Origin of the sequence: Aeromicrobium sp. 9AM (genome assembly GCF_902506105.1) — a bacterium.
GTDB lineage: Bacteria > Actinomycetota > Actinomycetes > Propionibacteriales > Nocardioidaceae > Aeromicrobium.
In genome coordinates, this window is sequence record NZ_LR733304.1 from 618036 (window position 1) to 729780 (window position 111745).

A 111745-nucleotide genomic window follows, 5' to 3' on the forward strand; every position below is an offset into this window, starting at 1 on the left:
CCCGGTGGAGAGGCGCTCGTGGCGCGGCTCGCCAAGGCAGGGCTCGCGGTGGTCGCGGTCGAGGCCGAGCTGGTCGGCGGCGAGTGTCCCTACTGGGGCTGCATACCGTCCAAGATGTTCATCCGTGCCGGCAACCTGCTGGCCGAGGCGAGGCGCATCGCCACGCTGTCCGGCACCGCAACGGTGACGCCGGACTTCTCGCTCGTCGCCAAGCGCATCCGCGACGAGGCCACCGACAACTGGGACGACACCGTCGCGGCCGACCGGATCACCGCCGCGGGTGCGACGCTCGTTCGCGGCCACGGCCGGCTGGCCGGCGATCGTACGGTCGAGGTGGCCGGGGAGACGTACGTCGCCGCCAAGGGTGTCGTGCTCAACACCGGCACCACTGCGGCCGTCCCGCCGATCCCCGGCCTCTCCGACACCCCGTTCTGGACGAACCGCGAGGCGCTCAAGGCTGAGCAGGCGCCCGGATCGTTGATCGTCATCGGCGGCGGGGCGATCGGGCTCGAGCTGGCCCAGGCGTACGCGCGCTTCGACACCGACGTCACGGTGCTCGAGGTCGCGCCGCGCATCCTGGCACCTGAGGAGCCGGAGTCGTCGGAGCTGCTCACCAAGGTCTTCGAGTCCGAGGGCATCGGCGTGCATGCCGGCATCACGATCGACCGCGTCGACCATGACGGCACGACGTTCGCGGTGACGTGCGGCGATGCGACGTACGAGGCCGAGCAGCTGCTCGTTGCGGCCGGCCGCAGGTCGCGTCTTGACGACATCGGCCTCGACACGGTCGGCGTCGAGGCCGGCAAGTTCCTCGCGGTCTCCGACGACATGCAGGTCACCGGCGGAAACGGGTCTGGCGGCCTCTGGGCGATCGGGGACATCGTCGGCCGAGGTGCCTTCACCCACCTGTCGATGTATCACGCCGAGCGCGCCGCCAAGGCGATCCTCGGCGAGCCATTGGCCGACTACGACGACAGCTTCCCGCGGGTCACGTTCACCGACCCGGAGGTCGGCGGCGTCGGCATCACCGAGCAGCAGGCCCGCGACAAGGGGCTCAATGTACGTGTCGGGCTCACCGACGTGTCGGCGAGCAGCCGTGGGTTCGTCCACGGTCTCGGCAACGAGGGACTGATCAAGGTCGTCATCGATGCCGACCGGGACGTCATCGTCGGGGCCACGAGCGCCGGACCGACGGGCGGCGAGACGCTGTCGGCCCTCGCCTTCGCGGTACGCGCCGAGATCCCCCTCGCGACGCTGAGCAACACTGTCTACGCCTATCCGACGTTCTGGCGGGCGATCGAGTCCGCGCTCTGACCGTCACGCGGGGTCGGGCAGACTGAGCCCATGCGAATCACGGTGCTGTCGGGCGGCGTCGGTGGCGCCAACTTCCTCAAGGGTCTCCTCGACGTCGTCGGTCCGGAGGACGAGGTCACCGTCATCGGCAACACCGCTGACGACATCTGGCTGTTCGGCCTGCGCGTGTGCCCCGACCTCGACACCGTGATGTACACCCTCGGCGGCGGCATCGACGTCGAACGCAAGTGGGGACGCACCGACGAGACGTGGAACGCCAAGGACGAGCTGACGGCATACGGCGTCGACAACACCTGGTTCGGGCTCGGCGACCGCGACCTGGCGACGCACATCATCCGCACCCAGCTGCTGCACGAGGGTGTTGCCCTGGCCGCCATCACCAAGCGGCTCTGCGAGCGGTGGAAGCCCGGCGTACGCCTGCTGCCGATGACCGAGGACGAGGTCGAGACGCACATCGGCATCGACGGCGAGGACGGTCTGGAGGTCATCCACTTCCAGGAGTACTGGATTCGCCTGGGCGCCAAGGTGCCGGTGCGGCAGGTCGACTTCCGCGGCGCAGGGGAGGCCGCCGCAGGTCCCGGCGTGGTCGAGGCGATCCTGGGCGCCGACCGGGTCATCCTGCCGCCGTCCAACCCCATCGTGTCGATCGGGGCGATCCTGTCGGTCCCGCAGGTCGCGACCGCCGTACGCCAGACGGATGCGCCCGTCGTCGGTGTCTCGCCCATCATCGGCGGGGCGGCGGTGCGGGGGATGGCCGATCAGCTGCTGACGGGTCTCGGTGTCGAGATCAGCGCCGGCGGGGTGGCCCGCCATCACGGCGCCCGCAAGGCCGGGGGAGTCCTCGACGGCTGGCTCGTCGACACCGCCGACGCCGGTGAGCTGGGCGCGATCGACGACGCCGGCATCGCGGCGCGCGCGGTGCCGCTCTACATGGCCGACGCGGCCACCACGGCCCAGCTGGCCCGCGACACCCTCGACCTCGCCGACTCTCTAGCCACCCGGGGCTGAGATGAGCCTGCAGGCGTGGCCGCTGGAGGGCATCGGCGAGATCAGGGCGGGCGACGACCTCGCGCAGGTCATCGTCGAGCACCTGGCCGAGCCGCTCGATGACGGTGACGTCCTGGTCGTGACGAGCAAGGTCGTCAGCAAGGCGGCCGGGCTGGCGACGACCGGCGATCGCGAGTCACTGCTCGAGGCCGAGACCGCGCGCGTCGTGGCCCGGCGCGCGCAGACCCGCATCGTCCGCACACACTCCGGGCTGACCCTCGCCGCCGCAGGCATCGACGCGTCGAACCTCGAGGCCGGGTCCGTCATCCCGCTCCCGCGCGATCCTGATGGTGCCGCGCGCGAGCTGCGCACCCGTCTCGAAGCGCTCACGGGCGTACGCCTGGGGGTCGTCGTCAGCGACACGGCCGGCCGGGCCTGGCGGATCGGGCAGACCGACATCGCGATCGGCGCCGCCGGCATCGCGCCGTTGCTGTCGTTCGCCGGCGTCGAGGACGCGTACGGCAACCTGCTGGCCGTGACGTCGCCCGCCGTGGCCGACGAGATCGCCGGGACGGCCGACCTGGTCGCCGGCAAGCTCAGCGGGCATCCGGTCGTCGTCGTTCGCGGGCTGCCGGGCGAGTGGTTCGGCGCTCACGACGAAGGTGCTGCCGCCCTGATCCGCGACGACGGTGGTGACCTGTTCGGTCTCGGCGCGCGAGATGCGGCGCTGGCAGCGGTGTCGCGCGGCGACCTGCCCGCGGGCTTTCCCGCTCCTGACGAGGACGATGACCTCGTCGCCCTCGCCCGGGCCGGGGCCGACCTCTCCCTCGCCGACGTGACCGTCGCGGCCGACGGCTCACTGGAGGTGCGCGCCCTGAGCGAGGACGGCGCCCCCGAGGCGTACGTCGAGGCAGGCGCGCTGGCCGAGCGGCTGCGCGTCCTCGCCCGCGCCCTGCAGCGCGATGTCGTGATCGCCGTCGTCAGCGACTGACCCCGTCAGCGTAGGTCGGTGTCAGGTCGGCGTACGCCTGAAGCGTGTGCGGGCCGAGGCCGAGGCGTTCGGCGGCGACGAGGTCGTCGAGGGTGTCGACATCCTGGCGCAGCGCATCCGCGGCAACCAGCTCGTACGCGCCGAAGCCGCGGTGCCGCTGGGCCGAGCCGGGACCGTAGCCGGCTCGCATCAGCGAGGGCGTGCGGCTCGTCAGGATCGTGGTGCCGTCGCCGTTGGCATCCGCGACGAACGCCGACGTGTGCGTGTCCGCCTCGGTCAGCAGCTCGGCCAGGGCGTCCGGGGTCAGCGCCGGCAGGTCCGAGGGCACCACGGCGAGCGGCGTGTCGGGGCGATGGCCGGCTGCCCAGGCGATGCCGTGGCGGATCGCGGACCCCAGGGTGTCGAGCGGTCGGTCGGCAGGCTCCTGGATGACCTGCGCACCGGCGCTGCGGACGTCGTCGACGACCAGGTCGCCACGGGTCACGACGACGACGGCGGCGACCGAGGGAGACGCCAGCACGGCCGCGAGCGTGTCGCGGGCGAACGCCTCGGCCAGGCCGCGGCGCGCGGCCGGCTCGACGTGGAGGCGCGACTTGGCCCGGTCCCATGCCTTCATGGGCATGATCACCGTGAACCCGGCCGTCATCCCGCCGCCTGCACAGGAGCGAGCCGGCCGTACGTCGTGGTGCGCTGCACCGCCGGGCGACCGGCCAGGGTCGCCATGGCCTCGAGCTCCTCGATCGACTTGCGGGAGCCGTTGGTGGAGCCGGCCATGCGGCTGATCGTCTCCTCCATCAGGGTGCCGCCGAGGTCGTTGACGCCACCCTGCAGGACCTGGGTGCAGGTCTCGGGGCCGAGCTTGACCCACGAGCACTGGATGTTGTCGATCAGCCCGTGCAGCATGATCCGCGCGAGGGCGTGCACGGCGCGGTTGTCGCGCACGGAAGGACCCGGACGGGCGACGCCGGCGAGGTAGATCGGCGACGACTGGTGCACGAACGGCAGCGGCACGAACTCGGTGAACCCGCCGGTCTCGCGCTGGAGGTTGGCGATCGTGCGCAGGTGGCCGACCCAGTGCCCCGGGTGGTCGACATGGCCGTACATCATCGTCGACGTCGTGGGCAGGTCGACCTCGTGCGCCGTGCGGATGACGTCGAGCCACTCCGACGTCGGCAGCTTGCCCTTGGTCAGCACCCACCGCACGTCATCGTCGAGGATCTCCGCCGCCGTGCCGGGCAGCGAGTCGACCCCGGACTCCTTGGCCTGCACCAGGAAGTCGCGCACCGACATGCCCGTGCGCGTCACGCCGTTCATGACCTCCATGGGGCTGAAGGCGTGGACGTGCAGGCCGGGCTCGCGCTTCTTGACCGCCGCGGCGATGTCGAAGTAGGCCGTGCCGGGCAGCTCGGGGTCGATGCCGCCCTGCATGCATACCTCGGTCGCGCCGAACGCCACCGCCTCGCTCGCCCGGTCGCCGATCTCGTCGAGCGACAGCGTGTAGGCGTCGGCGTCGGTACGCCGCTGGGCGAACGCGCAGAACCGGCAGCCGGTGTAGCAGACGTTGGTGAAGTTGATGTTGCGGTTGACGATGTAGGTGACCTCGTCACCGACCGCCTGCCGGCGCAGGTCGTCGGCCAGTGCGGCCACGGCGTCGAGGTGCGCGCCCTCGGCCGTCATGAGGATCAGCGCGTCGGCGTCTGACAGGCCCGCAGGGTCGCGCTCGGCGGCCCGCATCGCCGCGGCGAACCCACCATCGCCGATGCCCACCAGCGCAGCGTCGCGGCCGGTCTGCTCGTCGCGCAGCACCGACCAGTCGCCGTAGACGTCCTCGAAGTCGCTGCGCCGGTCCTCCGTACGCCCGATCGTGTCGACCTCGGTGTGCAGCTCGGTGCGCCCCTTCGAGAGCCAGCCGGTCGTGGACCAGCCGCCGTCAGGCTCCTGCCACGGCAGACCCTCCGGGATGGCGTCGGCGCGGGCGAGGCCGTCCTCGGCGACCAGGGCGTCGACGTGCGGGCGCAGGCGCGGGTCGAGCCACGGCTCGGACAGGAACTGCGGGTGCGCCGTGAGCCGCTCGGTCAGCGTGAAGCCGCGCTCGGCGACCAGCTCGCTCAGCGCGGCGATCTGGGGCCACGGCTTCTCGGGGTTGACGTGGTCGGGTGTCAGCGGGCTGATGCCGCCGAAGTCGTCGACACCGGCGTCGAGCAGCGCCTGGCAGTCGTCGAGCCCGACGAGGTTGGGCGGCGCCTGCACACGCATCGCAGGGCCCATCAGGATGCGGGTCGTCGCGATCGTGGCGAGGTACTCCTCGACCTCGAGGTCCGGCGTCAGCCGCATCGCGGTGTCGTCCTTGGACACGAAGTTCTGGATGATGACTTCCTGGATCGACCCGTACGTCCGCGCGATCCGGCGGAGCTCGAAGATGCTCTCGACCCGGTCCTCGATCGTCTCGCCGATGCCGATCAGCAGCCCCGTCGTGAACGGGATGTTGAGGCGTCCGGCGTCCTCGAGCACCCTCAGGCGTACGGCCGGATCCTTGTCGGGGCTGGCGTAGTGTGCCTGCCCCTTGTCCTCGTAGAGCCGGCGGCTCGTGGTCTCGAGCATCATGCCCATCGACGGCGCGGCGGGCTTGAGCCGCGACATCTCCTTCCAGCTCATGACGCCCGGGTTGAGGTGGGGAAGGAGCCCGGTCTCCTCGAGCACGCGGATCGCCATCGCGCGTACGTACTCCAGCGTGCTGTCGTAGCCGGCGGCCTCGAGCCACTCCTTGGCATCGTCCCAGCGGTCCTCGGGGCGGTCACCGAGCGTGAACAGTGCCTCCTTGCACCCCATGGCGGCGCCCTTGCGGGCGATGTCGAGGACCTCGTCGGGTGACAGGAACGGCGCGGGCAGGCGGTTCGGAGTCGTCGCGAACGTGCAGTAGTGACACCGGTCGCGGCACAGCCGGGTCAACGGGATGAAGACCTTCTTGCTGTACGTGACGATGCCCGGCCGGCCAGCCGACTCGAGGCCCGCGTCGCGGACCCGGGCCGCAGCCGCCATGAGCCGGCGCAGCTCCTCACCCGTGGCACTCAGCAATGCTGCGGCCTCGGTGGCGTCGATCGTCTTGCCGGCAGCTGCGCGCGTGACCGCGCGGGTGATCTCGCGCTCGCTCGGTGCACTCATTGGACAATTGTGGTCCCCACCTCCACGCGGGGAGTCGCCGACCCGGTCGAGGCGTCAGCCGCGTCGCAGGATCCGCAGGACTTGACGCTCGAGCGTACGACTCATGGGAGCGCCGGGGGCGACCCTCCGGTGATCGGCCCGCACCGTGATGCCGTCCTCGAACAGGTCGATGATTCGGGGGTCGACGTACGACGTCCGGGCGATCGCGGGGGTGTTGCCGAGGTGCTCGGAGACCTCTCGCATCGCCGCCGCGACCGACTTCTTGCGCCGGGCCGGTGTGCTGCGATCGCTGCGCGCGAGCGCGAGGGCGGCGATCGACGTGCCGCGCCAGGTCCTGAAGTCCTTGGCCGTGTAGACCTCGCCGATGATCTCCTTGACGTACGCGTTGACGTCGTCGGCGTCGAGATCGCGCCATCGGCGGCCGTCCTTGTAGGCGAGCAGTCGATCGCCGCCGCCCCGTCGCCGGCGCAGCACCTCGATGACCTCGCGCACGCGTTGGTCGCGCACCGTGACCTCGACGAGCTGGCCGGACTTCGCGGGATACGCGAACGTCATGCCGGTCCCGGCGCCGTGGACGTGCCGCTTCTCGAGCGTCGTGAGGCCGTAGCTGCCGTTCTCCTCGACGTAGCGCTCCGAGCCGATCCGGAACATCCCGAGGTCGAGCAGGCTAAACGCCGTCGCAGCGACCCGTTCGAGGGTCAGCTCGTCGCCGGCGAGGTGGCGGCGGGCCTCGAGGCGGTGCTTGAGCAGCGACGCGGCGAAGCCCTCCATCCGCTCGAACTTCTCGGTGTCGCGGCGGGTCCGCCAGTCCGGGTGGTAGATGTACTGCCGCCGTCCCGCTGCGTCGGTGCCGACAGCCTGCAGGTGGCCGTTGTCGACGGCGCAGATCCAGACCTCGTCCCACGCCGGCGGGATGACGAGCTTCTTGCACCGCAGGACCTGCTCGGTCTCCAACGGCCGGCCGTCCTCGTCGAGGAACCGGAACCCGCGGCCGTGCCGGACCCGCGACCAGCCGGGTGAGCTCGGGGACGTACGACGGAGGCGGACCATGGTGAGATCACGCTAGGTGACCGATGCGGAGCACGCATGTCGTAGCGGCTCACACGTCCCGCCGCGCGACCTCCTGCCCGGCCGACGCGGTGGCCGTGCCATGGTTCTACATCCGACACCTGAGGAGAGCGACGTGGAGCTGAGAATCGGTTACAAGGCATCGGCCGAGCAGTTCGCGCCCAGGGAGCTCGTCGAGCTGGGCGTCCTCGCCGAGGCGGCCGGCATGGACACCGCGGTGGTGAGCGACCATTTCCAGCCGTGGCGGCATGACGGCGGTCATGCGCCGTTCTCGCTGGCGTGGTTGACCGCGGTCGGTGAGCGTACGTCGACGATCCGTCTGGGCACGTCGGTCATGACCCCGACATTCCGCTACAACCCGGCGGTCGTCGCGCAGGCGTTCGCGACGATGGGCTGCCTCTACCCGGATCGCATCCTGCTGGGCGTCGGCACCGGCGAGGCACTCAACGAGGCGGCGTCGGGCTTCGTGGGCGAGTGGCCGGAGTTCAAGGAGCGCTTCGCCCGGCTGCGGGAGGCCGTCGACCTGATGCGGCAGCTGTGGACCGGGGAGCGGGTCGACTTCGAGGGTGACTACTACCGCACGGTCGGCGCGTCGATCTACGACGTACCGGACGGCGGGGTCCCGGTCTACGTCGCCGCCGGGGGACCGGTCGTGGCGCGCTATGCCGGGCGCAAGGGCGACGGCATGATCTGCACGTCCGGCAAGGGCATGGAGCTCTACGAGGACAAGCTCATGCCTGCGCTCGCCGAGGGAGCGGACAAGGTCGGCCGGTCGACCGACGACATCGACCGCATGATCGAGATCAAGGTCTCGTACGACCCCGACCCGCAGGTCGCGCTCGAGAACACCCGGTTCTGGGCTCCGCTGTCGCTGACCGCCGAGCAGAAGCACAGCATCGAGGACCCGATGGAGATGGAGGCGGCCGCCGACGCGCTGCCGATCGAGCAGGTCGCGAAGCGGTGGATCGTCAGCTCGGACCCCGACGAGGTCGCGGAGCTGGTCAAGCCCTACACCGATGCGGGGCTCAACCACCTGGTCCTGCACGCCCCCGGTCACGACCAGCGGCGCTTCCTCGAGCTCTTCAGGACCGATCTGGCGCCCCGGTTGCGTGCTCTGGGCTGACCGGGCTCACCCAGTCCTGCGGAACGCTCCGGGCGTGACGCCTGCGCGAGCGCGGAAGTAGGCCGAGAAGTTCGACGGGTCGTCGAAGCCCAGCTGCTCGGCGATCTCGACCACCGGTGCGTCGCCGTGGCTCAGCAGGCGCTTGGCCTCGAGCACGACTCGCTCGTCGATGAGCTGCTTGGCCGACCGTCCGGTGTGCGCCCGCGCCAGCCGGTTGAGGGTGCGCGGGGAGTAGCCCAGCCGGTCCGCGTAGTGCGTGACCTGGTGCCACTCACTGAACCGGCGGTCGATCTCGTCGCGGAACCAGATGTACGCCTCGTGGGTCGCGGTGGGTCCGGTCGTCTGGTCGGCAGGTTGGGCGAGGGCCAGCTGGGTCAGCAATGCACCTGTGGCGTGTGCGAGCGCGGCGTTGCGCAGGTCGGCGCGGCCGCCGGGCGTGGCCTGCCGGCCGACGGAGAGGAGGAGCTCCCACGCCTCGGCGACCGGGGTTCCCTCGATGTCGCTGGCCGGCCAGACGTTCGGGATCGCCGTCCCCGCGGCGCGCACCAGCTCGCGGGTGCGATCGTCGATCGCGTGGGCGGCGAACAGCACGCTGGGTCCGTCGATGTCGCCGATGCGTCCCCACTGGTGCATCTGACCGGCCCGGACCCACAGCACGTCGCCGGCACCCAGGGCGTGCTCGGTGAAGTCGACCGTGTGGGTCGTGGCGCCGTCGTCGATGCGGAGCAGCATGTCGAAGTCGAGGCGCTGCGGGGTGAGGAACTCCGTCGGGCCGCCCCGTACGCGCATCCGCTCCAGGCTGAGCACCTCCATGTCGCCAACCTCAGGAGTCGGCGGGTCGAACCGCACTGGACGGATGTCCGCAGGAGGGGGCTGTCCGGTTTTCACCATGGAGTGTCCCGTCGAGACCGTGTGCATCGAGCGTGCGGCGCCTATTTTTACAAGTGACAGCTTAGTTCACCACAGATCGGAAGAACCATGACCCTCACCTACACCGTGTTCGACGCGGCCCCGGGCTCGCTCAACAAGACCAGCGTCGTCGTCAGCGGCGACACCGAGGCTCTCGTCGTCGACGCCGGCTTCACCCGCGCCGACGGCCACCGCATCGTCGCCGAGGTCCTCGACTCCGGCAAGACCTTGACGCGCGTCCTGATCACGGCCGGCGACCCCGACTTCTACTTCGGCGCCGAGGTCATCGCCGACGCCTTCCCGCAGGCCACGTTCTCCGCGCCCTCTGACGTCATCGAGCACATCCAGCACTCGTACGAGGGCAAGCTCAAGGCGTGGGCCCACCTCGGTGCGAACCTGCCGACCCGGCTCGTGGACATCGCGGAGCTGACCGAGACCGTCCTGACGGTCGACGGCACCCAGATCGAGGTGCGCCGCGGCAGCGACCAGCTCGGCGATCGTGCCTGGTACCTGTTCGAGCCGGCCTCCCGCTCGCTCATCGGTGGCGTGCTGCTGTTCGAGGGCCTCCACGTGTGGACCGCCGACAGCGCGACGCCGGAGCTCCGCGCCGAGTGGGTCCGTGTCCTCGACTCCCTCGAGGCGCTCGCCCCGACGTACGTCGTCGCCGGTCACCGCGTCGCCGGTGCGCCGACGGACCTCACGGCGATCACGCACACGCGCGACTACCTGCGGTTCTTCGAGCAGACGGTCACCGAGTCCGCCACCGCAGAGGACGCCAAGGCCAAGCTGCTCGCCGCGTACCCCGACGCCGGGCTCGTCATCGCCGCGGATCTCGGCACCAAGGTCGCCAAGGGTGAGATGACGTGGGGCTGATCGACGAGGCATCGCCCGCCCACGTCGTACGCCGCCAGTACTTCGCCTCAGCTGCTGGTGACCTCGAGGCGCTCCGGGCGACCTTGGCACCCGACGTCGAGTGGACCGAGATGGCCGGGTTCCCGCTCGCCGGGACCTACCGGACGCCCGCAGGCGTCACGAGCAACGTCATGGAGAAGCTCGGCGCCGACTGGGACGGCTGGGCGGCACACGACGACACGTACGTCGTCGACGGCGAGAACGTCGTCGTCCTGGCGCGCTACACGGCGCAGCACAAGGCGACCGGCAAGTCGCTGGCTGCTCGCGTCGCGCACCACTTCGTCGTGCGTGGCGGGCTCATCGTCCGGTTCGAGCAGTTCGTCGACACCGCGCTCGTACGCGACGCCGCGACCGCTTGAGTGCTTGGGTCAGGTCGCCGGGAACGGCGACCTGACCAGGAACCGGCTCGTCGGCACGGTGTCGATGTTGTCGGTCGCCCCGAACGCCGAGGTGCTCGCCACCATCCGCGTCATCCGGTCATGGAGATCGGCGTCGTCGGCCGCCCCGAAGAACGCGTGGAGGTCGGTGGTGGCGGCGTCGGGAAACAGCTCCTCGACGATGCCGTCGATGGCCGGCGCGTCGGGCGTGAGTGGACGGACCACCACGTTCTGCGTGTAGCCGGACGTCGCCTGGGTCTCGATGGCCACCGGCGTGTGGTCGACCTGCCACCGCGTGAGCCAGGTGGCGTGGTCGAGGTCAACCGGTCGGCGCAGCAGCGCGATGTTCGCGAAGCCGGGAGTGCGGTCGTCGAGGCGATCAGGCGGCGCGATGGGGACCGACTCGGTCACCAGGTACGCCGCGAGTGACTCGCAGTGACCGGCCAGCAGCTCGACGGCTGCTGCCACCTGGGGCCCGTACGACTGCTGGGTCCAGATGCTGACGACCGCGGCCACCGGCGGTGCCAGTGTCGTCAAGGTCATCAGAGAGTCCCGGACCGCGCCGTCACGGACGTTGACGGCGAGTCCCTCCACGCCCAGGTCCAGCAGCCCGGTCGCGACCTGGCCGCGGATCTGCTCGCACCACCGGTCGTCGGGCTCCGTGACGCGGAGCAGCACGACGACCTTCTCCACGGTGCCGCCTCAGGCCGTGGTGGCGAGGGTGTCAGTGTCGGTCGCGATGCGCCCGAGAAGGCGCATCAGCACTTCCCGGTCGGCCTTGCTGACGCCGTCGAGCGCACGCGCCTCGGCCGCGTCACGGGCGGTCGCGAAGGTGGCGAACACACGCCGGCCGGCATCGGTGATCTGGGGAATGCGGACCCGACGGTCGGACGGGTCGACCGTTCGGACGATCAGCTCCTGCCGCTCGAGCCGGTCGAGCACCGTGATCAGCGTCGTCTTGTCGACGCAGACGACGCGGCTCAGCTCGAGCTGCGTGCGCTGCTGCCCGTCCTCGAGAGCGGACAGGACGAGCCAGTCGCGGGCGTCGTTGAGGCCCATCTCCGCAGCTGCGTGATCGAGGTAGATCGTCACTCGGTTGGTCGCGGCGTGCAGCAGGATCGTGAGATCAGCGGGGTACGCCGCAGCACAGGAGGCGAGCGCCTGCGTCTCGGACTCGTGGAGCGAAGTTCCCATGCTCGGAGGGTATCGGTAGATCAACATATGTTCAACGTCGGATAAGTCACACTCGGATCGTCTGGACTCGGATGATTGTGTCTCGTACGTTGTGTGAGGTCGATGAACGCCATCGCACCCCAGACCTGAGGGACATCCCATGACAACTTCGATCCAGACCGAGACGCCCACCGGCGTCGACCCGCGTCGATGGCTGGCGCTGGTCGTCATTGCCATCGCGCAGCTGATAGTCGTGCTCGACGCGAGCATCGTGAACATCGCCCTGCCGTCCGCCCAGGACGCGCTCGGCATCTCAGACGCCAACCGCCAGTGGGTCGTCACGGCGTACGCGCTGGCATTCGGCGGGCTGCTGCTCCTGGGCGGCCGCATCGCTGACTTCGTCGGCCGCAAGCGCGCCTTCATCATCGGCCTCGTCGGGTTCGGCGTGGCCTCCGCAGTCGGTGGCCTCGCGCAGAACCAGGGCGAGCTGTTCTCCGCTCGCGCCCTGCAGGGTGCGTTCGCCGCCCTCATGGCGCCGGCTGCGCTCTCGCTGATCAGCGTCACGTTCACCGAGCCCAAGGAGCGGGCCAAGGCGTTCGGCGTCTACGGCGGCATCTCGGGCGGTGGCGCGGCACTGGGCCTGATCCTCGGCGGCGTCCTCACCGAGTACGCCTCGTGGCGCTGGACCCTGCTGGTCAACACCCCGATCGCCATCGCGACGGCCGTGGCCGCAGCCATCCTCGTCCGTGAGAGCCGCGCCGAGGGCAAGCCTCGCTACGACATCCCCGGCGTCGTCACCAGCACTCTGGGCCTCGTCGCCCTCGTCTACGGCTTCACGAAGGCCAACGAGAGCGGCTGGTCGGCGACCAGCACGATCCTCCTGCTCGGTGCAGCCGTCGTCCTGCTCGTCTCGTTCGTCGTGATCGAGCGCAACACCGGTGAGCCGCTGCTGCCCACCCGGGTGTTCCTGGAGCGCAACCGCGCTGCCGCGTTCCTCGTGTCGCTGCTGCTCGGACTCGCACTGTTCGGCATGTTCCTGTTCCTCGTCTACTACATGCAGGGCACGCTGCAGTACTCCGCCGTGAAGTCCGGCCTGGCCTTCCTGCCCTTCAGCATCGGCGTCGTGGGTGGAGCAGGTGTGGCAAGCGCCCTGCTGCCTCGCATCGGGCCGCGTCCGCTGATGGTCGGCGGCACCCTGGCGGCTGCGGTGGGCATGTTCCTCTTCGCCCAGATCACGGTCGACGGCAGCTACGTCACCACGGTTCTGCCGGCGCAGATCGTCATGAGCCTCGGTGTCGGACTCGCGTTCGTCGCACTGTCGAGCACAGCGCTCATCGGGGTCGAGGACCACGACGCGGGTGTTGCCAGCGCGCTGGTCAACACGACGCAGCAGGTCGGCGGCTCGCTGGGCACGGCGTTGCTCAACACGATCGCAGCGACGGCGACGACCAGCTACATCGCCGCCAACGGGGTCGCGAAGACCGCCGATGGCGTGGTGCACGGCTACACGGTCGCCTTCAACTGGGGGCTGGGCGCACTTCTCCTGGCCGCCCTGCTGTCACTCGTGCTGGTGACCAAGCAGAGCCCGCCGGCCGCGGTCGAGGGTGACGAGACGCCGTTCGAGCACGCTGAGGAGCTCGTGGTCGTCTGACCCTGCACGCTCCGCAGCACTCTCCGAGGTCCCCGGCGAACACGCTTCGCCGGGGACCTCGGCGTGTCGGTGCCGGTCCGCGAGGGTCGATCGGTGCCCCCGACAGGAATCGAACCTGTGGCCTACCGCTTAGGAGGCGGTCGCTCTATCCGACTGAGCTACGAGGGCGTGAGGACTCAGGTTATCCAGTCTTGGTCCCAACCCATACGATCGCCTCTATGTGCCACCACCTCCGACGCCTGTGCGCTGCAGGTTCCGGGCAGTGAGGCGGCTGCTGGCCCTCGCAGCGATCTTCGCTCTCCTGGCGCTGGGGATGACCTCGTGCGGCAAGGCCGACACGATCCGCGAACCCGGCGACGAGTGCAGCCCGGGCCGGTCGCTGCCTGCCGGCACCACCGAGCGGACGATGGAGTCGGGCGGCCAGCTGCGGCGCTACCTGATCCACGTGCCGCCGGGCTACGACGGCTCCACCAAGACCCCGGTCGTGGTCCTGTTCCACGGCTACGGTGGCACGCCGCAAGGCGTCATCAACACGACGAGCATGGCCACGCTCGCCGACAAGCATCACGCGATCCTCGTGGCTCCGCTGGCCCGCGGGCGCGTCACCGAGTGGGACTTCCGTACGCCGATCAGTCACCCGACCTCAGACCTGGCATTCGTCCGCAACCTGGTCAAGGAGGTCAAGTCCGAAGCCTGCGTCGACTCGTCGCGGGTCTACGCGACCGGCTTCTCCAACGGCTCGGTCCTGGCGCTCGCCCTGGCCTGTGACGGCTCGACGAGATTCGCCGCGTACGGCGCGGTGTCCGGGCCCTACTGGAACGACACCTGCCGGAGCGCTCCGCCGGCGTCGATCATCTACTTCCACGGCCTGCGGGACACGGTGGTCCCGTACGCCGGCGCGAAGACCGTCATCGGCCCATTGCCGCCCGTCAACGACGTCATGGCGAGCTGGGCCGCGCACGACAGCTGTCCGGCCGCCAGCGCGACGACCACGGTGTCCCGGCACGTCCGCCACTTCACGTGGAAGACCTGCCGGGCCGGCTCGGACGTCAATGTGTACGTCGTGGACAACGGCGGTCACCGCTGGCCGGGAGGCAAGCCGTACCCGTCCGGACGCGTCTCCGGTGTCATGACGCAGGAGATCGACGCCAGCACGTTGATCTGGCGATTCTTCGAACAGCACGCGGCTGGTGGACAATAGGGGTATGACGACGAAGCCGATCGAGACGTGGCTGACCGACATGGACGGCGTTCTCGTGCACGAGGAGAAGGCGATCCCCGGCGCGGCGGAGTTCATCGCGCGCCTCACCGAGACCGGACGCAAGTTCCTCGTCCTCACCAACAACTCGATCTTCACGCCACGGGACCTGTGCGCCCGGTTGCGCGTGGCCGGCATCGACCTGCCCGAGTCGGCGATCTGGACGTCGGCCCTGGCCACCGCGAAATTCCTCAGCGAGCAGCGGCCGGAGGGCACCGCGTACGTGATCGGTGAGGCCGGCATGACGACGGCTCTCCACAACGTCGGCTACATCATGACGAGCCGTGAGCCCGACTATGTCGTCCTGGGCGAGACCCGGACCTACTCGTTCGAGGCCATCACCCGCGCGATCCAGCTGATCGAGAACGGGGCCCGGTTCATCGCGACCAACCCCGACCCGACCGGCCCGTCGCCCGGTGGCTCGCTGCCGGCCACGGGCTCCGTCGCCGCGCTGATCACCAAGGCGACCAATGTCGAGCCCTACTTCGTCGGCAAGCCCAACCCGCTGATGATGCGCAGTGCGCTCAACCAGATCGAGGGTCACTCCGAGACCACCGTCATGATCGGCGACCGGATGGACACCGACGTGCTGTCGGGCCTCGAGGCCGGCCTGCGGACGTTCCTGGTGCTCACCGGCTCGACGGCACCGGCTCAGATCGAGCGTTTCCCGTTCCGGCCGACGCAGATCTTCGACTCGATCGCGGACATCGTCCCGCTCGTTCAGAAACCGTAAAGTTACCAGGAGGTAACACGCGCTTCCGGAGAATTGTTATCCTTTCGTAATCTCCGGGCAGGCCCACCGGCCAGCATCCGGAGATTCCCCGGCAGATGGTGCCCGGGATCCTCCACCAGGGAGAGTTCGTGAAGGTTTTTCTCACGGGTGCGAGCGGAGTCATGGGCCGATCGTCCATTGCCGCACTGCACCTCGCGGGTCATGAGGTGGTCGGGCTCGCCCGTACGCCCAGGAGTGCCGAGCTGATCGCCGCGACCGGCGCCGAGACGTGTCTCGGTGACCTCTACGACCTCGACGCCTTGACCGCGGGCATGGCCGGCTGCGACGCCGTCGCCAACCTGGCCACGAGGGTGCCGGTCGGCACGCGCGCGCTCCGCCCGGGATCGCTCAAGGCGATCGACCGGATCCGTCTCCACGGCTCGAAGGTCGTGACCGACGCGGCTCGGCGGGCAGGTGTCGAGCGGATCGTCCAGCAGAGCCTGAGCTTCATGTACGCCGACCAGGACGACGACTGGATCGACGAGCACAGCCCGGTCGACGTGACCCATGCGACCGAGCCCGTCGTGGTCGCCGAGGACAACGTCAAGGCGATCGAGGCGGCCGGCGGCACCGCCGTGAGCCTGCGATTCGGGCTCATCACCGGCAACGACCGCAACACCGCCTGGCTGTTCCGGCGTGCGGCGGCGGGCCGGTCGATCGGCCTCGGTGCGGAGAGCTCCTGGATGCACGTCATCCACCCGGACGACGTCGGCTCCGCGGTCGTGCACGCCCTGACCGCCCCGGGCGGTTTCTACAACGTCGGCGCGGAGCCGGTGCAGCGCCGCGACTACGTCGACACGATCGCGATGGCGGCCGGGCGGCGCGGTGGGCACTTCCTGCCCGGCTGGATCCTGCGGCTGGGTGGCGAGAAGCTCGAGATCCTGACCCGCTCCCAGCGCGTCAGCTCGCAGCTGTTCAGCGACCGCACGGGCTGGCACCCGTACCATCCCAAGCTCACGCCGGACTGGTTCGATGACCTCGTCTGAGCGACCCGCCAGACTCGGCAAGGACGAGGTCGAGCGTCGGCGGAGGGCCGCCGAGCTGCTCGGCGACCTGTTCCCCGACACGACGAGCGACGAGACCGCGGAGGGTTGGGGCGAGAAGGAGTCATCGTCACGCGACGACGACTACCTCCGCGACGTCCCCCCGCACCACGGTTAGAGCGGCGGGCGCTGCTGGCGGGCGAGCGAGTCGCGGATCTCGCGCAGCAGGGCGATGTCCTCGGGCACTGCTTCCGGCTCGTCGACGCCCGGTCCGGGCTTGCGCATCGCCTGGAGCTTCTGCACGGGAACGACGACTGCGAAGTAGATGACCGCCATCGTCACGGCGAAGACGATCAGCGCGTTGATCAGGCCGCCGATGTCGACGAGCGTCTTGGCACTGTCGGTGATCTGGAAGCCGAATCCCTTGTCGCTGCCGCCGCCGACCGATGCGACGATCGGGTTGATGAGGTTGTCGCCGAAGGCGGCGACGAGACTCGTGAAGGCGACGCCGATCGCGATGCCGACGGCGAGGTCGATGACGTTGCCGCGCATCAGGAAGTCCTTGAAGCCCTTGATCATGTTTCCCCCTACAAGTTGGGTGTGAACCCCTCGACCATAGCGAGGCCTCAAGTCCGCGACTAGGACGACGTGATGACGCTGAACCGTGCCTCGAGCGCCGCGGTCGCCAGCGCGAGGGCGATCTTCTCGGTCGTGACGATGCCGACCGGCACCACCTCGCTGTCCCCGCTCGACGGCAGGGTCACGACCTCGACGGCGCGGGCGACGACCTTGGCCCTGCTCTCGCCGTCGGGATCCACCGCGACGACGTGGACGCGGTCACCCACGTGCAGCCCGGTCAGGCCGTCGGCCCGGTCCACCCGGATCGTCGTGAGCACGGCGTCGTCGGCATACCCGGACAACGCGTCGTCCTGCAGGACCCGGTAGTCGGTGATCGCCTCGCCGGCGCGCATCGGACCGGCAACCCGGCGACCGATCGCGGCGCCGCGGCCGAGAGTGTGTGACGGTCGCGAGCTCGGCGGGACCGTGGCCTTGCGCAGGTCGGAGGCGGCCAGGACGTGGCCGCTGCGCAGATCATGGCGCGCGACGAGCACGGTGGTCCCGTCGGACTCCTGGCGCAGGGCGGAGAGGGCGGTCAGGACGGCGAGGCCGGCGAAGACGGCAGCAAGCGTGCGGCGGTGCTCGAAGACGAAGCGATGGATCCGGTCCATGCCGGGACTCTAGGAAGTTCCGGGAGACAGCGCTCAGCGCTGTCCACAGCCAGGATCAGGCTGCGGACTCCTTGCCCGACTTCTTGGCCGGGGTGGAGCTCGATGACGAGGAGTCGGAGGAGGTCGAGCTCGATGACGAGGAGCTCTCCTTGGCCGCCGGCTTCGCGGCGTCACTCGACGTCGAGGTGGAGCGGCTGTCGTTGCGGTAGAAGCCGGAGCCCTTGAAGACGACGCCGACCGCGTTGAAGACCTTGCGGAGATCGCCGCCGCAGTTGGGGCAGACGGTCAGGGCATCGTCGGTGAAGCTTTGCTGGACCTCCAGCGCTTCTCCGCAGTCCTTGCACTGGTACTGGTACTTCGGCACGTCTTGCTCCCGCTCGATCGATGATGCACCCCAAGGGTACAGTTGCCCGCACCGTGACCGATCCCGTGCCTTGTCGGGCCAGTCCTTGTTGGGCTGGTCCTCGTCGACACCGTCCTTCCGGAGCGCAGCGATGACCGAATGGCTGCTCCTGGCCACCTCGCTCCTCCTCATGCTGGCGTGTGGCGTCTTCGTCGCCGCCGAGTTCTCGTTCGTCACGGTCGACCGGGCCACGATCGAGCGCGACGCCGAGGCGGGTGACGCCGGCGCACAGGGCACTCTTCTGGCCCTGCGCACGTTGTCGACCCAGCTCAGCGGAGCGCAGCTCGGCATCACGATCACCAACCTCGTGATCGGATTCCTCGCCGAGCCGGCCATCGGCAAGCTGCTGCACGATCCGCTGGAGTCCGCCGGCCTCGAGGGCAGCACGCTCAAGGGCGTCGCGTACGCCATCGCGCTCGTGCTCAGCACGGTCGTGACGATGCTCGTCGGCGAGCTCGTGCCCAAGAACTTCGCGCTCGCTCTGCCCCAGCGCACGGCTGCGCTGACGCAGTGGCCGCAGCGCATGTTCACGAAGGCGATGGCCTGGCCCATCCGGGCCCTCAACGGGCTCGCCAACGCGATCCTGCGCCTGCTCGGTGTGGAGCCCCAGGAAGAGCTGCGGTCGGCCCGGTCCCCGGTCGAGCTGCGGTCACTCGTCCTGCGTTCGGCTCAGCAGGGCGCGATCGACGACGAGACCGCCGACCTGGTGGCCCGCAGCATCGCGTTCGGCGACCGCACCGCCGCCGACGTGCGTACGCCGAGGGTGCGCGTGCACTTCCTCGAGGGCCGGGACACGGCGTTCGACGTCATCGAGGCGGCCCGGCAGACCGGCCACTCGCGATTTCCGGTGATCGGCAAGAGCCCTGATGACGTGCTCGGCATCGTGCACATCAAGCGAGCCGTCGGCATCGAACCGGACCGCCGGCGCAATGTCCGCATCTTCGACATCATCGATCCGGCGACGACCGTGCCCGACAGCATCGAGCTCGACCCGTTGCTCTCCCTGCTGCGTGAGCAGGGCATGCAGATGGCCGTGGTGGTCGACGAGTACGGCGGGACGGACGGTGTCGTCACGCTGGAGGACCTGGTCGAGGAGATCGTCGGCGACATCGCGGACGAGCACGACCGGCTCTCCTCGCGCAGCCGGCACCGCCGCGACGGCACCTGGTCGCTGTCGGGCCTCCTGAGACCCGACGAGATCGAGGAGCAGACCGGCGTGGCGCTGCCCGAAGGCGAGGACTACGAGACGATCGCGGGGCTCATCCACGAGAAGCTCGGCCGTATCGCGGTGCGCGACGACACCGTCACGCTCCACCTCGATCGCACGCCTGATGACGATGAGGACGATCCGGAGCCGCTGGTGGTGATCCTCCGGGTCGAGCGGATGGAAGGTCGGCGCATCGACCGGGTCTCACTCACGGTCGACGACGACGGGGCGAGGGCGCATGAGTGATCTCTACGGCGTGCTGCTGACGGTCGTGCTGCTGGCCCTCAACGCACTGTTCGTCGCGTCCGAGTTCGCGCTGATCTCGGCCCGGCGTACGCAGCTCGAGCCCCGTATCCAGGCCGGGTCGCGCCCCGCGCGCATGGCGATGCGGGCGATCGAGAACATCACCCAGATCATGGCCGCGGCGCAGCTCGGCATCACGATCTGCTCGCTGGGACTCGGCGCGGTGGGGGAGCCGGCGATCGCGCATCTCTTCGAGCCGTTGTTCGACGCCCTCCACGTGCCTCACGGCGCGGTGCATCCGCTGTCGTTCGTCATCGCGATGACGATCGTGGTGTTCGCGCACGTCGTGCTGGGCGAGATGGTGCCCAAGAACCTCGCACTGGTCGGCCCCGACCGGGCGGCACTGTTCCTCGGCCCCTTCATGCTGGCCGTCGTCGTGGTCCTCAAGCCGTTCGTCGTCGCGCTCAACGGCACGGCCAACCTGATCGTCCGGCTGTTCGGCACCGAGCCCAGGGGTGAGGTCGCGTCGACGTACTCCCATGACGAGGTCGCGGGTCTCGTCGAGGAGTCCCGCCGCGAGGGGCTGCTCGACGAGGACGAGTACGGCCTCGTGTCGGGTGCCCTCGACTTCCACGAGGGCACGGTCGACCAGGTGCTGCTGCCGAGGGCGGGATTGGTGACGATCCCGCCGACGGCGACCCCGGTCGACGTCGAGCGGGCCTGCGCCGAGACCGGCTTCTCACGCTTCCCGGTGCTCGACGCGAACGACGAGATCGCCGGCTACCTCCACATCAAGGACGTGCTGGAGACCGATGACCAGTCCCGCCTCGAGACGATCGCGGACAAATGGCTGCGACCGCTGGCGACGGTCGTCGCCGGCTCAGGCCTCTACGAGGCGCTCCGCACGATGCAGGCCAGGGGCTCGCACATGGCGAGGGTCGCCGACGAGACCGGTGCCGTGCTGGGCGTCATCATGCTCGAGGACGTGCTCGAAGAGCTGGTAGGAGAGATCCGCAGCGCCGAGCGCGCGTAAGCCCTACCTGCGCGGGTCCACGTCGTGGGCGTCGACGACGCGCTGCAGGCCCCTGGCGATGGCATCCTGCTGCGCTGTTGTGAGGTGGCGGCTGAAGTGCTGTTCGATGCCGGCGAGGTAGACCGGCGCGGCCTGCCGGCGAGCGGCGCGGCCTTCAGACGTGATGCGCGCCAGAGTCGCACGACCGTCGTCGGGGTCGGGCACGCGCTCGATGTAGCCGACGCGTTCAAGCTCTGACACCAGTCGGCTGACGCGAGTGCGGGACAGCACGACCCGCGCGGCGAGGTCCTGCATCCGCAGCTGGCGGTCTGGAGCGGCGTTGAGCTCGAGCAGGACGTCGTACCAGGACAGGGGGATGAGCCCTCGGTCGTGCAGGTCCTGCTCGATCGCCCGGAGCGCTCGGTTCTGGGCACGCAGGACGGCCTGCCATGCAGCAACGGGATCGCGGTCTTCAGCCATGCGCCAAAACTACTACTTGCGTGCATCCGCACGCAAATGTATAGTGTGTGCACACGCACATAACTATCACGAAGGAATGATCATCATGAGCACAGCACCCGTCATCGAACAGACCCAGCTCCCGGCCGTCGGCACCTGGACGATCGATCCCGGTCACGCCGAGGTCGGCTTCGTCGGCCGCCACTTCGGACTCACCAAGGTCCGCGGCCGCTTCACCGGAGTCGAGGGCACCGTCACGATTCGCGAGCCCCTCGACATGTCCGAGGTCGAGGTCGTCATCGACATGGCATCGGTCAGCTCGGGCAACCAGACCCGCGACGACCACCTGAGGTCGGACGACTTCTTCGACGCGGCCAACCACCCGCAGGCCACCTTCCGCTCCACGGGAGTCGTGACGAACGGCGCCGAGGCGCAGATGACCGGCGAGCTGACGATCAAGGGCGTCACGCGTCCGGTCACGCTCGCCGCGGAGTACGTCGGTCAGGCCACGGATCCGTGGGGCGCCGAGCGTGCGATCTTCAGCGCTTCGGGCGCGATCAACCGCGAGGACTGGGGCCTCACGTGGAACATGGCGCTCGAGGCCGGAGGACTCCTCGTCTCCAAGGAGATCCGCCTCGAGATCGAGGTCGAGCTCGTCCGCGCGGACCAGTCCTGATTCCGCGGCTCAGGGCACGCGGAACACGCCGCCCGGGGTGACCGCCAGCTGCACGGGTACGTCGTGCGGTTCGTGCGGCACCTCGGGCAGCAGCTCGTGGCTGAACACCAGCGCGCACAACGGCGCGCGCACGCCGGCCAGTGCGCGGTCGTAGTAGCCCGCCCCGCGGCCCAGCCGGTAGCCCGCATGGTCGACCGCGAGGGCAGGGACGATGACGACGTCGCACGAGTCCAACGCCCCGGACCCCAGCCGCTCGCCAGCCGGCTCAGGGATGCCGAGCGGAGTCGTCACGAGTGCCGACTCCGGCTCGTACGTGACCCAGTCGAGCGTCCGGTTGTCGAGGCTGAGCGGCACGATGACCTCGACGCCGCGAGCCAGCAGGCCCATGATCAGCGGGGTCGTGCCGGGCTCGGACGGCATCGAGAGGTAACAGGCGACCCGCTTGGCCCGCGCCACCACCGGCGCTGCGAGGACGTGGAGGGCGATGGCCTCGGCCGCTTCGAACCGCGCCTCGGTGCTCATGGCGCGTCGCCTGGCGAGGAGGTCCAAACGTGCCTGTGCCTTCGTCACGCGCTGACGCTAGCGTATGTGCAATGTCGGGTCTCGAGATGGCGCAGCAGCGCATGCAGGACGCGGGCGTGCCCCAGCGTGCGATCGATGTGTTTTCCTCCTTCTACGCCAAGCTTGAGCAGGGCGAGAGCGGGATGATCCGCGAGGCTGACGTCGATCCGCTCGATGGCATCGACCACGCCGGCTCGCTCCAGCTCAGCGACGAGGAGTGCCGGGCCGCGGCGGCGGTGACCGCCGTCATCAAGCTCAACGGTGGCCTGGGCACGTCGATGGGCCTCGATCGCGCCAAGACGCTGCTTTCCGTGCGCCCCGATCTCACGTTCCTCGACGTCATCGTCGGCCAGGTGCGCCACCTGCGCCGGACCCTCGACGTACGCCTGCCGCTGCTGTTCATGAACAGCTTCCGCACCCGCGACGACACCCTCGCCGCGCTGGCGAAGTACGACGACCTCGAGGTCGAGGGCCTGCCGATCGACTTCCTGCAGAACCGCGAGCCCAAGCTGCGCGCCGACGACCTGACCCCGGTCGACTGGCCGGCCGACCCGTCGCTCGAGTGGTGCCCGCCGGGCCACGGCGACCTCTACACGGCGCTCGAGGTGTCGGGCATCCTCGACGCCCTGCTCGACGCCGGCTACCACTACGCGACGGTGTCCAACGCCGACAACCTCGGCTCGGCACCGGACCCGGCGATGATGGGCTGGTTCGCCGCGTCGGGTGCCCCGTATGCCGCGGAGGTCTGCCGGCGCACGCCCGCCGACGTCAAGGGCGGGCACATCGTCGTACGCAAGAGCGACGGTCGGCTCGTGCTGCGCGAGACCGCGCAGGTCGACCCGGACGACGCAGGGCAGGCTGACGACCCGCAGCGGCACCAGTACTTCCACTGCAACAACCTCTGGTTCGACCTGCGGGTCATGAAGGCGACGCTGGAGGCCCGCGACGGCATCCTCGGCCTGCCCCTGATCCGCAACGCCAAGACCGTAGATCCCACGGACCCGTCCTCGACCAAGGTCGTGCAGATCGAGTCGGCGATGGGCGCGGCCGTCGAGGTGTTCGAGGGCGCCACCGCGATCGAGGTCGATCGTTCGCGCTTCCTGCCGGTCAAGACCACCAACGACCTGATGCTGCTGCGGTCCGACGTCTACGGCGTCGGCGAGGACTTCCGCCTCCGTGCGCAGGTCAGCTCGGCGCCGCTGGTCGACCTCGATCGCCGGTTCTACACGACGATCGCCGACTTCGACGCCCGCATCCCGGAGGCCCCGTCGCTGGTCGATGCCACCTCGCTGAAGGTCAAGGGTGACTGGCGGTTCGGCCGCGGTGTCACGGTGCGCGGTGATGCGGTGCTCGACGACTCCGGCGCGGCCCAGAGCGTCCCGGCGGGCGCCCGGTTAGGCTGACTCGCATGTCACCAGGAGAAACCGACGACGGGCCGGAGCAGAACATGCTGCCGCTCGGCTCGGACACTCCGCCGGATCCGATCCCCGGATTCCCCTCGAGCCCGGCTTCTGAGAGCGAGGAGACCGCGCCCGTACGCCTGCCACAGACTCCGCCGGTTGAGCCTGTCGAAACCCCTCCGGCCCCGACTGCACCTGCGCCCGCCGCCTGCTGCGCCAGCCGCGCGACCGCGGCCGGCCAGCGTCCGCGAGGGCATGCTGACCGTCGAGGACCACCTCGAGAAGATCCTCCGCGGCATCGGGCCGCTGGGTGCGTACGACCAACCGCTCGTGGAGTCGCTCGGCCTGCCGCTGCACGAGGCATTCGTCAGCCCGTCCGACCTGCCGCTCTTCGACAACTCCGCGATGGACGGCTACGCGATCCGCGCCGAGGACCTGGCTGGGGCGAGTCGCGCACAGCCGGTCGTGCTGCCCGTCGTCGGCGAGATCGCGGCAGGGTCCGGCCGGCCGTTCGCGATCAGCGCCGGCACTGCGGTCAAGATCATGACGGGCGCGCCGATCCCGCGCGGCGCCGACGCCGTCATCCCGTTCGAGAAGACGGACCGCGGCAACGCGCGCGTCGAGATCTACGAGTCCACGACACCCGGCGCATGCATCCGGCCCAAGGGCGACGACATCAAGTCCGGCGACACGGTGCTGGCCGAGGGCACGGTTCTCGGGCCCCGCGAGATCGGCCTGCTGGCGTCGCTCGGAGCGCCCCGCGCCAAGGCGCGCCCCCGGCCGCGCGTCGTCGTGATCTCCACCGGCGACGAGCTGCGCGAGCCCGGCACCCACCTCGACTTCGACTCGATCCACGACGGCAACAGCTACATGCTCGCCGCGGCCGTACGCGATGCCGGTGCGATCTGCTATCGCGTCGGCGCCGTCGAGGACAGCCCGCGAACGTTCCGCAAGGTGCTCTCGGAGCAGCTCGTCCGGGCGGACCTCGTCGTGACGAGCGGCGGCATCAGCAAGGGCGACCACGACGTCGTCAAGGAGACGCTCTCGGCGCTCGGCACGGTCGACTTCGTCGAGGTCGCGATGCAGCCGGGCAAGCCGCAGGGCTTCGGTCGCGTCTATGACGAGCAGACCCCGATCATCACGCTGCCCGGCAACGCCGTCTCGGCCTACGTCTCGTTCGAGGTGTTCGTCCTGCCGGCGATCCGCCGCATGATGGGCCGTACGCCCTACCGCCGGCCCATGGTGCACGCCGTCCTGGCCTCGGACCTGCGGTCCACGCCGGGCATCCGCCAGTACGTCCGCGGCGTCTTCGAGGTCACCCACCGTGGCGCCAAGGTCACCCCGATCCTCGGCAACGGCTCACACCTCATCGGCTCGCTGGCCAAGGCCAACGCGCTGATCATCGTCGGCGAGGACCAGACCGCGCTCAACATGGGCGACACGGTCCGCACGCTCGTGCTCGATCGGCCGTTCTGACCATGCCCGACCGCCTGACCCATGTCGACGACTCCGGCGCTGCCCGCATGGTCGACGTCACTGCCAAGGACGTGACGGCCCGCACCGCGACGGCGCGCGGCCGGGTCGAGGTCAGCTCCGAGGTCATCAGCCTGTTGCGCGGCGAAGGAGTGCCCAAGGGCGACGCCATCGCGACCGCGCGCATCGCCGGCATCATGGCGACCAAGCGGACTCCCGACCTGATCCCGTTGTGCCACCCGCTCGCGATCGGTGGCGTGGAGGTCGACCTGGTCGTCGAGGACGATGCCGTGGCGATCACCGCGACGGTGCGGACCGCCGACCGTACGGGCGTCGAGATGGAGGCCCTGACTGCCGTGAGCGTCGCCGCACTCACCGTCGTCGACATGGTCAAGGCCGTCGACAAGCTCGCCCGCATCACCGGCGTCGAGGTCGTCGCCAAGTCCGGCGGCAAGAGCGGCGACTGGACGCGAGCATGAAGGCAGCCGTCGTGGTCGCGTCCAACCGGGCGTCGACCGGGGTCTACGAGGACACCACCGGGCCCCTGATCGTCGACGCGCTGCGCGCCTGGGGCTTCGAGGTCGGCGACCCGGCTGTGGTCGGCGACGGGGACCCGGTTGCCGGAGCGATCAGGGCGGCGCTCGCCGATGGGGTCTCGGTCGTGCTGTCGACAGGCGGCACCGGCATCAACCCGACCGACCGCACTCCTGAGGCAACTCGCCCGTTGCTCGACCGGGAGCTGCCCGGTGTCGCCGAGGCGATCCGCGCCCACGGCGTCGCCAAGGGTGTGCCGACCGCGACGCTGTCTCGCGGGCTGGCCGGCGTCTCGGGCCAGGCGGTCATCGTCAACCTGCCCGGCTCGCGCGGCGGGGTCAAGGACGGCCTCGAGGTGCTCGCCGACGTGCTGCCGCACGCGGTCGACCAACTGTTGGGCGGCGACCACCCCGGCGTGGGGGTCCCCCCACGCGCGAACGGCGTAGGGGGCGGCTCCTGAGTCCCGGGTGGCCGGTCGTCCTCTCGCACGGGCGCATCGGCGTACGTCCGCTGCGTCGTCGCGACGCCCGCACATGGTCGCGGCTGCGCTCCGAGAACACCGACTGGCTCGGCCCGTGGGAGGCGACACTGCCCCGTGAGGCCGGGCCGCCGGCCACGTCGTACGTCGGCATGGTCGGGACGCTGCGCCGTCGGGCGCGCATGGGCCAGGCGATGCCGTTCGTGCTGACGTGGGACGGCGAGATGGTCGGCATGCTCACGGTCAACGGCATCACGTGGGGCTCGGCGCGATGGGCCAGCCTGGGCTACTGGGTCGCCAAGAGCCACGCCGGCAAGTCGATCACGCCGACCGCGGTGGCCCTGGTCGCGGACCACCTGCTCCTGACGATCGGCCTGCACCGCGTCGAGATCGCCATCCGCCCGGAGAACGCGGCGAGCCTGCGCGTCGTCGAGAAGCTGGGGTTCGCCGAGATCGGGCTGGCCCGGCGGTTCCTGCACATCGCGGGGGAGTGGCGGGACCACCGGATCTTCCAGGTCCTCGTCGAGGACGTGCCGGGTGGCCTCATGAAGCGCCTCGACCCGCCGTCCGACCCTGCGGGGTGACCCGCCCAGAGCGCCGAGTCACACCCGTCCCACAAGTTCTCAGGCGACACACGGCCAAGGCTGCCGGGCAAGTGGACCCGCACCGCCTACCGTTTTGCACGTGGGTGCCAGCAGTGGGTTGATCATCGCGTTCGTCGTGGCCGTCTGGGCTGCGTACTTCGTGCCCCTTGCCCTGCGCCGATACGACGAGGCCAGCAAGAACGCCTCGGTGGAGACCTCCGGCTCGCAGTCCCGCGTCATCGCCCGCCAGGTCGCGAAGCCCGCACCGTCGGTCGTCGAGGCTTCGCCATCGGTCGTCGAGGCTTCGCCATCGGTCGTCGAGCCCGTCGAAGCGGCCCCAGTCGCCGAGAAGGTTGCGGCCCCCACAGCCCGTACGCTCGACCGTCCCGCAGCGCGGCTCGCGGCCCGGCGCCGTCGTCGTACGCTCCTGACCCTCCTCGCCTCTGCCGCGATCGTCGGCGGCCTCGCCGGCGCTTCGGTGATCGCACCCTCCTGGGTCGCCGCTCCGGTCGCCCTGATCGTCGCGTGGCTCGTCGCCTGCCGCATCCAGGTGCGCAGCGAGCTGGGCATCGCCAAGGTCAAGACGCCGAAGCAGCCCAAGGCTGAGAAGAAGAAGGCCGCGTCGACCGCCGACGACGAGGAACAGACGATCATCGTCTCGGGCCAGTTCGAGGACATCAACCCCGGCCGCAAGCACCAGATGGAAGACCTGCCGCTCGAGGCCAACGCGCTCGACGACCAGATCGTGATCGCCGTGCCGTCGGTGTCGACGACCGGCGAGGCGCTCTGGGACCCGCTCCCGGTGACCCTTCCGACGTACGTCACGAAGCCCCGTGCGGGCCGCACGGTCCGCACGATCGACTTCGGCCAGGCCGGCGCCTGGACCTCGGGACACATCGAGGGCGAGGACGTCGAGCTGCCCAAGCGCAGCGACGACGCCGGCGACGAACGCCGCGCAGTGGGTCACTGAACCGCCTGATAAAGTTGCCGGGCAGCACGAGGGGCATTGGCGCAGTTGGTAGCGCGCTTCGTTCGCATCGAAGAGGTCAGGAGTTCGAATCTCCTATGCTCCACAAATGGAAAGGCCCGGTTGCTCTTTGACCGGGTCTTTCCATTTGTATATGTCTGGCGATTCGGGTCAGCCCTTGATGCCGGCGGCATCCATGAGGATCTGCGCTGCGCGCCTCGCGTCGTCGGCGGCCTGCGGGGTGCCGGCGATCGCCGCGGTCGTCTGGGCGCCCTCGGCCAGGATCGCGAGCTGCGGGCCGAGCCACGCCGGCCCGCCGGCCTGCTCGACGAGCTGTGCGACGTACGCCTGGAAGTCGGCCTTGTGGTCGCGGACGATGCCGGCCAATGACTCGACGGTCCCGCCCAGCTCACCGAACGAGTTGATGAACCCGCAGCCGCGGAAGTCGTTCTCGCCGAACCACACGCCGAGGAAGTCGAAGATCGCGAGCAGGCCCTCCTGGGGGGTCGATGCCGCAGCGACCGCCTCGGAGACGCTCCTCGTCCAGCGCTCGTGCCGGCTCCGGAGCACCTCCTCGACGATGACCTCCTTGGAGGGGAAGAGCTTGTAGAGCCGTTTGAGCGAGACGCCCGACTCGTCGCGCAGGGCGTCCATGCCGACGGACTGGATGCCGCGGAGGTTGTAGAGCCGGTCCGCCGTGGCGACCACCAGCTCGCGGGCGGCGTCGTCGCTCATGCTACGCGCGTCGGTGGTGACGTTCGTCATGAAACTGATCCTCTCGAGCCCTTGCCTAGAAAACGATCGTTCTCTAGTCTAGAGCATACCGGAGAACGGACGTTCTCCAGATACTTCGAGAGGAACTGACATGGCAACGATCACAGTCGGCACCGAGAACTCCACCGACATCGAGCTCTACTACGAGGACCACGGCACGGGGCAGCCTGTTGTCCTGATCCACGGCTACCCGCTCGACGGGCACTCGTGGGAGAAGCAGTCGGCCGCCCTCCTCAAGGCCGGCCATCGCGTCATCACGTACGACCGCCGCGGCTTCGGCCAGTCGAGCCAGCCGACGACCGGCTACGACTACGACACGTTCGCTGCAGACCTCAACGTCGTGCTCGAGACCCTGGACCTGCAGGACGTCGTCCTGGTCGGCTTCTCGATGGGCACCGGCGAGGTGGGCCGGTACGTCGGGACGTACGGCACCGCGCGCGTCGCGAAGGTCGCGTTCCTCGCGTCCCTCGAGCCCTACCTGCTGCAGGCCGACGACAACCCTGCCGGCGTGCCGGCCGAGGTCTTCGACGGCATCCGCCAGGCCGCGACGGACGATCGCTTCGCGTGGTTCGACTCGTTCTACGAGAACTTCTACAACCTCGACGAGAACCTGGGCAGCCGCATCAGCGAGGCCACGGTCCGGGCGAGCTGGAACGTGGCCGTCGGCTCGTCGTGGTTCGCGGCATCGGCCGTCGTCGACAGCTGGCTGACGGACTTCCGTGACGACATCACCAAGGTCGACGTCCCGGCACTGATCGTGCACGGCACCGCCGATCGCATCCTGCCGATCGACTCGACCGGGCGCGAGTTCACCAAGCGACTCCCGGACGCCGAGTATGTCGAGATCGAGGGCGCTCCGCACGGCATGTTGGCGACCCACGCCGACGAGGTCAACGCCGCTCTGCTCGGCTTCCTGTCGCGCTGAGCCGGACCGGGGCCGCCGCCCAGCGGTGGCGGCCCCAGCCGGGAAGCAACGACGCCCAGCGTGAGTTGAACCAGGTGTGAAGCTCTCGCTCCTGGACCGGTCGCGGACGCGGGCAGGTCGCCCCGAGGCCGAGGGGCTGACCGGCTCGGTCGACCGGGCGATCAACGCCGAACGGTTGGGCTACGAACGGTTCTGGGTGGCCGAGCACCACGCCGTCCCCGGCATTGCGAGCGGGTCGCCGCCGGTGCTGCTGGCCGCGATCGGCGCCCGCACCGAGCGCATCCGCCTGGGCTCGGGCGGCGTCATGCTGCCGCACCACCAGCCCCTCGTCGTGGCAGAGCAGTTCCTGATGCTCGAGGCGTTGAACCCCGGCCGAATCGACCTCGGGCTCGGCCGCTCGCTCGGGTTCACCGCGCCCGTACGTGAGGCGCTGCGTGACCACGGCCCTGACACGTTCGAGGACGACCTGCGGGACCTGCGGGCATACCTCGAGGGCGGGGCATCGGTGACGGCCAGGCCGCAGGCGACCGGGTCGGTGCCGATGTACGTCCTCGCGACGGGCCGCGGCACGGTCATCGCCGCGCGACTCGGGCTGCCGGTCGTCATCGGTGGGCCGATCCTGGCGGAGGAGCGGATCGGTGAGGTCCTCGAGTCGTACCGTCGAGACTTCCGGCCGAGTCCTGGCGTCGAGCAGCCGTACGTCGTGGTGTCCCTCGACGTCACGGTCGCCGACGACGACCTGACGGCGCGAGAGCTGGCGTTGCCCGAGGCGTGGGCGATGGCGCGGTCGCGGCAGACCGGTGAGTTCCCGCCGTTGGAGCCGGCCGCGGAGATCCGCCGGCAGCCGTGGACGGCACAACTGACCGATCGGGTCGAGAAGTCCCTCGATCGCGCCGTCGCCGGGAGCCCCGAGACCGTACGCCGCGCGCTCGAGCAGCTCGCCGAGAGAACGGGCGCCGACGAGCTGCTGGCATCGACCTCGACGTACGACCGCGAGGCGTTGTTCGCCTCCGACGCAGCGTTGCGGGACCTCGTCGCCTAGGAGTCGAAGCCGAGGCCGAGCCGGTCGAGCAGGCGCAGCCACAGATTGCGCTTGCCCGTGCGGTCCGCGCGCTTGAGCGACCAGGTCGTGATCTGGATGCCGATCCAGGCGAACGGCTCCGGGGGGAACGGCAGCGGCTTGGTGCGGACCATCTCGAGCCGCGTCCGTTCGGTCTCCTCGCCGGCCAGCAGGTCGAGCATGACGTTGGCGCCGAATCGCGAGGCGCCGACGCCGAGCCCGGTGTAGCCCGTCGCGTACGCGACCTGGCCGTGGTGCGCGGTGCCGAAGAAGGCGCAGAACCGGGTGCACGTGTCGATCACGCCGCCCCAGTGGTGCGAGAACGTCAGGCCCGTGAGCTGCGGGAACGTCTCGAAGAAGTTCGCCGCCAGCGCCGCGTACGTCTTGGAGCGGTGCTCGTACTCCGGCAGGATCCGGCGGCCGAAGTGGTAGATCGCGTCGTAGCCGCCCCACAGGATCCGGTTGTCGGCCGTGATCCGGTAGTAGTGGAACTGGTTGCCTGAGTCCGACAGGCCCTGCCGGTTGCGCCAGCCGATCGACGCGAGCTGCTCGTCGCTGAGCGGCTCGGTCATGAGCACGTAGTCGTACACCGGGACGGTGTGGAACTTCAGCCGCTTGAGCAGCGACGGGAAGGCGTTGGTGGCGAGGGCGACCCGCCGGGCCGTGACGCTGCCGCTCTCGGTGACCAGGGCGATCCGGTCGCCGTACGCCTTGAGCCCGGTGACCGGCGTGCCCTCGACGATCCGCACTCCGGCCGCCTCGGCCGCTGCGGCGAGTCCCCAGGCCAGGCGCGCGGGATCGAGCATCGCGGTGCCGTCGCGATCCCACGTGCCGCCGAGGTACGTCGGCGAGTCGACCTGCTCCCGCAACGCTTGCGCGTCGAGGAAGTCCGGCGCAGACGAGTCGTAGTCCTCGAGCTCGTGTGGTCGCGTCGCCACCGCGAGCTCGCCGGTGCGCTGGAAGTCGCAGTCGATGCCGTAGCGCTCGATCGTCGCGGCGATCTCGTCGAGGTTCTCGATGCCGAGGCGGTGCAGCTCGTCGTACTCGTCCGGCCACCGCTCCCGCCCGTTGGCCTCGCCGTGGGTGAGGCTCGCGGAGCAGAAGCCTCCGTTGCGCCCGGTGGCCTCGCCGGCGATCCGGCCGCCCTCGATCAGGACGACGTCGCGCGCTGGATCGCGCTCCTTGGCCATCAGGGCGGTCCAGAGGCCCGTGAACCCGCCGCCGACGACGGCCAGGTCGGTGTCGAGATCGCCGTCGAGCGCCGGCCGCGCCGCGGGCCGGTCAGGCGTGTCGAGCCAATAGGGATGAGCTGCGGCGTCGGACCAGCTCGTACGCCGGTCACTGGATGCGGTCACGTCGTCATCCTCTCAGGGGAAGGGCCCAACTGTCCGCGCTGAAGCGTACGTTCGGGGCATGATCACGGTCGACGACGTGCGTCAGGTCGCGCGCACGCTGCCTCGGGCGTACGAGGTGCTGGTCCGCGACCGCATCAAGTTCCGCGTCGGCAGCCTGGTCTTCGTCGCGTTCTCGCGCGACGAGACGTTGATGGGCTTCGGCTTCCCCCGTGAGGAGCGCGAGCACCTCGTCTCGTCTCGGCCCGAGACGTTCCAGATGCCGTCGCCGGGCGACATGCGCTACCAGTGGGTCGTCGCCGACATGGCGGCGCTCGAGCCCGACGAGATGGAGGAGCTCGTGATCGACGCCTGGCGCATGTGCGTGCCCAAGGGTGTCGCTCGCACGTACCTCGAAGGCATCTAGTTCCAGCCGCGGCGGCGAGCGACGAGGCGGTAGACCCCGTAGAGCGCGAGCAGGATCGCGGCCCAGGGGAGCAGGACCCCCGCGATCTCCACGACGTTGTTGACCGCAGAGACCAGCGCGTTCCAGCCATCGGTGAGGCCGCCCTTGAAGCCGCCGGGCTCGACCGAGTCGGCCTTCGCCTTCTGGGACAGGTCGATCGACAGGGTCGAGAGCGAGACCTGGTCGGCGATCTGCTTGCGCTGCGCCTCGAGGCTCTCCAGCTGCTCCTGCCGCTGGGTCAGGGCGTTCTCGGCCTTGATCAGCTCGGCGCTGGTGTCGGAGCTCGCCATGATCTTCTCGAGCCGGTCTATCGACAGCCGAAGCGCGTCGATGCGCGCGTCGAGGTCCTTGGCCTGGGCCGTGACGTCGTCGTTCTGCTGCGAGACGTTCGTGACCTTGCCGTACGTGTCGAGCCGGTCGATCGTCGCGGTGACCTTGGTGCTCGGCACGCGCACGGTGACGAACGCCGACGCGTCGTCGCCGTCGCCGTGCTCGGTGCGGGTGTCGACCCGGCCGCCGATCGACTCGGCATAGGCGCTGATCTTCTGTGCGACCTCGCGAGGGTTGGTGACCGTCACGTTGATCTCGGCCGTTGTGATGACCTCACGGTCTGCGTCGGGCGCGGCCTTCTTGTCCTGCTCGGTGAGGGCGCCGTCCCGACCAGCAGTGTCGCCTGCGGCGCTGGGCTGCTCGATCGACGTGCTGCTCCCGGCGCTGTCGCCGCTGCCGCCGCCGCTGGTGCTGTTGCTGATCGCGTTGATGCCGATCGAGCCGAGCCCGACGACGAGGACGCTGGCCGCGGCGAGGCCGATCGTGGTGCGAGCCCGGTGGCCGCGCTTGGCGATGTCCCGGTCGACGGCGTGCATGACCGAGGAGCGCATCGCGGCGACGCGGTCGTCGTTGAGTGTGGGGGTGTTCATGATGTCTCCCTCATCGAACGGAGGTCGGCGCGCAGCCGGGTGCGGAGGCGTGAGATGCGGTTGCGGACGACGGCGTGGCTGACGCCGAGCTCACGGGCCGCCAGCTCGTACGTGTGATCGCCGACGACACACAGCTCGTAGAGCCGGCGGTCGGTGGCGGACAGGGTGGCGACGGCCTTGTCGATCTCGCTGCGGATCTGCTCGGCGACGACCGCGTCCTCGACCGACGAGTCATCCGGCAGCTCGGCGTTCAGCTCGATGCTGCGCGCCCGCACCTTGTGCGACCGGCGTCTGGCGTTGAGCGCCGTGAACCGGGCCGTGACCAGCAACCACGGCAGCACGGATTCGTCGACGACCGAGATGCGGCGGATCTTGTCCCACGTCGTGATGAACACGTCCTGGGTGACGTCCTCGGCCTCGTCGGCGTCCTGCACGACGGCGTACGCCTGCCAGTAGACCGGCCGCACGTGGCGGTCGTACAGCTGACCGAAGGCAGACCGGTCGCCGGCGGCGGCTCGGGCCAGCAGCTCGCGGTCCCCGGTGCCTTCGGCGGTGGTCGTCGGTGATGTCACCCGGCGCTCCGATCTGTGCGTGTGCGGACGTCTCACCTACAGATGTCCGGACGAGCCACACCGTCTCACGTTCGACCGGACTTTTTCTGAAGTCGTGCCGACAGGGCACCGGCTCGTACGATGGAGGAGCAGGAGGTGGCACCGTGAAGCGAATGCTGGCGGCACTGGTCGCAGTGGCGACCGTCGCGCTCGGGGTGACCCTGCTGAGCTCCGGCTCCGGATCCGACACACCCGTGGCATCCTCAGGTCCGAGTGCGCTTCAGACAGCGTCGCTGGACCAGGTCAGCAAGCCCATACCGCCGCCCAAGGCCAAGTTCGTCCGGGCGATCTATGCGACCTCGAGCCTCGAGCGATCCGAGCTGATGCTCGACTTCTGCAAGGGCCCGATCGCGGTGTTCGTCGGCGACCACCGCCCGCGGCTCATCGCCGAGCACGACTACTGCGGCGGGCTGGCCTGGATCCCCAAGCTCGGCAAGGGCGACGCGATCAAGCTCTCCGGCGACGGCGTGCAGGACGGCACGTACGTCGTGAAGACGATCGGGCACGGGGTCCGCAACGCGACCAAGGTGCGCGACCTGCCCGACACCGACATCGTCCTGCAGACCTGCGTCAGCCACAACACGATGGTCCTGGTCGGCATGGACCTGTTCGATCCCACGACTCCGTCCTGACGGTTTCGGGGACGGACACGCTGCCCCGGCGTTACCTTGGAATCGCAGGGCCGATGGGAGTGTCGGTCTCCACGAGGGAGTGCACCATGAAGATTTTTCGCGTCGCCACCAGCTGGTTCTCCACCGGTTCCAAGCGGGAAGAGGACGGTGTCACGTCGATCGAGTACGGGCTGATAGCGACAGCGATCGCCCTGTTGGTGGCCGCCGGTGTCGGCGGTCTGGCCCCCAAGGTCCTCGCGCTCTTCAACGCAATCGGCACCTGACCCGCGCCCCGAAAGATTCGCGAGTGTCCTCCTCGGTCAGCGTGTAGCCAATAGTCATTGAGAGCCATAAAAGATGGCCCGAAACAATTCCTCAAAACGCCCAAAACGGAAATTGTGACGCTCTACCTTTTGAGCAGGGAGAGTCACTCGTTCGGGTGACTTAAGAAGTTAGAGGGAGTAACTCATGTCTGCTTTCAACAAGATGTTCGCGATTCTGTCGACGTTCCAGGTCCGTGCCGAGGCACGCAAGGACGAGAAGGGCGTCACGGCCATCGAGTACGCGCTGATGGCCGGTGGCATCGCTCTGATCATCGTCGCGGCGCTGGCGATCCTCGGGCCGAAGATCAACACGCTCTTCGAAGACATCAGCCTGTAGTTCGAGCAACCACACGGCGCACTCGGGCGCTGAAAGTCGCGCCGTGAATCCCCGGGTTCACGGCGCGACGTGGTTTCGATCTCAAAGCCATGGGTCCTCGATCCAGGGGCGAGCGCGAGCGTGGAGTGGCAACCGTTGAGTTCGCGCTGATCGTCCCTCTTCTCTTGCTGCTGGTCTGCGGAGTCATCGACTTCGGGGAGCGGTACAAGACGGCCGCGGTCTACAACAACGCGGCATTCGCCGCAGCTCGCTCGATGACCATCGAGAACAGCGTGACGAAAGCAAAGACGGCCGCAGTCAACGCCGGCATGCCGAGCACCTTGGCGCTGGTCGTCACCTACACCCCCGGCTACTCGTCGTGCGCGCAGGCCGGCGACGGTTCGTTCGGCAACGTGACCGTCAAGATCACCAACCCGGCGAAATCGACCGCGACGAAGTTCTTCGGGACCACCTACTCGGTGACTGGAAAGGCGGTTGCGAGATGCAGTGGCACATGACACGACGCGGCGCTCGTCGCGATGAGCGCGGGGTCACGACGGTGATGATCGCCCTGCTGGCAACCACGTTGGTCGCGGCTGTCGGCATGAGCGTCGATGTCGGGAACGCGTACTCGCAACGGCAGAAGCTGCAGACCGCGACTGACAACGCCGCCCTGGCCATCGCCCAGGACTGCGCGCTCTACCGGTCCACCTGCACCACCGCCGGCACCAACCCGGCGAAGGCCACCGCCGACCTGGTCGTCGGGCAGAACATCAGCGGTGCCAGCACGACGGTCAACGGCACGGTGAGCGCGACGTCGAGCTCGGTCAAGGTGACCTCGACCAAGTCGATCCCGTTCTCCTTCGCGTCCGTGATCGGCGTGGCGCCGAAGACCGCGACGGTGACGGCGACCGCGACGTGGACGAAGGCGGCCCAGGAGGGCTATCCGCTGCTGCCGATGGCGGTCGGCTACTGCCAGTACAAGGCCAACGCGTTCCCGGCGACGAACCACATCCTGATCCGCACCGACCTGCTCAGTGCGACGCTCAAGGGTTTGATCGCGACCCTCAACCTGCTGGGGATCCCGCTGACGAACTTCTTCCCCGCGTCGACCTGCACCGGTAGCCAGGGCAACACGCTCAACATGAGCAACGGGGCAGTCTGGCTGACGGCTCTGGTCGATGCACTCGATCTCTTCGACATCAGCAACATGTCGCTGTGCAACATGAAGGTCAAGATCTTCACGACGATGCTGGTGACCGCCGTGACGCCGGTGATCGCCCCGACGGCCTGCGTCAACAAGCTGAAGGTCGGCACGATCGCGATGATGCCGATCTACGAGTCGAGCTCGCCGCTCACGGTCCTGTCGTCGTCGATCACGCTGCGCATCGTCGGATTCGCCCCGTTCAAGATCACCGGCTGGCAGGAGCCGGGCAACGCCAAGAACGACGCCACGGCATCGCCGACCTGCCTCAACATCCTGACGCTCACCTGCCAGGGCATCCAGGGGTACTTCGTGCGGTCGGTGGTCCAGGACCCCAATCAGGTGTTCGCGTACGACGACGACGCTCCGGACCTCGGTGGCGTCAAGCTCGCGACCCGGCTCACGAACTAGGCACGGAAAGGGACAGAACCGTGAAGAAGAAGCTGATAGCCCTGCTGAGTGCCGCGGCACTCGTCCTCGTGGGTGTGGTCTCGCTCATCACCTACGCGAACGGCGCGGAGGACCGCGCCTTCAAGGGCGCTGAGCTCGTGGAGGTCCTCGTGGTCAAGTCCGAGATCCCCGCGCAGACTCCGGCCGGCCGCATCACCTCGGCGGTCGAGCTCAAGAAGGTGCCGGCCTCGGTCAAGGCCGACGGCGCGCTCACCGACCTCGACGGGGTCAAGGACCTCGCCACCAACACCAACCTGGTGCCGGGCGAGCAGGTGCTCCGGGAGCGATTCGGTGCCGTCGCCGGCAAGACGAAGTCATCCGCGCTGCCCCCGGGGATGCAGGAAGTGTCCATCTCCGTCAGTGCCCCAAGGACGCCCAACGGGAAGGTGAAGGCCGGCGACAAGGTGGGCATCGTCGCCAGCTATGCCGCCAAGGGCGGCGACGGCGGCTACACGAACATCATCCAGAACGACATGTTGGTCACGCACGTCTCGGAGTCGGTGGTCGGGAAGGCGACCGGCGAGGATGCCGGGGTTCCGATGATCGTCACCTTCGCGGTCAAGCCGATGGACATCGAGCGGATCGTCAACGCGGCCGAGTTCGGCAAGGTCTGGCTCACGGCGCAGAACCCCCAGACCGACACCGACGGATCGAAGCTCATCCACTCGAAGGACGTGATCAAATGAGCAGGATCCTGCTCCTCGGCGGCGACGGCGGCTTGGAGTACCGGCTGGGTCAGTTCCCCGGCAACCTCCTCGTCCCGGTCCCGGGGGCCACGGTCGAGAAGCCGGACTTCGACATCCGTGCGCTGCTGGCGGACGAGCACCTGCCCGACATCGTGGTCCTCGGACCGCAGGTCACCCGGCACACCGCCATGTCGATCGCCAGCATGATCGACGCCATCCATCCGCAGATCACCGTCGTCCTGGTGGCGGAGCCGACAGCCGACGTGATGCTGGAGGCGATCCGGGCCGGCGTACGCGATGTCCTGCCGCCGGAGGCGAGTGATGAGGACTACCGCATCATGCTCCTCAAGGCTCATGACCACGCGACTCGCCGCACGCTGCGACGAGCGACGGAGGAGCCCATCGAGAACCGGGTCGTGGAGAGTCGCGTCGTCGTCGTGGCATCGCCCAAGGGCGGGGTGGGGAAGTCCACGATCGCGGTCAACCTCGCGGTCGGCCTGGCCCGCCAGGCACCGCAGGACGTCGTGCTGGTCGACCTCGACCTGCAGTTCGGCGACGTCGCGACCCACCTCGATCTCAAGCCGGCGCACTCACTCGCCGACGCGTTCGCCAGCCAGGGCGGCCTCGACACGCTCCTGCTCAAGACCTTCCTCACGGCGCACCCGGCAGGGTTCTACGCCTTGTGCGGCTCGGAGTCGCCGGCCGCGGCGGACAAGATCGGCCCCAAGCAGGTGCGCGAGCTGCTCGCCTCACTGGCGTCGCAGTTCAGGTACGTCATCGTCGACACCGGCGCGGGGCTCGACGAGCCGACCCTGGCGGCGCTCGAGGAGGCCAACGATGCGGTCTTCGTGTCGAGCATGGACGTCGCGAGCGTCCGGAACGTGCGCAAGGAGATCGAGGTGCTTGCCACTTTGAACATCCTGCCGAGTCGTCGCCACCTCCTGCTCAACTTCGCCGATCGGCAGTCGGGGCTCTCGGTGAGGGACGTCGAGGCGGTCGTGGGCCTTCCGGTCAACGTCGTCGTCCCACGGTCGCCCGAGGTCGCGCTCTCGGCCAATCGCGGAGTGCCTGTGCTGATGGAGAAGAAGGGCGGGCCGGCTGCCAAGGCGATGAACAACGTGGTCAAGCGGCTCGAGGACGACGGATCGACCAGCAAGGCAGGGTTCGCGCACAAGGGTGTGGCGCTGTCATGAGCAGCCTGAGCGAACGACTCGAGTCGGCTCGACTGGCGGGGGAGCCGGCAGAGGGACCGTACGCGCACCCGCGGCCGGTGCAGAACCGTGTGGTGGAGGAGGTCGAGCCCGCGAAGGTCGACGCGTTCGCCACGGTCAAGGCACGAGCCATCGACTCGCTGTTCGACAGCATCGGCACGCGGATCTCCGACTCGAGCCTGACGGAGGAGCAGCTCCAGGGCTACGTACGTGAGGAGCTGACCCGCATCGTCGGGGCCGAGCAAGTCCTGCTGACCGGTGACGAACGACAGCGGCTCATCCGCGACATCGAGGACGACGCTCTGGGCCTCGGCCCGCTGCAGCGACTGCTCCACGACCCCACGGTCACGGAGATCATGGTCAACGGTCATGAGCGCATCTACGTCGAGCGTGGTGGCCGCCTGATCGAGAGTGGCCTGCGATTCGGTTCCGAGCAGCACCTTCGTCGCGTCATCGAACGGATCGTCGCCAACGTGGGTCGCCGCATCGACGAGTCGTCGCCGCTGGTCGACGCCCGGCTCAGCGACGGCTCCCGCGTGAACGCGGTGATCCCGCCCCTGGCGGTGCACGGCTCGTCGCTGACGATCCGCAAGTTCTCCGAGACGCCGTTCCAGGTCGCCGACCTGGTCCGCTTCAAGTCCATGACCCAGCCGATGGCCGAGCTGCTCAACGCGTGCGTGCAGGCGCGCCTCAACATCATCGTCTCGGGAGGCACGGGCACCGGGAAGACCACGCTGTTGAACGTCCTCTCGTCGTTCATCCCGACGGACGAGCGCATCGTGACGATCGAGGACGCCATCGAGCTCAAGCTCCAGCAGGATCACGTCGTCAGCCTCGAGAGCCGACCGCCCAACGTGGAGGGCAAGGGCGAGATCACGATCCGCGATCTCGTCCGCAACTCGCTGCGCATGCGGCCCGACCGCATCGTCGTCGGCGAGGTGCGCGGTGGCGAGAGCCTCGACATGCTGCAGGCGATGAACACCGGCCACGACGGCTCGCTCTCGACCGTGCACGCCAATGCGCCGCGCGACTCCATCTCCCGGCTGGAGACGCTGGTCCTCATGGCGGGCATGGATCTGCCCCTGCGGGCCGTACGTGAGCAGATCGCCTCGGCGGTCGACCTGATCGTGCAGCTGACTCGCCTGCGTGACGGCACCCGCCGGGTCACTCACGTGACCGAGGTGCTCGGCATGGAGCAGGACACCGTCGTCCTGCAGGACATCTTCCTGTTCGACTTCGCCGCCGGCACGGACGCCGACGGTAACTTCCGCGGCGTGCCGAAGTTCACCGGCCTTCGGCCACGGTTCATCGACAAGTTCGAGGAGTACGGGATCCCATACTCGGCCGAGAGCTTCATGACGGCGATGGGCGGTGTCCGCTGATGCTCGCACTGGGTGTGGTGGCCATGGTGGCGGCGCTGGGACTCGTGTCCTTCGTGGTGGTGGGCCCGAGCGTCGGAAAGGTGGAGCTGTCCCGCCGGCGTCCACCCGGCACGGAGTCGATGCCACCGCTGCGTGCGGTCTCGGAAGGTCTCGTCAACCTGGTGGACGCGGTGCTGAAGCGCCGCGGCTGGGTGCCGTTTCCGTCGTCGGAGATCGAGATGGCGTCCCTGCGGATGACTGCAGGATCGCTCGTGGTCCTGGTCTCCGTGTTGAGCTTCACGGTCTTCCTGCTCGGCAGCTCGTTCTCGGGCAACATCCTGATCGGCCTGCTGATCGCGGTCATGGTCCCGCTCATCACCAAGGTGGTGCTGCGCCGTCGTGGCAACAAGCGGCGTGCGGCATTCGGGGAGCAGCTCGACGAGGCACTCCAGATGATCGCGTCGGCGCTGCGCGCCGGCCACAGCCTGGCTCGAGCGCTGGACACCGCGTCGCGCGAAGCACCGGTGCCCACGTCGGAGGAGTTCGCACGCATCGTGAACGAGAACCGGATCGGCCGTGATCTGGTCGAGGCCATGAACACCACGGCTGACCGCATGGAGAGCCAGGACTTCAGATGGGTCGCCGAGGCCGTGGCCGTCCAGCGGGACACCGGTGGCAACCTCAACGAGGTGCTGGACAAGGTCGGCACGACGATCCGCGAGCGCAACCACATCCTGCGCGAGGTGCAGACACTCTCGGCCGAGGGGCGCATGTCGGCTGTGATCCTCATGGTGCTGCCGGTGTTCGTCGGACTCGGGATGACGGTGACCAACCCCGGCTACATGGCGCCGCTGTTCGACGGCTTGACCGGTGTGGTGGTCGTGGGCGTGGCGCTCGTGCTCTTCACCATCGGCGGCCTGTGGATGCGGGCCATCGTGAACGTGAGGGTGTAGTGATGATCCCCCTGTTCTTCGGAGTGATCTGCCTGGTCGCCGCCATCGGCACGCTCGTGCCACTGCTCGACTTCGCGCCGTCCACCAGGAAGAGCATCAAGGCGCGCGTCCGGGCGATGGCAGCGACCACCAACCATGAGGGCAGGCCGGCCAAGAAGCGCACCCTCAGTGCCAAGAACCCGGACCTCGGAGTGCTGCGCGCTGTCGTCACCCGCGGAGCCGTGGCGAAGATCGAGCGTCAGCTCGGGTTGGCCGGCAAGACCCAGGCTGTCCTGCCCATGGTCGTCGCGCTCAAGGTCATCGCGCCGGTGGTCGTCGGCCTGCTGGCCTATTCCTTCGTGGCCAAGATGGCGTCGCCGCTGTGGTGGCTCATCTACTGTGTCGTGGTCGTCGTGGCGTACTTCGTGCCGGACATCATCGTCGGGGGGCGGGCGGTGGAACGACAGAAGCGGATGATGTACGACCTGCCGGACGTGCTCGACCAGATCACGATCTCGATCGAGGCGGGAATGAGCTTCGAGGGCGCCTTGTCCAGGGTCGGCGTCAACAACCGCGGTCCGCTCGGCGAGGAGATTGTTCGCACGGTGCAGGACATGAACCTCGGGATGCCGCGCCGCGAGTCGTACCTCGCGCTGGCTGCCCGCAACGACGTCGAGGACCTCCGGCGATTCACCAAGAGCATCGTGCAGGCCGAGGAGTTCGGCGTACCGATCTCCCAGATCGTCCGGATCCAGGCGGAGGAGATGCGCGACAAGCGTCGACAGCGTGCCCGGGAGACGGCGCAGAAGGTCCCGGTCAAGCTGCTGTTCCCCATGTTGACCTGCGTCATGCCGGTGCTGTTCATCGTCATCCTGACGCCGGCGATCCTCGGCATCGGCAAGGCGTTGTAGGCCAGACCTTCTCGGGATGACATCGCGGGCGCGGGCCACAGGCCCCGTCCGCGGTGTTGTGTGGTGGGCCCGACCGTCCCGCGCATTCCGGGGCTTTTGCGGCCCGGCGCGCCTATGCTGACGGCCATGTGCCGGCACGCGGGCGGGCAATCGCAGGTGACGCCATGACCAGTCGGTTCGCGACGTGGTCTGCCCTGGCCCGGCTGGGCACGCTGGCATCCGTGGTCATCGCGATCGCGGCGATCACGCTCGCGGTGGGACCGCTGCAGGACTACTCCGGCTCGAGTGGTGGCGACGGCACGGACTCCGACCTCTATCGGGCCGTGGCGACGCGGGTGCAGGACGGGCAGAACTTCTACTCCGCCTCCGTCGAGGAGCAGCGTGATCGTGGCTATCCCGTACGTCCTGCGGTGACGGTCCGAGAACCGACCCTGACGTGGCTCGTCGCTGCGGCTGGCGGGTGGCGCCACGCGATCTGGCCCCTGGGTGCACTGGCAATCCTTGCCGCCCTCGCGACGATCCGGCGATTCGAGGAGGTCGACCAGCGGCGGTGGTTCTTCGCGTTGAGCGGCATCGGCGCGCTCGCGGCATTCGGTCCGTATGTCGGTTCCGTCCAGGTCACGCAGCACGAGTGCTGGGCGGGTCTGTTGATCGCGGTGTCGCTCGCCGTGCGTACGTCCGAACGCTTCGTGGCTGCGATGGTGCTGGGGCTGGCGGCGTGCTTCGTACGCGAGCTGGCCGCGCCGTACCTCGTGCTGATGGGAGTGCTGGCTCTCTTGGAGCACCGCCGCCGCGAGGCAGGAGCTTGGCTCGCGGCGGCACTGACGTTCGCCGCTGCATACGGAGCGCATCTCTGGGCCGTTTCCAGGCACACGTCGCCGAATGATGTGCGATCGCCGGGTTGGCGGACGTACGACGGACTGCCTCATGTGCTGGAGACGATCCGGCTGACCACGGTCGCCGGGCTCGGCCCGGATGTCGTCAGCGCGATGATCCTGGCCCTCGGCCTCCTGGGCTGGGCCTCCGTACGATCGCCGCTCTCGCACCGCGTCCTGGCCTGGATTGCGATGTGGATCGTCGCGACCATGATCGTCGGGCGGCCGGAGAACATCGTGTGGGGATTCGTCTGGGTCGGGCCGCTCGTCGCCGGACTGGTGTTGGTCCCGGGAGCGGTGCGATCGCTGTGGATAGGTGACAGGCATACGTAGTCATTACTGACCATGGAAGCGTCACCATCGGAGGCATTTTCGCTGTTTCGGCGGGCAATCCGGTCCCGAGAGGAATACGTTCACCTCGCGAGCACGGCATCGTGCTCGCCGAGGCACGGAGGACAAACGTGAACGTTTTCACGGCGCATCTCCACCGGATTCGTGGCTGGCTGCAAGCACGCGACACGCGTGTCGAGCGGGGAGCCACCTTGGTGGAGTACGCAGTTCTCATCGGGGTCATGGCGGGCGTTGTGCTCGTCTCGGTCACCTTGTTGGGCGCAAGGATCACTGACCTCATCGACAGCCTGCCGGCGATGCCCGACCTGGGCTGACTGAGCTCCACCAACCTCAGATCGCCAAAACTCCCCACGCCGCGCCCATCCAGCGCGGAGGTTCATCCTGCACGTCTCCCAACGTCAAAGGAAACTCCCATGAACATTTCCGAGAAGTTCTTCAACGCCTACCTCGCCCTCCTCGGCCGCATGCAGCGCCCGGAAAAGGGTGCCTCCATGACCGAGTACGCGATCCTCGTGGCCGTGATGGCCGGCGTCGCGTTCGCCGTCGTCACGCTGCTCGGCAGCAAGATCTCCAGCTTCATCAACGGCATCAACATCCACACCTGATCGTCATCTCCCCGGAGTCCGTGCGAGTCGCGAAGGAGGTGAAGATGGTGCAGCACAAAGAGCGTGGTGTTGCGGTGGTCGAGTTCGCCATTGTCCTGACGCTCCTCGCGCCGCTGATCGTCGTGATTGTGGCGTGGGGTGTGCGGTTCCACAATGCCGCCCAAGCGGACAACGCCGCCTTCATCGCAGCGCGGTACTACGCGATCAAGTGCACCACCGACGGCGCCGGTCCCGCGGCCTCGGCTGCCAAGGCCGCCGGCGCCGCATCGACCACGTTGGTGTCGGCGGGCGACATCACGTTGTCCGGATCCTGCACCGTCGGCGGAACGATCACCGCGCGGATCTCCAAGAACCAGGCCTGGAGCCCGCCCGTGCCGCTGTTCGGCATGTCCGGCACGTACGCCCTCGGTGGAACGGGAGCTGCGCGATGCGAAGGATGACCAGGCGTGAGGACGGAGCCACGGCACTGTTCGTGGCGATCCTGTTGGCTTGCCTGCTCGCCGCAGCCGGCATCGGGATCGACACGACGTCGATGGCGTTCCAGCGCTCGCGGGTCCAGCACGGCACCGACGCCGGTGCCCTCGCGGTGGCTCAGTCGTGCAAGGCCGGGACGTGCGACGCGAGCCTCGCCGGCCAGTTCCTCAGCAAGAACGCGTCCGGCGGAGGCTCGGACAGCGGGCCTGCGGTGTCGATCACCTCGACGACCGTGACGGTCGGCTCGAGCAAGGCGGTCGAGACATCGTTCTTCGGTCTGCTCGGCGTCGGCTCGAAGTCGGTTTCGGCCTCCAGCACCGCGTCGTGGAACACCAGCCCCACCAGCGGGGACGTTCTGCCGTTCCTGGTCTCGCTGTGCGAGTACACGACAGTTCACGTCAACGATGCCACGTTCATCGACACCAACTCGAACGACGACATCAAGGACTACAAGCAGAACGATCCACAGAAGGTGCTCGCCGACGACGGGAACCTCACATCGGGGTGCGGCACGATCCCGACAGGCGTCAACGTCCCCGGACTCAGCGGATCGACGCGCATGGTCATCGGCGGGCTCTGGAAGTCTGCCAATGGCAAGTGCAACGCGTCGGCCAACAGCGGCAAGTCGCACCTGTCGATCGGCGACGCAGTCGGCGACTTCCAGCTGTGCGGTGCCAACACGCAGCAGACCGACAAGTACGGCGGCACGTCCGGCGACGACAAGTTCGTACCCGGAAAGGTCACCCTGTTCGCGCTCTACGCGCCCACCAAGAACTTCGCGTTCGGCGGCGTGAAGACCAAGAACGACGGCACGACTCCCACGACCGAGTTCGCCGAAAACGCGCCCGCGTTCAACTTCAAGGTCGTCGGATTCGCCCCGTTCAAGGTCACCGGGTTCCGCCTCGGCACCTCGGGCAACTCCTGCCTGGGGTCCTGCCCCAGCGGCAAGATCGGCATCTGGGGCTCGTTCGTCAATGACATCAGCGAGGACGCCGACTACGAGGTCGGCGGCCCCAACATCGGCTCCGTCGTGAAGCTGATCAACTGATGTGTTCCGTCGGCCCCACGAGAGGCCATCACCCAAGGGGAGAGAAACCATGAACAAGAGAATCGTGGCGGTGATCGGAGCAGTCGTTCTCGCACTGGTCGGAGTGGTCATGCTCGCGGCCTACGCGAAGGACGCGGACGATCGGGCGTTCGACGGGGCAGAGCTCACGTCGGTGCTGCGAGTGACGGACTCGATTCCCGCGGACACCACGGCCACGGACGCCGCGGGCAGCGTCGAGCTGGTCAAGCTGCCGCGCAAGGCGGTCGCAGACGGCGCGATCGCCGACCTGGCCGACGTGTCGGGGCTCAAGACCACGGTGCAGCTCGAGCCCGGCGAGCAGGTGCTGGCCTCCCGCTTCGCCAAGGAAGGCTCAGGTCCGGCTGCCGATGAGAAGGAGACCTTGACCGGTGTGCCGAAGGGATACCAAGAGGTCACGGTGCAGCTGGCCCTGGCGCAGGCCGGGGGTGGCCTGCTCAAGCCCGGCGACATCGTCGGCGTCGTGGCGAGCTATCCGACGACCGACACCGGCGGTTTCACCCAGCTGGCCAAGAACTTCGTCAGGGTGACGCGAGTGGTCAACGGCGACACCAAAGGTGGGGATGAGGAGGCCGTGTCCCAGCAGCTCGTGACACTGGCCGTCACGACCCGCGACGCCGGCCGCATCATCAACGCCGCCGAGTTCGGCAAGGTGTGGTTGACCCAGCAGAACAAGAACACTGCGACCGGTCACGGTGGGTCGGTCACCAAGAGCGAGGTCACGAAATGACGCACATCCTGGTCCTCGGCGCCGCAGCCGACAGCGCCCGCCGGATCGGCCTGATGGAGGGTCACGAGGTCGTCGTGGTCGAGCGAGAGATCGTCGAGAAGCACGCGCGCGTCGGTGACGTGGACGTGCTGCTGAGTCGCGAGTCCGGCATGCTTCCGGAGATCGTCGTGCTGGGTGAGGAGATGGCGCTGCCCGATGCACTGCGACTCGCCGCGATCGTCGACCGGCTCGTCCCCACGGCCGAGATCATGTTGATCGGCCAGCCGAACGCCGAGACGGCCTTTGCCGCGATGCGTGCCGGAGTGCGCGAGATCATTGCGCCCACCACGTCCGACGACGAGCTGGCCCAGATGCTGCACCGGGCCGCCGAGAACGTCAGTGACCGGTTGAGGCCGAACCTGACCACGGACGTCGAGGGCGCGGTGGTCCGATCGACCACCGTGGTGGTGATCTCGGCCAAGGGTGGCGTAGGCAAGAGCACAGTCTCCACGAACCTCGCGGTCGGACTGGCGAAGCGGGCGCCGATGTCGACGGTCCTCGTCGATCTCGACGTCCAGTTCGGCGACGCCGCCACCCTGCTCAACCTCACTCCCGAGCACAGCATCGCCGACGCATTCGGCTCAGCTGCGGCGATGGACACCCTCATCCTCAAGACGTTCCTCACACCACACCCCGCGGGGTTCTACGTGTTGGCCGGTGACGAGTCCGCAACCGTCGGCGACCACGTACGGCCGGCGGACGTCAAGCACCTGCTGAAGCAGCTGTCGACCCAGTTCCGCTACGTCGTGGTGGACACCGGTGCAGGCCTCAGCGACCACACCCTGGCTGCCCTGGAGGAGTCGGACGAGGTCGTCGTCGTGTCGAGCATGGACGTCACGAGCATCCGGGCCGTGCGCAAGGAGCTGGACATCCTCGGCGAGCTCGACCTCCTCCCGCACCGGCGGCACATCCTGCTCAACTTCGCGGACCGCAACGCGGGGCTCACGGTGCGCGACGTCGAGAACGTCGTGGGTCTGCCGGTCAGCGTCGTCGTGCCGCGCTCGCCGGACGTGACGGTGGCCGGCAACCGCGGCGAGTCGCTGATGCTGGCCAAGAAGCCCGGACCTGTCGCGAAGGCGCTGTCCCAGCTGGTCGGTGCTGTCGCAGATGACGGTCCGCAAGCGCCGTCACCAGTGCAGAAGCCGCCGAGAGGCCGCAAGGCACGCAAGCTAGGAAGGCGGCGCAAGGCATGACCACCTTGAGTCAGCGCCTGCAAGCGGCCCGGTCCGGCGAGGTGCTGCCGCCAGCCGTTCCGAGCGCCGGTGTGGAAGCCGGGGCGCAGACGATCCACGAGCCATCCGTGAGCGCTGCGGAGTCGGCCACGGCGACCGACGTACGCCTGGCGGAGGGCCTGCAGGTGGTCAAGGCGCGCGCCGTCGAGACCCTGTTCGACCGGATCGGCGTACGCATCAACGACTCGAGCCTCACCGAGGAGCAGCTGCGCCTGTTCGTGCGGGCCGAGCTGTCGCGGATCGTCGACGAGGAGCCACTGTCACTGACGACGGAAGAACGGCGCCGGCTGATCCAGGACATCGAGGACGACGCCCTTGGCCTGGGTCCGTTGCAGAGGCTGCTCGCCGACCCCGAGGTCACGGAGATCATGGTCAACGGCTGGGACCGCATCTACGTCGAGCGGTTCGGCAAGCTGTCGCCGAGCGGAGCGCGATTCAGCTCCGAGGAGCACCTCCGTCGGGTCATCGACCGCATCGTGGGTCGGGTCGGACGCCGGGTCGACGAGTCGTCGCCACTGGTCGACGCGCGACTCTCGGACGGGTCGCGCATCAATGCGATCATCCCTCCGCTGGCCGTCGACGGTTCCTCGCTCACGATCCGCAAGTTCTCCGACACGCCGTTCGGCGTCTCGGACCTGGTGGGGTTCGGCACGATGACCAAGGGCATCGCCGAGCTGCTGCATGCCTGCGTCCAGGCGCGACTCAACATCCTGGTCTCCGGCGGCACGGGCACCGGCAAGACAACCCTGCTCAACGTGTTGTCGTCATTCATCCCAGGAGACGAACGGATCGTCACGATCGAGGATGCGGTCGAGCTTCGGCTCCAGCAGGAGCACGTCGTGCGCCTCGAGAGCCGGCCGGCCAACATCGAGGGCCGCGGCGAGGTCAGCATCCGCGAGCTGGTACGCAACTCGCTGCGCATGCGCCCCGACCGCATCGTGGTCGGCGAGGTGCGTGGCGGGGAGAGCCTCGACATGCTGCAGGCCATGAACACCGGTCACGACGGATCGATCTCGACGCTGCACGCCAACTCGCCCCGAGACGCGATCGCTCGCCTTGAGACCTTGGTGCTGATGGCGGGCATGGAGCTGCCGGTACGCGCCATCCGTGAGCAGGTCGCCTCGGCCGTCGACCTGATCATCCAGCTGACCCGCATGCGCGACGGCTCACGCCGCATCACCGCGGTGACCGAGGTCATCGGCATGGAGAACGAGACCGTGGTGCTGCAGGACGCTTTCGTCTTCGACTACGCCGCAGGGCTCGACGTGCACGGGCGGTTCCGTGGCAGCCAGGTCTCGACAGGCATCCGCCCTCGGTTCACCGACAAGTTCGAGGAGCTGGGCATCAAGTTCAACCTCGACAGCCTCCAGCAAGCCGGGGCGTGACGTCGTGCTGATCATCGCCGGAATCATCTGCGTGGCACTGGCAGTCAGCGCCGTGGCCTATCTCCTGCTGGCCGCGCCCACGCCGCGGGTGGCGCCGGAGCGTCGCCAGTACGGTCCGGTCGAGCAGCGGGCCGCGTTCTCCCTGTCGTCGGAGCGTCTCGTCGAGCGGGTAGACGAGGCTCTGCGGCGGAGCTCCTGGACTCCGTTCGGCGCCAAGGAGCTCGAGCTCGCCGGACTTCGGATCACGCCGGGCAATCTCGTGGTCACCGTAGCCGCAGGGTGCGTCACGGTGTTCTCGGTGCTGTCCTTGCTGACCGGCCAGGTGGCGGTGGGGTTTCTGGCCGCCGTCCTGATTCCGGTGGGTGCCAAGGTCTACGTCCAGCTGTTGACCGATCGTCGTCGTGCGCAGTTCACCAAGCAGCTCGACAGCACGGTGCAGATGATCGCCTCGGCGCTGAGAGCGGGGTTCAGCTTCCCCCAGGCACTCGACGCCGTAGCGCGGGACGCCGACTCGCCAACCGCCGAGGAGTTCGCCCGCGTCATCAACGAGAACCGCCTCGGGCGAGACCTCGTCGTGGCGCTGGAGCAGACGGCGGACCGCATGCAGAGCGAGGACTTCCGGTGGGTTGGCGAGGCCGTGGCCATCCACCGGGACACCGGTGGCAACCTGAACGAGGTCCTGGACCGGGTCGGTGCCACGATGCGTACCCGCAACCAGTTCCGCGAGCAGGTCAGCTCGCTCGCGTCGGAGGGCAAGTTCTCGGCCGTCGTCCTGATGATCCTGCCGGTCGGTGTGGCGGGCTTCTACTCGATCGTCAACCCTGACTACATGGCGCCCTTGGTGGGCACGAGCTTCGGGTTCGTGCTGCTGGGTGTCTCGGTCGTGCTGTATGTCGTCGGTGGCCTGTGGATGCGCAAGATCGTGGATGTGAAGTTCTGATGCTGATCCTCGGAGCCCTGATCCTCTTCGCGGCCTGCGCCGCACTGGCGGTCGCCTTCGGCGTCGTGGGTGCTTCGGACAAGGTCGTGGTCGCCCGCCTCGCCGTGACCACGCCGTCGCGGCAGCGCGAACGTGAGAGCGACAGCCCCGACCTGGTGGTCGAGAACAAGCGTTCCGGTCTGACGAAGCTGCTCGCCTCTGCCACGGCGGTCCGCAAGATCGAGCGCAACATCATGCTGGCCGGGCGGCCACCGGGCTGGACGCTGCGCCGGATCCTGGTGCTCAAGCCCGTCCTGGGCTGCGTGGGCCTGTTGATCCTGCTAGCGGCCCTGTCCGGCGGGGGAGGCACTCTGGCCTGGCTCGTCGGCATCGCGGCAACGCTGGCCTGCTTCTTCGCGCCCGACGCCATCATCAGCAGGCGGGCGCAGGACCGGCAGCTCCAGATCCAGCACGACCTGCCGGACATCCTCGACCAGGTGACGATCTCGGTCGAGGCGGGGCTGAGCTTCGAGGCGGCGTTCGCCCGCATCGGGGAGCGGCGCAAGGGACCGCTCGCCGATGAGATCGTGCGTACCGTCCAGGACATGCGGCTTGGCATGAGCCGCCGCGAGGCATATCAGGCGCTGGCGGACCGCACAGACGTCGAGGACCTGAGCAGCTTCGTCAAGGCGGTGACCCAGGGTGAGCAGTACGGCGTCTCGATCTCGTCGATCGTCCGCAACCAGTCTGAGGAGATGCGCATGCGTCGCAAGACGAGAGCCGAGGCGACGGCGCAGAAGGTGCCGGTGAAGATTCTGTTCCCCCTGATCACCTGCATCTTCCCGGTGCTGATGATCGTGGTGCTCGCACCGGCATTCATCAACCTGGCCAACACCTTGACCAACGGCGACCTCTGACGGAGTCCGCGCACCTCAGCGTCTGACGTACAGCACCGCGATCGCGTCGGAGTCGACGCGGCGCCAGTCGTCCCGTCTGCTGAGCCAGCGGGCCGCACCTGATCCGGAGGGAACCAGCGCGCAACCGGCGCCGGCCAGGTCTGCTGCTCGTGGCCGCTTGATGGCGCGATCGGCGCTGTTCACCAGCCGCTCGCCGTACATGTCGTTGCGCGAGTCGATCGAGACCCTGACGTCGGGCCGCGCGAGGATCACGAAGCCGCCGGTGGGATAGGAGTTGAACAGGTGGCACCCCTGGGGCAGCTGGGCCACCAGGCCGGCGGAGTACGTGTCGGGGTCGGGTCGGCCCAGGTGAGTAGTCACGGGTGCAGCGAGCACCAGCAAGAGCGCCATCAATGGAAGGACGCCTTGGGTCAGCATCACGCGCCGGCTGTGGATGTAGTCCTTGATCACAGCAGTCGACGCGGCGGAGGCCACCAGCGGCAGGGCCGCGAGCGTCGCGAAGGGCAGCATCCGCAACGCGTAGAGCGCGCTGACCGAGGTCGCGGCCAGGATCGCGATGAACAGGACGTCGCGGCGACGCACGGCGATGACCAGGCCGAGGACGCCGACGAGCAGGGGCAACAGCTGGCCGGGATCGCCGAGGTCGAGTCGCTGCCACTCCACGATCGACTCCGTCGACGCGTCCGCGACCTCGAACGACTGCCGGACCACGTCGACGCCGTACGGATTGGCGAGCATGCCGGCGAGCGCCGCCAGCAGCGCCGCGAGGCACCAGGGCGTGCGGCTCCGTGTCGACGGGAGGACGTATGTCCCGGCGGCGACCGCGCCGATCAGGCCTACGCCCATGATCGTCGTCGCGTGGAGGTTGACCCACAGCACCGACACGATGCCGATTGCGGCGACCAGTCGCCAGGGCCGGCCGCGACTGCCGATGAGGTCGTCGAGGAGCAGCACGATGAGGAGCACAGCGAGATAGTCCACGACCTGCGGCCGTGCGCTCAGGAACGTGAAGAGCAACAGGATCGCGACGTGCACGGACACTGCTGCCACGAACGGGTGGGCGTCGCGGCGTTTGGCGAGGAGCAGCACGACCCACAGGGCCGCGGCGACGATCGCCTCGCTGCCAAGCGCGACGGCGGCCAACCCGCCGATGTGGTCGAGGGCCCCGACGACGACGTTGAACCCCCAGGAGTTGAGCCGCCAAGGTCTGCCCAGCGCTGTCCACGAGTACGGGTCGGTCGTCGGCAGCGACCAGTGCGACAGCGTGAGGATGCCCGTGCGTACCTGCCAGAACGTGTCGGACTCGGCCATCGTCCCGGCACGGATGAACAGCACCGGGAGGAACGAGAGCCACGCGACGAACCACGGGTGCCGGCGGACTCCGGCCGCGACGCGCTCGACCGCTGCTCGCGCTGCCATCCGTGCAACGTACCGCCGTCCTGACGTCCGGCGAGGCGAATCGGGGGCCAACCCATTGCCCTTGTACTTTACATTTGCTACCTTCTTGTAAAGCGCCTCTCCCAAGGCGTACGAGGAGGAATGCAGCATGACGATCCAGGCAACTGTCGACGGCCAGGTCATCCAGTGGCGCGACAAGAAGCGCTACCTGTGGATCATGGGCGCGATCATCCCGTTGATCCCGCTGATGATGTGGGGGCTCTACGCGTGGACCGGCGCGACGATCGTGTGGTTCTTCGGACCGTTCTTCGTGTTCGTCCTGATCCCGCTGTTCGACCTGCTTGCCGGGCTCGACCCCAACAATCCGCCTGACGACCTGATCGAGGCGCTCGAGGAGGACCGCTACTACCGCTGGGTGACCTACGCGTTCATCCCCGTGCAGATCGCCGGGCTGATCTGGGGTGCTTACCTGCTCGGCGGCGGCACGCTCCCGGGCATCGACGACCCGCTGACCGTCGTGCAGAAGATCGGCCTCGCGCTCGGTCTCGGCATGGTCGCCGGCATCGGCATCAACACCGCGCACGAGCTCGGCCACAAGAAGGAGGAGCACGAGCGCTGGTTCGCCCGCGTCGCCCTCGCCCAGACGTTCTACGGCCACTTCTTCATCGAGCACAACCGCGGCCACCACGTACGTGTTGCCACTCCCGAGGATCCCGCGAGTGGCAGGCTCGGCGAGACGGTGTGGGAGTTCATGCCGCGCACGATCCTCGGCAGCCTCACGAGCGCCTGGGGACTGGAGAAGAAGCGCTTCGCCCGTCAGAAGAAGTCGCACTGGACGATCAAGAACGACCTGTTCAACGCCTGGGCGTTCTCGGTGGTCCTGTGGGGCGCCCTCACGATCGCGTTCGGTTGGGAGATCCTGCCGTACCTCGTGATCCAGGCGGCGGCCGGCATCTGGCTGCTCGAGTCGGTCAACTACCTCGAGCACTACGGCATGAAGCGCGCCAAGCTCGACTCCGGCCGGTATGAGCGGGTCAACCCCAGCCACAGCTGGAACTCCAACAACATCGGCACCAACGTGCTGCTCTACCACCTGCAGCGGCACAGCGACCACCACGCCAACCCGACCCGCCGCTACCAGGCGCTGCGTGACTTCAAGGAGGCCCCGGTCCTGCCCACGGGCTATGCGGGCATGATCGTCCTGACGTGGGTCCCGCAGGTCTGGCGCAAGGTCATGGACCAGCGGGTCCTGGGTCACTACGACGGCGACATCGGCCGCGCCAATCTGCATCCGCGCACGGCTGAGGCGTACGTGCGGAGGTACGGCGTGGGCACGAGCAAGGACGAGGAGATTGCGGCATGAGCAAGTGGATCTGCCCCAACTGCGAGTACGTGTATGACGAGGAGCAGGGCAACCCGAGGGAGGGCTGGCCGGCCGGCACGCCGTTCGCCGAGATCGACGCCGACTGGACGTGCCCCGACTGCGGCGTGCGTGAGCAGGTCGACTTCCTGCCGATCGAGGAGTTCGAGCGCAACGACCAGGACGGCAACATCATCGCCGCGGAGACCAGGGCCGACGTGCAGCGCAAGTCCGCCGAGCGGCAGGACGCAGCCAACGACGACGTAGCAACTGAAGGAGCAGACCAGTGAAGCGGTGGGAATGCCAGCAGTGCGGGTTCATCTACGACGAGGCCGAGGGCTGGCCCGAGGAGGACATCCCGCCGGGCACCAAGTGGGAGGACATCCCCGACGACTGGACGTGCCCCGACTGCGGCGCCGCCAAGGCCGACTTCACGATGCTCGAGCTGGTCTGAATGACCCATCGCACGGTGATCGTCGGTGCCGGCATCGCCGGGGTCAGCGCGGCCGCGGCGATGAGGCGCACCGGCTACGAGGGCGAGATCGACCTGCTGGGTGCTGAGCCCGAACTGCCCTATCGCCGGCCGCCGGTGTCCAAGGAGATCGTCCGCGGCGAGAAGACCCCCGACGAGATCCGCATCAAGAAGCCCGAGTGGTACGAGCAGCAGTCAGTCAACCTGCGCACCGGGGTCACGGTCGCCTCGGTCGACACCGACGCCCACCTGGTTCGGCTCACCGACGGTGAGGAGGTCGCGTACGACCAGCTGCTGCTCGCCACGGGTGGCCGTGCCCGCCACCCGTGGTCGGCAGCCGGCATCCGTACGTTGCGCACCCTCGCGGACGCGCCGGACCTGCAGGCCGAGCTCGCCCCGGGGCACCACCTGATCGTCGTCGGGGCCGGCCTGATCGGCTCCGAGATCGCCGCGAGTGCCCGCCAGATGGGCTGCGACGTGACGCTGCTCGAGACCGCTGCACTGCCGCTCCCGCGCCTGCTGCCGCCCGAGCTGGGCGAGCTCTACGTCGACCTGCACAAGAGCGAGGGCACCGACCTGCACACCGGAGTCGAGGTCGCATCGATCAACGATGAGGACGGCCACACCGTCGTACGCGCCAGTGATGGCCGCACCTGGTCGGCGCCGGTCGTCGTGGTCGCGGTCGGCATGCAGCCCAACGTCGAGCTCGCCGAAGCGGCAGGCATCGAGGTCGCCAACGGCATCGTGGTGGACGAGCTCGGCCGCACGTCCGCACCGGATGTCTTCGCGGCCGGTGATGTCGCCAACCAGCCCAACGGCGTGCTGGGCGGCCGGCACCGGGTCGAGCACTGGCAGGGCTCGCAGAACCATGGCACGGCAGTCGGCAAGGTCATGGCCGGTGGCGAGGACCCGTTCGTCGAGGTGCCGTGGTGCTGGTCGGACCAGTACGGCCACAACCTGCAGGTCACCGGATGGCCCGAGGCGGCCCACGAACTGGTGGTCCACGGCTCGCTGGACGACCGGGACTTCATCGCGTACCTGCTGGACGGCGGGATCGTGCGCGGCGCCGTCGGCATCGGACGGCCGCGGGACATCCGCGCCGCCGAGAAGTGGATCGCCGCAGGTCAGCGGCTTGACTACGCGCTGGAGGGCGGCACATGACCACCGAGGCAGCAGTGGCTCCGGTGCGCGAACGCCTCCTCGACGCGGCGCAGTCGATGATCGAGGACACCGGCTGGTCGAGCGTCACGATGGCGCGCATCGCCGAACGGGCCGGCGTGAGTCGGCAGACGGTCTACAACGAGTTCAGCAACAAGCACGGCCTTGCCGAGCAGCTGGCGATGCGGGAGCTGGCGCGATTCCTCGCCGTCGTGCGCGAGCGGATGTCGGCGGAGACGACCCTCGTCGACGGCATACGGGCAGCCTGCGAAGGTGCGCTGCTGATGGGGGAGCAGAGCCTGCTGGTCCGCACGATCGTGACCTCGCTGCCCGAGGAGCAGGATGCGGACTTTCTGCAGATCCTGACGACGGAGTCCGGCGAGATCGTCGAGGCGGCCGTGATGGTCGTCAAGCAGTCGATCGCCGACCTCTACCCGCCGACGCCGCTGACCGACGCCGAGCTGACCGTCGCGGTCGAGGTCGTCGTACGCCTGGTGCTGTCGGCGATCACCCGGCCGTCCAAGCCCGCGCGCGAGGCCGCCGCTGACATCGCCTGGATCACCGGCCTGGCGCTGAAGGGTGCCGGCGGCTGACTACGGCGAGGGCGTCGGGATCGTGGGCGTCGTCGGGATGCTCGGCGTCGGGGTGCTGGGTGTCGGGACGGTCGGGGTCGTGCCCGAGGGGGCAGGCGTCGGGGTGTCGCCGCCCGCGGCGTCCTGCGTGACGTAGACCAGCCGGCCGTCGGCGAGGCGGTAGACCGTGCCGACGGGAGTGCCGCGGCCGACGGTCTTGGTGCCGTTGGGCGGGACGTCCTTGACCTCTTCGCCGGGCGTCGTCTTGACCTCTCCAAGGGCGGGCTTGATGAGCCCCTTGTCGCTGACCGCACCCTCGAGCCCGAGCGAGGACAGTGCGGCGAGCAGGAACGCGACGGCCAGGACGATGCCGATGTCGAACATGTTGACCAGGCCGTCGAGCGGATCACCGGCGCGATCGCGGGAGATGCGCGCCCGCGGCGTCACGTGGATCATGACGTGGTCTCCGAAAGCGGAGGGGTGTCGGCCCTGGGCGTGAGCGGAGCCGGGTCACGGGGGACCGGCACGGGCCTCTTGGGGATCGGGGTCACGGCCGACGCGCCGGTGCCGTCATCGGTGAGGATCGCCGCGATGTATTCCAGGTCGGAGAAGTCCTGGCCGTACAGCCGCTCGCGTACGAGTGACAGTCCGAGGGCGATCGCGCCGACGAGGATGCCGAGCACCGTGATCGAGAACGCGAGCCGCAGGTTGTCGGTCAGGGCGTCGACGTCGCCGCGGGCCAGGCCGTCGAGCGCCGGCGTCAGCGGGATCAGCGTGCCCATGAGGCCGAGGGCCGGGCCGATGCGGACCAGCAGCCGCGTGCGGGCGAGGCGGCCCTGGCGGGAGAAGTCGAAGTCGGCGAGCTCCTTGGCGATGCGGGTGTCGGCGCCGGGCTTGCCGACCTCGTTGACGATGACGCTGAACGCGGCACCCACGGCGGAGCTCCAGGCCACGGTCTGCAGCAGGGCCGAGGCCTCGGTCGTACGTCCGGCGTCGACGGCCTCGCGGGCCGATGCGCCCGACCGGGCCAGTGCCGCGAACGTACGACGCCGGCGCTTGACCAGCTCGACGATGAACATGCCGGTCTCGACGAGGACACCCGCCAGGGCCAGCAGCGCGAGGATCACGACCGGCAGCTCCAGCGCCTCCGCGACGTGGAAGATGACGTTGTAGATGCCGTCGCTCATGCCAGAGCCTCCGTCGTGGCTGCCTGGACTGTTCGCTCGCTCATGCACGTCTCCTCAGGTGCGCCAGCCTGGTGCTGGCCCATCGTGTCTCGATCTCGGCGCCGAGTCCCAGCAGCAGCAGGACGGCGAGGGCGCCGATCACCGCGCCACTGATCTTTCGGCTGGTGGACAGCTCACTCGCCTTGGTCGGCTGACTCGCTGCTTGGGTCCCGGGGATGCTGTCGCCCTCTTCGGCCCCGGCGCCGGCGAGCACGAAGCCCTCGACCTCCTGCAGGCCGTCGTCGACGGGCGTGGTCGGCGGCTCGATCGTCGGCGGGGTGTCGACCTTGGGCGGGGTGCTGGTGTCCTTGGGGATGTAGGGCGGGATGTAGCCGCCGCCCGTGCCCCCGGTCCCGCCAGTCCCGCCGGTGCCCGCACCGCCACCACCAGTGGTGGTCTTCGGCGGCTTGGGCGGCTTGCCAACCTTGACGGTCGTCGTCGATGCGCGACCGTACGACCCGTCCTTCCCACGCACTGACAGGTTCACGGTGTACGTGCGCTTTTTCTTGTACGCGTGCGTGGGGTTCGCTCGGGTGTCCGTGCCCGGCGTGTCGCTGAACGTCCAGGCGTAGGTGAACTTCTCGTCGGTCGGGGGCGTGATCTCGGACGAGAAGGATGCGGTGGTCTTGGTGTCGATCTTCTTGGGGCTCGAGTCGATTTTCACACGAACGAGTTCACCCTTGACGTGGAACGTGAGCTTGAGCGGCTTGCCCGGATCTGTCCTGAAGACATCACCGGAATTGATGTCATTTGGGTTGGTGAGCAACGGGCGGACGTACGCGACACCGTGGTCCTCTGTTGCATAGACCGCCGGGACGAGGCCTCCGGCATAGGGCTTGGTGCCGTCGACCCGATCGCCGGCGAGCACGCTGGGGATCTTCCCGTTCGGAGCCTCCGAGAACGTGACGTCGTCCTCGAGGTCGTTGCTCTCCTCGGCCTGAGCATCAGTGAGGAGCGCGGGGATGGGCAACGTGTTGGGGATGCCGCCGGCGACGATCGATCGAGGCGTCGCACCCTTTTTGTCGCGGATCATGTACTCGACCGGCTCCGGCCTGAGGCCCGGATTGTTGTCGATCGTGTACGAATAGGGCCCCGCAACGGTCTTGGTCACACCCTCGTCGGTCGTGACGAACGTGACGATCACGCACGAGGTGCCAGCCACGCAATCGGCGGCGCTGGACGGCGCGGCACCCACGAGAGGGACGCTGGCGAGCGCGACGACACCACCCAGCAGCGTGCGCCGGATGCGGCGCATGGTGGTGCTCACGGGTCTCTCCCTCCAGAGATCGTCGTCGGCTATCCAGTATGAAGTGCGAAAGGGTCTCGCGCCGACCCTTCAATGAGTTGATCGTACGAACATCTGGCGACGAGCGCGCATCCGCACTAGATCCAGCGGTCGAACCACATGCGTTCGTGCCAGGCGTCGTACGTCGTGATCTTGCCGGTCAGCACCGGGTGGAAGAACCAGAAGGACACCACGACCGCGGCCAGGAAGAATCCGGCGACGAACCACACGACATACCGGTGCCGCGGGGTCTCGGCGGCCCGGACGAGCTCGTGCACGACGAGGGTGATCGCGATGATCGTGAACGGGATGATCGCGACGGCGTAGTAGGAGAAGATCGGCCGGTCGGTGCTCATGAACCATGGCAGCCAGCTGACCAGCACCGCGACGACCGGCACGCCCCATCGCCCGTTGCGGGTCACGAACCACGCGGCGATCGACGCGAGCAGCGCCAGCGCCCCGGACCACCAGATGATCGGGTTGCCGAGGATCATCACCTCGCGCACGCACGACCCGCCAGCGCCCGCCCCGCAGTCCGAGAGCGGGAAGTCGCCCTTGTAGTCGACGACGACCGGGCGTTCGAGCACGAGCCAGCCGGCGGGGTTGGACTCGTACGGGTGGTGCTCGGCGGTGTTGAGCCCCGACCACGAGAAGTCGAACGTCATGACGTGGAAGTGCCACAGCGACCGGAACGCGTCCCGCGTCTCGCCGAGGAAGCCGGGGGTCGGCTTGTCGACATATGCCCCCCACGGCGCCGAGTAGTCGCCGTAGCCGTGACCGAACCTCGCCTCGTACGCGTGATGGTGGATCAGGAAGCCGGTCCACGTCGCGAGGTAGACCAGGCCGGCGACCACGACGATCGACGCGAAGGCCGGCACCCCGACCCGCAGGGTCGTGACGACCCAGCTGTTGCGCTCGGCCGCCGGATCGACGATCCCGCGCTTGCGCGCCAGGACCTCCCAGATCACGGCCAGCAGGCCGAACGCGGCGAGGACGTAGACGCCGTTCCACTTCGTGCCGCACGCCATCCCGAAGCACACGCCGGCGGCCAGCTGCCAGGGCCGGATGATGCGGTAGTGGTCGAGCCGCTCGCGGATCCAGTCGCGGTCGGCGACGATGCAGGCGACGCCGCAGACCACCCAGAACGCGAGGAACACGTCGAGCAGGGCCATCCGCGACATCACGAAGTGCAGGCCGTCGAACGCCAGCAGCAGCCCCGCGAAGCAGCCCATGACGGTCGAGCCGGTCAGGCGGCGAACGAGCCGGGCCAGCACCAGGACGGTCAGCGACCCGATCACGACAGCCGCGATGCGCCAGCCGAACGCGTCGAGGCCGAACACGCGCTCACCGAGAGCGATGAGCCACTTGCCCCCGTCGGGGTGCACGATCCACGAGGGATCGCCGGTCATCAGCCCCGTCGTGTGACCACTCTGGATCTGCTTGTTGGCGTTCTCGGTGAAGTCCTGGACGTACCCGTGCTTGAGCAGTGACCACGAGTCCTTGGCGTAGTAGGTCTCGTCGAACATCAGGATGCGCGGCTTGCCGACGTTCCACACCCGCAGCACGAACGCGAGGACGGCGACGGAGATCGGGCCGATCCAGCCCCATGCGCGATCGGAGACCCTCGCCAGCAACGTCACCGGGCAAGCCTAGGTGAGGGGACCAGGTCTCGATTCACCTGACATGCTGGCGGCATGCTGATCCTCGCCGCGACCCCCATCGGCCAGGCCGCCGACGCGAGCGGCCGTCTCGGTGCGGCGCTGGCGACGGCCGACGTCGTGGCGGCCGAGGACACCCGCCGGCTCAAGCGCCTCGCGTCCGAGCTCGGCGTGGAGATCGGCGGCCGGATCGTGTCCTACTTCGAGGGCAACGAGGAGCGCCGCACCCCCGAGCTGGCAGCGCTGCTGGCCGAGGGCTCGACGGTGGTGCTGGTGACCGACGCCGGTATGCCGAGCGTGTCCGATCCCGGCTATCGGCTCGTCGTCGCCGCGATCGCCGCCGATGTCACCGTCACGGCAATCCCCGGACCGTCGGCGGTGCTGACCGCGCTCGCGGTGTCCGGTCTGCCGGTCGACCGGTTCTGCTTCGAGGGCTTCCTGCCGCGCAAGGCCGGCGAGCGTACGCGCGCGTTGACCGAGCTCGTCGCCGAGCGCCGCACGATGGTGTTCTTCGAGTCGCCGCACCGCACCGAGGCGTCGCTGCGCGCGATGGCAGACGTGCTCGGCGCCGACCGGGCCGCCGCGGTGTGCCGCGAGCTCACCAAGACGTACGAGGAGGTGGCCCGGGGCAGTCTCGAGGAGCTCATCGCATGGGCCGCCGGCCAGGAGCAGGGCGTCCGCGGCGAGGTCACGATCGTCGTCGGTGGGGCCGCCCCGGACCGTCGGACGTACGGGCCGGACGACCTGCGGGAGCTCGTCACCGCCCGGCAGGCCGAGGGGCTCAGCCGCAAGGACGCGATCGAGCAGGTCGCGGGCGAGACGGGCGTGCGCAAGAAGGATGTCTACGACGCTGCGCACTCCTAGCGGGGATGTCCGTCGCGTCTCGGCAGGTCACTAGGATTGAGGACGTGTCCGACTCCACGTTCTACGTCACCACGCCGATCTACTACGTCAACGACGCGCCCCACATCGGGCACGGCTACACGACGGTCATGGGTGACATCATCACGCGCTGGCACCGGCAGCGCGGCGAGAGCGTCTGGTACCTGACGGGCACCGACGAGCACGGCCAGAAGGTCCTCCGCAAGGCCGACCAGAACGGTGTCTCGCCGCAGGACTGGGTCGACAAGCTCGTCGAGGAGGAGTGGAAGCCGCTCCTCGAGACGATCGACATCGCGAACGACGACTACATCCGTACGACCGAGCAGCGCCACCTCGACGGCGCCAAGGCGTTCTGGCAGGCGCTCTACGAACGGGACGCGGTCTACAAGGGCTCGTTCAGCGGCTACTACAGCGTCGGCGCCGAGGAGTTCGTCGGCGACGACGACGTGGCCGACGGCGAGGGCGACGACGAGGGCTTCAAGGTGTCCAAGCTCGACGGCAGCCGGGTCGAGCACATGACGGAGGAGAACTACTTCTTCCGGCTCAGCGACTACCAGCAGAAGCTGCTCGACTTCTACGACGCCAACCCCGACTTCATCCAGCCTGCATCGGTGCGCAACGAGCTGATCGCGTTCGTCAAGCGCGGCCTGCGTGACCTGTCGATCTCGCGCTCGACGTTCGACTGGGGCATCCAGGTGCCGTGGGACGACAAGCACGTCATGTATGTCTGGATCGAGGCGCTGCTCAACTATGTGACCGCTGCGGGCTACGGCGTCGACGACGAACGCTTCAAGGAGCTGTGGCCGGCCAACATCCACATCGTCGGCAAGGACATCGCCCGGTTCCACGCCGTGATCTGGCCCGCCATGCTGATGGCGGCCGGACAGCCCGTGCCGCACCAGGTCTTCGCGCACGGCTGGATCCTGGTCGGCGGCCAGAAGATGTCGAAGTCCAAGGCCAACGGCATCCGCCCCGACGAGATCGTCGACACGTTCGGCTCCGATGCCTACCGCTACTACTTCGCCCGCGCCCTGACGTTCGGCAGCGACGGCTCGATCTCGTGGGAGGACATGCACGCTCGCTACCACGCCGAGCTGGCCAACGGCTTCGGCAACCTGGCGTCGAGGGTCGCCGCCATGATCGGCAAGTACTTCGACGGCTCGCTGCCGGCGGCTGGCGCCACGACGCCGGCGGAGCAGAAGGTCATCGACCTCGTCGCTGAGTCCGTGGCCGACGCCGACGCGGCGATCGAGGCGGTCGCCCCGCAGGACGCGCTGACCGCGATCTGGCGCATCGTCGACGAGCTCAACGGCTACATCACCGAGCAGGCGCCGTGGAAGGTCGCCAAGGACGACGCGGAGAGCGACCGTTTGGCGACGATCCTCAACACCACCGCCGAGGGCCTGCGCGTGCTCGCGGTGCTGCTCAACCCCGTGATGCCCAAGGCGTCCGCGGTGCTGTGGGACTCCCTGGGCGCCGAGTCGGCTCTCGGCACGCTCGCCGACCAGCGCATCGCCGCCGTCGCCGCGTGGGGTCAGTTGCCGTCGGGCTCGACGATCACCAAGCCGGCGTCGCTGTTCCCGCGCATCGAGGCCGCGGCCGAGTGACGCTCACCGACGGCTGGCCGGAGGCCCCGGAGGCGCTGCCGTTCCCCGTTGTCGACAACCACTGCCACCTCGACCACCGCGCGTACGCCAAAGGTAGCGAGGGCGGGTTGCTGATCCCGGTCGACGAAGCGCTCGACCGGGCGGCGGCCGTCGGGGTCACCCGGATCGTGCAGGTCGGCTGCGACCTCGAGGGCTCGCGCTGGGCCGTCGAGACCGCGGCGGCGTACGACTCGGTGGTCGCCGCGGTCGCGCTGCACCCCAACGAGGCGCCCAAGCACGCCGAGCAGGGCGACCTCGACGAGGCGCTGGCTGAGATCGACGCGCTGGCCCAGTCGCCTCACGTGAGGGCGGTTGGCGAGACCGGACTCGACTACTTCCGTACGGGTGAGTCCGGCCGGGAGGCTCAGCACGCGTCGTTCCGTGAGCACATCCGCATGGCCAAGCGGTATGACAAGACGCTCGTGATCCACGACCGCGACGCGCACGACGACGTGCTCGCGGTGCTCGATGACGAGGGCACGCCAGAGCGTACGGTCATGCACTGCTTCTCCGGTGACGCCGCCTTCGCGCGCGAGTGCCTCGACCGCGGCGCCTACCTGTCGTTCGCCGGGACGGTCACCTTCAAGAACGCTGAGAACCTGCGCGAAGCTCTCCGTATCACGCCTTCTGACCGTATCCTTGTCGAGACCGATGCGCCTTTCCTCACACCCACACCGCATCGCGGGAGCCCGAACGCTTCGTTCCTGATCCCGCTGACGGTGCGGTACATGGCTGGAATTGCAGGCAAAACGGTCGAGGAAATGTGCCGGAGCATCGATGCGAACACGGTTTCTGCATTCGGTGGTGACTGGCCTCACAGAATTTGACCCAGGAAGGGGCATCCGTATGGTGGAAAGTCGGCCCCGTCACCGACTGTCAAGGAATTCTGTGCAGCCAGACTCAACCGCCCGACGTACGCCCACCTCCGGAAAGCGTCGTCATCGCAAGTCTTTCCCGCTTCTCGCCCTCAACCTCGCGATCGTTCTCGTCGTCGCGGGAGGCACCGCCGCCTACGGAGCGCTCAGCCACACGGTCACCCTGACCGTCGACGGCAAGAGCGACAAGATCCGTACGTTCGGCGACACGGTCTCGGACGTCCTCGCGTCCAAGCACATCACGCTGCGTGCCGATGACCGGCTGAGCAAGGCGAAGTCGGACTCGATCTCCGACGGCGACACGATCGCCGTGTCGTACGCCAAGCCCGTGACCCTCGCGGTCGACGGCACCGTCACCGAGCACACGGTCTACGACCGCACGGTCGGCGACGCGTTCGACACCCTCGGCGTCGAGCCGAGGTCCGGGTCGTACCTCTCGGCCAAGAAGTCCAGCGTCATCCCGCGCAAGGGCGCCCAGCTCGTCGTCAGCAGCTCCAAGTCGCTCACCGTGATCGCGGACCACAAGAAGAAGACTGTCACCTCCAACGCGCCGACCGTCGCCGCGGTGCTCAAGCAGGCCGACGTCACCCTCGACTCCGACGACGAGGTCAAGCCCGGCAAGGACGCCTACGTCACCCCCGACGACAAGCTGCGTGTCGTGCGGATCAAGAAGGTCACCAAGACCGAGACCGTCCCCGTCAGCTTCAAGACGACGGTCCGCCAGGATCCCGACGCCTCGGTCGGCGAGAAGAACGTCGTGCAGCCGGGCAAGAAGGGCAAGGCCCGCGAGAAGGTCACGCTGATCTACGCCGACGGCAAGCTCCGTGAGCGCGTCGTGCTGGTGTCGCGGTCGCTGGCCGAGCCGCGCCCGCAGATCGAGGAGCACGGCACCGCCACGACGCCGCCCGACAGTGTCTGGGACAAGATCGCCAAGTGCGAGTCCGGCGGCAACTGGTCGATCAACACCGGCAACGGCTACTACGGCGGCCTGCAGTTCAGCGCCGCGACGTGGCACAGCGTCGGTGGCACGGGCCTGCCGAGCGATCACTCCCGCGAGGAGCAGATCAAGCGCGCCAAGATCCTCCAGGCCCGTTCGGGCTGGGGCCAGTGGGGCTGCGCCCATGCGAGGTTCGACTGACGACTCCCCGGCTGCTCGGACCCGCTGACGTCCGACGCCTGGCCGAGTCCTGCGGCATCCGCCCGACCAAGCAACGCGGGCAGAACTTCGTCATCGACGCCAACACCGTGCGACGCATCGTGCGTACGTCCGGGGTTGGCGCCGATGACGTTGTCGTCGAGATCGGTCCCGGCCTGGGATCGCTGACCCTCGGGCTGCTCGAGGTGGCGTCGCACGTCACCGCGGTGGAGCTCGACGAGGTCCTGGCGGCCCAGCTGCCGTCCACGATCGCGGAGTACGCGCCCGAACAGGTCTCGCACTTCGACCTCGTCACCGCCGACGCGATGCAGGTCACCGAGCTGCCGGGGCCGGCCCCGACGGCGCTGGTGGCGAACCTGCCCTACAACGTGTCCGTGCCCGTCCTCCTGACGTTCTTCGAGCGGTTCCCGACGATCACGACGGGCCTCGTGATGGTGCAGGCCGAGGTCGCGCACCGCCTCGCCGCCGCCCCGGGCTCCAAGACGTACGGGGTGCCGAGCGTCAAGGCTGCCTGGTACGCCGAGCTGCGGCTCGCCGGGTCGATCGGCCGCAACGTGTTCTGGCCGATGCCCAACGTCGAGTCGGCGCTCGTCGCCTGGACCAGGCGCGAGCCGCCCGGCGACGAGGCGCAGCGCCTGCGTACGTTCGCGGTCGTCGATGCCGCGTTCGCGCAGCGCCGCAAGACCATGCGCGCCGCGCTGTCCGAGCTCGCCGGCTCCGGCCCCGCAGCAGAGGAAGCGCTCGTCGCGGCGGGCATCTCGCCGCAGGCCCGCGGCGAACAGCTCGGCGTCGAGGAGTTCTTCCGCCTCGGCCAGTTCCTCACTCCCGCCTGACCCCGGAGCAGACGTAACGTCGGTGAAATCAGCGTGCCACCGCTCTTCACACATGTGCACTACCGTTTCGTGACATGAGGATCGACGAGCGGATCGCTGAGCGGTACGCCGACCTGTCGCCGCAGGAGCGTCGCGCGGCGGACGTGCTGCTGGCCCACCTCGACGACCTCGCGATCTACCGGGCCGCCGAGCTGGCCGAGCTGGCCGGGGTCTCCAAGGCCACGATGAGCCGGCTGTTCCGCCGGCTGGGCTTCGACGACTTCACCGAGGTGCGCGACCACCTCCGTACGCTCCGCAGCAACGGCGTCCCGGTGAGCCTCGAGGGTGCGCCCAGCCTGGCGGCCCATCTCGAGCACGAGGTCGCCAACCTGCAGAAAGCGCTGACGGGTCTCGAGGAAGGTGGGCTCGCCACGGCGGCCACGCTCATCGCCGAGGCGCAACGGGTCGTGGTCGTGGGCATGCGGTCGAGCTACTTCGTCGCGCTGCACCTGCGCCAGTCCCTCAACCAGGCCCGGTTCGGTGTCACCTTGGTGCCGCAGCCCGGTCAGGCGTTGTCCGACGAGCTGATCGGCCTGGGCAAGGACGATGTGGCGATCGTCGTGGCGTTCCGGCGCCGGCCCGACAACATCGACGGCCTGATGGAGATCCTCGAGGAGTCGGGCACGCCGATGATCCTGCTCGCCGATCCGTCGGCGCGGGCCCTCGCGGCTCGTGCGGCGGTGTGGCTGGAGTGCCCGCTCGCGACCGACCTGGCGTTCGACAGCTATGCCGTGGCGATGAGCGTGGTCGTGGTGCTGGCCGACCGGGTCCTCGACCTCGCGGGCCTGTCGGGTGAGCAGCGTACGACCAGCATCGACGCCTCCTATCGTGCGCTCCGTGAGATCGAGAACCGATGAGCCTGACGCGTCACCTGACCTGATCGGGCCATGGCGGTCTGCCGTCCTGCGTCCTACCGTGCCCTTGTAGGCACATCTGCAAAGGAGCAGGTCATGGCATTCATACAGATCATCGAAGGACGCACCAGCCGGTTCGACGAGATGCAAGCGCTGACCGAGGAGTTCCGGGAGCGCAGCGAAGGGGCCTCCACGGTCCGCCGGGGGATCGAGACGAGGGACCGGGACGATCCCAACCGGTTCATGGTGCTCGTGTTCTTCGACTCGTACGAATCGGCGATGGAGAACTCGAACCGACCCGAGACCGATGAGTTCTCCCAGAAGATGATGGAGCTCGTCGACGGTCCGCCGACCTTCCACAACCTCGACGTACTCAAGGACGAGACGTCGTAGGTTCGCCCCGCCGCCCGGCACGCCCTCGACCGGCCACTAGGTTGAACGGGTGACTTCTGCGACCGTCCGCGTGCCCGCCAAGATCAATCTGTGCCTCGGCGTGGGCCCGGTTCGCGACGACGGTTATCACCCCTTGGCCACGGTCTACCAGGCCGTCGACCTGCACGACGAGGTCCGCGCCTCCTCCCGCGACGACGACGCGATCACCGTCTCGGTGCACAGCGAGCTAGACGTGCGGGCCGAGTCGGCGCTGGTGCCCGAGGACGATGACAACCTCGCGGTCAAGGCGGCGCGACTGCTGCGGGAGACGACCGGCACGACAGCGGGCATCGACCTGGCGATCCGCAAGGTCATCCCTGTCGCCGGCGGGATGGCGGGCGGCTCGGCCGATGCTGCCGCCGCGCTCGTGGCCTGCAACGACGCCTGGGGGACCGGCCTCGCGCGGGCCGAGCTCGAGCAGATCGCGGCCGAGCTCGGCAGCGACGTGCCGTTCCTGCTGCACGGCGGCAACGCGATCGGCGGGGGACGCGGCGAGACGATCAGCCCGGTCCTGGCCCGTGGGTCGTACCACTGGGTCTTCGCGATGGCGTACGAAGGACTGTCGACCAAGGCCGTCTATGCCGAGTTCGACCGGATCAACGAGGGTTCGCAGGTGCAGGACCCGGTCGTGCCGGACGCGCTGCTCGCCGCGTTGCGCGCCGGCGACGCCGAGGCGCTCGGCGATGCGCTCTCCAACGACCTGACCGAGGCCGCGCTGTCCTTGCGGCCGGAGCTGCAGGACACCCTCGAGATCGGCATCGAGGCCGGCGCCCTGGGTGCGATCCTGTCAGGCTCGGGCCCGACCGCCCTGTTCCTCGCCTCCGACGAGCAGCACAGCCTGGACATCGCGTTCGCCCTGAGCAGCGCCGCCGGCTGCGCCGACGTCGTCCAGTCCCGCGGCCCCGTGGCCGGAGCACGCATCACCAGCTAGAACCTCGCTGGGAGTGACGTTTGGGTCGGGTGTCCACGGCGATTCGCGACGCAAACGTCACTGCCAGCGGCGCTCTGGTCAGCCTTCGACGAGCTCGGTGAGCTCGAGCCAGCGGTGCTCGTGGTCCTCGACCTGCTTCTCCAGCTCCGAGACGGTCTTCATCAGCTCTGCGAGCCCTGCACCGTCGGTCGGGTCGTGCTGCGCCATCTCGACGTGCAGCGCGTCGATGCGAGCCGACAGCTTCTCCATCTTGCGATCGATCGAGCCGATCTCCTTCTTGGTGTTGCGGAGCTCGGCGCTCGACAGCTTCGGCGTGGACGCGTTGTGGCCGGCGGTAGAGGGATTCGACGCCGCGGGGGAGTCCTGCTCCTTGCGCAGGCGCAGGTACTGGTCGACCCCTCCGGGCAGGTGCCGGAAGTGACCATCGAGGATCGCGTACTGCTGGTCGGTGATGCGCTCCAGCAGGTAGCGGTCGTGCGACACGACGAGCAGCGTGCCGGGCCACGAGTCGAGCAGGTCCTCCATCGCCGCGAGCATGTCGGTGTCGAGGTCGTTGGTCGGCTCGTCGAGCACCAGCACGTTGGGCTCGTCGAGCAGGATCAGCAGCAGCTGGAGCCGGCGCTTCTGCCCACCTGACAGGTCGCGCACCGGCGTCGCCATCTGCTCGTTGGAGAAGCCGAGCCGCTCGAGCAGCTGTGACGGAGTCATCTCCTTGCCACCGGACACGTACGCCGTGCGCTGGCGGCCGACGACATCGCTGACCCGGTCGGAGCCGACGTCCTTGAGCTCGTCGAGCTCCTGTGTCAGCGTCACGACCTTGACGGTCTTGCCGCGCTTGACCCGCCCCGACGTGGGCTGCACGGCGCCGGTGACGAGTCCCAGCAGCGTCGACTTGCCGGCTCCGTTGGCGCCGAGGATGCCCGTACGCTCACCGGGTCCGACGCGCCACTCGACGTGCTTGAGCACCTCGTGGTCGTACGACACCGAGACGTCGAGGATGTCGACGACGTCCTTGCCGAGCCGTGAGGTCGCCATCTGCTTGAGCACGATGGGATCGCGCGGGGGCGGCTCGTTGGCGATCAGCTCGTTGGCGGCGTCGATGCGGAACTTCGGCTTCGACGTACGTGCGGGAGCGCCGCGGCGCAGCCAGGCGAGCTCCTTGCGCATGAGGTTCTGCCGCTTGGACTCGGTCGCCGACGCGTGCCGGTCGCGCTCGACCCGCTGCAGGATGTACGCCGCGTAGCCGCCCTCGAAGGGCTCGACGATGCCGTCGTGCACCTCCCAGGTCGCATTGCAGACCTCGTCGAGGAACCAGCGGTCGTGCGTCACGACCAGCAGCCCGCCGGCATTGGCCGACCATCGGGTCTTGAGGTGTCCGGCGAGCCAGGTGATGCCCTCGACGTCGAGGTGGTTGGTCGGCTCGTCGAGGAACAGCACGTCGTCGTCACCCACGAGCAGCGCCGCGAGCGCGACCCGGCGGCGCTGTCCACCGCTGAGGTTGCCGACCGTGGCGTCCCACGGGATGTCCGAGACGAGTCCCGCGATGACGTCGCGGATCTTGGCGTCGCCGGCCCACTCGTAGTCGGGCTTGTCGCCGACGATCGCATGACCCACGGTCTGGGTCTGGTCGAGCGTGTCGGTCTGGTCGAGCATCCCGATGTGCACGCCGCCGCGGGTCGTCACGCGGCCTGAGTCCGGCTGCATGCGACCGGCGAGGATGCGCAGCAGCGTCGACTTGCCGTCGCCGTTGCGGCCGACGATGCCGATCCGGTCGCCCTCGTCGATGCCGATGGTGACCGACTCGAAGACGGTCTTGGTCGGGAAGTCGAGCGCGATGGACTCGACGCCGAGGAGATGTGCCACCGAAGAAGTCTAGGCGGCGCAGCGCAACCCCCTGACCACGCTCGCACCCACGGACATACGTAGGAGCTGCACGCCGGATCTAGGTGGTTCTGCCTAACCCGTACGGCCGCGGCGGTCACACGATGGAGATCAACGACTCATCGAAGGAGAAAACTCATGACTCTGTTCATGGACGTCCACAACAAGGTCGAAGGCCTCACCGCAGACGCCGTCGCCGGTGCCCATGCCAAGGACCTCGAGGTCCAGGGCGAGTACGGCGTCGACTACAAGCAGTACTGGTTCGACGAGGACTCGGGCAAGGTGTTCTGCCTCGTCGAGGCTCCGGACGCCGCAGCCGCCGAGCGCGTGCACCGTGAGGCGCACGGGCTGCTCGCCGACCAGCTCATCCCGGTCCAGGAAGGTGTGGTCCCGGGCCACGAGCACGGCTGAGAAGCTCATTCGCTCCCGGAATCGCAGCCGGCCGGTCCATACTCCTCGTATGACGTCGACGCACGGTGTCATCGACAGGAGGGCGACCAGCCGGCTGCTGATCGGCCGGGAGGACGATCTCGCACGCCTCGAGGCGATGCTCGACGCGGTCCTGGAGTCCCACCGGGTTCGGGCGGTCTTCGTCGAGGGCGAGGCCGGCATCGGCAAGACGCGTACGGTCGAGGAGTTCGCGACCCGGGCTCGCGGGCGCGGGGCCGACGTCCTCGTTGGGCGCTGCGTCGCGCAGGGCGAGCAGATGCTGCCGTACGCGCCGCTCGTCGAGATCCTGGCCGATCTCGTACGCCGTGACGGTCCGGCCGAGCTGCTCGAGCTGGCCGGGCCATCGGGCGAGGAGCTCGCCCGCCTCGTCCCTGCCCTCTCCGGCGAGGTCGTCCCGTCGGCGACCCGGGCCAGCGCGAGCCGGCTGTTCCAGGCCATGCGTACGGTCATCGACGGGCTCAGCACTCGCCGGCCCCTCGTGCTGGTCGTGGAGGACCTGCACTGGGCCGACCGGTCGACCCGGGAGATGCTTGCCCTCCTGGCTCAGCAGCTGCGCGGCGACGTGCTCCTCGTCTTCACCCTTCGCACCGACGAGTCGCCGCAGGACGCGGGCATCACCCGCTTCGTCGCGGAGACCGGCCGCGGCGCCGGGAATCGCGTCGTGCTCGAGCCGCTCAGTCGCGAGCAGCAGGCGCGGCAGATCAGCGACATCCTCGGAGTGCCACCGGTCAAGAACCTGCTGGACGACGTCTACGGCAGGGCCGAGGGCAACCCGTTCTTCGCCGAGGAGCTCCTCGTGCTCGGTTCCCACGGCGAGCTGCCGGGCACCGTCCGCGACCTGTTGTTGGCTCGCCTCGATGCTTTGGCGCCGGCGACCCGTCAGGTGCTCCGGTCGGCGTGCATCGTCGGCCGGCGCGTGCCCCACCGGCTGCTCGAAGCGATCACCGACCTGTCCGGCGATGCGCTGGACAGTGCGCTGCGCCCGGCGGTCGAGAACCACGTGCTGACCATCGATGATGCGGACGGCGGCACGTACCAGTTCCGCCACGCCCTGCTGCAGGAGGCGATCGCCGGCAGCCTGCTGCCGGGGGAGTCCCGCCGGATGCACGGACGGGTGGCCGCGGCGCTGGTCGAGGACCCGACTCTCGGCGGCGGCGCTCGATTCGTGGCCGGCCGCATCGCCAGCCATTGGTACGCATCGGGCGAGTCCGCCAAGGCGCTCGTCGCTGCTGTGGACGCTGCCCGCGCGGCGAGCGAGGCCCTGGCGTTCAGCGAGGCGTTGTTCCACTACGAGCGCGCGATCGAGCTGCTCGAGGACCTCCCCGACGGCACAGCGCTGCTCGACGTTCCCCGTTATCGACTGCTGTGGCAGGCCGCGGAGGTGGCGCACCTCGCTGCCCATCCCGAACGCGCCGCCGGGCTGGTCCGTGCGGCGATCGACGCCGTGGACGGCCGCGACCCGCTGCACCGCGGATACCTCCACGAGCGGCTGGGGCGCTACCTCTGGATGTCGGCCGACGGCGAAGCCTCGATGCGTGCGTACGAGACCGCCATGGAGATCACCCCGTCCGACCCACCGACCTGTTGGCGCGCGGCCGTGGTGAGCGGCTACTCGCAGATCCTCATGCTGGCGAGCCGGTACGCGGAGGCCATGACGTACGCGCGAGAGGCCATCGAGATCACCCAGCACGTGCCGAAGTCCCGCTCCACCGAGGGCCACGCCCGCAACAACCTCGGCGTCGCACTCGCGAACCTGGGTCAGCTGGACGAGGGGATCGCCGAGCTGGTGATCGCGCGACAGATCGCGGAGGAGGAGATGGAGGACGTCGACGACGTGGCGCGGGCGATCGTCAACCTCCACTCGGTCCACCTCAACGCCGGACACCTGCACGAGGCGGCCGACCTCGCCATCGAGGGCATCGAGGTGGTCGAGAAGCTGGGCCTCCAGCGTCGCAAGGGAGTGTGGTGCCGGTGCGACGCCGCGCAGTCGTTGCTGATGCTCGGCGACGTCGATCGCGCGCTGGCGTTCCTCGACGAGGCCGACCAGCTGAATCCGGCCGGCATCGACCGCGTTGCGGTCGACATGACGTACGGACAGGCCCTGCTCCGTGCGGGGCAGATCGACCGGGCGGGTGAGCGGCTCGAGGCGTCCCGCGCCGGGGGTGCCAAGCTCATCGACGGACAGCTGATCGGGCCGCTGTATGCCGCGCTGGTGGAGGTGCGGGCCCGGCAGGGCGATCTCGCTGTGGCTCTGGAGATGGCCGAGGAAGCGGTCGAGCGATTCGATGTCAACGAGGACCCGATGTTCTGCGTCCCGGTGCACGCCGCCGCAGCTGCCGCGGCCAGCGAGCAGGCTCTCAACGGTGACGGGACGGCGGATTCGGTCGCCCGGTGGGTCACGGCATCGGCGGAGGCCCTCGCGCGCTGGCCCGGCGACGTGCCGATCGCAGCGCTGCACCACGACGCGGCCCGCTGCGAGCTCGCCCGCGCGCGCGGCGAGTCCGATCCGCTGGCATGGAGCGCGTTGGCCGCGAGGTGGGACGCATTGCCCAAGCCGTACCGTGCGGCGTACGCGAGGCTGCGCGCCGCGGAGGCTTACCTGACGGGTACGCCGGACCGGGGCGCCGCGACGGTCGAGCTCAGGGCGGCCTGGGCCCAGGCGGACAGCATCGGTGCCCGCGGGATCGCCGCGATGGTCGAGGACGTCGCTCGGCGCTCGCGGATCAAGCTCGCCCCGTCAGCAGCCGCAGCGGCCGAGCCGAGCCCGTACAGGATGACGCCGCGCGAGAGCGAGATCCTGCTGCTGGTGGCCGAAGGACTCACCGATCGCGAGATCGGCACCCGGCTGTTCATCAGTCATCGCACGGTGGGACACCACGTGTCGAGCCTGCTGGCCAAGCTCGGCGCGACGCGGCGCTCGGAGCTGGCGGCGCTGGCGCATCGCACCGGCCTGGTCGCCGGGTCAGCGGTCGAACGGTAGCGAGAGCGTGCGCAACGCCCCCGTGAGGGCAGTCGCCTCGTCGGCGGACAGACCGGCGAGCAGCTTCTGCTCGTGACCCAGCAGCGCATCGAGCGCTCCGTCGACGGCGTTCTTGCCGGACGTGGTGAGCCTGACCTGTACGCCGCGCCGGTCGGCAGGATCCGGCAGCCGCTCGACCAGGCCCTTGCGCACCAGGCGATCGACGCGGTTGGTCATGGTGCCGCTGGTCACGAGCGTCTCGTGCACGAGCTGACCGGGGGAGAGCTGATAGGGCTGACCTGAGCGGCGCAGCGCCGACAGCACGTCGAACTCCGACGGCTCGAGGTCATGGTCGGCGAAGGCCTGCTTGCGGGCGCGGTCGAGGTGGAGCGCCAGGCGGGTCACGCGGCTGAGCACGTGCATGGGGGAGACGTCCATGTCCGGACGCTCCCGCTGCCACGCCGCGATCAGTCGATCGACATCGTCTTCCACACCACCATCCTAGTTCGTCAAGATTCTTGATGTAGAGATATCCCTGCGCGCCACGGATGGTGGCTACGCTCACGCCATGACTCCTGCTGAGGCCGTTGCCGCCGGACCGACCCGCCAGGCCGAGCTCCTCGCCGCTGGCACGCTGACCTCGCGTCAGCTGACCCAGGCGACGCTCGACGCCATCGATCGCGAGAACCCGGCGATCAACGCGGCGGTCGCGGTCTACGCCGAGGAGGCGCTGGCCGCCGCCGACGAAGCAGACGGGCGTCGCGCGGCCGGCGACAATGGACCGCTGCTTGGCGTCCCGGTTGCGGTCAAGGACGACCTCGACATCGCGGGCCAGGTCACCGGCAAGGGCAGCCGCGCCATGCTGCTGCCGGCGGACCACGACACCGAGCTGGTCGCGGCGATGCGTGCCGCAGGCATGGTCGTCGTCGCCAAGTCGGCGCTGCCCGAGCTCGCGATCTTCGGGTTCACCGAGTCCGAGGCGAACGGCATCACGCGCAACCCGTTGAACCTCGCCCACACGAGTGGTGGCTCGTCGGGCGGCTCCGCCGCGTTGGTCGCCGCCGGAGCTGTCGGCATCGCCACTGCCTCCGACGGCGCCGGATCGATTCGCATACCGGCTGCCTGCTGCGGGCTCGTCGGGTTCAAGCCGACGCAGGGCACGATGCCGAGCTCGGGCGGCTGGCACGACCTGTCGACCCAGGGCTGCCTCGCGGCGCGCGCGATCGACAGTGCGCTGTTCCTCGACGCGTTCGGCACGTTCGCCGAGTCGCTGGTGGAGGCGGCCGCAACGGATCCCGCACCGTTGACGATCGGGGTGTCGTTCAGCGCGGCAGCGGCGACGAAGGCGAACCCGGTCGACCCACGCGTGCGCGCAGCCGTCGAGCGTACGGCCGAGGAGCTTCGCGCGTCCGGCCACACGGTGATCGAGGTCAAGATCCCCTACCCGCTCGGCTCCAAGGCGCTGACGGTGCGCTACCTCGGCGGCATCCGCGACGGAGCCGACGGCACGGACGATCCCGGCCGGCTCGAGAAGCGTACGAAGGCCATCGCGCGGTTGGGTCGCCCATTCGGTGCCAGGTCCGTCGAGTGGGCCAAGCGCAAGGGCCGCGCGTGGGGCGACCAGGTCCATGACAACCTCGGCGTCGACGTGCTGCTGACGCCGGTGATGTCCGGCCCGGCGATCGAGGTCGAGCACTGGCGCGGCAAAGGCGGGCTGGCGACGGTCCTGTCAATGAATGCGTTCTATCCCTACACGGCGCAGTGGAACCACGCTGGCGTGCCGGCGGTCTCGATGCCGGCCGGGCTCACCACTGATCGTCTGCCGTTGGCGGTGCAGCTCATCGCCCGCCGCGGCGACGACGCCCGGCTGATGTCGCTCGCAGGCCAGCTCGAGCGGCACAACGCTTGACGCAAAGTATCTTGACATCAAGATAAGTCGGTCGTACGGTCGGAGTCATGACGACCTGGGACCCCACGCGCTATCTGCAGTTCGCCGACGACCGCTCCCGTCCGTTCGTCGACCTCGTTGCTCGCGTGCAGGGCGAGCCCACCACGATCGTCGACCTTGGTTGCGGGCCCGGCCACCTCACGGCGGTGCTCCGCGCCCGCTGGCCGGAGGCCTCGATCCACGGCGTCGACTCCTCGCCGGACATGATCGATAAGGCCCTCGCTGACAATGCCGACGACCGGGCGACGTACGAGCTCGCCGATGTCGCTACCTGGACGGCACCCGAGCCGGTCGACCTGATCGTCTCGAACGCGCTCTTCCAGTGGGTCCCGGACCAGCTTGCCGTGATCGGGCGTCTCGCCGAGCGCGTCGCTCCGGGCGGCACGATCGCGCTGCAGGTGCCGTGCAACTACGACGCGCCGAGCCACCGATTGCTGCACGAGATCTCGTCGCAGCCTCCGTACGGCGCGCACACCGAGGGGCTGCACGCCGACCGCGGCACGCACGCCGAGACGTACCTCGACCTGTTCAGCGAGTTCGGCTGGGCCGTCGACGCGTGGGAGACGACCTACCTGCACGTCCTGCCGGGGGAGGACCCCGTTTTCGACTGGATCTCCGGCACCGGAGCCCGACCGATCCTGCAGGCTCTGCCGGAGGGTCTGCGCGAGGAGTTCGTCGACACGTACAAGGCTGCGCTCCGCGGGGCCTATCCGGCCGGGCCGTGGGGCACGGTGCTGCCGTTCAGCCGTACGTTCGCCGTTGCCCGGCGCGAGGCCTGACTCCGGTAGCCTTGGGGATGCTGCTGCAATCCCCGGTTGGTCTGCCGGCAGGGCCCGCCGCACTTTGAATGCGGACAAGCGACGTAGGTTCGACTCCTACCCGGGGAGCCAGCAACGATCCGCTGGTCCGTCGACGAAGGAGTCTGGTGAGCGACCAAGTCACAGCCATCGTGCTGGCAGCGGGCGCGGGCACGCGCATGAAGTCGCGACGCGCCAAGGTCCTGCACGAGATCGCCGGTCGCAGCATGCTCGAGCACGCCCTGGTCGCTGTCGCCGGTGCCGGCGTGCACACCACAGTCGCCGTCGTCGGCCATGATCGCGAGCAGGTCGCCGAAGCCATCACGTCGTACGACCCGGCGATCGTCCAGGCCGTGCAGGAGAAGCAGAACGGCACGGGTCACGCCGTCCACGTCGCCCTCGAGTCGCTCGACAGCGCACCGGAAGGCACCGTCATTGTCACGTACGCCGACGTGCCGCTGCTGTCGGCGCAGACGCTCTCGGAGCTGCTCGTCAGCCACCGCGCCGCCGGGCACACCGTCACGATCCTCACCGCCGAGGTCGACGACCCCACTGGCTACGGACGCATCCTCCGGGCCGACGACGGTGCCGTCACGGCGATCCGTGAGCACAAGGACGCGTCAGACGACGAGCGAGCCGTGCGCGAGATCAACAGCGGCATCCTGGTCGTCGACGGTGAGTTCCTGACCGCCGCGGTGGCGAGCCTCGAGTCCAACAACGCGCAGGGCGAGCTCTACCTCACCGACATCGTCAGCAAGGCCGTCGCCGAGGGGCGACCGGTCGGCGCGCACGTCCTCGAGGACGTCTGGCAGACCGAGGGCGTCAACGATCGCGCGCAGCTCGCGCGACTCGGTGCCGAGCTCAACCGCCGCATCACGGCCCACTGGATGTCCGAGGGCGTCACGATCGTCGATCCTGCGACGACCTGGATCGACTCGGCCGTCACGATCGAGCCCGACGTCACGATCCTGCCCGGCACCCAGCTGCTCGGCGCGACGGCGGTCGCCCGCGGCGCCACGATCGGACCGGACTCCACGCTGCGCAACATCGAGGTCGGCGCCGGCGCCACCGTCGTACGTACGCATGGTTCCGATGCCGTGATCGGCGACGAGGCGACCGTCGGCCCGTACGCCTACCTGCGCCCCGGGACCGAGCTCGGCGTGCGCGGCAAGATCGGCACGTTCGTCGAGGTCAAGAACTCGCGCATCGGCGAGGGCGCCAAGGTGCCGCACCTGAGCTACGTCGGCGACGCCGACATCGGCGAGGGCGCCAACATCGGCGCCGGCACGATCTTCGCCAACTACGACGGGGTCAACAAGCACCGCTCGACGATCGGCCGGCACGCCAAGACCAGCTCCAACAACACGTTCGTCGCACCGGTCACGGTCGGCGACGGAGCGTTCACGGGAGCCGGCTCGACGATTCGGGAGGACGTACCACCGGGGGCGCTGGCCGTCAGCGCAGGTCGGCAGAGGAACATTGAGGGGTGGGTGGCCGACAAACGTCCGGACACCGCATCCGACCAGGCCGCACGCGCAGCGTCATCCGAACCGGCAGAGGAGACCTCCGGTGAGTAGCTTGTCCAAACGCACGCCCACGCGGAACATGCTGCTGTTCTCCGGCCGCTCCCACCCCACGCTGGCGCAGGAGGTGGCCGACCTCCTCGAGATCGAGGTCGTCCCGACCACCGCCTACGACTTCGCCAACGGCGAGATCTACGTACGCTTCGACGAGTCCGTACGCGGTTGCGACGCATTCGTGCTGCAGAGCCACGCCGCCCCGATCAACGAGGCGATCATGGAGCAGCTCATCATGATCGACGCGCTCAAGCGCGCCTCGGCCAAGCGCATCACGGTCATCCTGCCGTTCTACGGCTATGCCCGGCAGGACAAGAAGCACCTCGGCCGCGAGCCCATCTCGGCGCGCCTCATGGCCGACCTGTTCCTGACCGCCGGCGCCGACCGCCTCATGACGGTCGACCTGCACACCGCCCAGATCCAGGGCTTCTTCGACGGACCCGTCGACCACCTGCTGGCGATGCCGATCCTCACGCGCCACGTCAAGAAGAAGTACGGCAAGAAGCCGCTCGCGGTCGTCTCGCCCGACGCCGGACGCATCAAGGTCGCCGAGTCGTGGGCCGCCGCTCTCGCCGGAGCGCCGCTGGCGTTCATCCACAAGACGCGCGACCCCCGCAAGCCCAACGAGTCCAAGGCCAACCGCGTCGTCGGGGACGTCGAGGGCCGCGTCTGCATCCTGGTCGACGACCTCATCGACACCGGCGGCACGATCGTCCAGGCCGCCGAGGCGCTCATGGCCGACGGTGCCGAGGACGTCGTGATCGTCGCGACACATGCGGTGTTCTCCGGCCCGGCGGTCGACCGGCTCAAGAACTCGACGGCGTGCGAGGTCATCGTGACCAACACGCTGCCGATCGCCGACGACCAGCGATTCGACAAGCTGACGGTGCTGTCGATCGCCCCGCTGCTGGCCCAGGCCACCGCAGCCGTCTTCGAAGAAGGCTCGGTCACCAGCCTGTTCAAGAGCTGACCGGTCCCTAAGGAGGCCGCCCGCGGCCGACTGGGAGCGAGCTCTGCGAGCGAAGGGGCGTGAGATCAGCTCCCAACGTTGGGAGCTCCCGTCACGACGCTTCGCTCGCAGAGCTCGCTCCCGCCGGGCGCTGAGCGCCCTTGCTAGCGAACGGGCTGAGCAGCGATTTCGGCCAACCGCCCGCCTGCGATAAGATCGTCAGGTTGCCTCGGCGAGGGTCCACACGGGCCGTGATCGACAGGGCGCTCCACGGAGTGCTGTGTTGAGCGCCTGGCGACAGCCGACTTTCACGCAACACTCTTCAGGAGAAATTCCCCATGGCTGAGATCAAGATCGCCGCCGAGACGCGCACCGAGTTCGGCAAGGGCGCCGCCCGCCGCATCCGTCGCGCCGACAACGTGCCCGCCGTCCTCTACGGACACGGCTCCGACCCCGTGCACGTCACGCTGCCGGGCCACCAGCTCATGCTGGCGCTCAAGAACTCCAACGCGCTGCTGACGATCGACCTCGGCACCGAGCAGCACCTCGCGATCCCCAAGCAGGTCCAGCGCGACCCGCTCAAGGGCTTCATCGAGCACGCTGACCTCCTGATCGTCCGCAAGGGCGAGAAGGTCACCGTCGACGTCCGCATCAACGTCGTCGGCGACGCGATCAGCGGCAACCTCGTCATCCTCGAGAACTCGACGGTCTCCGTCGAGGCCGAGGCGACCCACATCCCCGAGTCCTTCGAGGTCTCGGTCGAGGGCCTCGACGCCGGCGCGCAGATCCACGCCAGCGACCTCGAGCTGCCCCGCGGCTCGACGCTCGCCGTCGACTCGGACATCCTCATCGTCAACATCACCGCGGCACCCACCGAGGCCCAGCTCGACGCCGAGCTCGCTGAGGCTGAGGCCGAGGCCGGCATCGAGCACGACGCGACCGACGCCGAAGAGGCCGAAGCCGCTGCTGAGGCACCGGCCGAGGGCGAGGCTGCGGAGAGCTCCGAGTCCGAGTGACCTGGTTGGTCGTCGGGCTCGGCAATCCGGGCCCGGCGTACGCCAGCACTCGTCACAACGTCGGTTACCTCGTGACCGACGTGCTCGCCGCCCGTGTCGGCGGATCGTGGAAGAAGCACAAGTCCGGCCGCGCCGACGTCATCGAAGGACGCCTGGCCGGTGAACGCGCGATTCTCGGACGCTGCCGGTCCTACATGAACGAGAGTGGCGGCCCGGTCTCGACGCTGATGAAGTTCTACGACGTCGAGCCCGACCACCTCGTGGTGATCCACGACGAGCTCGACATCGACTACGGCATGCTGCGGGTCAAGCTCGGCGGCGGCGACAACGGCCACAACGGCCTGAGGTCGATCCGCCAGTCGATCGGCACGGGCGACTTCTTTCGCGTACGTGTCGGCATCGGCCGCCCGCCCGGTCAGCAGAGCGTCCACGACTTCGTGCTCAAGCCGTATGGCACGGCGGAGCGCAAGGACCTGCCGACGTACGTCGAGGAGGCCGCCGACGCGGTCGAGAGCCTCATGACGCAGGGACTAGAAGCGACCCAGAGCGCGTTCAACCGTTAGAGATGACACTCTCCAGACTTGCGGCCCTCGTCGCCGCCGAACCCACGGTCCAGCAGGCGCTCCAGGACAGGGCGGACGGCCTCAGCACGCTCAACGTCCAGGCGCCGGCGCCACTGCGGCCGTTCCTGACGCATGCCCTGGCGCAGCAGTCCACGGTGCTCGCGGTCACCGCCACCGCTCGCGAGGGCGAGGACCTGGTCACCCAGCTCGGCGAGCTGCTCGGCCCCGACGCCGTCGCCTACTTCCCAGCGTGGGAGACGCTCCCGCACGAACGCCTCTCGCCGCGCTCTGACACCGTCGGCCGCCGGCTCGCGGTGCTGCGCCGTCTGGTGCACCCCACAGCTCCCGGCGAGCAGGACTCCGAGACGGCGACAGGTCCGCTGCGCGTCGTCGTGGCGCCCGTACGTTCATTGCTCCAGCCGCAGGTCAAGGGTCTCGCGGACCTCACGCCGGTCGAGCTGCACAAGGGCGACGAGATCGCCCTCGACGAGGTCGTCCGGCAGCTGGCCGCGGCGGCATACTCACGTGTCGACCTGGTCGAGCGCCGCGGTGAGTTCGCGGTGCGCGGCGGCATCATCGACGTGTTCCCGCCGACCGAGGAGCACCCGCTCCGCATCGAGTTCTGGGGCGACGAGGTCGAAGAGATCCGCCGCTTCGCGGTTGCCGACCAGCGCACGCTCGAGGAGATCACCCACGTATGGGCCCCGCCGTGCCGTGAGCTGCTGCTCGACGACGAGGTCAAGGCGCGCGCCGCGCGGCTCGCCGAGGCGCACCCGTCGCTGGCCGAGATCTTCACGAAGATCTCCGAGGGCCACGCCGTGGAGGGCATGGAGTCGCTGACCCCGGTGCTCGTGGACGAGATGGAACTCTTCGTCGACCTGCTGCCCCAGCGCTCGGCGATCATCCTGTGCGACCCCGAGCGCATTCGGGCTCGGGCTGCCGACCTCGTCGCGACGAGCGAGGAGTTCCTCCAGGCCTCGTGGGCTGCCGCGGCGACGGGTGCCGAGGCGCCGATCGACCTCGGCTCGGCCGCGTTCCGCACGCTCGAGGACGTACAGCTGGAGACCCTCAGGCTGGGCCACACCTGGTTCACGGTGTCCCCGTTCGGCCTGGACACGGACGACCAGACCCGCGCGGTCGAGATGGAAGCTGCCGCGGCCTATCGCGGCGACACCACGGCAGCGCTCGAGGACATCAAGAAGTGGGTCGCCGCCGGCATGCGCGTCGTGTTCGTCGCGCCCGGTCACGGCCAGGCGCAGCGCACGAGCGAGTGGCTGGCCGAGAACGATGTCGCCGCCGCGCTCGACGACGAGGTCACGGCGCCGACGCCCGGCGTCGTGCAGGTCGCCTGCGGCGAGCTCGACCACGGCTTCGTCTCGCCGCCGCTCGGCCTGGCCGTCCTGACGTACGACGACCTCGTCGGCCAGCGGGCCGCCGATCGTACGGAGCGCAAGATGCCCGCGCGCCGACGCAAGCAGGTCGACCCGCTCGAGCTCAAGACCGGCGACTTCGTCGTCCACGAGCAGCACGGCCTCGGCCGCTACGTCGAGCTGATGCAGCGGGTCGTGCAGGGCGCGGCGCGGGAGTACCTCGTCATCGAGTACGCCCCGTCCAAGCGTGGCCAGCCGGCCGACCGGCTGTTCGTGCCGATGGATCAGCTCGACCAGATCAGCCGCTACGTCGGTGGCGAGTCGCCGTCGCTCGACCGGCTCGGCGGCTCGGACTGGACGAACCGCAAGAACAAGGCGCGCAAGGCCGTACGCCAGATCGCCGGTGAGCTGATCAAGCTTTACGCCGCCCGCCAGGCGACCAAGGGTCACGCGTTCGGGCCGGACACACCGTGGCAGGCCGAGCTCGAGGACGCGTTCGCGTTCGTCGAGACTCCCGACCAGATGGTGACGATCGACGAGGTCAAGCGCGACATGGAGCGCACGGTCCCGATGGACCGGCTGGTCTGCGGCGACGTCGGCTACGGCAAGACCGAGATCGCCGTACGCGCGGCGTTCAAGGCGATCCAGGACGGCAAGCAGGTCATCCTGCTGGTGCCGACGACCCTGCTGGTGCAGCAGCACTACGCGACGTTCGCAGAGCGCTTCGGGCAGTTCCCGGTCACGATGAAGCCCCTGTCCCGCTTCCAGACCGAGAAGGAGTCCAAGGAGACCCTCGCGGGCCTGGCCGACGGCTCGATCGACATGGTGATCGGCACCCACCGGCTCCTGCAGCCCGGCGTACGCATCAAGGACCTCGGTCTCGTGATCGTCGACGAGGAGCAGCGGTTCGGCGTCGAGCACAAGGAAGCCATGAAGATGCTCCGCGCTGCCGTCGACGTCCTGTCGATGTCGGCGACTCCGATCCCGCGCACTCTCGAGATGGCGATCACCGGCATCCGGGAGATGTCGACGATCGCGACCCCGCCGGAGGAGCGCCACCCGGTGCTGTCGTTCGTCGGTCCCTACGAGGACCGGCAGATCGTCGCGGCGATCCGTCGGGAGCTCCTGCGCGAGGGCCAGGCGTTCTTCATCCACAACCGGGTGCAGAGCATCGACAAGGCCGTCGCCAAGATCAAGGAGCTCGTGCCCGAGGCGCGGGTCGCCGCCGCGCACGGCCAGATGGGCGAGCACCAGCTCGAGGAGGTCATGGTCGACTTCTGGGAGAAGCGCTACGACGTGCTGGTCTGCACCACGATCGTGGAGTCCGGGCTCGACGTGTCCAACGCCAACACCATGATCATCGAGCGCGCCGACACCCTCGGCCTGTCACAGCTGCACCAGCTGCGTGGCCGCGTCGGCCGTTCACGCGAGCGCGCCTACGCGTACTTCCTCTACCCGCCCGAGAAGCCGCTCACCGAGACCGCGCACGACCGGCTTGCCACGATCGCGCAGCACTCCGAGCTCGGCGGCGGCATGGCCGTGGCCATGAAGGATCTCGAGATCCGCGGCGCCGGTAACCTGCTCGGCGGCGAGCAGTCCGGGCACATCGCCGACGTCGGCTTCGACCTGTACGTCCGCCTGGTCGGCGAGGCGGTCGCGGAGTTCCGCGGCGACGCCGAGCCCGAGCGCGAGGTCAAGATCGAGCTGCCGATCGAGGCGCACCTGCCGCACGACTACGTCCAGAGCGAGCGGCTCCGCCTCGAGATGTACAAGCGACTGGCCGACGTACGCGCCCTGTCCGACGTCGACGAGCTGCGGGCCGAGCTGGTCGACCGCTACGGCGAGCCACCAGAGGCCGTCGAGGTGCTGCTCGACGTCGCCCGGCTGCGCGTACGTGTGCGCGAGGCGGGCCTCACCGAGGTCACCGCGGCTGGCCCGAACGTACGCTTCGCACCGCTCAAGCTGCCCGACTCGGCGCAGATGCGGCTGCAGCGGATCTACCCGCGCAGCACCTACAAGGTCGCCGCCGAGGTGGCCCTGGTGCCGCGCCCGAAGACCGCGCCGGTCGGCGGCAAGCCGCTCGTCGGTCGCGAGCTGCTGGAGTGGACCCGCACCGTGATCGACACGTTGGTCCCGGCACCCGCGCCGGTCAGCTGAGCTTCGCCGGCCGCGTGAGCGGTGGGTTGGTCGCCCTTCCGGTGCCCTGACAGGCGACTGGTGCACCGCCGCCCACGGTGTTGGGCGACCAGGTCACCGCCCGATGGCCCAGCCGCGGGAGCAGGCCGGGATCTTCCGACATTCGCCAGGGCTCACGCGGCTCGGGGTTGTTGCCTGGTGAATCTGGCGTGTCTGCGGGGAACCCGGTCCGGGTCGATCCGGGCGGGAGGGATGACCTCGACGACGCCGTCGTCGGCCATGCGTGCGGTCCATTCACCTTCGTGCAGCAGGAAGTGGTGAAAGTGGCAGACCAAGGCGGCGTTGTCGAGGTCTGTGGGTCCGTCCTCGGACCAGAAGTTGAGGTGATGGGCTTCGCACCAGGCGGGCGGCCGATCGCAGCCCGGCCAGATGCAGCCTTGGTCGCGGACCGCGAGGGCGAGGCGCTGATGGCGGTCGTAGAGCCGCCGGGCTGTCCCGTGGTCGAGCACCTTGGACTCTGAGTCCAGGTAGAGCGCGACGAGGTGGGCGTTGCAGGCAAGTCGCTGGGCGTGGGTGGCAGACGTCGTGGTTCCGCTGGTGTTGGTGGCGGTGCCCTGACCGGTGCGTAGGTCGTCGATGTCGATCGTCACGGCGACGGTCGCGGCCAATCCGCCGGCCTTGGGGAGGGCCTCGGTGGGCAGGTGGCCGAACAGCTCGATGAACGCGTGCCCCATCTTGTGGTCGCGGGGCAGGGCGTTGAAGGCGTTGACGTCCATCCCCAGACGTACGGCGTTGAGGTTGGCACGGCGTGGCGCGATGATGCCCTCGATCGCCGCGCGCAAGGTGTCCGCGTCGGCGTCGGGAACCGTGAAGGTGCCGCGTGTCGTGCCGTCGCCGCGACGCTTCATGGACAGGCGCGTCGCCTCCCAGGCCTTCTGCTCCTCGCGGCGCACCTGCTCGCCGAGCATCTGGTCGGCGCCGTCGGGATCGATGACCTCGATGATCCGGTTGGCAAGCCTCTTGAGGTCGTCCAGGTTGTAGTCGCCGGCCAGACGGATCAGATGCGCCTCTGCGTGATGCCGCGGCTCGTCGTCGACCCAGTCGGGCAGCGCGTCGATGGCCTTCATGATCACCGACGCCTGTTGCGTCGAGATCTGACCACCCGCCCACGCCTCACGCGTGGCCTCGGTGGCAGGGCTGCTGAGCCTGGCCATCGCGACGAGGCCCGAAGCCTCACCCTTGGACATGCCGGTCAGGTTGGCCAGCCAGGTGGTGGTTGAGGTGGCACCGTCCTCCTTCGGAAGTCCCATCCCGTCGGCACAACCTGCGAGCTCTGACATCACGGCGTCGAGCGCGGTGCGGGCTCGCTGGACGGCCTTGGCGACCTCACGGACCTCCGCGCCGGTCAGGGCCCACGCCTCGAGCGCAGCAGCGTCGTCGGCCAAGGACGACAGCTGCTCGATGATCATGATCCCCCGATCGCGATAGAACGTATGTTCGATTCTATTCGACGAGAGAGGTGCTCGTCAAGAGGAGTGGACGACAAATATGCTGAAATCGCAGCTGAAAAAAGGCGCACAGCGACGTGACCAGTCTAGATGAGACCTCGGACACGTCACCGCCCCAGCGGTTGCGGATGGCAACAGCATCCCTACGGTTGGGGGATGACACTTCGGGGGACGTGGGCAGAGCTCGTACGCACCAAGGACGTCGACGACGTCATTCACCAGAACGATGACGACCCGACCGCGGAGGATCATCACTCCCGGTTGAGCAAGCGACTGTCGTCGTGGGACCTCATGGGGTTCGGCATCGGCATCGTGATCGGCACGGGCATCTTCACCCTCACCGGTGGCCAGGCCAAGGACAATGCCGGCCCCGCGATCATGGTCTCGTTCCTGATCGCCGGGTTCGTCGCGGTGCTCGCGGCGATCTGTTACGCCGAGCTCGCCTCCGCCGTGCCGACCGCGGGCAGCTCCTACACGTACGCCTACACGACGATCGGCGAGATCTTCGCCTGGATCATCGCGTGGGACCTGATCCTCGAGTTCGCTCTCGGCGCCGCGGTCGTGGCGCGTGGCTGGTCGGGCTACCTGCAGCACGCTCTCGGCCTGCCGCATGCGTACTTCGGCGAGGAGGACTCCGTGGTCAACCTCGGTGCCGTCGCGATCGTGGCGGTCATCGGCACGATCGCCGCGATCGGCATCCGCGAGTCCAAGCTCGTGACCAACGCGCTGGTCATCGTGAAGGTCTCCGTATGCGTGTTCGTCATCGCGGTCGGCGTGTTCTTCGTCAAGGTCGCGAACATGAAGCCGTACGTCCCGCACTCCGAGAAGGGGCCGGACGTCAACGGGCTCAAGCAGCCGCTCTGGCAATGGATCTCGGGCGCGGACCCCACGGCGTACGGCGTGACCGGTGTCTTCATCGCAGCGGCCGTCGTGTTCTTCGCCTACAGCGGCTTCGAGGCCGTCGCCAACCTCGGCGAGGAGACCAAGGACCCCGGCAAGGACATGGCCCGCGGCTTGCTCGGCACCCTCGTGATCTGCACGACCCTGTATGTCCTGGTGTGCTTCGTGCTGACCGGCATGGTCAAGTACACCGACCTCAGCACCGGCGCTCCGATCTCCGACGCGTTCTCGCAAGTAGGGCTCGACTGGGCCGGCGTGCTGATCGACATCGCCGCGATCGCGGGCCTGACCTCGGTGATCCTCGTCGACATCGTGGCGATGGGTCGTATCGGCTTCGCGCTGTGCCGCGACGGCCTGCTGCCGTCGCAGGTCGGCGCGATCCATCCCAAGTTCCGCACCCCGGCACGCATCACCGTGGTCACCTCCGTCGCCGTCGGTCTGCTGGCCGCGTTCATCCCGCTCAACACGCTCGCCGAGATGGTCAGCATCGGCACGCTCTTCGCGTTCCTCGTCGTCGCGGTGGCGGTCATCGTGCTGCGCCGCACCCGGCCGAAGATGAAGCGGCCGTTCCGTGCGCCCCAGGTGCCGCTGCTGCCGATCGTGACGGCGGTGTCGTGCGTCGCGCTGATGACCAACCTCGCGATCGAGACCTGGCTGCGGTTCCTCATGTGGCTCGCGCTCGGGCTGCTGGTCTACGTGTTCTACGGCCGCCGGCACTCCCACCTGGCCCGCGACGGCAAGAACGCGAGGGACTCCGCGAAGGTCTGAGGGGGCTCGGATAACGTGTGAGCATGCTCACTCGTTCGCGTGCCGCTGTCCTCGTCCTTGCGGGTTTGACGCTTGCTGCCTGCGGCAACGTCCATCCGGGCGCCGCGGCGACGGTCGACGGCCAGACGATCTCGATGAAGACGCTCGACAAGACCGCCAAGGCGTACTGCACGCTCTCGATCGCGGGCTCGGAGCAGCAAGGCGCCTCTGAGCCCGACAACTCCGACGTGCGTCGGGAATCGGTGAAGACGCTGGTGTCGTTGATCGTCGGCCGCAAGCTCGCCAAGGAGCACGACGTCACGGTGAACCCCTCGGTGTACGAGCTCACCGGCCAGCAGAAGGACCAGGTCGCCAAGGCGTTCCCCCAGGAGAAGGACGTCGAGGAGCTCTACAACCTGATCGAGAAGGGCCAGGAGCTCTCGGCCATCTCGGTCGCGCTCGGCGCGAAGAGCACCGGCGAGGCGCCGACAGAGGCGAATTCGTCGCAGCTCGCCCAGGTCGGTCAGGGCGAGATCAGCAAGGCGTTCAAGGCCAACGACGTCTCGTTCTCGCCCCGGTTCGGACTCAGCGACTCGGCCAAGAAGGTCGCCGTGACCGGTTCGCTGTCCGTCGAGCCGACCGACGACCTCGGTGCCGACAAGGCGGACGAGCTGCCCAAAGCACAACGCTGCTCCTGATGCGCATCGTCGTCGTGAGCCCGCGAGTCGCTCCCGGGATCCTGACCCTGTCGGCGTGGGACGTACTGCGTGATGCCTCGGCGGTTCGCGCGTCCGTCGACGATCCCCACGTACGTGCGATCGTCTCGTCGGGCATAGCGGTCGAGATCACCGCGGACCCTCCGTCCTACGCGCCGGATGCCGTGTGGATCGCGCCGACCGGCGACACCGCGTGGGCGCGCACCATCGCGGACGACCTGATGGTGGGTGGGGGAGAGGCGGCCGAGGTCGAGGTGGTCTTCGGGTCGTACGACCTGCCCGGCTCCGCCCTGCTCGACGTCGTCGAGATCATGGATCGCCTGCGCCGCGAGTGTCCGTGGACGGCGCAACAGTCGCACGAGACGCTGAGCCACTACCTGCTCGAGGAGGCGCACGAGACCCTCGAGGCGCTCGACAGCGGCGACAGCGACCACCTGCGCGAGGAGCTCGGCGACCTGCTGATGCAGATCGTCTTCCACGCCCGCATCGCCGCTGAGGGCGAGGGGTGGGACATCGACGACGTCGCCGCTGGCATCGCCGAGAAGCTGGTCTACCGCAACCCTCACGTGTTCGGCGATGTCACCGTCGCGAGCGCCGAGGAGGTCGACGCCAACTGGCAGCGCCTCAAGGCCACCGAGAAGCGGCGCGCGTCGGTGCTCGAGGGCATCCCCGCCACGCTGCCCGCGCTGGCGTACGCCGACAAGGTCCTCAGCCGCGTCGCCGACGTCGATGTCAGCGGTGACGACCTCGGCGCCCGCCTGCTCGCCCTCGTCGCGGAGGCTCGCGTGCAGGGCCAGAACGCCGAGGAAGTCCTGCGCCAAGCCGTACGCCTACTGGGCTAGCGGCAGCCGCGGGCGGTGAGCTAGCGCCCAAGAGCGTCGCCAACCTGGGCTCTAAGTCACCGGCGATCAACGTGAGTCCGCTCTGCGGCCAAGGAACGGTGACTCAGGGCCTAAGCGGCTGCGCCCGCTGGGCCCTAAGTCACCGCCCACCGCTCCGTGTCCACGCTGGCGAGGCGATGCGGGACATTGCGGCGGCAGGACTAGGCTTGTGGCCGCACGTTCATCCGCTAACGAGGAGCAGTCTTGGCACGCATCGACGCCGTCGGCGCACGGGAAATTCTGGATTCACGGGGCAACCCGACCGTTGAGGTCGAGGTCGCCCTCGACGACGGCACGATCGGCCGCGCGGCGGTGCCTTCTGGCGCCTCCACCGGTGCGTTCGAGGCTGTCGAGCTGCGTGACGGAGGTGACCGTTACGTCGGCAAGGGCGTGCTCAACGCCGTCGCCGGAGTCAACGACAAGATCGGCCCCGCCCTCGTCGGCTTCGACGCTGACGACCAGCGCGCGCTCGACCAGGCGATGATCGACCTGGACGGCACCGACAACAAGGCCAAGCTCGGCGCCAACGCGATCCTCGGCGTCTCGCTCGCCGCCGCCAAGGCCGCCGCGGACTCCGCCCGCCTGCCGCTGTTCCGCTACGTCGGCGGACCCAACGCCCACGTCCTGCCGGTCCCGATGCTCAACATCGTCAACGGTGGCTCGCACGCCGACAGCAACGTCGACATCCAGGAGTTCATGATCGCGCCGATCGGTGCGCCGACGTTCTCCGAGGCCCTGCGCATGGGCGCCGAGGTCTACCACTCGCTCAAGTCGGTCCTCAACAAGCAGGGACTGTCGACGGGTCTGGGCGACGAGGGTGGCTTCGCGCCCAACCTCGACTCCAACCGCGCCGCGCTCGAGCTCATCTCGACCGCCGTCGAAGGAGCTGGCCTCAAGGTCGGCACCGACATCGCGTTCGCGCTCGACGTCGCCGCCTCGGAGTTCTTCGCCGACGGCACGTACGCCTTCGAGGGCCAGCAGAAGACTGCCGAGGAGATGTCGGCCTACTACGCCGAGCTCGTCGCGGCGTTCCCGATCGTGTCGATCGAGGATCCACTCGACGAGGACGACTGGGCCGGCTGGACCACGCTGACCGAGAACCTCGGCGACGACGTGCAGATCGTCGGCGACGACCTCTTCGTCACCAACGTTGAGCGGTTGACGCGGGGCATCTCCGAGGGCGCGGCCAACGCGCTGCTCGTCAAGGTCAACCAGATCGGGTCTCTCACCGAGACGCTCGACTCGGTCGACCTGGCGCACCGTCACGGCTTCGCCTGCATGATGAGCCACCGCTCGGGCGAGACCGAGGACACGACGATCGCCGACCTCGCGGTCGCGACCAACTGCGGACAGATCAAGACCGGCGCGCCGGCCCGTTCTGACCGCGTGGCCAAGTACAACCAGCTGCTGCGCATCGAGGAGGCCCTCGGGTCCTCCGCGACCTACGCCGGCGCCTCCGCCTTCCCGCGGCTGGCGCTCTAGGTCTCATGGCGTCGCGTCCCCCACGTGGCCCCGGCCGGAGGCCGCCCGAACGCGGGCGGCGTCCGGCCGAGCGTGGGGCGCGCGGCGCGGCGCGCAACCGTACGCCCAAGAAGGCCGCGGTCAGCGCGGGCACGGGTCCTCAGCTCACGACCCGGGCGATCGTGCTGCTGTCGGTCGTCCTGCTGCTCATCGCGTCCTACACGTCGACGCTCCACGCGTGGTGGGAGCAGCGGGCCGACATCCAGGCGACCAAGGCCGAGATCGTGATGCGCAAGCAGGAGATCGCGGGCCTCAACGACCAGAAGGACCGCTGGAACGACCCGGCGTACGTCAAGCAGCAGGCCAAGGAACGGTTCGGCTGGGTGCTCCCCGGCGAGGTCGGCTACCGGGTCATCGGCGCCGACGGCACCGTCAAGGGTGACGTGCCGACGCTCGACGCGCCGCCGACGGCCACCAGCAAGACCGAGTGGTACGACAAGGTGTGGGGCAGCGTCAAGGAGGCCGGCAAGACGCCCAAGACCACCGCGCCCACGACCGATCCGGACAAGGTGCTGAAGAAGAAGTGAATGTGAGCCAAGCCGACCTGGACGCCGTGGCCGAGCAGCTCGGCCGTACGCCCAGGGGCATCCTCGAGGTCGTGTCCCGGTGCCCCTCGGGCCACCCCAACGTCGTCAAGACCGAGCCGCGCCTCGACGACGGCACGCCGTTCCCGACGATGTTCTATCTGACGTGTGACCGGCTCGCCGGCGAGATCGGGACGCTCGAGGCCTCAGGCCTGATGAAGGAGATGAGCGACCGCCTCACGGAGGACGAGGACCTGGCGGCGCACTACCGCGCGGCGCACGAGGCGTACCTCGCTGAGCGTGAGGCCATCGGTCACGTGCCCGAGATCGACGGGATCACGGCCGGCGGCATGCCGACTCGGGTCAAGTGCCTGCACGTCCTGATCGGCCACTCGCTGGCCAAGGGCCCCGGCGTGAACCCGCTCGGTGACGAGGCGCTCGAGCTCCTGGGCGAGTGGTGGACCGGCAATGCCTGCGGTCCGGGCCCGGTCACGCCACCACATCCGTAGAAAGCAAAGATACGGACGCGGTGGCGTGAGTGCCTGTTTGGTGACCTCGCTGGCGCTCGGTCACGACCTGACGGCGCGGTACTCCACGTGTGGCCGGCCCGTGCCGCCATAGCGGGTGGCGCGTGTGGACTGCCCGAGGTCGGCCAGGTGCTCGAGGTAGCGTCTCGCCGTCACTCGTGACGAGCCGATCACGTCGGCGACCTCGCCGGCCGTGAGTCCGCTGTCGGCCTCGGCGAGTGTCGTGCGTACGGCCTCGAGGGTCTCCGCGCTGAGTCCCTTGGGCAGCCGTTCGTCCTCCGGTGCCGGCCGCATCGCGCCGAACACCGCATCGACGCCGCGCTGGTCGATCGACTCGTCGCCAGCCTCGAGCGTGCGCCGGAACGTGGCGTACTGGCGCAGCTTGGCCTCGAACATCGCGAACGTGAACGGCTTGAGCAGATAGGCGACGACGCCCTGCGACACCGACTGGCGTACGACGTCCACGTCGCGGGCGGAGGTCACCGCGATGACGTCGTACGGGCGGCCGGTCGCGCGGAGCTGCCGCAACAGGTCGAGGCCGTGTCCGTCGGGCAGGTGCATGTCCAGCAGCACCAGGTCGACCGGGTGGCTGCCCAGCACCCGGGCGGCCTCCTGGAACGACTCGGCGACCGCGACGACCTCGAACTCGTGCATCCGCTCGACGTACGTCTTGTGGGCCTGGGCCGCGATGGCCTCGTCCTCGACGATCAGCACCCGAATCGTCATGAGCCGATCCTGACGTCGAATGCCGCGCCGCCGAGCGGGCTCTCGCCGATCGTGGCCTCGCCACCGTGACGGCGTACGAGCTGGCCGACCAGTGCCAGGCCGATCCCGCGCCCGGTGCCCTCGTCGGCCTTGGTGGACCAGCCGCGGACGAACACCGTCTCGCGGTCCTGGGGCTCGATGCCCGGCCCGCTGTCCTCGACGCGTACGCGCAGGAGGCGGGTCGTGGAGGAGATGGTCACCGAGACCTGCCGCTCGTCGGAGGACTGGGCCGCGTCGATCGCGTTGTCGATCAGGTTGCCCAGGATCGTCACCGCCTCGTGTGCCGTGGTCGCCAGACCCGTGACGTCGGTCGCCGGCTCGATCGTCAGCGTCACGCCGCGCTCCGCGGCCTGGGCGCTCTTGCCCAGCAGCAGGGCCGCGATCACGGGTTCGTCGATCGACTCGACCATGCGGTCGGTGAGTCGCCGCGCGACGTCGAGCTCGCGGGTCGCGAAGTCGATCGCCTCCTGGCTCCGGCCGATCTCGATCAGCGACACCATCGTGTGCATGCGGTTGGACGACTCGTGGTTCTGCGCGCGCAACGCTTCGGCGAGCCCACGCACGGTGTCGAGCTCGGCGGTGACGCTCTGCAGCTCGGTGCGGTCGCGCAACGTCACGACAGAGCCGACGTCGCGGCCGTCCCAGTGCGCCGGGGCCTGGTTGACGACGAGCACGCGGTCGCCGACCACGTGCACGGCGTCCTGCAGCTGTCGGCCCGACGTCAGCTCGGCGACGAGCACCGGCTCGAGGCCCAGGCGATCGATCGTCGAACCGACGAACGACGCGTCCAGGTCGAGCAGGCGTGAGGCCTCGTCGTTCATCAGTGTGAGCCGGCCGGTGGGGTCGAGCAGCAGCAGGCCCTCGCGCACGGCCCGCAGCACCGCGTCGTAGTACTCGTACATCCGGGTGATCTCCTGCTCGCCGAGACCGTGGGTCTGGCGCCGCAGCCGGCGGTTGGCCAGCGCTGCGCCGATCGCGCCCAGCACTCCGATCGCGAGCGCCGCGGCGATGATCCGGGGGAGCACCGCGAACACCTCGTCGTCGACCTTCTTGGTCGTGATGCCGACCGAGACCAGCCCGCGCACCTCGCCGTCTTCCTTGATCGGCACCACCGCGCGTACGGAGGGTCCCAAGGTGCCGCGGAAGTCCTCGGTGAAGTCCTTGCCCTTCAGCGCCGCGTCGATGTGGCCGATGAACTTCTTGCCGATGTTGTCGGGGTTCGGGTGCGAGTAGCGGATGCCCTTGGTGCTCATGACGACCACGAAGTCGGTGCCGGTCGCCTTGCGGACGCGCTCGGCGTACGGCTGCAGGACGACGCTCGGATCAGGGTCGTCCAGGGCGTCCAGCACGGCGGGGGAGGCGGCGACCGCGAGCGAGACGTCGAGGCTCTGGGCGCGGGCATCGGCCCGGCTGTCCTGCCGCGCGTCGAACCAGGCCAGGCCGGTGCCGCCCACGACGACGACCAGCACGACGAGCAGCTGCCACACGAGCATCTGCCGTGCGACGGTACGTCCGCGAGCCCGGGCCATCCCCGCATTCTCCACGATCCCGACCGCGGCGCTGCGCCGGTGCTGTGACGGCGGTCACGAACTTTACGAACACAACGGTGAGCGGGGTCACACGCAGCCGCATCCTGATGACGCAACCCCTCACCGTCCAGGAGGACTCATGTCATCGAACGCGACGCGCCCGGCCCGTAAGGACCGTACGCACTACCTCTACCTCGCCGTCATCGGCGCCGTCATCGCCGGCATCACGGTCGGCCTCGTGGCGCCGGACTTCGCAGTCGAGCTCAAGCCTCTCGGCACCGGGTTCGTCAACCTGATCAAGATGATGATCGCGCCGGTCATCTTCTGCACGCTCGTCCTCGGCGTCGGATCGGTGGCCAAGGCCTCGCAGGTCGGCCGCGTCGGCGGACTCGCCCTCGGCTACTTCGTGACGATGTCGTTCGTCGCACTCAGCATCGGCCTCGTGGTCGGCAACATCCTGCAGCCGGGCGACGGCCTCAAGATCACGCCCGACGTGGCTTCTGCCGGCAAGGGTCAGGTGTCGGCCGATGCGGAGTCGACGACCGACTTCATCCTGCACATCGTCCCGGACACCCTGGCGTCGTCGCTGACCTCCGGCAAGATCCTCCAGACCTTGCTCGTGGCCCTGCTGTTCGGCTTCGCGCTGCAGGCGATGGGCTCGGCCGGCAAGCCCGTCCTGACCGGTATCGGCCACCTCCAGAAGGTCGTGTTCCGCATCCTGGCGATGATCATGTGGGCGGCCCCGATCGGCGCTTTCGGCGCCATGGCCGCCGTCGTCGGTGAGACGGGTGTCGACGCCCTCAAGGCACTGGCAGTGATCATGTTCGGCTTCTACATCACCTGCGCGGTGTTCGTGTTCGTCATCCTCGGTGCGATCCTCCGCGTCGTCACAGGCATCAACATCTTCTCGCTGCTCAAGTACCTCGGCCGTGAGTTCCTGCTGATCTTCTCCACCTCGTCGTCCGAGTCGGCGCTGCCGCGGCTCATCGCCAAGATGGAGCACGCCGGAGTCTCGCAGCAGACCGTGGGCGTCGTGGTGCCGACCGGCTACTCGTTCAACCTCGACGGCACGATGATCTACCTGACGATGGCGTCGCTGTTCATCGCCGATGCCATGGGCAGCCCGCTCGCGATCGGCGAGCAGATCTCGCTGCTGCTCTTCATGATGATCGCGTCGAAGGGCGCAGCAGGCGTGACTGGCGCAGGCATGGCGACCCTCGCCGGCGGCCTCAGCTCGCACCGTCCGGAGCTGCTCGACGGCGTCGGCCTGATCGTCGGCATCGACCGGTTCATGTCGGAGGCCCGTGCGGTCACCAACTTCTCCGGCAACGCGGTGGCGACAGTCCTGGTGGCCTCGTGGACAAACACCCTCGACCGTGCCCAGCTCGACCGTGCGCTGTCCGGCGAGGACCCGTTCGACGAGGCCACGATGATCGACACCGATGAGGACCCCGTGGCGGAGTCTGCGTCCGTCGCGGTGGAGGCGGGCGGTCCGGACGCTGCGTCGCGCGTACCGGCGAAGGTCTGACCGACCTCCTCGAGGGCGGGGCTTCCGGGTGATCCCGGGAGCCCCGTTCTCGTCGTGTGTGGCACCGATACGCTCGTCGCATGCCTGATCAGCGCACGCGCGTGGCCGCGATCGACTGCGGCACCAACTCGATCCGCCTCCTGGTCAGCGACGTGGGCGGCGACCACAAGACCGACCTGGTGCGCGAGATGCGCATCGTCCGCCTCGGGCAGGACGTCGATCGCACGGGTCACCTCGCAGAGGAGGCCATCGCCCGTACGTTGCAGGCCACCCGCGAGTACGCCGAGCTGATCGCGATGTTCGGCGCCGACCAGGTGCGGTTCTGCGCCACGTCCGCGGTGCGCGATGCCGACAACGCCGCCGAGTTCGAGGACGCGATCGAAGGCATCCTCGGCGTACGCCCGGTCGTGCTCGCAGGTCTCGACGAGGCTCGTGCGTCCTTCCTGGGCGCGACGCGTGACCTCGAGCAGGTCCGCACGCTCGTGGTCGACATCGGCGGTGGCTCGACCGAGCTCGTGGTCGGCACGGGCACCGACATCGAGTGGTCCGTCTCGCTCGACATCGGCTCGGTACGCCTGACCGAGCGATTCCTCGCAAGTGATCCGCCGTCCGTCGCGGAGGTGACGGCGTGCATGAGCCATCTCGACGAGGTGCTGTCACCCGTCGTCGCGGGCCTCGAGCCGGTCGGCTCGTTCGTCGGGGTCGCCGGCACGGTCACGACCGTCGCGGCTCATTCACTGGCCCTGCCGTCGTACGACCCGGCCGCGATCCACGGCGCGAAGCTCGCGCTCGACGACGTACGCGGGGCGTGCCTGTCGCTCGTCGGCATGTCGGTCGCGGACCGCCGCGCGCTGCCGTTCATGCACGCCGGTCGCGCTGATGTGATCGGTGCGGGTGCGCTGATCCTCGATCGACTCGTCGACCTCGTGCCGCTCTCGACCGACATCATGGTGGCCAGCGAGCACGACATCCTCGACGGCATCGCCTGGGACATCGTGAGCTCCTGAGACCCCGCTGGGAGTGACGTTTGGGTCGCGAATCGCCGTGGGAGACCGACGCAAACGTCACTCCCAGCGGAGTTGCTGAGGGTCAGGCGGAGGTTGAGCGGCGGACGACGAGCTCGGGCTTGAGGGTCGTGTGCTTGACCGTGGTGCCGGCGGGGTCAGCGATCACGTCGAGCAGTAGCGTCGCTGCGGCGGAGCCGAGCTGCTGCGCCGGTTGCCGCACGGATGACAGCGGGATCGCGGCCGAGGCGGCGAACTCGATGTCGTCGTAGCCGACGATCGCGATGTCGTCGGGCACACGTACGCCGGCCAGTGTCAGCGCCTGCAGCACGCCGAGCGCGACCAGGTCGTTCGCGGCGAACACCGCGTCAGGGCGCTGGGCACGCGGCAGGGCGAGCAGCTGCTCGGCGCCCCACCGGCCGGCCTGGGCGTTCATCGTCTCGGTCTCGACGAACACGATCTCGCCGGACCCGTGCTTGTCGACGGCCGCGCGAGCCGCGGAGAGACGGGTCTTGACCTGCGACAACCCGCCTGGACCGCCGATGAAACCGATGCGGCGGCGGCCGATGTCGAGCAGGTGCTCGGTCGCGATGCGGCCGCCCATCTTGTCGTCGATCGAGACCGACGAGAACTCCTTGGCCCGGCTCATGCGGTCGACCAGGACCACGCTCGTGCCGCGGTCACGGAGACGGCGAAGCCGATCCATGACATCACCGGCTGGCGTGATCAGGACCCCGCTCATGCGCTGCTGCTCGAACAGGTCGAGGTAGGAGACCTCGCGAGTCGGCTCCTGCGCGCTGTTGCCGAGGATCAGGGGACGGCTGTCGGCGATCAGGATGTCCTCGACGCCGCGGGCGACGTCGGTGAAGAACGGGTTGGCGATGTCGAGCACGATCATGCCGATGGCGTGGTTGGTGCCGGCGCGCAGCTGACGGGCCGCGTCGTTGCGGACGTAGCCGAGCTCGTCGATCGCGGCCTCGATGCGGGCCAGTGTCGCGGAAGACACCTTCGCCGGGTGGTTGAGCGCATTCGACACGGTGGCAGGCGAAACTCCTGCGAGAGCGGCGACGTCCCGCACTTGAGCCACGGCCATGTCGAGGAGGCTAACACGATTCAATGTGGTGGGTTGACGAAACTGTGATGGCCGTCATACAGTCTGCAAGGGCATTGATTGAAACGATTTAATCAACTGTTCAGCAAGGTCAACATCGTGAAGTTCAACTTCTGATGTTCCCGGTGTCCGGCCGGCAGCTCCTCCCTGCAGGCCGGGCACCATCCCTTCCCCGAGAGGCCGATGACATGCAACGAGTGTGCTTTCAGCTCCAGGTCCGGCCCGATCGGATGGCGGAGTATCGCGAGCGCCATACGGCGGTGTGGCCCGAGATGCTGCAAGCCCTGGCATCGACGGGGTGGCACAACTACTCGCTGTTCCTGCGCGAGGACGGCCTGCTGATCGGCTACGTCGAGACGCCGTCGATCGACGAGGCGCGGGCGGGGATGGCACGCACGGAGGTCAACGGCCGCTGGCAGGCGGAGATGGCCGAGTTCTTCGTCGACCTCGGCGATCAGCAGCCGGACCAAGGATTTCTCGTCCTGGAGGAAGTCTTCCACCTGGAGGACCAGCTCGCCGGGCACGAGCAGAGCACGACGCAGGCGCACGACACAGAACCCCACTCAACCCCTGAAGAAGAAGACGTGAGATGACGACTTTCAGCGCGATCAGCGCGCAGCTCGAGGGACAGGCGATCGAGGTCCCGTCCTGGGCGTACGGCAACTCCGGCACCCGGTTCAAGGTGTTCGGCAGCCCCGGCACGCCTCGTACGGTCGAGGAGAAGATCGCCGACGCCGCCAAGGTGCATGAGTTCACCGGTCTGGCGCCGCTCGTGTCGCTGCACATCCCGTGGGACCAGGTCGACGACTTCGCCGCGCTGCGCCGCTACGCCGAGGACCTCGGCACCGGCCTCGGCACGATCAACTCCAACACGTTCCAGGACGACGACTACAAGCTCGGTGCCCTCACTCACGCCGATCCGCGGATCCGCCAGAAGGCGATCGACCACCACTTCGCGTGCATCGATGTGATGGACCAGACCGGTTCGCGGGATCTCAAGGTCTGGCTCGCCGAGGGCACCAACTACCCGGGCCAGGGTGACATCCGCGGCCGGCAGGACCGCCTGGCGGAGTCGCTCGCCACGATCTACGACCGGATCGGCGACGACCAGCGCCTCGTCCTGGAGTACAAGTTCTTCGAGCCGGCGTTCTACCACACCGACGTCCCGGACTGGGGCACGTCGTACGTGCAGGTCAACGCGCTGGGCGACAAGGCGTACGTCTGTCTCGACACCGGCCACCACGCGCCCGGCACCAACATCGAGTTCATCGTGGCGCAGCTCCTGCGCCTCGGGAAGCTCGGCTCGTTCGACTTCAACAGCCGGTTCTACGCCGACGACGACCTCATCGTGGGGGCCGCCGATCCGTACCAGCTGTTCCGCATCCTCTACGAGGTGATCCGCGGTGGCGGCTACGGCCCGGACAGCGGCGTCGCGTTCATGCTCGACCAGTGCCACAACATCGAGAAGAAGATCCCCGGACAGATCCGCTCGGTGCTCAACGTGCAGGAGATGACGGCCCGGGCGCTGCTCGTCGACGCCGGTGCCCTCGACAAGGCGCAGCGGGATGGCGACGTGCTGCTCGCCAACGAGATCTTCATGGACGCGTTCTACACCGACGTCCGCGCGGATCTCGCCGCCTGGCGCGAGGAGCGAGGCCTGCCGGCCAACCCGCTCAAGGCGTACCTCGCCAGCGGCTACCAGGAACAGATCGAGGCCGACCGCGTCGGCGGCACCCAAGCAGGATGGAACTGATGACACTCAACACATCTACAGGGGCAGCAGCAGCGGACCTCATCGCCCGGTCCAACCGGCTTGGTGCGGACCCGCGCAACACCAACTACGCCGGCGGCAACACCTCCGCCAAGGGCACCGAGACCGATCCCGTCACCGGCGAGGACGTCGAGCTGCTCTGGGTCAAGGGCTCCGGAGGCGACCTCGGCACGCTGACCGAGAGCGGCCTGGCCGTGCTGCGGCTCGACCGCATGCGCGCGCTGGTCGACGTCTATCCCGGCCTCGACCGTGAGGACGAGATGGTCGCCGCGTTCGACTACTGCCTGCACGGCAAGGGCGGTGCTGCGCCGTCGATCGACACAGCGATGCACGGCCTCGTCGACGCCGCGCACGTCGACCACCTGCACCCTGACTCCGGCATCGCCATCGCGACGTCTGCCGACGGCGAGTCGCTGACCGAGACGGTCTTCGGCGGCAAGGTCGTATGGGTCCCGTGGCGCCGTCCCGGCTTCCAGCTCGGACTCGACATCGCCGAGATCAAGGCCAAGCACCCCGAGGCGATCGGCTGCATCCTCGGCGGTCACGGCATCACCGCCTGGGGCGACACCAGCGACGAGGCCGAGCAGAACTCGCTCTGGATCATCGAGACCGCCGCGGCGTACATCGACGAGCACTCGCGGCCCGAGCCGTTCGGCCCGGCGCTCGACGGCTACGCCGCACTGCCCGAGGCCGAGCGCCGCGCCAAGGCGGCCGCCCTCGTGCCGACGATCCGCTCGATCGCCTCGGCCGACAAGCCCATGGTCGGGCACTTCACCGACAGCGACGTCGTGCTGGACTTCCTCGCCTCGAGCGAGCACCCGCGCCTCGCCGCGCTGGGCACGAGCTGCCCAGACCACTTCCTGCGTACGAAGGTCAAGCCGCTCGTGCTCGACCTGCCAGCGTCGGCGAGCGTCGAGGAGTCGATCGCGCGGCTGCGCGAGCTCCACGCGGCCTACCGCGAGGAATACCAGGCGTACTACGACCGCAACGCCGTCGCCGACTCGCCCGCGATCCGCGGCGCCGATCCGCTGATCGTGCTGGTGCCCGGCGTCGGCATGTTCAGCTTCGGCAAGGACAAGCAGACCGCCCGCGTCGCCGGCGAGTTCTACGTCAACGCGATCAACGTCATGCGTGGCGCCGAGGGACTGTCGACGTACGCACCGATCGACGAGGCGGAGAAGTTCCGCATCGAGTACTGGGCGCTCGAGGAGGCCAAGCTCCAGCGCATGCCGGCGCCCAAGCCGCTGGCCATGCGCATCGCGCTCGTGACCGGTGCCGCGTCCGGCATCGGCAAGGCCATCGCGCACAAGCTCGCCGCGCAGGGCGCCGTCGTGGCGATCGCCGACCTCGACCTCGCCAAGGCGCAGGCTGCTGCTGCGGAGATCGGCGGCACGGATGTCGCCGTCGGCGTACAGGCCGACGTCAGCGACGAGGACGCCGTCAAGGCCGCGGTCGACGCGACGTTGCTGGCCTTCGGTGGGCTCGACCTGGTCGTCAACAACGCCGGGCTGTCGCTCTCGAAGTCGCTGCTCGACACCACGGTCGCCGACTGGGACCTGCAGCACAACGTCATGGCCAAGGGCTCGTTCCTGGTGTCGCGCACCGCGGCGAAGGCGCTCATCGAGCAGGGCCTCGGCGGCGACATCGTCTACATCTCGTCCAAGAACTCGGTGTTCGCCGGGCCCAACAACATCGCGTACTCCGCGACCAAGGCCGACCAGGCCCACCAGGTGCGGCTGCTGGCTGCCGAGCTCGGCGAGCACGGCGTACGCGTCAACGGCATCAACCCCGACGGCGTCGTGCAGGGCTCGGGCATCTTCTCCAGCGGCTGGGGCGCCAACCGCGCCGCAGTCTACGGGGTCGAGGAGAAGGACCTCGGCGCCTTCTATGCGCAGCGCACGCTGCTGAAGCGTGAGGTCCTGCCTGACCATGTCGCCAACGCGGTCTACGCGCTGGTCGGACCCGACCTGACGCAGACGACCGGCCTCCACATCCCCGTGGACGCCGGTGTCGCGGCGGCGTTCCTGCGCTGACGTCATGACTCTGCCCTCACAGCGGCACAGCGTTGCCGCGATCGACCTTGGGGCCTCCAGCGGCCGCGTCATGGTCGGCGAGGTCGGAGCCGATCACCTCGAGCTGCGCGCTGTCGCGCGATTCGCCAATGAGCCCGTACGCACGTCGGACGGGCTGCACTGGGACCCCCTCGAGCTCTACCGCCACGCTCTCAGCGGCCTGTGGACTGCCGCGAGCTCCTCACCCGACGGGCTCGAGAGCGTGGCGGTGGACTCGTGGGCGGTCGACTACGCCCTCATGCGGGCGGACCGCATGCTGGGCGTGCCGTTCCACTACCGGGACGAGCGCACGGCCGCGGGCGTGGAGCGCATCCACGCCCGCGTGCCGTTCGCGGAGCTGTATGCCCGCAACGGCCTGCAGTTCCTGCCGTTCAACACGATCTACCAGCTCGCTGCCGACGCCCTCGCCGACGAGGCCGAACGGATGCTGCTGATCCCCGACCTGATCGGCTGCTGGCTGACCGGCGAGATGGTCACCGAGCGCACCAACGCGTCCACGACCGGGCTGCTGGACGTACGCACGGGGGAGTGGGACACCGATCTGATGTCGCAGGTGGGCCTGCGCTCGTCTCTCTTCACGGATCTCGTCGACCCCGGGACGAGGATCGGCACGGTCACCGACGAGGTCGGCAAGCAGGTCGGTGTACCCGGTCTCACGGTCACCGCGGTGGGCTCGCACGACACGGCATCGGCCGTCGTCGGGGTGCCGATGGAGGGCGACGACGCGGCCTACATCTCGTGCGGCACGTGGGGGCTGGTCGGGCTCGAGCTCGACGCGCCGGTGCTGACCGACGAGGCGCGCAACGCCAACTTCACCAACGAGGGCGGCGTCGACGGGCGTACGCGCTTCCTCACCAACGTCATGGGCACGTGGCTGATCAGCGAGACCCTTCGCGAGTGGGAGCGCGCCGGCTTCAACGTGTCGCTGCCGGACATCCTGGCCGCCGCTGGAGGCGTCACGACCGACGTGACGGTGTTCGACGTGCAGGACCCGCGGTTCCTCCCGCCCGGCGACATGCCCGGCCGCATCGCCGACCTGTGCGACGAGCAAGGGGTGCGGCCACCGTCCACCAAGGCCGAGCTGATGCGCAGCATCGTCGAGAGCCTCGCGTACGCCTTCGCGTCCGCACTCGAGACCGCAGAACGCCTCGCCGACCGGCCCATCCGGATCGTGCACGTCGTCGGCGGCGGCTCGCTCAACCGGCTCCTGTGCCAAGCGATCGCCGACCGCAGCGACCGGCCCGTCCTCGCCGGACCGGTCGAGGCCACCGCACTCGGCAACGTCCTCATCCAGGGACGTACGCTCGGCGCGGTCTCGGGCTCGCTCGAGGACTTGCGCGGTCTCATCGCCCGCACCCACGACCTCGCGCGCTACGAACCCAGAGCATGATCTAGACATGACTCTTCGTGTGACGGTTCCCGACGAGGGCTGGCTCGACCGGCTGGCCGATCTCGGCGACAGCGTCAATCTCGTCGTCTGGGACTTCTCGACTCCGCAGCCCGAGGGACGTATCGACCTCGCCGTGCGGCCGTACACCCCGACCACCGACGGGCTCGACCGTCTCGACCCGTCCGGGCTCGAGGTCCTGCAGCTCCAGACCCTCGGGTTCGACGGCGTGCCGGACGTGCTGCCGGCCGGCATCACCGTGTGCAATGCCGTGGGCGTCCACGAGGGATCAACGGCAGAGCTGGCCGTGGCCCTGCTGCTGGCCTCGCAGCGGGAGATCGATGCCTTCGCCCGCGAGCGCGGCGAGTGGAACCGGCGCTTCACGGCGAGCCTGCTCGACCGGCGCATCATGCTGCTGGGCTACGGCGGCATCGGCACCGAGGTCGAGAAGCGCCTCGAGGGGTTCGACGCCGACCTCGTACGCGTTGCGGGTCACCGGCGCGAGGACGAGCGTGGCGTCGTGCACGGCAACGACGAGCTCACTGAGCTGCTGCCGACCGTCGACGCCGTCGTCGTGGCGGTCCCGCTCTCGGACGCGACGGTCGGGCTGATCGACGACGACTTCCTGGCTGCGCTGCCTGATGGCGCGATCGTCGTCAACGTCTCCCGTGGCAAGGTCGCCGACACCGACGCGGTGGTCCGCCAGGGCGGCCGCATCCGGTACGCCACGGATGTCACGGATCCCGAACCGCTGCCGAGCGACCACCCGCTGTGGAGCGTGCCCGGCGTGCTGATCTCACCGCATGTCGGCGGCATGTCGAGCGCCATGCAGCCCCGCATCGACGCCGTGGTGCGCCGTCAGATCACGAACCTGCTCGAGGGCCGCGGACCTGATTCCGTCGTCATCTCGGCATAGCACCGGGATCGCGACTAGCTGATCAAACCGGCATCGCGAGCGAAGGCCAGGATGTGCTCCTCGGCGAGCCGCGCTGCGCGCTCGCCGTCGCCCTCGCTGAGACCCGCCACGATCGCGTGGTGCTCGGCCCGCAGCCGCGTGGCGATCGCCTGCCAGTCCTCGAGGCGGGGGGCGGCGTCCAGCACGTAGCTCTCGATGGACGAGCGCAGGGAGGACATGATGGCGTTGACCAGTGGATTGCCCGCGAGGCGGACGAGCTCGAGGTGGAACTGGGTGTCCAGGTGGTGGAACTCGACGGGATCGTCGGCCTGCTCCATGGCGTCGAGCAGCTCCCGCGCCGGCTGCAGGAGGTCCGCCGGCAGGCGGGGCAACCCGCGGTAGGCCCACGACTCGAGCATCACGCGCGCGTCGATGACGTCGCCGACAGACAGCGAGTCGACGGCCACGTGCAGCCGAAGGGAGGCGCTCAGGGCGACCTCCGGATCGGCGACGACCTGCGCCCCGGCCGAGGGTCCCGATCCAGGGGCACTACGGATGATGCCGAGTGTCGACAGGACGCGGATCGCCTCACGTACGGACGTCCGGCTGACGCCCAGCCGGTCCGCGAGGGCGCGCTCGCCCTCGAGACGGTCGCCGAGCTTGAGCCGCTTCGAGCGGATCATCGACTCGATCTCCTCGATGACGGTCTCGTACGCCTGTGCGCTCACCGGGCTCCTTGGTTGCCGTGTGGTTGGACCACAGGTATCGTGTGGTCCAACCACAGCCTAGCGGAATGCAGCCCTGAAAGGTTCACCATGGCATCGCCCCTGGTCAAGCAGCACCGTCGGTTCCCGCGTCCGCGCGACTTCCTGCCCCTGCTGAAGTTCAAGAAGCCCGTGCTCAACCCGACGCGGCGGCGGCTCGAGCGCGCGCTGACGGTGTGGGACCTGAGGTCGATCGCGAAGCGGCGCACGCCCAAGGCGGCGTTCGACTACACCGACGGCGCCGCGGATGCCGAGCTGTCGCTGGCGCGGGCGCGTCAGGCGTTCGAGGACATCACGTTCCACCCGGCGATCCTGCGAGACGTCTCGGTCGTCGACACCTCGGTGGAGGTGCTGGGCGTACGTTCGGCGCTGCCGTTCGGCATCGCGCCGACCGGGTTCACCCGGATGATGCAGTCCGAGGGTGAGATCGCGGGTGTCACAGCCGCGGAGGCGGCCGGCATCCCGTACTCGCTATCGACGATGGGCACGACCGCGATCGAGGACGTGGCGGCAGCCGCGCCGAACGGGCGCAACTGGTTCCAGCTCTACATGTGGAAGGACCGCGAGCGGTCGATGGCGTTGGTCGATCGCGCGGCCAAGGCCGGGTTCGACACGCTGCTGGTCACGGTCGACGTGCCGGTCGCCGGTGCCCGGCTGCGGGACACCCGCAACGGCATGACGATCCCGCCGACCCTGTCGCCCCGCACGGTGCTCAACGCGATCCCGCGGCCGGCGTGGTGGCTCAACTTCCTCACCACCGAGCCGCTGGCGTTCGCCTCGCTCGACAAGTGGTCCGGCACCGTCGCGGAGCTGCTGGACACGATGTTCGACCCGACCGTCACGTTCGACGACCTGGCCTGGATCAAGGACCAGTGGCACGGCAAGGTCGTCGTCAAGGGCGTGCAGAACGTCGATGACGCGGTCGAGCTCGCCGATCTCGGTGTCGATGCGGTGCTGCTGTCCAACCACGGTGGCCGCCAGCTCGACCGGGCGCCCGTCCCGTTCCACCTGCTGCCGCAGGTCAAGGCCGCGGTCGGTGACTCGGTCGAGATCCACCTCGACACCGGCATCATGTCCGGCCAGGACATCGTCGCTGCCCTTGCTCTTGGCGCCGACTTCACGCTGATCGGCCGGGCCTACCTCTACGGGTTGATGGCCGGCGGACGCCGAGGCGTCGACCGTACGATCGAGATCCTGACGAAGGACATCGAGCGTACGATGCGGCTCCTCGGTGTCACCAGCGTCGCCGAGCTGGAGCCGGGCCACGTGACCCAGCTCCAGCGCCTGTCCCCGCTGGGCTGAGTCACGCCAGCGGGTTCTTCGCCGGGCGCGGCTCCGGTCGGTCGGCGGGCGGTTCGATGCCGAGTTGCTCGCGGGTGTTGAGCATCCACGACAGGAACGCGGTCACGATCACGCCGGGGACCGCCGTCCACAGCCACCAGGGCGAGTCGATCGACTGGGTGACGGCGCAGATCATTGCCCACACGATCAGCTGGATGCCTGTCGTCAGCGCCGTGAGCGCGGCGGCGGCCCAGCGCGCGAATCGGAGCCAGTCGGTCGGCGCCCCGGCCGGGCGGGGGGTCATCTGGTTGGGCCAGAACAGGTGGCCGAGGGCCTTGGTCAGTGGGTTGATCTCGTTCATGAGGTGCTCCTGGGTGCGTGGGCTGAAAGCGGGAAGTGATGTCTTCGACGCTAGTGATCCCGGAGCCACGCAACGATGGGCTCAACCTGCCTCTTGCCGGTGGGCCTGGACCCACCTCGTACGCCGATAGGCTGGCGCAGGCTCCCGTAGCCCAACTGGCAGAGGCAGATGGCTTAAACCCGTCACAGTGTGGGTTCGACCCCCACCGGGAGCACGTGGAGCGGTGTCGCATTGTTGCTGCGATTGCAGTGTTTGTGCGGGACTTGAGGAGCGGCTCAGACCCCGTGTGAGCACATTTTGAGCACATAATGCCGGCGCTTCATGAGATGTAGGGCGCTGCGGCGGCATGCAGCGCGATGGCTACGGCGTCGAGATCCTCATCGAACAGGTCGGCGTAGGTGTCGAGTGTCATCGCCGCTGAAGCGTGTCCGAGCATTCGCTGGACCGCCTTCACGTTCGCGCCAGCCGAGATCGCGAGGGACGCCGCGGTGTGTCTCAGGTCGTGCGGTGTCAGCCGGGGGACACCCGACCGCGCCACGGCGCCGGCGAACCATCCGCGCGTGTTGTTGTGCATGAAGTTTCCGTCTGGGGCGGGGAAGACCAGCGCCGTGGGCGCCTTGTCCTTGCACGCCTCGCGCAGGCTTGCTTCGAGCAGCTCGGGAAATGGCACGGTGCGCCGCTCGTGGCTCTTGGGTGTGCCGACGATGAACTTGTGCCCGACCTCGACAGCGTTCTGCTCGACGCTGAGGCGACGTCGTGCGAGGTCGATGTCCTTCGTCCTGAGGGCAGCCATCTCGCCCCACCGGAGACCGCAGTAGGCCATCACCAGAACGACCGGGGCGTACTGGCCGGCCTCGCGAGCAAGTGCCTGGACCTGCGGGTGCGTCAGGTACGACCGGGGCTTCTTGACCTTCCGCGGCGTCTTGACGCCGGTTGCCGGGCTGGCAAACAGACGACGGTCTCGCACCGCCTCGTCGAGCATCCCCGTGAGTACCGCCAATGCCCGTTGCACGGTCGTGGCACCGCGAGTCTCGCTCATCGTCGAGACCCAGTCCTGTACCTCCGTGTGTGTGATGTCGCTGAGGCGATGCCCGGCCCAGGTCGGCTCGACATGAACACGCCACGCGATTTCGAGCGGGCGGTACGAAGACGGCTTGAGATGGGTCTGACGGGACAGCCACGCCGGCCCGAGCTCGCCGACACTCACCCGCGCGGAGCGCGGGTCGATGTACTGTCCGCGATCCTTCGCGACCTCGATCTCCGAGGCGAACCGCTCGGCGTCTCGCTTCGTGCGAAATCCTCGCTTCGTTGTCTGTCGCCGGTTCGGCTTCCGATAGCGGACCATGTAGCGCCTACCGCTGGACGTCTCGTACGACTCGATGGTCGCCATAGTTGATCACCGCCTCACCGTTCGGCCTATCGCGGTCAGCGAATTCGGCGCCAGCGCGCGCCACGGAGTTGTGGACAAGCTCGATGGCTCGAGGCAGGTGTGGACGGCCGCCTTCTGCTCATGTTCGAACTCGTCGTTGCCCGTCGAGCCAGGTCCGTACGTCCGACAGCGAGTACCTCACCCGCGTGCCGACCTTCACGTACTCCGGCCCGGTCCCGAGGTAGCGCATCTGCGCCAACTGCCCTGTTGTCACCGAGAGCAACTCGGCGAGATCCTCAGGCGCAACGAGGCGCTCCATCACCTGATCAGTCATTTGCTTCCTCCGTATCCGTTGGCATCACACCCACCTAAGGCCGCTCGGGTGCGCTCGAAGGGCCAGGGAACGTTCAAGAATCGGGGGAACGTTGAGGGGGACGTTCGGGTTGCCGCGGGGGAACGTTGGGGGAACGCGTCCTCTCGCTGGTCGATCCGGTGACGAGTGCCGACTCGCGCCTGAGCGACGACCAGATCGTCGGACCCGGCGATAAGGTTGGACGTACGCGCGGAACCGTCACCGACGAGCAGAAAGGGTCCCAGTCAGTTGAGCCTCGATGATCAGCTGACTCCGGGGTCTGTGTGGTTCGTGTCCTCGTATCTGTTGTCCGGTGGTGACGTGAAGGATGATCGTCCGGTCGTCATCGTGCAGAGTCCGCGGTCGGGCATCACCATCGTCATCGTGTGGGCTCGTACCACCGACACGACGATGAAGGGCATCCTGACGCCTGCGGGGGTGCTGACCGGTCTGAACAAGGAGGGCGTCTTCGCGCCGCGGCACCAGCACTCCATGGACATCTCGCGTCTGCGCGAACCCGTGTGCCGGTACTTGGGCCATTTGCCCGAGCCTTATCTGTCCGCTGTGTTGAACGAGTGGGAGAGTCGCTGATGAGCGCCTTCGATGAGCTTCAGCAGACCGGGATGGCCGGTGAGCAGACATTCGAGATGCTGCTCGGCGTGACTCGCCAGACAGTCAAGGCCAGGAACTACCCGGCCCCCGACGGCAAGGCGTTCTGGGACCAGGACGACCTAGCCGAGCTCGCGCACGAGATGGTGCTGGCGTGCTCGGACGGACAGTCGTTCGTCGACACGGTCCTGGCCGCATCAACCGATGACGACTCGTTGCGCGCAGTGGTCGCCCACCGGGTAGGCGTTGCTTTCGCTGAGCGCGCACGCGACACGGACACCGGGCACCTAGTCGGGCGCATCCGTAAACTCCTGCGAGCGAACACGACCGACTTCAACGAGGTACGACCCTCGTTCTGGTCCCCGGCCGGTGCCGGCGTGACCACTGAAGCTGACACCTCTCGTGAGGACCTCCTTCGTGCGGCCTTCGCTGTCCCAGGCGTGAAACTGACCAGGTGGAATGCCGAAGCCGAACGCCGGTCCCCGTTCGCGTCCAAGGCCGACCTGGAACGCCTCGTTCTCGCCATCCTTCGCGCGGCCGGTGCTCCCGTGCATGAACGCGAACTCATCAAGGTCTTGGCCGACTACTTCGGACTGCGACCGAACAGCGTGGACATCGACGATGTCACCGACTTCTCCTTCCAGGACGACGGCCAGTCTCCTGCGCAGGAGGTCGAGAACAGTCAGTACGCGGACATGATCTGGGAACAGCTCACCGCTGATGAGCGCACGGTCCTGCCCTGGCTCGATGACTCCGTGACCGACATGGCCGATGGCCTGGGCATCGGGCGCACGCGCGCTCACAACATTCGGGCCAGCGCACGAGTCGTCGTCGCTCGCGCTCTCGGGATTGACGCTGAGGGGAACGCTCAACACGTCACTGTTGGTGACGCGTTTGTCATCGTGCAGATGCTTCAGGAACGCGCAGCCGACGCCGCAAGCGCCGATGGGGAGGCATAATCATGACTGAGGCCACAAGAACGATGTGCCTCGTTGGCGCGACATATACAGGTATGACTGTGTTACGGACTGAATTTGGACACGCGGCGACCCCTTCTGCACGAGTGTGGAGAAAGACCACTTGATGGAACAAACGCCCGACGCACTGGCGCGGCTTGCCGCGACGCTGTCTGCGGCGCAACCATCTGTCGTCGCACAAGCGATGCGTGCTTCGGCCGCGATGTTCGAGGAAGGGGTCGCGCCCGAACCGCAAGAAGGTCAGTGCTGGCGGTTGCGATGGAACGACCGGGTCGTCCTCGCAGTCATCAGTCGAGTACACGACGACTACCTGCTTGTGATGCCGGTAGACCTTTCCCCCGACGCAGCCGATGAAACAGCGCTCGTTGTTCCGGGAACGTCGGCCGGGCTGGCAGATGACGTCACCGTATTTGCGATGCTCGAGACCGGTGTCGGGCCATGGACTCTTGAGCTTTTGGTCGCGGATCTCGTTGGCTCATCAGGCGCAGCAGCTTTGCGAAGATGGCTCAAAGGAAGTGACAGCGAGCTTCCCGCCGGCTGGCGTCAAGGCACCCCCACCCAGCACGACGCTCATCCTCGTCGCGCGAACCGCCACGACATTAGCGCCACCATCTGTGCCCTCGGGGACGCAGACTGGCTTGACTCCGCATGGACACGAAACCCGGACACGACTTCGAGCGTCCCATCAGGCATCACCGTCGAGCACCTTGAAGCCGCTTGGAAAGTACTCGGAGGCCCCAAACAGCGAAGCAACAGCATCGTGCGGGGCAAGGTTGAACCCAGCCCTGAAGAACGACAGAAGCTTGCTGATGCCGGACTGAGCGTGGCCTCCCAAGCGCCTCAGGCGGACGTCATCCACTTCCTTGACATGGTCGAAGCCAAGGCCCCGGTGGTGTTCATTTCGTCAAAGTTCGGTCGCGACGAGGGCGAGTTGAGGCGCGACTTGGCTGCCATGTCCATACCGGTGGCCGCTCGAGCAGATGTCGCAGCACAGAAGGACCGCTCAGCACAGGTGCTTCTTGTCGAAGAGGAACTTCGTCGTCTTGTCGCGCAGGCGCAGGAGTGACTCATGCCCGACGTACCAGCTTGGCTCTCCACGAAGTTTGACGCCAAGACTGTAGCCAAACGAGCCGCCGAGTTCGTGGGGAATATGGATGCGCGTCATCCGGGACTCGTTGAGACTCTGCGAGACGATCCGCTCGAGGCGCTCGCGCAGTTTGGTGAAGTCACGTTCACCTTGAGCGCTCATCAGCAGAGCGGTAAGTGCAGCGTGCTCGGCAGCTACACCACGTTCACAGATCCGCCGACCATCTCGGTCACCCGCCGAGGGCAGGGCCAGACATGGTTTTCCGCTCTGCACGAACTCGGGCACCACGAGCAGCAAGGCGATTTTGCCTGGACGGTTGCTTTGGACACCATCGACGACGAGCGTCGGCGAGGCAGGCTCGAAGAGCAGATCTGTGAAGCTTTCGCGGCCGAGATACTCCTGGGTGCCGATGTGGTGGACGAAATCATCGGAGACGACATCCCGACGGCCAAGTCGATCGCAGATCTTCACCACGCGACTGGCGCGAGCCGGGCCGCATGTGCGGTGCGCGTCCTGCAGCTCTTGCGGGCCGAAGGACTGGTCATGGTGGCAACCCTCGAGGGCGAGGTCCTGTTCTCCACCGGGTCGGGCGACGTCTTCGCCCCCAAGAAGGGCACCGTTCAGCCACCGGACTCGGTTGTCGCGAGGGCAGCTGACGCGGGGACGAGCAGTTCGCGCGACGCGTCCGTCATGTACGGCACCGGCCGACAGCAGCATGGGTTCGCCGCAGACGCCGTCAGAGACGACGACTACGTCTACGCGGTGTTCACTGCCGGCAAGCCCGGCTGGGTGACCGGCTTCTACGCATCCAAGAACTTATACTGGGGCTCCGCGGAGCACGACTGTCGATGCGGTGCGACGTTCACCCGCGGCGCCGAGGCGTATTGCGAGACGTGCAACCGCGGAGACACGTGCCCCGAGTGCGGAGTGTGTGCTTGCGCGCCGGAACCGGTCCGGGACCTCACATGCACTGACTGCTTCATGGTGTGGCCAACCAGCCACTACCTGCCGGGAGGAACGGTCTGCCAAGGCTGCCGCGAGGACTAGTAGAGGTCCGCTTCTTCTGACGTACCGACACTGAGCTTTGTGGCGCTTGCCGCTCCGTCACCCACGAGCCGCGGTGCAACGGTGTGCCGAGCGGCGGCGCGCAGGGTTCGTCAAGAGTCAGTAGTCGGACTTCAGCGAAGCAGGTGGGCACGCCCGCGCGCACCCCACCTGTCCAGCAACCAGGTCAGACTCGCTGGATGCTGTGGTGACAGTTCGGCTGGTATGGGATAGCGAACACGTTCGTGCGCGTGGGCCAGTACCGGGCACGGTGACCCTCGTACATAACTTGAGTCTCCACGACTTGCCCGTCGTGCACGTCGCAGCCAGCCACCGACCACTTCGGCATCCCGGCCCGGTACACGCGGACAGTCACAATGCCTTCGGTGAGCAGCATCGCCGACAGGCCGCGCACGTACCAAGTGTTGAACTCCGACATCGCCATCGTCTGCGCCGCCGAGCGCACGTTCACGGACTTCACCCCCGAGCGTGCGGATGCGGACATCTCGAAGCCCACGATGAGTCCGTCTTCCAGGAGCGCTTCCATCAGCCACTCGTCGTCGTGGTTGCTGATGGCTTCCCTGAGGAGGTCCGGCCAGCGGTCACGACCGGCCGGGGTCAGGCGGGCGGGGTAGAACGGGGTGGCGCCAGCGAGTTCGGCCTCGAACTCGGCCAGCATGCTCGCCCGCACGTCGGGTGTCAGTTCAGTCAGATTCAGTAGCATAAGTGTTCCTTCTCTGCGTCGAGGAAAGACGCCAGGGCCGCAGCGCCCTTGAGGCTGCGACCCTGACGCCTTTCACTTCTGGCGCTTTGAGGCCTGCGCGAGCGCCGACCCGGCCGCCGTCTTGGACGCCTTGCCGGTCCGTCCGTCTCGGAGGACCTTCGATGCAGCCTTCGCGGCCGCCTGACTCGTTTCCTTGCGGTTCGCCACTGTGGGCTCCTTCGTGTTGAGGTTGCTTACACAAGGACCTGTCGGGCCAACGCACGAAATCGTTCACGCTGTGCTTGGTTTGCAATCGTGTTGAGTGAGCCATAGATTTTTGCATCGCGGCGAGAGCATCCCGATGTGCAGCTTCTGTCCCTCTCGCACTTCCGAAGAGGCGAGGCGCGGCTTGCTGGTCGCAGAGTTACGGCGACACGGCAGCACAACAACGTCGCGATGAAAGTAATGCCGCCAGTACGACATGTCATAGGGGGCGGAATGCTCTCGACTCAAGCGCCACTCGGCGGCCTACTGGCGTCGGTCGAACGGCGTGAATAGGGCGTCCATGAGTCCGTTGCGTATGGCGTTGTAGGTCGACTCCCATTTGGGATCTGACTGCAAGGTTCGCTCGCGACCGAGTCTCGCCAGTTCGTAGACCACGCGTCGGCATCCAGCTGGTGAGGCCAACGTTCTGTCGACGCAGGTGCCGATTTGGTGCTCGTGAGTCTCCACGCGCTCCACAACTTCGACTGCGATAGCGCCATGCGCGGCCGCGCGGCG

115 protein-coding genes, 4 tRNA genes and 1 pseudogene (1 of these 120 running past the window's edge) are annotated in these 111745 nt (G+C 68.6%); 86 read left to right on the top strand and 34 right to left on the bottom strand.

Features of this window, described 5'->3' with window-relative positions; translation table 11 throughout:
- The 3 genes in view from BOSE46_RS09110 to cofE are tightly spaced (at most 30 nt apart) and all read left to right on the top strand, a layout consistent with a single transcriptional unit that may run on beyond the window.
- On the top strand, nucleotides 1–1314 hold the 3' portion of the coding sequence (locus BOSE46_RS09110) for an NAD(P)/FAD-dependent oxidoreductase (protein ID WP_159539942.1). Its footprint begins 42 nt before the window's first position; 1314 of the gene's 1356 nt are visible here — the last part of the coding sequence; the start codon falls outside the window, past its left edge; its stop codon occupies nucleotides 1312–1314.
- Between the two features lie 30 nt (nucleotides 1315–1344).
- The gene (gene cofD, locus BOSE46_RS09115; protein WP_159539943.1) at nucleotides 1345–2322 is read left to right on the top strand and encodes a 2-phospho-L-lactate transferase; all 978 of its coding nucleotides are present in this window, start codon (nucleotides 1345–1347) and stop codon (nucleotides 2320–2322) included.
- Between the two features lies 1 nt (nucleotide 2323).
- Complete coding sequence (gene cofE, locus BOSE46_RS09120) at nucleotides 2324–3292, top strand: coenzyme F420-0:L-glutamate ligase (RefSeq protein ID WP_159539944.1); 969 nt, start codon at nucleotides 2324–2326, stop codon at nucleotides 3290–3292.
- On the opposite strand, the gene cofC is transcribed toward cofE, so the two are convergent.
- Genes cofC through BOSE46_RS09135 form a run of 3 tightly spaced genes read right to left on the bottom strand, consistent with a single transcriptional unit; the run spans nucleotide 3282 to nucleotide 7504 of the window.
- Nucleotides 3282–3938 carry a 2-phospho-L-lactate guanylyltransferase gene (cofC, locus tag BOSE46_RS09125; RefSeq protein WP_159539945.1) on the bottom strand — a complete coding sequence of 219 codons (657 nt, stop codon included), beginning with the start codon at nucleotides 3936–3938 and terminating at the stop codon, nucleotides 3282–3284. The genes cofE and cofC overlap by 11 nt on opposite strands.
- Nucleotides 3935–6454 (bottom strand): bifunctional FO biosynthesis protein CofGH, encoded by a 2520-nt coding sequence (locus BOSE46_RS09130; protein ID WP_159539946.1) that lies wholly within the window; start codon nucleotides 6452–6454, stop codon nucleotides 3935–3937. Before BOSE46_RS09130 ends, cofC begins: the two co-directional genes overlap by 4 nt.
- 54 nt (nucleotides 6455–6508) lie before the next feature.
- A complete protein-coding gene (locus BOSE46_RS09135) occupies nucleotides 6509–7504 on the bottom strand; it encodes a DNA topoisomerase IB (RefSeq protein WP_159539947.1) in 996 nt (331 codons plus the stop codon).
- A gap of 133 nt (nucleotides 7505–7637) precedes the next feature.
- On the opposite strand from BOSE46_RS09135, the gene fgd reads away from it, so the two are divergent.
- A complete protein-coding gene (fgd, locus tag BOSE46_RS09140) occupies nucleotides 7638–8645 on the top strand; it encodes a glucose-6-phosphate dehydrogenase (coenzyme-F420) (RefSeq protein ID WP_201299584.1) in 1008 nt (335 codons plus the stop codon).
- A gap of 6 nt (nucleotides 8646–8651) precedes the next feature.
- On the opposite strand, the gene BOSE46_RS09145 is transcribed toward fgd, so the two are convergent.
- The gene (locus tag BOSE46_RS09145) at nucleotides 8652–9458 is read right to left on the bottom strand and encodes an AraC family transcriptional regulator (RefSeq protein ID WP_201299585.1); all 807 of its coding nucleotides are present in this window, start codon (nucleotides 9456–9458) and stop codon (nucleotides 8652–8654) included.
- Nucleotides 9459–9623: 165 nt separating this feature from the next.
- Between BOSE46_RS09145 and BOSE46_RS09150 the strand changes: the two genes are divergently transcribed.
- A complete protein-coding gene (locus BOSE46_RS09150; RefSeq protein WP_159539950.1) occupies nucleotides 9624–10427 on the top strand; it encodes an MBL fold metallo-hydrolase in 804 nt (267 codons plus the stop codon).
- The gene (locus tag BOSE46_RS09155; protein ID WP_159539951.1) at nucleotides 10418–10825 is read left to right on the top strand and encodes a nuclear transport factor 2 family protein; all 408 of its coding nucleotides are present in this window, start codon (nucleotides 10418–10420) and stop codon (nucleotides 10823–10825) included. The genes BOSE46_RS09150 and BOSE46_RS09155 overlap by 10 nt, the downstream gene beginning before the upstream one ends.
- A gap of 9 nt (nucleotides 10826–10834) precedes the next feature.
- On the opposite strand, the gene BOSE46_RS09160 is transcribed toward BOSE46_RS09155, so the two are convergent.
- Nucleotides 10835–11536, bottom strand: coding sequence for an EthD domain-containing protein (locus BOSE46_RS09160; RefSeq protein ID WP_159539952.1), 702 nt, complete (start codon nucleotides 11534–11536; stop codon nucleotides 10835–10837).
- A 9-nt stretch (nucleotides 11537–11545) separates the two neighbouring features.
- Nucleotides 11546–12037, bottom strand: coding sequence for a MarR family winged helix-turn-helix transcriptional regulator (locus tag BOSE46_RS09165; protein WP_159539953.1), 492 nt, complete (start codon nucleotides 12035–12037; stop codon nucleotides 11546–11548).
- A 139-nt stretch (nucleotides 12038–12176) separates the two neighbouring features.
- Between BOSE46_RS09165 and BOSE46_RS09170 the strand changes: the two genes are divergently transcribed.
- Nucleotides 12177–13667 carry an MFS transporter gene (locus BOSE46_RS09170; protein ID WP_159539954.1) on the top strand — a complete coding sequence of 497 codons (1491 nt, stop codon included), beginning with the start codon at nucleotides 12177–12179 and terminating at the stop codon, nucleotides 13665–13667.
- Between the two features lie 94 nt (nucleotides 13668–13761).
- Here the strand turns inward: BOSE46_RS09170 and BOSE46_RS09175 are convergent.
- Nucleotides 13762–13835: transfer RNA gene (locus tag BOSE46_RS09175), tRNA-Arg, on the bottom strand.
- Between the two features lie 94 nt (nucleotides 13836–13929).
- Here BOSE46_RS09175 and BOSE46_RS09180 point away from each other — a divergent pair.
- From BOSE46_RS09180 to BOSE46_RS09195, 4 genes are all read left to right on the top strand, one after another.
- Nucleotides 13930–14868: a PHB depolymerase family esterase gene (locus tag BOSE46_RS09180; protein ID WP_159539955.1), complete on the top strand. Its 939-nt coding sequence runs from the start codon at nucleotides 13930–13932 to the stop codon at nucleotides 14866–14868.
- 4 nt (nucleotides 14869–14872) lie between these two features.
- Nucleotides 14873–15658: an HAD-IIA family hydrolase gene (locus tag BOSE46_RS09185; RefSeq protein WP_159539956.1), complete on the top strand. Its 786-nt coding sequence runs from the start codon at nucleotides 14873–14875 to the stop codon at nucleotides 15656–15658.
- 128 nt (nucleotides 15659–15786) lie between these two features.
- Entirely contained in the window at nucleotides 15787–16683 is an 897-nt protein-coding gene (locus tag BOSE46_RS09190) for an NAD(P)-dependent oxidoreductase (protein WP_159539957.1), read from the top strand.
- On the top strand, nucleotides 16670–16858 hold the full coding sequence (locus BOSE46_RS09195; protein WP_159539958.1) for a hypothetical protein: 189 nt from the start codon (nucleotides 16670–16672) through the stop codon (nucleotides 16856–16858). Before BOSE46_RS09190 ends, BOSE46_RS09195 begins: the two co-directional genes overlap by 14 nt.
- Here the strand turns inward: BOSE46_RS09195 and mscL are convergent.
- The 3 genes from mscL to BOSE46_RS09210 are packed head-to-tail and all read right to left on the bottom strand — an operon-like array spanning nucleotide 16855 to nucleotide 18273.
- Nucleotides 16855–17259: a large conductance mechanosensitive channel protein MscL gene (gene mscL, locus BOSE46_RS09200; RefSeq protein ID WP_159539959.1), complete on the bottom strand. Its 405-nt coding sequence runs from the start codon at nucleotides 17257–17259 to the stop codon at nucleotides 16855–16857. The two genes, BOSE46_RS09195 and mscL, sit on opposite strands and share 4 nt — an antisense overlap.
- 59 nt (nucleotides 17260–17318) lie before the next feature.
- Entirely contained in the window at nucleotides 17319–17909 is a 591-nt protein-coding gene (locus BOSE46_RS09205; protein WP_159539960.1) for an SAF domain-containing protein, read from the bottom strand.
- Nucleotides 17910–17964: 55 nt separating this feature from the next.
- Nucleotides 17965–18273: an FmdB family zinc ribbon protein gene (locus BOSE46_RS09210; RefSeq protein WP_159539961.1), complete on the bottom strand. Its 309-nt coding sequence runs from the start codon at nucleotides 18271–18273 to the stop codon at nucleotides 17965–17967.
- A gap of 130 nt (nucleotides 18274–18403) precedes the next feature.
- Here BOSE46_RS09210 and BOSE46_RS09215 point away from each other — a divergent pair, with 130 nt between their 5' ends.
- A complete protein-coding gene (locus BOSE46_RS09215) occupies nucleotides 18404–19765 on the top strand; it encodes a hemolysin family protein (protein WP_159539962.1) in 1362 nt (453 codons plus the stop codon).
- Complete coding sequence (locus BOSE46_RS09220) at nucleotides 19758–20795, top strand: hemolysin family protein (protein WP_159539963.1); 1038 nt, start codon at nucleotides 19758–19760, stop codon at nucleotides 20793–20795. The genes BOSE46_RS09215 and BOSE46_RS09220 overlap by 8 nt, the downstream gene beginning before the upstream one ends.
- 3 nt (nucleotides 20796–20798) lie before the next feature.
- Here BOSE46_RS09220 and BOSE46_RS09225 read toward each other — a convergent pair whose 3' ends face one another.
- Nucleotides 20799–21254, bottom strand: coding sequence for a MarR family winged helix-turn-helix transcriptional regulator (locus tag BOSE46_RS09225; RefSeq protein WP_159539964.1), 456 nt, complete (start codon nucleotides 21252–21254; stop codon nucleotides 20799–20801).
- 85 nt (nucleotides 21255–21339) lie between these two features.
- Here BOSE46_RS09225 and BOSE46_RS09230 point away from each other — a divergent pair, with 85 nt between their 5' ends.
- Nucleotides 21340–21909: a YceI family protein gene (locus BOSE46_RS09230; protein WP_159539965.1), complete on the top strand. Its 570-nt coding sequence runs from the start codon at nucleotides 21340–21342 to the stop codon at nucleotides 21907–21909.
- Nucleotides 21910–21918: 9 nt separating this feature from the next.
- Here the strand turns inward: BOSE46_RS09230 and BOSE46_RS09235 are convergent, their stop codons facing one another.
- A complete protein-coding gene (locus BOSE46_RS09235; protein ID WP_201299586.1) occupies nucleotides 21919–22479 on the bottom strand; it encodes a 5-formyltetrahydrofolate cyclo-ligase in 561 nt (186 codons plus the stop codon).
- A gap of 23 nt (nucleotides 22480–22502) precedes the next feature.
- Between BOSE46_RS09235 and BOSE46_RS09240 the strand changes: the two genes are divergently transcribed.
- From BOSE46_RS09240 to BOSE46_RS09270, 7 genes are all read left to right on the top strand, one after another.
- Nucleotides 22503–23873: a UTP--glucose-1-phosphate uridylyltransferase gene (locus tag BOSE46_RS09240; RefSeq protein WP_159539966.1), complete on the top strand. Its 1371-nt coding sequence runs from the start codon at nucleotides 22503–22505 to the stop codon at nucleotides 23871–23873.
- A 156-nt stretch (nucleotides 23874–24029) separates the two neighbouring features.
- Entirely contained in the window at nucleotides 24030–25346 is a 1317-nt protein-coding gene (glp, locus tag BOSE46_RS09245; protein WP_371415505.1) for a gephyrin-like molybdotransferase Glp, read from the top strand.
- A gap of 2 nt (nucleotides 25347–25348) precedes the next feature.
- On the top strand, nucleotides 25349–25822 hold the full coding sequence (gene moaC / locus BOSE46_RS09250; protein ID WP_159539968.1) for a cyclic pyranopterin monophosphate synthase MoaC: 474 nt from the start codon (nucleotides 25349–25351) through the stop codon (nucleotides 25820–25822).
- Nucleotides 25819–26337, top strand: a complete 519-nt coding sequence (locus BOSE46_RS09255) for a molybdenum cofactor biosynthesis protein B (RefSeq protein WP_201299587.1) — start codon at nucleotides 25819–25821, stop codon at nucleotides 26335–26337. The genes moaC and BOSE46_RS09255 overlap by 4 nt, the downstream gene beginning before the upstream one ends.
- A gap of 35 nt (nucleotides 26338–26372) precedes the next feature.
- Nucleotides 26373–26939, top strand: a complete 567-nt coding sequence (locus tag BOSE46_RS09260) for a GNAT family N-acetyltransferase (RefSeq protein ID WP_256366738.1) — start codon at nucleotides 26373–26375, stop codon at nucleotides 26937–26939.
- A 100-nt stretch (nucleotides 26940–27039) separates the two neighbouring features.
- The gene (locus tag BOSE46_RS09265; RefSeq protein ID WP_159539969.1) at nucleotides 27040–27909 is read left to right on the top strand and encodes a hypothetical protein; all 870 of its coding nucleotides are present in this window, start codon (nucleotides 27040–27042) and stop codon (nucleotides 27907–27909) included.
- Between the two features lie 30 nt (nucleotides 27910–27939).
- A tRNA-Ala gene (locus BOSE46_RS09270) sits at nucleotides 27940–28012 on the top strand.
- A gap of 65 nt (nucleotides 28013–28077) precedes the next feature.
- On the opposite strand, the gene BOSE46_RS09275 is transcribed toward BOSE46_RS09270, so the two are convergent.
- A complete protein-coding gene (locus tag BOSE46_RS09275) occupies nucleotides 28078–28671 on the bottom strand; it encodes a TetR/AcrR family transcriptional regulator (protein WP_159539970.1) in 594 nt (197 codons plus the stop codon).
- Between the two features lie 100 nt (nucleotides 28672–28771).
- On the opposite strand from BOSE46_RS09275, the gene BOSE46_RS09280 reads away from it, so the two are divergent.
- Together BOSE46_RS09280 and BOSE46_RS09285 are read left to right on the top strand one after the other, a co-directional pair.
- A complete protein-coding gene (locus BOSE46_RS09280; protein ID WP_159539971.1) occupies nucleotides 28772–29605 on the top strand; it encodes an alpha/beta fold hydrolase in 834 nt (277 codons plus the stop codon).
- Between the two features lie 76 nt (nucleotides 29606–29681).
- Nucleotides 29682–30647 carry an LLM class flavin-dependent oxidoreductase gene (locus tag BOSE46_RS09285; RefSeq protein WP_159539972.1) on the top strand — a complete coding sequence of 322 codons (966 nt, stop codon included), beginning with the start codon at nucleotides 29682–29684 and terminating at the stop codon, nucleotides 30645–30647.
- Here the strand turns inward: BOSE46_RS09285 and BOSE46_RS09290 are convergent.
- Nucleotides 30644–32020, bottom strand: coding sequence for an FAD-binding oxidoreductase (locus BOSE46_RS09290; RefSeq protein ID WP_159539973.1), 1377 nt, complete (start codon nucleotides 32018–32020; stop codon nucleotides 30644–30646). The genes BOSE46_RS09285 and BOSE46_RS09290 overlap by 4 nt on opposite strands.
- Before the next feature lie 58 nt (nucleotides 32021–32078).
- Here BOSE46_RS09290 and BOSE46_RS09295 point away from each other — a divergent pair, with 58 nt between their 5' ends.
- Nucleotides 32079–32423, top strand: coding sequence for an MmcQ/YjbR family DNA-binding protein (locus tag BOSE46_RS09295; protein ID WP_159539974.1), 345 nt, complete (start codon nucleotides 32079–32081; stop codon nucleotides 32421–32423).
- On the opposite strand, the gene BOSE46_RS09300 is transcribed toward BOSE46_RS09295, so the two are convergent.
- Both BOSE46_RS09300 and BOSE46_RS09305 read right to left on the bottom strand, forming a co-directional pair.
- Complete coding sequence (locus BOSE46_RS09300) at nucleotides 32420–33382, bottom strand: DUF4349 domain-containing protein (RefSeq protein WP_159539975.1); 963 nt, start codon at nucleotides 33380–33382, stop codon at nucleotides 32420–32422. The two genes, BOSE46_RS09295 and BOSE46_RS09300, sit on opposite strands and share 4 nt — an antisense overlap.
- The gene (locus BOSE46_RS09305) at nucleotides 33379–33954 is read right to left on the bottom strand and encodes an RNA polymerase sigma factor (protein WP_159539976.1); all 576 of its coding nucleotides are present in this window, start codon (nucleotides 33952–33954) and stop codon (nucleotides 33379–33381) included. The genes BOSE46_RS09300 and BOSE46_RS09305 overlap by 4 nt, the downstream gene beginning before the upstream one ends.
- Before the next feature lie 143 nt (nucleotides 33955–34097).
- On the opposite strand from BOSE46_RS09305, the gene BOSE46_RS09310 reads away from it, so the two are divergent.
- The 20 genes from BOSE46_RS09310 to BOSE46_RS09405 all read left to right on the top strand — a co-directional run bounded on the left by BOSE46_RS09310 (nucleotide 34098) and on the right by BOSE46_RS09405 (nucleotide 50609).
- Nucleotides 34098–34625 (top strand): hypothetical protein, encoded by a 528-nt coding sequence (locus BOSE46_RS09310; protein ID WP_159539977.1) that lies wholly within the window; start codon nucleotides 34098–34100, stop codon nucleotides 34623–34625.
- 86 nt (nucleotides 34626–34711) lie between these two features.
- On the top strand, nucleotides 34712–34888 hold the full coding sequence (locus BOSE46_RS09315; protein ID WP_159539978.1) for a Flp family type IVb pilin: 177 nt from the start codon (nucleotides 34712–34714) through the stop codon (nucleotides 34886–34888).
- Between the two features lie 184 nt (nucleotides 34889–35072).
- The gene (locus BOSE46_RS09320) at nucleotides 35073–35264 is read left to right on the top strand and encodes a Flp family type IVb pilin (RefSeq protein WP_201299588.1); all 192 of its coding nucleotides are present in this window, start codon (nucleotides 35073–35075) and stop codon (nucleotides 35262–35264) included.
- Nucleotides 35265–35389: 125 nt separating this feature from the next.
- A complete protein-coding gene (locus BOSE46_RS09325; RefSeq protein WP_159539979.1) occupies nucleotides 35390–35761 on the top strand; it encodes a TadE/TadG family type IV pilus assembly protein in 372 nt (123 codons plus the stop codon).
- Nucleotides 35758–36858, top strand: a complete 1101-nt coding sequence (locus BOSE46_RS09330) for a TadE/TadG family type IV pilus assembly protein (RefSeq protein ID WP_159539980.1) — start codon at nucleotides 35758–35760, stop codon at nucleotides 36856–36858. The genes BOSE46_RS09325 and BOSE46_RS09330 overlap by 4 nt, the downstream gene beginning before the upstream one ends.
- Before the next feature lie 20 nt (nucleotides 36859–36878).
- Entirely contained in the window at nucleotides 36879–37583 is a 705-nt protein-coding gene (locus tag BOSE46_RS09335; protein WP_159539981.1) for a Flp pilus assembly protein CpaB, read from the top strand.
- A complete protein-coding gene (locus BOSE46_RS09340) occupies nucleotides 37580–38776 on the top strand; it encodes a P-loop NTPase (RefSeq protein WP_159539982.1) in 1197 nt (398 codons plus the stop codon). The genes BOSE46_RS09335 and BOSE46_RS09340 overlap by 4 nt, the downstream gene beginning before the upstream one ends.
- Nucleotides 38773–40176 (top strand): CpaF family protein, encoded by a 1404-nt coding sequence (locus BOSE46_RS09345; protein ID WP_159539983.1) that lies wholly within the window; start codon nucleotides 38773–38775, stop codon nucleotides 40174–40176. Before BOSE46_RS09340 ends, BOSE46_RS09345 begins: the two co-directional genes overlap by 4 nt.
- Nucleotides 40176–41108, top strand: a complete 933-nt coding sequence (locus tag BOSE46_RS09350) for a type II secretion system F family protein (protein ID WP_159539984.1) — start codon at nucleotides 40176–40178, stop codon at nucleotides 41106–41108. The genes BOSE46_RS09345 and BOSE46_RS09350 overlap by 1 nt, the downstream gene beginning before the upstream one ends.
- Before the next feature lie 2 nt (nucleotides 41109–41110).
- A complete protein-coding gene (locus BOSE46_RS09355) occupies nucleotides 41111–41998 on the top strand; it encodes a type II secretion system F family protein (RefSeq protein ID WP_159539985.1) in 888 nt (295 codons plus the stop codon).
- A gap of 164 nt (nucleotides 41999–42162) precedes the next feature.
- The gene (locus BOSE46_RS09360; protein WP_159539986.1) at nucleotides 42163–43206 is read left to right on the top strand and encodes a hypothetical protein; all 1044 of its coding nucleotides are present in this window, start codon (nucleotides 42163–42165) and stop codon (nucleotides 43204–43206) included.
- Nucleotides 43207–43334: 128 nt separating this feature from the next.
- Nucleotides 43335–43538 carry a Flp family type IVb pilin gene (locus BOSE46_RS09365; RefSeq protein WP_236551689.1) on the top strand — a complete coding sequence of 68 codons (204 nt, stop codon included), beginning with the start codon at nucleotides 43335–43337 and terminating at the stop codon, nucleotides 43536–43538.
- Between the two features lie 99 nt (nucleotides 43539–43637).
- Complete coding sequence (locus BOSE46_RS09370; RefSeq protein WP_201299589.1) at nucleotides 43638–43829, top strand: Flp family type IVb pilin; 192 nt, start codon at nucleotides 43638–43640, stop codon at nucleotides 43827–43829.
- Nucleotides 43830–43873: 44 nt separating this feature from the next.
- Nucleotides 43874–44269 (top strand): TadE/TadG family type IV pilus assembly protein, encoded by a 396-nt coding sequence (locus BOSE46_RS09375; RefSeq protein ID WP_159539988.1) that lies wholly within the window; start codon nucleotides 43874–43876, stop codon nucleotides 44267–44269.
- A complete protein-coding gene (locus BOSE46_RS09380; protein WP_159539989.1) occupies nucleotides 44266–45351 on the top strand; it encodes a TadE/TadG family type IV pilus assembly protein in 1086 nt (361 codons plus the stop codon). Before BOSE46_RS09375 ends, BOSE46_RS09380 begins: the two co-directional genes overlap by 4 nt.
- 49 nt (nucleotides 45352–45400) lie before the next feature.
- Nucleotides 45401–46117 carry a Flp pilus assembly protein CpaB gene (locus tag BOSE46_RS09385; protein ID WP_159539990.1) on the top strand — a complete coding sequence of 239 codons (717 nt, stop codon included), beginning with the start codon at nucleotides 45401–45403 and terminating at the stop codon, nucleotides 46115–46117.
- The gene (locus BOSE46_RS09390) at nucleotides 46114–47349 is read left to right on the top strand and encodes a P-loop NTPase (protein ID WP_159539991.1); all 1236 of its coding nucleotides are present in this window, start codon (nucleotides 46114–46116) and stop codon (nucleotides 47347–47349) included. Before BOSE46_RS09385 ends, BOSE46_RS09390 begins: the two co-directional genes overlap by 4 nt.
- The gene (locus BOSE46_RS09395) at nucleotides 47346–48773 is read left to right on the top strand and encodes a CpaF family protein (protein WP_159539992.1); all 1428 of its coding nucleotides are present in this window, start codon (nucleotides 47346–47348) and stop codon (nucleotides 48771–48773) included. Before BOSE46_RS09390 ends, BOSE46_RS09395 begins: the two co-directional genes overlap by 4 nt.
- 4 nt (nucleotides 48774–48777) lie before the next feature.
- Nucleotides 48778–49713 (top strand): type II secretion system F family protein, encoded by a 936-nt coding sequence (locus tag BOSE46_RS09400; protein WP_159539993.1) that lies wholly within the window; start codon nucleotides 48778–48780, stop codon nucleotides 49711–49713.
- Nucleotides 49713–50609 (top strand): type II secretion system F family protein, encoded by an 897-nt coding sequence (locus BOSE46_RS09405; protein ID WP_159539994.1) that lies wholly within the window; start codon nucleotides 49713–49715, stop codon nucleotides 50607–50609. The genes BOSE46_RS09400 and BOSE46_RS09405 overlap by 1 nt, the downstream gene beginning before the upstream one ends.
- A 15-nt stretch (nucleotides 50610–50624) precedes the next feature.
- Here the strand turns inward: BOSE46_RS09405 and BOSE46_RS09410 are convergent, their stop codons facing one another.
- On the bottom strand, nucleotides 50625–52028 hold the full coding sequence (locus tag BOSE46_RS09410) for a hypothetical protein (protein ID WP_159539995.1): 1404 nt from the start codon (nucleotides 52026–52028) through the stop codon (nucleotides 50625–50627).
- 127 nt (nucleotides 52029–52155) lie between these two features.
- Here BOSE46_RS09410 and BOSE46_RS09415 point away from each other — a divergent pair, with 127 nt between their 5' ends.
- Genes BOSE46_RS09415 through BOSE46_RS09435 form a run of 5 tightly spaced genes read left to right on the top strand, consistent with a single transcriptional unit; the run spans nucleotide 52156 to nucleotide 55590 of the window.
- Complete coding sequence (locus tag BOSE46_RS09415; protein ID WP_159539996.1) at nucleotides 52156–53370, top strand: alkane 1-monooxygenase; 1215 nt, start codon at nucleotides 52156–52158, stop codon at nucleotides 53368–53370.
- Nucleotides 53367–53657: a rubredoxin gene (locus tag BOSE46_RS21610; RefSeq protein ID WP_159539997.1), complete on the top strand. Its 291-nt coding sequence runs from the start codon at nucleotides 53367–53369 to the stop codon at nucleotides 53655–53657. The genes BOSE46_RS09415 and BOSE46_RS21610 overlap by 4 nt, the downstream gene beginning before the upstream one ends.
- Entirely contained in the window at nucleotides 53654–53821 is a 168-nt protein-coding gene (locus BOSE46_RS09425) for a rubredoxin (RefSeq protein WP_056212108.1), read from the top strand. Before BOSE46_RS21610 ends, BOSE46_RS09425 begins: the two co-directional genes overlap by 4 nt.
- Complete coding sequence (locus BOSE46_RS09430) at nucleotides 53822–55000, top strand: NAD(P)/FAD-dependent oxidoreductase (protein WP_159539998.1); 1179 nt, start codon at nucleotides 53822–53824, stop codon at nucleotides 54998–55000.
- Nucleotides 54997–55590 (top strand): TetR family transcriptional regulator, encoded by a 594-nt coding sequence (locus BOSE46_RS09435; RefSeq protein ID WP_159539999.1) that lies wholly within the window; start codon nucleotides 54997–54999, stop codon nucleotides 55588–55590. Before BOSE46_RS09430 ends, BOSE46_RS09435 begins: the two co-directional genes overlap by 4 nt.
- Here BOSE46_RS09435 and BOSE46_RS09440 read toward each other — a convergent pair whose 3' ends face one another.
- The 4 genes from BOSE46_RS09440 to BOSE46_RS09455 form a co-directional block, all read right to left on the bottom strand.
- Nucleotides 55591–56025 (bottom strand): DUF2149 domain-containing protein, encoded by a 435-nt coding sequence (locus BOSE46_RS09440; RefSeq protein WP_159540000.1) that lies wholly within the window; start codon nucleotides 56023–56025, stop codon nucleotides 55591–55593.
- Nucleotides 56022–56756 (bottom strand): MotA/TolQ/ExbB proton channel family protein, encoded by a 735-nt coding sequence (locus BOSE46_RS09445; RefSeq protein WP_159540001.1) that lies wholly within the window; start codon nucleotides 56754–56756, stop codon nucleotides 56022–56024. The genes BOSE46_RS09440 and BOSE46_RS09445 overlap by 4 nt, the downstream gene beginning before the upstream one ends.
- 40 nt (nucleotides 56757–56796) lie before the next feature.
- A complete protein-coding gene (locus tag BOSE46_RS09450; RefSeq protein ID WP_159540002.1) occupies nucleotides 56797–58062 on the bottom strand; it encodes a PKD domain-containing protein in 1266 nt (421 codons plus the stop codon).
- A gap of 116 nt (nucleotides 58063–58178) precedes the next feature.
- On the bottom strand, nucleotides 58179–59720 hold the full coding sequence (locus BOSE46_RS09455) for a dolichyl-phosphate-mannose--protein mannosyltransferase (protein ID WP_159540003.1): 1542 nt from the start codon (nucleotides 59718–59720) through the stop codon (nucleotides 58179–58181).
- A 54-nt stretch (nucleotides 59721–59774) separates the two neighbouring features.
- On the opposite strand from BOSE46_RS09455, the gene rsmI reads away from it, so the two are divergent.
- The 8 genes from rsmI (at nucleotide 59775) to BOSE46_RS09495 (ending at nucleotide 67386) form a co-directional block, all read left to right on the top strand.
- Nucleotides 59775–60602, top strand: coding sequence for a 16S rRNA (cytidine(1402)-2'-O)-methyltransferase (rsmI, locus tag BOSE46_RS09460; RefSeq protein ID WP_159540004.1), 828 nt, complete (start codon nucleotides 59775–59777; stop codon nucleotides 60600–60602).
- Nucleotides 60603–60646: 44 nt separating this feature from the next.
- Entirely contained in the window at nucleotides 60647–62227 is a 1581-nt protein-coding gene (metG, locus tag BOSE46_RS09465; protein WP_236551690.1) for a methionine--tRNA ligase, read from the top strand.
- A complete protein-coding gene (locus BOSE46_RS09470) occupies nucleotides 62224–63093 on the top strand; it encodes a TatD family hydrolase (RefSeq protein ID WP_159540006.1) in 870 nt (289 codons plus the stop codon). Before metG ends, BOSE46_RS09470 begins: the two co-directional genes overlap by 4 nt.
- A 61-nt stretch (nucleotides 63094–63154) precedes the next feature.
- Complete coding sequence (locus tag BOSE46_RS09475; RefSeq protein WP_159540007.1) at nucleotides 63155–64279, top strand: resuscitation-promoting factor; 1125 nt, start codon at nucleotides 63155–63157, stop codon at nucleotides 64277–64279.
- Nucleotides 64249–65130, top strand: coding sequence for a 16S rRNA (adenine(1518)-N(6)/adenine(1519)-N(6))-dimethyltransferase RsmA (rsmA, locus tag BOSE46_RS09480; RefSeq protein ID WP_236551691.1), 882 nt, complete (start codon nucleotides 64249–64251; stop codon nucleotides 65128–65130). The genes BOSE46_RS09475 and rsmA overlap by 31 nt, the downstream gene beginning before the upstream one ends.
- A gap of 74 nt (nucleotides 65131–65204) precedes the next feature.
- A complete protein-coding gene (locus tag BOSE46_RS09485; RefSeq protein WP_159540008.1) occupies nucleotides 65205–66026 on the top strand; it encodes a MurR/RpiR family transcriptional regulator in 822 nt (273 codons plus the stop codon).
- A 93-nt stretch (nucleotides 66027–66119) separates the two neighbouring features.
- Complete coding sequence (locus BOSE46_RS09490; protein ID WP_159540009.1) at nucleotides 66120–66416, top strand: putative quinol monooxygenase; 297 nt, start codon at nucleotides 66120–66122, stop codon at nucleotides 66414–66416.
- A gap of 49 nt (nucleotides 66417–66465) precedes the next feature.
- Nucleotides 66466–67386 (top strand): 4-(cytidine 5'-diphospho)-2-C-methyl-D-erythritol kinase, encoded by a 921-nt coding sequence (locus BOSE46_RS09495; RefSeq protein WP_159540010.1) that lies wholly within the window; start codon nucleotides 66466–66468, stop codon nucleotides 67384–67386.
- Between the two features lie 78 nt (nucleotides 67387–67464).
- On the opposite strand, the gene BOSE46_RS09500 is transcribed toward BOSE46_RS09495, so the two are convergent.
- Nucleotides 67465–69249 (bottom strand): ABC-F family ATP-binding cassette domain-containing protein, encoded by a 1785-nt coding sequence (locus tag BOSE46_RS09500; RefSeq protein ID WP_159540011.1) that lies wholly within the window; start codon nucleotides 69247–69249, stop codon nucleotides 67465–67467.
- Between the two features lie 156 nt (nucleotides 69250–69405).
- Here BOSE46_RS09500 and BOSE46_RS09505 point away from each other — a divergent pair, with 156 nt between their 5' ends.
- Complete coding sequence (locus tag BOSE46_RS09505) at nucleotides 69406–69678, top strand: DUF4242 domain-containing protein (protein ID WP_159540012.1); 273 nt, start codon at nucleotides 69406–69408, stop codon at nucleotides 69676–69678.
- Nucleotides 69679–69727: 49 nt separating this feature from the next.
- Nucleotides 69728–72697, top strand: coding sequence for a helix-turn-helix transcriptional regulator (locus BOSE46_RS09510; RefSeq protein WP_159540013.1), 2970 nt, complete (start codon nucleotides 69728–69730; stop codon nucleotides 72695–72697).
- On the opposite strand, the gene BOSE46_RS09515 is transcribed toward BOSE46_RS09510, so the two are convergent.
- Nucleotides 72680–73168: a MarR family winged helix-turn-helix transcriptional regulator gene (locus BOSE46_RS09515; protein WP_159540014.1), complete on the bottom strand. Its 489-nt coding sequence runs from the start codon at nucleotides 73166–73168 to the stop codon at nucleotides 72680–72682. The two genes, BOSE46_RS09510 and BOSE46_RS09515, sit on opposite strands and share 18 nt — an antisense overlap.
- A 76-nt stretch (nucleotides 73169–73244) precedes the next feature.
- Between BOSE46_RS09515 and BOSE46_RS09520 the strand changes: the two genes are divergently transcribed.
- The 8 genes from BOSE46_RS09520 (at nucleotide 73245) to mfd (ending at nucleotide 83053) form a co-directional block, all read left to right on the top strand.
- Nucleotides 73245–74585 (top strand): amidase family protein, encoded by a 1341-nt coding sequence (locus BOSE46_RS09520; protein WP_159540015.1) that lies wholly within the window; start codon nucleotides 73245–73247, stop codon nucleotides 74583–74585.
- A gap of 47 nt (nucleotides 74586–74632) precedes the next feature.
- On the top strand, nucleotides 74633–75403 hold the full coding sequence (locus BOSE46_RS09525) for a methyltransferase domain-containing protein (RefSeq protein ID WP_159540016.1): 771 nt from the start codon (nucleotides 74633–74635) through the stop codon (nucleotides 75401–75403).
- 29 nt (nucleotides 75404–75432) lie between these two features.
- Nucleotides 75433–75514 (top strand) — tRNA-Gln (locus BOSE46_RS09530).
- Between the two features lie 35 nt (nucleotides 75515–75549).
- Entirely contained in the window at nucleotides 75550–76998 is a 1449-nt protein-coding gene (gene glmU, locus BOSE46_RS09535; protein WP_256366715.1) for a bifunctional UDP-N-acetylglucosamine diphosphorylase/glucosamine-1-phosphate N-acetyltransferase GlmU, read from the top strand.
- A gap of 1 nt (nucleotide 76999) precedes the next feature.
- The gene (locus BOSE46_RS09540) at nucleotides 77000–77968 is read left to right on the top strand and encodes a ribose-phosphate diphosphokinase (RefSeq protein ID WP_256366739.1); all 969 of its coding nucleotides are present in this window, start codon (nucleotides 77000–77002) and stop codon (nucleotides 77966–77968) included.
- Nucleotides 77969–78285: 317 nt separating this feature from the next.
- Nucleotides 78286–78963 (top strand): 50S ribosomal protein L25/general stress protein Ctc, encoded by a 678-nt coding sequence (locus tag BOSE46_RS09545; RefSeq protein WP_159540018.1) that lies wholly within the window; start codon nucleotides 78286–78288, stop codon nucleotides 78961–78963.
- The gene (gene pth, locus BOSE46_RS09550; RefSeq protein WP_159540019.1) at nucleotides 78960–79526 is read left to right on the top strand and encodes an aminoacyl-tRNA hydrolase; all 567 of its coding nucleotides are present in this window, start codon (nucleotides 78960–78962) and stop codon (nucleotides 79524–79526) included. The genes BOSE46_RS09545 and pth overlap by 4 nt, the downstream gene beginning before the upstream one ends.
- Before the next feature lie 2 nt (nucleotides 79527–79528).
- Nucleotides 79529–83053 carry a transcription-repair coupling factor gene (gene mfd, locus BOSE46_RS09555; RefSeq protein ID WP_159540020.1) on the top strand — a complete coding sequence of 1175 codons (3525 nt, stop codon included), beginning with the start codon at nucleotides 79529–79531 and terminating at the stop codon, nucleotides 83051–83053.
- Between the two features lie 152 nt (nucleotides 83054–83205).
- Here the strand turns inward: mfd and BOSE46_RS09560 are convergent, their stop codons facing one another.
- Nucleotides 83206–84501 carry an HNH endonuclease signature motif containing protein gene (locus tag BOSE46_RS09560; protein ID WP_159540021.1) on the bottom strand — a complete coding sequence of 432 codons (1296 nt, stop codon included), beginning with the start codon at nucleotides 84499–84501 and terminating at the stop codon, nucleotides 83206–83208.
- A gap of 195 nt (nucleotides 84502–84696) precedes the next feature.
- Between BOSE46_RS09560 and BOSE46_RS09565 the strand changes: the two genes are divergently transcribed.
- From BOSE46_RS09565 to BOSE46_RS09590, 6 genes are all read left to right on the top strand, one after another.
- Complete coding sequence (locus BOSE46_RS09565; RefSeq protein WP_159540022.1) at nucleotides 84697–86208, top strand: APC family permease; 1512 nt, start codon at nucleotides 84697–84699, stop codon at nucleotides 86206–86208.
- A 23-nt stretch (nucleotides 86209–86231) separates the two neighbouring features.
- Nucleotides 86232–86885 (top strand): hypothetical protein, encoded by a 654-nt coding sequence (locus BOSE46_RS09570; protein WP_159540023.1) that lies wholly within the window; start codon nucleotides 86232–86234, stop codon nucleotides 86883–86885.
- On the top strand, nucleotides 86885–87745 hold the full coding sequence (locus tag BOSE46_RS09575; protein WP_159540024.1) for a MazG family protein: 861 nt from the start codon (nucleotides 86885–86887) through the stop codon (nucleotides 87743–87745). The genes BOSE46_RS09570 and BOSE46_RS09575 overlap by 1 nt, the downstream gene beginning before the upstream one ends.
- A gap of 243 nt (nucleotides 87746–87988) precedes the next feature.
- Nucleotides 87989–89266: a phosphopyruvate hydratase gene (eno, locus tag BOSE46_RS09580; protein WP_159540025.1), complete on the top strand. Its 1278-nt coding sequence runs from the start codon at nucleotides 87989–87991 to the stop codon at nucleotides 89264–89266.
- 5 nt (nucleotides 89267–89271) lie between these two features.
- Nucleotides 89272–89832 (top strand): septum formation initiator family protein, encoded by a 561-nt coding sequence (locus BOSE46_RS09585; protein WP_159540026.1) that lies wholly within the window; start codon nucleotides 89272–89274, stop codon nucleotides 89830–89832.
- Nucleotides 89829–90338, top strand: a complete 510-nt coding sequence (locus BOSE46_RS09590; protein ID WP_159540027.1) for a DUF501 domain-containing protein — start codon at nucleotides 89829–89831, stop codon at nucleotides 90336–90338. The genes BOSE46_RS09585 and BOSE46_RS09590 overlap by 4 nt, the downstream gene beginning before the upstream one ends.
- A 60-nt stretch (nucleotides 90339–90398) precedes the next feature.
- On the opposite strand, the gene BOSE46_RS09595 is transcribed toward BOSE46_RS09590, so the two are convergent.
- Together BOSE46_RS09595 and BOSE46_RS09600 are read right to left on the bottom strand one after the other, a co-directional pair.
- Nucleotides 90399–91082 carry a response regulator gene (locus tag BOSE46_RS09595; protein WP_159540028.1) on the bottom strand — a complete coding sequence of 228 codons (684 nt, stop codon included), beginning with the start codon at nucleotides 91080–91082 and terminating at the stop codon, nucleotides 90399–90401.
- Entirely contained in the window at nucleotides 91079–92650 is a 1572-nt protein-coding gene (locus tag BOSE46_RS09600) for a sensor histidine kinase (protein ID WP_159540029.1), read from the bottom strand. The genes BOSE46_RS09595 and BOSE46_RS09600 overlap by 4 nt, the downstream gene beginning before the upstream one ends.
- Before the next feature lie 139 nt (nucleotides 92651–92789).
- On the opposite strand from BOSE46_RS09600, the gene BOSE46_RS09605 reads away from it, so the two are divergent.
- Entirely contained in the window at nucleotides 92790–94178 is a 1389-nt protein-coding gene (locus BOSE46_RS09605; protein ID WP_159540030.1) for a cation:dicarboxylate symporter family transporter, read from the top strand.
- 80 nt (nucleotides 94179–94258) lie between these two features.
- Nucleotides 94259–95185, top strand: coding sequence for a Ppx/GppA phosphatase family protein (locus BOSE46_RS09610; RefSeq protein WP_159540031.1), 927 nt, complete (start codon nucleotides 94259–94261; stop codon nucleotides 95183–95185).
- A gap of 82 nt (nucleotides 95186–95267) precedes the next feature.
- On the opposite strand, the gene BOSE46_RS09615 is transcribed toward BOSE46_RS09610, so the two are convergent.
- Entirely contained in the window at nucleotides 95268–96275 is a 1008-nt protein-coding gene (locus BOSE46_RS09615) for a LacI family DNA-binding transcriptional regulator (RefSeq protein WP_159540032.1), read from the bottom strand.
- A gap of 143 nt (nucleotides 96276–96418) precedes the next feature.
- Here BOSE46_RS09615 and BOSE46_RS09620 point away from each other — a divergent pair, with 143 nt between their 5' ends.
- The 5 genes from BOSE46_RS09620 to BOSE46_RS09640 are packed head-to-tail and all read left to right on the top strand — an operon-like array spanning nucleotide 96419 to nucleotide 102439.
- Entirely contained in the window at nucleotides 96419–96886 is a 468-nt protein-coding gene (locus BOSE46_RS09620; protein WP_236551692.1) for an L-rhamnose mutarotase, read from the top strand.
- The gene (gene rhaI / locus BOSE46_RS09625; RefSeq protein ID WP_159540033.1) at nucleotides 96883–98046 is read left to right on the top strand and encodes an L-rhamnose isomerase; all 1164 of its coding nucleotides are present in this window, start codon (nucleotides 96883–96885) and stop codon (nucleotides 98044–98046) included. The genes BOSE46_RS09620 and rhaI overlap by 4 nt, the downstream gene beginning before the upstream one ends.
- The gene (locus tag BOSE46_RS09630) at nucleotides 98046–100097 is read left to right on the top strand and encodes a bifunctional aldolase/short-chain dehydrogenase (RefSeq protein ID WP_159540034.1); all 2052 of its coding nucleotides are present in this window, start codon (nucleotides 98046–98048) and stop codon (nucleotides 100095–100097) included. The genes rhaI and BOSE46_RS09630 overlap by 1 nt, the downstream gene beginning before the upstream one ends.
- A 4-nt stretch (nucleotides 100098–100101) precedes the next feature.
- Complete coding sequence (locus tag BOSE46_RS09635) at nucleotides 100102–101526, top strand: rhamnulokinase family protein (RefSeq protein WP_159540035.1); 1425 nt, start codon at nucleotides 100102–100104, stop codon at nucleotides 101524–101526.
- A gap of 7 nt (nucleotides 101527–101533) precedes the next feature.
- Nucleotides 101534–102439, top strand: coding sequence for an NAD(P)-dependent oxidoreductase (locus BOSE46_RS09640; RefSeq protein ID WP_159540036.1), 906 nt, complete (start codon nucleotides 101534–101536; stop codon nucleotides 102437–102439).
- Between the two features lie 14 nt (nucleotides 102440–102453).
- Here the strand turns inward: BOSE46_RS09640 and BOSE46_RS09645 are convergent, their stop codons facing one another.
- Nucleotides 102454–103146 (bottom strand): FadR/GntR family transcriptional regulator, encoded by a 693-nt coding sequence (locus BOSE46_RS09645; RefSeq protein ID WP_236551694.1) that lies wholly within the window; start codon nucleotides 103144–103146, stop codon nucleotides 102454–102456.
- Nucleotides 103147–103233: 87 nt separating this feature from the next.
- Between BOSE46_RS09645 and BOSE46_RS09650 the strand changes: the two genes are divergently transcribed.
- Nucleotides 103234–104484 (top strand): alpha-hydroxy acid oxidase, encoded by a 1251-nt coding sequence (locus BOSE46_RS09650; protein ID WP_159540037.1) that lies wholly within the window; start codon nucleotides 103234–103236, stop codon nucleotides 104482–104484.
- Between the two features lies 1 nt (nucleotide 104485).
- Here the strand turns inward: BOSE46_RS09650 and BOSE46_RS09655 are convergent, their stop codons facing one another.
- Nucleotides 104486–104824, bottom strand: a complete 339-nt coding sequence (locus BOSE46_RS09655) for a hypothetical protein (protein WP_159540038.1) — start codon at nucleotides 104822–104824, stop codon at nucleotides 104486–104488.
- A gap of 140 nt (nucleotides 104825–104964) precedes the next feature.
- Here BOSE46_RS09655 and BOSE46_RS09660 point away from each other — a divergent pair.
- Nucleotides 104965–105038 (top strand) — tRNA-Leu (locus BOSE46_RS09660).
- Nucleotides 105039–105143: 105 nt separating this feature from the next.
- On the opposite strand, the gene BOSE46_RS09665 is transcribed toward BOSE46_RS09660, so the two are convergent.
- The 3 genes and pseudogenes from BOSE46_RS09665 to BOSE46_RS09670 all read right to left on the bottom strand — a co-directional run bounded on the left by BOSE46_RS09665 (nucleotide 105144) and on the right by BOSE46_RS09670 (nucleotide 106527).
- Nucleotides 105144–105863 (bottom strand): site-specific integrase, encoded by a 720-nt coding sequence (locus BOSE46_RS09665; protein WP_236551696.1) that lies wholly within the window; start codon nucleotides 105861–105863, stop codon nucleotides 105144–105146.
- A 213-nt stretch (nucleotides 105864–106076) separates the two neighbouring features.
- Nucleotides 106077–106214: pseudogene (locus tag BOSE46_RS21695) on the bottom strand (Arm DNA-binding domain-containing protein); the annotation flags it as partial.
- A 118-nt stretch (nucleotides 106215–106332) separates the two neighbouring features.
- Entirely contained in the window at nucleotides 106333–106527 is a 195-nt protein-coding gene (locus tag BOSE46_RS09670) for an AlpA family transcriptional regulator (protein ID WP_056403338.1), read from the bottom strand.
- A gap of 339 nt (nucleotides 106528–106866) precedes the next feature.
- On the opposite strand from BOSE46_RS09670, the gene BOSE46_RS09675 reads away from it, so the two are divergent.
- The 4 genes from BOSE46_RS09675 (at nucleotide 106867) to BOSE46_RS09690 (ending at nucleotide 110265) form a co-directional block, all read left to right on the top strand.
- Nucleotides 106867–107136, top strand: coding sequence for a hypothetical protein (locus BOSE46_RS09675; protein ID WP_159540040.1), 270 nt, complete (start codon nucleotides 106867–106869; stop codon nucleotides 107134–107136).
- The gene (locus BOSE46_RS09680) at nucleotides 107136–108113 is read left to right on the top strand and encodes a hypothetical protein (protein ID WP_159540041.1); all 978 of its coding nucleotides are present in this window, start codon (nucleotides 107136–107138) and stop codon (nucleotides 108111–108113) included. The genes BOSE46_RS09675 and BOSE46_RS09680 overlap by 1 nt, the downstream gene beginning before the upstream one ends.
- Before the next feature lie 124 nt (nucleotides 108114–108237).
- Nucleotides 108238–109197, top strand: coding sequence for a hypothetical protein (locus BOSE46_RS09685; protein ID WP_159540042.1), 960 nt, complete (start codon nucleotides 108238–108240; stop codon nucleotides 109195–109197).
- Between the two features lie 3 nt (nucleotides 109198–109200).
- Nucleotides 109201–110265 carry an ImmA/IrrE family metallo-endopeptidase gene (locus BOSE46_RS09690; protein ID WP_159540043.1) on the top strand — a complete coding sequence of 355 codons (1065 nt, stop codon included), beginning with the start codon at nucleotides 109201–109203 and terminating at the stop codon, nucleotides 110263–110265.
- A gap of 184 nt (nucleotides 110266–110449) precedes the next feature.
- On the opposite strand, the gene BOSE46_RS09695 is transcribed toward BOSE46_RS09690, so the two are convergent.
- Together BOSE46_RS09695 and BOSE46_RS21570 are read right to left on the bottom strand one after the other, a co-directional pair.
- Nucleotides 110450–110986, bottom strand: coding sequence for a hypothetical protein (locus BOSE46_RS09695; protein WP_159540044.1), 537 nt, complete (start codon nucleotides 110984–110986; stop codon nucleotides 110450–110452).
- Nucleotides 110987–111058: 72 nt separating this feature from the next.
- Nucleotides 111059–111193, bottom strand: coding sequence for a hypothetical protein (locus BOSE46_RS21570; RefSeq protein ID WP_256366716.1), 135 nt, complete (start codon nucleotides 111191–111193; stop codon nucleotides 111059–111061).
- Nucleotides 111194–111745: the final 552 nt, after the last annotated feature.

Bases quoted from the DNA above. Each gene is read 5' to 3' on its own strand.
- cofD (WP_159539943.1), top strand. From the start codon at position 1,345: ATGCGAATCACGGTGCTGTCGGGCGGCGTCGGTGGCGCCAACTTCCTC.
- cofE (WP_159539944.1), top strand. From the start codon at position 2,324: ATGAGCCTGCAGGCGTGGCCGCTGGAGGGCATCGGCGAGATCAGGGCG.
- cofC (WP_159539945.1), bottom strand. From the start codon at position 3,938: ATGACGGCCGGGTTCACGGTGATCATGCCCATGAAGGCATGGGACCGG.
- BOSE46_RS09130 (WP_159539946.1), bottom strand. From the start codon at position 6,454: ATGAGTGCACCGAGCGAGCGCGAGATCACCCGCGCGGTCACGCGCGCA.
- BOSE46_RS09135 (WP_159539947.1), bottom strand. From the start codon at position 7,504: ATGGTCCGCCTCCGTCGTACGTCCCCGAGCTCACCCGGCTGGTCGCGG.
- BOSE46_RS09145 (WP_201299585.1), bottom strand. From the start codon at position 9,458: ATGGAGGTGCTCAGCCTGGAGCGGATGCGCGTACGGGGCGGCCCGACG.
- BOSE46_RS09150 (WP_159539950.1), top strand. From the start codon at position 9,624: ATGACCCTCACCTACACCGTGTTCGACGCGGCCCCGGGCTCGCTCAAC.
- BOSE46_RS09165 (WP_159539953.1), bottom strand. From the start codon at position 12,037: ATGGGAACTTCGCTCCACGAGTCCGAGACGCAGGCGCTCGCCTCCTGT.
- BOSE46_RS09170 (WP_159539954.1), top strand. From the start codon at position 12,177: ATGACAACTTCGATCCAGACCGAGACGCCCACCGGCGTCGACCCGCGT.
- BOSE46_RS09185 (WP_159539956.1), top strand. From the start codon at position 14,873: ATGACGACGAAGCCGATCGAGACGTGGCTGACCGACATGGACGGCGTT.
- BOSE46_RS09195 (WP_159539958.1), top strand. From the start codon at position 16,670: ATGACCTCGTCTGAGCGACCCGCCAGACTCGGCAAGGACGAGGTCGAG.
- mscL (WP_159539959.1), bottom strand. From the start codon at position 17,259: ATGATCAAGGGCTTCAAGGACTTCCTGATGCGCGGCAACGTCATCGAC.
- BOSE46_RS09205 (WP_159539960.1), bottom strand. From the start codon at position 17,909: ATGGACCGGATCCATCGCTTCGTCTTCGAGCACCGCCGCACGCTTGCT.
- BOSE46_RS09215 (WP_159539962.1), top strand. From the start codon at position 18,404: ATGACCGAATGGCTGCTCCTGGCCACCTCGCTCCTCCTCATGCTGGCG.
- BOSE46_RS09220 (WP_159539963.1), top strand. From the start codon at position 19,758: ATGAGTGATCTCTACGGCGTGCTGCTGACGGTCGTGCTGCTGGCCCTC.
- BOSE46_RS09225 (WP_159539964.1), bottom strand. From the start codon at position 21,254: ATGGCTGAAGACCGCGATCCCGTTGCTGCATGGCAGGCCGTCCTGCGT.
- BOSE46_RS09230 (WP_159539965.1), top strand. From the start codon at position 21,340: ATGAGCACAGCACCCGTCATCGAACAGACCCAGCTCCCGGCCGTCGGC.
- BOSE46_RS09240 (WP_159539966.1), top strand. From the start codon at position 22,503: ATGTCGGGTCTCGAGATGGCGCAGCAGCGCATGCAGGACGCGGGCGTG.
- moaC (WP_159539968.1), top strand. From the start codon at position 25,349: ATGCCCGACCGCCTGACCCATGTCGACGACTCCGGCGCTGCCCGCATG.
- BOSE46_RS09255 (WP_201299587.1), top strand. From the start codon at position 25,819: ATGAAGGCAGCCGTCGTGGTCGCGTCCAACCGGGCGTCGACCGGGGTC.
- BOSE46_RS09275 (WP_159539970.1), bottom strand. From the start codon at position 28,671: ATGACGAACGTCACCACCGACGCGCGTAGCATGAGCGACGACGCCGCC.
- BOSE46_RS09280 (WP_159539971.1), top strand. From the start codon at position 28,772: ATGGCAACGATCACAGTCGGCACCGAGAACTCCACCGACATCGAGCTC.
- BOSE46_RS09295 (WP_159539974.1), top strand. From the start codon at position 32,079: ATGATCACGGTCGACGACGTGCGTCAGGTCGCGCGCACGCTGCCTCGG.
- BOSE46_RS09300 (WP_159539975.1), bottom strand. From the start codon at position 33,382: ATGAACACCCCCACACTCAACGACGACCGCGTCGCCGCGATGCGCTCC.
- BOSE46_RS09315 (WP_159539978.1), top strand. From the start codon at position 34,712: ATGAAGATTTTTCGCGTCGCCACCAGCTGGTTCTCCACCGGTTCCAAG.
- BOSE46_RS09320 (WP_201299588.1), top strand. From the start codon at position 35,073: ATGTCTGCTTTCAACAAGATGTTCGCGATTCTGTCGACGTTCCAGGTC.
- BOSE46_RS09330 (WP_159539980.1), top strand. From the start codon at position 35,758: ATGACACGACGCGGCGCTCGTCGCGATGAGCGCGGGGTCACGACGGTG.
- BOSE46_RS09340 (WP_159539982.1), top strand. From the start codon at position 37,580: ATGAGCAGGATCCTGCTCCTCGGCGGCGACGGCGGCTTGGAGTACCGG.
- BOSE46_RS09345 (WP_159539983.1), top strand. From the start codon at position 38,773: ATGAGCAGCCTGAGCGAACGACTCGAGTCGGCTCGACTGGCGGGGGAG.
- BOSE46_RS09350 (WP_159539984.1), top strand. From the start codon at position 40,176: ATGCTCGCACTGGGTGTGGTGGCCATGGTGGCGGCGCTGGGACTCGTG.
- BOSE46_RS09355 (WP_159539985.1), top strand. From the start codon at position 41,111: ATGATCCCCCTGTTCTTCGGAGTGATCTGCCTGGTCGCCGCCATCGGC.
- BOSE46_RS09360 (WP_159539986.1), top strand. From the start codon at position 42,163: ATGACCAGTCGGTTCGCGACGTGGTCTGCCCTGGCCCGGCTGGGCACG.
- BOSE46_RS09370 (WP_201299589.1), top strand. From the start codon at position 43,638: ATGAACATTTCCGAGAAGTTCTTCAACGCCTACCTCGCCCTCCTCGGC.
- BOSE46_RS09375 (WP_159539988.1), top strand. From the start codon at position 43,874: ATGGTGCAGCACAAAGAGCGTGGTGTTGCGGTGGTCGAGTTCGCCATT.
- BOSE46_RS09380 (WP_159539989.1), top strand. From the start codon at position 44,266: ATGACCAGGCGTGAGGACGGAGCCACGGCACTGTTCGTGGCGATCCTG.
- BOSE46_RS09385 (WP_159539990.1), top strand. From the start codon at position 45,401: ATGAACAAGAGAATCGTGGCGGTGATCGGAGCAGTCGTTCTCGCACTG.
- BOSE46_RS09390 (WP_159539991.1), top strand. From the start codon at position 46,114: ATGACGCACATCCTGGTCCTCGGCGCCGCAGCCGACAGCGCCCGCCGG.
- BOSE46_RS09395 (WP_159539992.1), top strand. From the start codon at position 47,346: ATGACCACCTTGAGTCAGCGCCTGCAAGCGGCCCGGTCCGGCGAGGTG.
- BOSE46_RS09405 (WP_159539994.1), top strand. From the start codon at position 49,713: ATGCTGATCCTCGGAGCCCTGATCCTCTTCGCGGCCTGCGCCGCACTG.
- BOSE46_RS09410 (WP_159539995.1), bottom strand. From the start codon at position 52,028: ATGGCAGCGCGAGCAGCGGTCGAGCGCGTCGCGGCCGGAGTCCGCCGG.
- BOSE46_RS09415 (WP_159539996.1), top strand. From the start codon at position 52,156: ATGACGATCCAGGCAACTGTCGACGGCCAGGTCATCCAGTGGCGCGAC.
- BOSE46_RS21610 (WP_159539997.1), top strand. From the start codon at position 53,367: ATGAGCAAGTGGATCTGCCCCAACTGCGAGTACGTGTATGACGAGGAG.
- BOSE46_RS09430 (WP_159539998.1), top strand. From the start codon at position 53,822: ATGACCCATCGCACGGTGATCGTCGGTGCCGGCATCGCCGGGGTCAGC.
- BOSE46_RS09435 (WP_159539999.1), top strand. From the start codon at position 54,997: ATGACCACCGAGGCAGCAGTGGCTCCGGTGCGCGAACGCCTCCTCGAC.
- BOSE46_RS09440 (WP_159540000.1), bottom strand. From the start codon at position 56,025: ATGATCCACGTGACGCCGCGGGCGCGCATCTCCCGCGATCGCGCCGGT.
- BOSE46_RS09445 (WP_159540001.1), bottom strand. From the start codon at position 56,756: ATGAGCGACGGCATCTACAACGTCATCTTCCACGTCGCGGAGGCGCTG.
- rsmI (WP_159540004.1), top strand. From the start codon at position 59,775: ATGCTGATCCTCGCCGCGACCCCCATCGGCCAGGCCGCCGACGCGAGC.
- BOSE46_RS09485 (WP_159540008.1), top strand. From the start codon at position 65,205: ATGAGGATCGACGAGCGGATCGCTGAGCGGTACGCCGACCTGTCGCCG.
- BOSE46_RS09490 (WP_159540009.1), top strand. From the start codon at position 66,120: ATGGCATTCATACAGATCATCGAAGGACGCACCAGCCGGTTCGACGAG.
- BOSE46_RS09505 (WP_159540012.1), top strand. From the start codon at position 69,406: ATGACTCTGTTCATGGACGTCCACAACAAGGTCGAAGGCCTCACCGCA.
- BOSE46_RS09510 (WP_159540013.1), top strand. From the start codon at position 69,728: ATGACGTCGACGCACGGTGTCATCGACAGGAGGGCGACCAGCCGGCTG.
- BOSE46_RS09520 (WP_159540015.1), top strand. From the start codon at position 73,245: ATGACTCCTGCTGAGGCCGTTGCCGCCGGACCGACCCGCCAGGCCGAG.
- BOSE46_RS09525 (WP_159540016.1), top strand. From the start codon at position 74,633: ATGACGACCTGGGACCCCACGCGCTATCTGCAGTTCGCCGACGACCGC.
- BOSE46_RS09545 (WP_159540018.1), top strand. From the start codon at position 78,286: ATGGCTGAGATCAAGATCGCCGCCGAGACGCGCACCGAGTTCGGCAAG.
- mfd (WP_159540020.1), top strand. From the start codon at position 79,529: ATGACACTCTCCAGACTTGCGGCCCTCGTCGCCGCCGAACCCACGGTC.
- BOSE46_RS09560 (WP_159540021.1), bottom strand. From the start codon at position 84,501: ATGATCATCGAGCAGCTGTCGTCCTTGGCCGACGACGCTGCTGCGCTC.
- BOSE46_RS09565 (WP_159540022.1), top strand. From the start codon at position 84,697: ATGACACTTCGGGGGACGTGGGCAGAGCTCGTACGCACCAAGGACGTC.
- BOSE46_RS09570 (WP_159540023.1), top strand. From the start codon at position 86,232: ATGCTCACTCGTTCGCGTGCCGCTGTCCTCGTCCTTGCGGGTTTGACG.
- BOSE46_RS09575 (WP_159540024.1), top strand. From the start codon at position 86,885: ATGCGCATCGTCGTCGTGAGCCCGCGAGTCGCTCCCGGGATCCTGACC.
- BOSE46_RS09585 (WP_159540026.1), top strand. From the start codon at position 89,272: ATGGCGTCGCGTCCCCCACGTGGCCCCGGCCGGAGGCCGCCCGAACGC.
- BOSE46_RS09595 (WP_159540028.1), bottom strand. From the start codon at position 91,082: ATGACGATTCGGGTGCTGATCGTCGAGGACGAGGCCATCGCGGCCCAG.
- BOSE46_RS09600 (WP_159540029.1), bottom strand. From the start codon at position 92,650: ATGGCCCGGGCTCGCGGACGTACCGTCGCACGGCAGATGCTCGTGTGG.
- BOSE46_RS09605 (WP_159540030.1), top strand. From the start codon at position 92,790: ATGTCATCGAACGCGACGCGCCCGGCCCGTAAGGACCGTACGCACTAC.
- BOSE46_RS09610 (WP_159540031.1), top strand. From the start codon at position 94,259: ATGCCTGATCAGCGCACGCGCGTGGCCGCGATCGACTGCGGCACCAAC.
- BOSE46_RS09615 (WP_159540032.1), bottom strand. From the start codon at position 96,275: ATGGCCGTGGCTCAAGTGCGGGACGTCGCCGCTCTCGCAGGAGTTTCG.
- rhaI (WP_159540033.1), top strand. From the start codon at position 96,883: ATGACGACTTTCAGCGCGATCAGCGCGCAGCTCGAGGGACAGGCGATC.
- BOSE46_RS09630 (WP_159540034.1), top strand. From the start codon at position 98,046: ATGACACTCAACACATCTACAGGGGCAGCAGCAGCGGACCTCATCGCC.
- BOSE46_RS09635 (WP_159540035.1), top strand. From the start codon at position 100,102: ATGACTCTGCCCTCACAGCGGCACAGCGTTGCCGCGATCGACCTTGGG.
- BOSE46_RS09640 (WP_159540036.1), top strand. From the start codon at position 101,534: ATGACTCTTCGTGTGACGGTTCCCGACGAGGGCTGGCTCGACCGGCTG.
- BOSE46_RS09650 (WP_159540037.1), top strand. From the start codon at position 103,234: ATGGCATCGCCCCTGGTCAAGCAGCACCGTCGGTTCCCGCGTCCGCGC.
- BOSE46_RS09655 (WP_159540038.1), bottom strand. From the start codon at position 104,824: ATGAACGAGATCAACCCACTGACCAAGGCCCTCGGCCACCTGTTCTGG.
- BOSE46_RS09665 (WP_236551696.1), bottom strand. From the start codon at position 105,863: ATGAGCGAGACTCGCGGTGCCACGACCGTGCAACGGGCATTGGCGGTA.
- BOSE46_RS09670 (WP_056403338.1), bottom strand. From the start codon at position 106,527: ATGACTGATCAGGTGATGGAGCGCCTCGTTGCGCCTGAGGATCTCGCC.
- BOSE46_RS09680 (WP_159540041.1), top strand. From the start codon at position 107,136: ATGAGCGCCTTCGATGAGCTTCAGCAGACCGGGATGGCCGGTGAGCAG.
- BOSE46_RS09685 (WP_159540042.1), top strand. From the start codon at position 108,238: ATGGAACAAACGCCCGACGCACTGGCGCGGCTTGCCGCGACGCTGTCT.
- BOSE46_RS09690 (WP_159540043.1), top strand. From the start codon at position 109,201: ATGCCCGACGTACCAGCTTGGCTCTCCACGAAGTTTGACGCCAAGACT.
- BOSE46_RS09695 (WP_159540044.1), bottom strand. From the start codon at position 110,986: ATGCTACTGAATCTGACTGAACTGACACCCGACGTGCGGGCGAGCATG.